This window comes from Blautia sp. DFI.6.71, from assembly GCF_020593585.1.
Lineage (GTDB): Bacteria > Bacillota > Clostridia > Lachnospirales > Lachnospiraceae > Blautia_A > Blautia_A wexlerae.
In genome coordinates this window covers 115,343-219,685 of sequence record NZ_JAJDMJ010000002.1, presented here as the reverse complement: position 1 = coordinate 219,685, position 104,343 = coordinate 115,343, and the positions used below count along the sequence as shown (strand labels likewise).

At 41.7% G+C, this 104,343-nt stretch carries 90 protein-coding genes, 7 pseudogenes and 1 riboswitch (1 of these 98 running past the window's edge); of the genes and pseudogenes, 84 read left to right on the top strand and 13 right to left on the bottom strand.

Going from position 1 to position 104,343, the window contains the following annotated elements; all coding sequences use genetic code 11:
* Positions 1–316 precede the first annotated feature (316 nt).
* Entirely contained in the window at positions 317–1,159 is an 843-nt protein-coding gene (locus tag LJE12_RS02715; protein ID WP_020993164.1) for a tyrosine-type recombinase/integrase, read from the top strand.
* 2 nt (positions 1,160–1,161) lie between these two features.
* Positions 1,162–2,337, top strand: a complete 1,176-nt coding sequence (locus LJE12_RS02710) for an IS91 family transposase (RefSeq protein WP_020993160.1) — start codon at positions 1,162–1,164, stop codon at positions 2,335–2,337.
* 390 nt (positions 2,338–2,727) lie between these two features.
* On the opposite strand, the pseudogene LJE12_RS20485 reads toward LJE12_RS02710, so the two are convergent.
* Positions 2,728–2,886 (bottom strand): annotated as a pseudogene (locus tag LJE12_RS20485) (DUF6783 domain-containing protein).
* On the opposite strand from LJE12_RS20485, the pseudogene LJE12_RS20480 reads away from it, so the two are divergent.
* The 3 genes and pseudogenes from LJE12_RS20480 to LJE12_RS02700 form a co-directional block, all read left to right on the top strand.
* A pseudogene (locus LJE12_RS20480) lies at positions 2,824–3,009 on the top strand (DUF6783 domain-containing protein); the annotation flags it as partial. The pseudogenes LJE12_RS20485 and LJE12_RS20480 overlap by 63 nt on opposite strands.
* Positions 2,957–3,901, top strand: a pseudogene (locus LJE12_RS02705) (ABC-three component system middle component 6); the annotation flags it as partial. The pseudogenes LJE12_RS20480 and LJE12_RS02705, both read left to right, overlap by 53 nt.
* 430 nt (positions 3,902–4,331) lie before the next feature.
* A complete protein-coding gene (locus tag LJE12_RS02700; protein ID WP_227226437.1) occupies positions 4,332–4,883 on the top strand; it encodes a prolyl-tRNA synthetase associated domain-containing protein in 552 nt (183 codons plus the stop codon).
* Between the two features lie 389 nt (positions 4,884–5,272).
* Here the strand turns inward: LJE12_RS02700 and LJE12_RS20475 are convergent.
* A pseudogene (locus tag LJE12_RS20475) lies at positions 5,273–5,458 on the bottom strand (small, acid-soluble spore protein, alpha/beta type); the annotation flags it as partial.
* Between the two features lie 289 nt (positions 5,459–5,747).
* Here LJE12_RS20475 and LJE12_RS02690 point away from each other — a divergent pair.
* From LJE12_RS02690 to LJE12_RS02675, 4 genes are all read left to right on the top strand, one after another.
* Positions 5,748–6,143, top strand: coding sequence for a methylglyoxal synthase (locus tag LJE12_RS02690; RefSeq protein WP_008702973.1), 396 nt, complete (start codon positions 5,748–5,750; stop codon positions 6,141–6,143).
* Positions 6,140–6,691: a 16S rRNA (guanine(966)-N(2))-methyltransferase RsmD gene (gene rsmD / locus LJE12_RS02685; protein ID WP_020993877.1), complete on the top strand. Its 552-nt coding sequence runs from the start codon at positions 6,140–6,142 to the stop codon at positions 6,689–6,691. The genes LJE12_RS02690 and rsmD overlap by 4 nt, the downstream gene beginning before the upstream one ends.
* Positions 6,692–6,817: 126 nt before the next feature.
* Positions 6,818–7,312 (top strand): pantetheine-phosphate adenylyltransferase, encoded by a 495-nt coding sequence (gene coaD / locus LJE12_RS02680; RefSeq protein ID WP_008702978.1) that lies wholly within the window; start codon positions 6,818–6,820, stop codon positions 7,310–7,312.
* A 58-nt stretch (positions 7,313–7,370) separates the two neighbouring features.
* Positions 7,371–8,000 (top strand): ATPase, encoded by a 630-nt coding sequence (locus tag LJE12_RS02675; RefSeq protein WP_227226439.1) that lies wholly within the window; start codon positions 7,371–7,373, stop codon positions 7,998–8,000.
* A 107-nt stretch (positions 8,001–8,107) separates the two neighbouring features.
* Here LJE12_RS02675 and LJE12_RS02670 read toward each other — a convergent pair whose 3' ends face one another.
* Entirely contained in the window at positions 8,108–9,034 is a 927-nt protein-coding gene (locus LJE12_RS02670; RefSeq protein ID WP_161233905.1) for a hypothetical protein, read from the bottom strand.
* 169 nt (positions 9,035–9,203) lie between these two features.
* On the opposite strand from LJE12_RS02670, the gene LJE12_RS02665 reads away from it, so the two are divergent.
* From LJE12_RS02665 to LJE12_RS02635, 7 genes are all read left to right on the top strand, one after another.
* Entirely contained in the window at positions 9,204–10,655 is a 1,452-nt protein-coding gene (locus LJE12_RS02665; RefSeq protein ID WP_173705101.1) for an aminoacyl-histidine dipeptidase, read from the top strand.
* A gap of 197 nt (positions 10,656–10,852) precedes the next feature.
* Positions 10,853–11,665, top strand: coding sequence for a GTP pyrophosphokinase (locus LJE12_RS02660; protein ID WP_025576989.1), 813 nt, complete (start codon positions 10,853–10,855; stop codon positions 11,663–11,665).
* A 102-nt stretch (positions 11,666–11,767) separates the two neighbouring features.
* Positions 11,768–13,723, top strand: coding sequence for a YgiQ family radical SAM protein (locus tag LJE12_RS02655; protein ID WP_118330723.1), 1,956 nt, complete (start codon positions 11,768–11,770; stop codon positions 13,721–13,723).
* Entirely contained in the window at positions 13,720–14,373 is a 654-nt protein-coding gene (locus LJE12_RS02650; RefSeq protein ID WP_118568897.1) for a hypothetical protein, read from the top strand. Before LJE12_RS02655 ends, LJE12_RS02650 begins: the two co-directional genes overlap by 4 nt.
* Before the next feature lie 81 nt (positions 14,374–14,454).
* Entirely contained in the window at positions 14,455–15,480 is a 1,026-nt protein-coding gene (locus LJE12_RS02645; protein WP_055149671.1) for an RluA family pseudouridine synthase, read from the top strand.
* Positions 15,404–15,964 carry a signal peptidase I gene (gene lepB, locus LJE12_RS02640; protein ID WP_008702987.1) on the top strand — a complete coding sequence of 187 codons (561 nt, stop codon included), beginning with the start codon at positions 15,404–15,406 and terminating at the stop codon, positions 15,962–15,964. Before LJE12_RS02645 ends, lepB begins: the two co-directional genes overlap by 77 nt.
* 25 nt (positions 15,965–15,989) lie before the next feature.
* Positions 15,990–16,523, top strand: a complete 534-nt coding sequence (locus LJE12_RS02635; protein WP_120062353.1) for a Holliday junction resolvase RecU — start codon at positions 15,990–15,992, stop codon at positions 16,521–16,523.
* 168 nt (positions 16,524–16,691) lie between these two features.
* Here LJE12_RS02635 and LJE12_RS20470 read toward each other — a convergent pair.
* A pseudogene (locus LJE12_RS20470) lies at positions 16,692–16,814 on the bottom strand (DUF6783 domain-containing protein).
* Between LJE12_RS20470 and LJE12_RS20465 the strand changes: the two are divergent.
* The 15 genes and pseudogenes from LJE12_RS20465 to glmS form a co-directional block, all read left to right on the top strand.
* Positions 16,773–16,898 (top strand): annotated as a pseudogene (locus tag LJE12_RS20465) (DUF6783 domain-containing protein); the annotation flags it as partial. The pseudogenes LJE12_RS20470 and LJE12_RS20465 overlap by 42 nt on opposite strands.
* Positions 16,899–17,517: 619 nt before the next feature.
* On the top strand, positions 17,518–18,636 hold the full coding sequence (hisZ, locus tag LJE12_RS02630) for an ATP phosphoribosyltransferase regulatory subunit (RefSeq protein WP_118613716.1): 1,119 nt from the start codon (positions 17,518–17,520) through the stop codon (positions 18,634–18,636).
* A gap of 3 nt (positions 18,637–18,639) precedes the next feature.
* The gene (gene hisG, locus LJE12_RS02625; protein WP_008702990.1) at positions 18,640–19,287 is read left to right on the top strand and encodes an ATP phosphoribosyltransferase; all 648 of its coding nucleotides are present in this window, start codon (positions 18,640–18,642) and stop codon (positions 19,285–19,287) included.
* A 2-nt stretch (positions 19,288–19,289) separates the two neighbouring features.
* The gene (gene hisD, locus LJE12_RS02620) at positions 19,290–20,594 is read left to right on the top strand and encodes a histidinol dehydrogenase (RefSeq protein ID WP_118613714.1); all 1,305 of its coding nucleotides are present in this window, start codon (positions 19,290–19,292) and stop codon (positions 20,592–20,594) included.
* A 107-nt stretch (positions 20,595–20,701) separates the two neighbouring features.
* Positions 20,702–21,289 carry an imidazoleglycerol-phosphate dehydratase HisB gene (gene hisB, locus LJE12_RS02615; RefSeq protein ID WP_118409377.1) on the top strand — a complete coding sequence of 196 codons (588 nt, stop codon included), beginning with the start codon at positions 20,702–20,704 and terminating at the stop codon, positions 21,287–21,289.
* A gap of 78 nt (positions 21,290–21,367) precedes the next feature.
* Positions 21,368–21,694, top strand: a pseudogene (hisI, locus tag LJE12_RS02610) (phosphoribosyl-AMP cyclohydrolase); the annotation flags it as partial.
* 355 nt (positions 21,695–22,049) lie between these two features.
* Positions 22,050–22,226, top strand: a riboswitch (cobalamin riboswitch).
* Between the two features lie 201 nt (positions 22,227–22,427).
* Positions 22,428–23,825, top strand: a complete 1,398-nt coding sequence (locus LJE12_RS02605; RefSeq protein ID WP_008702995.1) for a sirohydrochlorin cobaltochelatase — start codon at positions 22,428–22,430, stop codon at positions 23,823–23,825.
* 323 nt (positions 23,826–24,148) lie between these two features.
* Positions 24,149–25,168 (top strand): hypothetical protein, encoded by a 1,020-nt coding sequence (locus LJE12_RS02600; RefSeq protein WP_173703118.1) that lies wholly within the window; start codon positions 24,149–24,151, stop codon positions 25,166–25,168.
* 24 nt (positions 25,169–25,192) lie between these two features.
* Positions 25,193–26,386 carry an ABC transporter substrate-binding protein gene (locus LJE12_RS02595; protein ID WP_118613710.1) on the top strand — a complete coding sequence of 398 codons (1,194 nt, stop codon included), beginning with the start codon at positions 25,193–25,195 and terminating at the stop codon, positions 26,384–26,386.
* 139 nt (positions 26,387–26,525) lie between these two features.
* Positions 26,526–27,545, top strand: a complete 1,020-nt coding sequence (locus LJE12_RS02590; RefSeq protein WP_118613736.1) for a FecCD family ABC transporter permease — start codon at positions 26,526–26,528, stop codon at positions 27,543–27,545.
* A gap of 78 nt (positions 27,546–27,623) precedes the next feature.
* Entirely contained in the window at positions 27,624–28,781 is a 1,158-nt protein-coding gene (locus LJE12_RS02585) for an ABC transporter ATP-binding protein (protein ID WP_008702999.1), read from the top strand.
* Between the two features lie 235 nt (positions 28,782–29,016).
* Positions 29,017–29,736, top strand: coding sequence for a glycosyltransferase family 2 protein (locus tag LJE12_RS02580; RefSeq protein ID WP_008703000.1), 720 nt, complete (start codon positions 29,017–29,019; stop codon positions 29,734–29,736).
* A gap of 299 nt (positions 29,737–30,035) precedes the next feature.
* A complete protein-coding gene (locus LJE12_RS02575; RefSeq protein ID WP_008703001.1) occupies positions 30,036–30,299 on the top strand; it encodes a hypothetical protein in 264 nt (87 codons plus the stop codon).
* A 79-nt stretch (positions 30,300–30,378) separates the two neighbouring features.
* Positions 30,379–32,001 (top strand): hypothetical protein, encoded by a 1,623-nt coding sequence (locus tag LJE12_RS02570; RefSeq protein ID WP_118613708.1) that lies wholly within the window; start codon positions 30,379–30,381, stop codon positions 31,999–32,001.
* 263 nt (positions 32,002–32,264) lie between these two features.
* Entirely contained in the window at positions 32,265–34,106 is a 1,842-nt protein-coding gene (glmS, locus tag LJE12_RS02565; protein ID WP_022381098.1) for a glutamine--fructose-6-phosphate transaminase (isomerizing), read from the top strand.
* Between the two features lie 74 nt (positions 34,107–34,180).
* Here the strand turns inward: glmS and LJE12_RS02560 are convergent, their stop codons facing one another.
* A complete protein-coding gene (locus LJE12_RS02560; protein WP_118613706.1) occupies positions 34,181–35,257 on the bottom strand; it encodes a tetratricopeptide repeat-containing glycosyltransferase family 2 protein in 1,077 nt (358 codons plus the stop codon).
* Between the two features lie 60 nt (positions 35,258–35,317).
* Positions 35,318–35,818 (bottom strand): collagen-like protein, encoded by a 501-nt coding sequence (locus LJE12_RS20150; RefSeq protein ID WP_118613704.1) that lies wholly within the window; start codon positions 35,816–35,818, stop codon positions 35,318–35,320.
* An 833-nt stretch (positions 35,819–36,651) separates the two neighbouring features.
* Here LJE12_RS20150 and LJE12_RS02550 point away from each other — a divergent pair.
* The 20 genes from LJE12_RS02550 to spoIVA all read left to right on the top strand — a co-directional run bounded on the left by LJE12_RS02550 (position 36,652) and on the right by spoIVA (position 59,950).
* Complete coding sequence (locus tag LJE12_RS02550; RefSeq protein WP_055058030.1) at positions 36,652–38,247, top strand: AAA family ATPase; 1,596 nt, start codon at positions 36,652–36,654, stop codon at positions 38,245–38,247.
* Between the two features lie 206 nt (positions 38,248–38,453).
* Entirely contained in the window at positions 38,454–39,254 is an 801-nt protein-coding gene (locus LJE12_RS02545; protein ID WP_008703013.1) for a DUF4866 domain-containing protein, read from the top strand.
* A gap of 68 nt (positions 39,255–39,322) precedes the next feature.
* Entirely contained in the window at positions 39,323–40,654 is a 1,332-nt protein-coding gene (locus LJE12_RS02540; protein WP_055058017.1) for a threonine/serine ThrE exporter family protein, read from the top strand.
* A 264-nt stretch (positions 40,655–40,918) separates the two neighbouring features.
* Positions 40,919–41,869, top strand: coding sequence for an L-lactate dehydrogenase (locus LJE12_RS02535; RefSeq protein WP_008703016.1), 951 nt, complete (start codon positions 40,919–40,921; stop codon positions 41,867–41,869).
* 596 nt (positions 41,870–42,465) lie between these two features.
* Positions 42,466–43,260, top strand: a complete 795-nt coding sequence (locus tag LJE12_RS02530; RefSeq protein ID WP_227226441.1) for a CoB--CoM heterodisulfide reductase iron-sulfur subunit B family protein — start codon at positions 42,466–42,468, stop codon at positions 43,258–43,260.
* On the top strand, positions 43,257–43,646 hold the full coding sequence (locus tag LJE12_RS02525; protein WP_019161507.1) for a 4Fe-4S dicluster domain-containing protein: 390 nt from the start codon (positions 43,257–43,259) through the stop codon (positions 43,644–43,646). The genes LJE12_RS02530 and LJE12_RS02525 overlap by 4 nt, the downstream gene beginning before the upstream one ends.
* Positions 43,647–43,652: 6 nt before the next feature.
* Positions 43,653–45,641: a 4Fe-4S binding protein gene (locus tag LJE12_RS02520; RefSeq protein ID WP_227226443.1), complete on the top strand. Its 1,989-nt coding sequence runs from the start codon at positions 43,653–43,655 to the stop codon at positions 45,639–45,641.
* The gene (locus tag LJE12_RS02515; RefSeq protein WP_008703025.1) at positions 45,632–46,075 is read left to right on the top strand and encodes a hydrogenase iron-sulfur subunit; all 444 of its coding nucleotides are present in this window, start codon (positions 45,632–45,634) and stop codon (positions 46,073–46,075) included. The genes LJE12_RS02520 and LJE12_RS02515 overlap by 10 nt, the downstream gene beginning before the upstream one ends.
* Positions 46,063–47,037, top strand: a complete 975-nt coding sequence (locus tag LJE12_RS02510; protein WP_022380682.1) for a 4Fe-4S dicluster domain-containing protein — start codon at positions 46,063–46,065, stop codon at positions 47,035–47,037. The genes LJE12_RS02515 and LJE12_RS02510 overlap by 13 nt, the downstream gene beginning before the upstream one ends.
* 3 nt (positions 47,038–47,040) lie before the next feature.
* Positions 47,041–48,072: a 4Fe-4S dicluster domain-containing protein gene (locus LJE12_RS02505; RefSeq protein ID WP_008703028.1), complete on the top strand. Its 1,032-nt coding sequence runs from the start codon at positions 47,041–47,043 to the stop codon at positions 48,070–48,072.
* Positions 48,072–48,926, top strand: coding sequence for an FAD/NAD(P)-binding protein (locus LJE12_RS02500; RefSeq protein ID WP_022380684.1), 855 nt, complete (start codon positions 48,072–48,074; stop codon positions 48,924–48,926). The genes LJE12_RS02505 and LJE12_RS02500 overlap by 1 nt, the downstream gene beginning before the upstream one ends.
* Positions 48,927–49,104: 178 nt before the next feature.
* The gene (locus LJE12_RS02495) at positions 49,105–49,782 is read left to right on the top strand and encodes a 2Fe-2S iron-sulfur cluster-binding protein (protein ID WP_008703029.1); all 678 of its coding nucleotides are present in this window, start codon (positions 49,105–49,107) and stop codon (positions 49,780–49,782) included.
* A gap of 14 nt (positions 49,783–49,796) precedes the next feature.
* A complete protein-coding gene (locus LJE12_RS02490; protein WP_161233911.1) occupies positions 49,797–51,410 on the top strand; it encodes an FAD-dependent oxidoreductase in 1,614 nt (537 codons plus the stop codon).
* A gap of 136 nt (positions 51,411–51,546) precedes the next feature.
* Positions 51,547–52,389 (top strand): fumarate hydratase, encoded by an 843-nt coding sequence (locus tag LJE12_RS02485; RefSeq protein WP_025576997.1) that lies wholly within the window; start codon positions 51,547–51,549, stop codon positions 52,387–52,389.
* 1 nt (position 52,390) lies between these two features.
* The gene (locus LJE12_RS02480; RefSeq protein ID WP_022380686.1) at positions 52,391–52,957 is read left to right on the top strand and encodes a Fe-S-containing hydro-lyase; all 567 of its coding nucleotides are present in this window, start codon (positions 52,391–52,393) and stop codon (positions 52,955–52,957) included.
* Positions 52,958–53,279: 322 nt separating this feature from the next.
* Entirely contained in the window at positions 53,280–53,981 is a 702-nt protein-coding gene (locus LJE12_RS02475) for a YoaK family protein (protein WP_008703033.1), read from the top strand.
* 322 nt (positions 53,982–54,303) lie between these two features.
* Positions 54,304–54,783, top strand: a complete 480-nt coding sequence (locus LJE12_RS02470) for a complex I 24 kDa subunit family protein (RefSeq protein ID WP_008703034.1) — start codon at positions 54,304–54,306, stop codon at positions 54,781–54,783.
* Entirely contained in the window at positions 54,780–56,651 is a 1,872-nt protein-coding gene (locus LJE12_RS02465; RefSeq protein ID WP_022380689.1) for an NADH-quinone oxidoreductase subunit NuoF, read from the top strand. Before LJE12_RS02470 ends, LJE12_RS02465 begins: the two co-directional genes overlap by 4 nt.
* 15 nt (positions 56,652–56,666) lie before the next feature.
* On the top strand, positions 56,667–58,355 hold the full coding sequence (locus LJE12_RS02460; RefSeq protein ID WP_008703039.1) for a [FeFe] hydrogenase, group A: 1,689 nt from the start codon (positions 56,667–56,669) through the stop codon (positions 58,353–58,355).
* A 125-nt stretch (positions 58,356–58,480) separates the two neighbouring features.
* Positions 58,481–59,950, top strand: coding sequence for a stage IV sporulation protein A (spoIVA, locus tag LJE12_RS02455; RefSeq protein ID WP_008703041.1), 1,470 nt, complete (start codon positions 58,481–58,483; stop codon positions 59,948–59,950).
* A gap of 80 nt (positions 59,951–60,030) precedes the next feature.
* On the opposite strand, the gene LJE12_RS02450 is transcribed toward spoIVA, so the two are convergent.
* The gene (locus tag LJE12_RS02450) at positions 60,031–60,402 is read right to left on the bottom strand and encodes a NusG domain II-containing protein (protein WP_008703043.1); all 372 of its coding nucleotides are present in this window, start codon (positions 60,400–60,402) and stop codon (positions 60,031–60,033) included.
* A gap of 370 nt (positions 60,403–60,772) precedes the next feature.
* Here LJE12_RS02450 and glpK point away from each other — a divergent pair, with 370 nt between their 5' ends.
* From glpK to LJE12_RS02375, 15 genes are all read left to right on the top strand, one after another.
* Entirely contained in the window at positions 60,773–62,269 is a 1,497-nt protein-coding gene (gene glpK, locus LJE12_RS02445) for a glycerol kinase GlpK (RefSeq protein WP_025577002.1), read from the top strand.
* 331 nt (positions 62,270–62,600) lie between these two features.
* Positions 62,601–63,470 carry a phosphoribosylaminoimidazolesuccinocarboxamide synthase gene (locus LJE12_RS02440; protein ID WP_020993888.1) on the top strand — a complete coding sequence of 290 codons (870 nt, stop codon included), beginning with the start codon at positions 62,601–62,603 and terminating at the stop codon, positions 63,468–63,470.
* A gap of 216 nt (positions 63,471–63,686) precedes the next feature.
* Positions 63,687–64,667: a transglutaminase domain-containing protein gene (locus LJE12_RS02435; protein WP_025577003.1), complete on the top strand. Its 981-nt coding sequence runs from the start codon at positions 63,687–63,689 to the stop codon at positions 64,665–64,667.
* A 39-nt stretch (positions 64,668–64,706) separates the two neighbouring features.
* Positions 64,707–64,952, top strand: coding sequence for a TM1266 family iron-only hydrogenase system putative regulator (locus LJE12_RS02430; protein WP_020993889.1), 246 nt, complete (start codon positions 64,707–64,709; stop codon positions 64,950–64,952).
* A 15-nt stretch (positions 64,953–64,967) separates the two neighbouring features.
* The gene (gene hydE / locus LJE12_RS02425; protein ID WP_227226445.1) at positions 64,968–66,017 is read left to right on the top strand and encodes a [FeFe] hydrogenase H-cluster radical SAM maturase HydE; all 1,050 of its coding nucleotides are present in this window, start codon (positions 64,968–64,970) and stop codon (positions 66,015–66,017) included.
* Positions 66,018–66,143: 126 nt separating this feature from the next.
* Positions 66,144–67,565: a [FeFe] hydrogenase H-cluster radical SAM maturase HydG gene (gene hydG, locus LJE12_RS02420; RefSeq protein WP_055149622.1), complete on the top strand. Its 1,422-nt coding sequence runs from the start codon at positions 66,144–66,146 to the stop codon at positions 67,563–67,565.
* Positions 67,566–67,616: 51 nt separating this feature from the next.
* Positions 67,617–68,825, top strand: coding sequence for a [FeFe] hydrogenase H-cluster maturation GTPase HydF (gene hydF, locus LJE12_RS02415; protein WP_055149620.1), 1,209 nt, complete (start codon positions 67,617–67,619; stop codon positions 68,823–68,825).
* 337 nt (positions 68,826–69,162) lie between these two features.
* Entirely contained in the window at positions 69,163–69,438 is a 276-nt protein-coding gene (locus tag LJE12_RS02410) for a DUF2325 domain-containing protein (RefSeq protein ID WP_008703057.1), read from the top strand.
* A 194-nt stretch (positions 69,439–69,632) separates the two neighbouring features.
* Positions 69,633–69,842 carry a FeoA family protein gene (locus LJE12_RS02405; RefSeq protein ID WP_008703058.1) on the top strand — a complete coding sequence of 70 codons (210 nt, stop codon included), beginning with the start codon at positions 69,633–69,635 and terminating at the stop codon, positions 69,840–69,842.
* 97 nt (positions 69,843–69,939) lie between these two features.
* Positions 69,940–70,161, top strand: a complete 222-nt coding sequence (locus tag LJE12_RS02400) for a FeoA family protein (protein WP_022380698.1) — start codon at positions 69,940–69,942, stop codon at positions 70,159–70,161.
* 167 nt (positions 70,162–70,328) lie between these two features.
* Positions 70,329–72,488, top strand: a complete 2,160-nt coding sequence (gene feoB / locus LJE12_RS02395) for a ferrous iron transport protein B (RefSeq protein ID WP_227226446.1) — start codon at positions 70,329–70,331, stop codon at positions 72,486–72,488.
* A gap of 213 nt (positions 72,489–72,701) precedes the next feature.
* Positions 72,702–72,833, top strand: coding sequence for a FeoB-associated Cys-rich membrane protein (locus tag LJE12_RS02390; RefSeq protein WP_025577009.1), 132 nt, complete (start codon positions 72,702–72,704; stop codon positions 72,831–72,833).
* Between the two features lie 149 nt (positions 72,834–72,982).
* A complete protein-coding gene (locus LJE12_RS02385; RefSeq protein ID WP_008703065.1) occupies positions 72,983–73,393 on the top strand; it encodes a transcriptional repressor in 411 nt (136 codons plus the stop codon).
* Between the two features lie 346 nt (positions 73,394–73,739).
* On the top strand, positions 73,740–74,075 hold the full coding sequence (locus tag LJE12_RS02380) for a DUF6110 family protein (RefSeq protein ID WP_008703066.1): 336 nt from the start codon (positions 73,740–73,742) through the stop codon (positions 74,073–74,075).
* Positions 74,075–76,171, top strand: a complete 2,097-nt coding sequence (locus tag LJE12_RS02375) for a heavy metal translocating P-type ATPase (RefSeq protein ID WP_055149618.1) — start codon at positions 74,075–74,077, stop codon at positions 76,169–76,171. The genes LJE12_RS02380 and LJE12_RS02375 overlap by 1 nt, the downstream gene beginning before the upstream one ends.
* A gap of 236 nt (positions 76,172–76,407) precedes the next feature.
* Here LJE12_RS02375 and LJE12_RS02370 read toward each other — a convergent pair whose 3' ends face one another.
* Positions 76,408–76,800, bottom strand: coding sequence for a metal-dependent transcriptional regulator (locus tag LJE12_RS02370; RefSeq protein WP_025577011.1), 393 nt, complete (start codon positions 76,798–76,800; stop codon positions 76,408–76,410).
* 325 nt (positions 76,801–77,125) lie between these two features.
* Here LJE12_RS02370 and LJE12_RS02365 point away from each other — a divergent pair, with 325 nt between their 5' ends.
* The 3 genes from LJE12_RS02365 to LJE12_RS02355 all read left to right on the top strand — a co-directional run bounded on the left by LJE12_RS02365 (position 77,126) and on the right by LJE12_RS02355 (position 79,745).
* Positions 77,126–77,344, top strand: a complete 219-nt coding sequence (locus LJE12_RS02365; protein ID WP_055059772.1) for a cation transporter — start codon at positions 77,126–77,128, stop codon at positions 77,342–77,344.
* 113 nt (positions 77,345–77,457) lie between these two features.
* The gene (locus LJE12_RS02360) at positions 77,458–79,323 is read left to right on the top strand and encodes a heavy metal translocating P-type ATPase (RefSeq protein ID WP_227226447.1); all 1,866 of its coding nucleotides are present in this window, start codon (positions 77,458–77,460) and stop codon (positions 79,321–79,323) included.
* Between the two features lie 59 nt (positions 79,324–79,382).
* Positions 79,383–79,745 (top strand): ArsR/SmtB family transcription factor, encoded by a 363-nt coding sequence (locus LJE12_RS02355; RefSeq protein WP_008703071.1) that lies wholly within the window; start codon positions 79,383–79,385, stop codon positions 79,743–79,745.
* 55 nt (positions 79,746–79,800) lie between these two features.
* Here LJE12_RS02355 and LJE12_RS02350 read toward each other — a convergent pair whose 3' ends face one another.
* A complete protein-coding gene (locus tag LJE12_RS02350; RefSeq protein ID WP_008703072.1) occupies positions 79,801–80,283 on the bottom strand; it encodes a Gx transporter family protein in 483 nt (160 codons plus the stop codon).
* A 381-nt stretch (positions 80,284–80,664) separates the two neighbouring features.
* Here LJE12_RS02350 and LJE12_RS02345 point away from each other — a divergent pair, with 381 nt between their 5' ends.
* From LJE12_RS02345 to eno, 10 genes are all read left to right on the top strand, one after another.
* Positions 80,665–82,641, top strand: coding sequence for an Ig-like domain-containing protein (locus tag LJE12_RS02345; protein ID WP_173703633.1), 1,977 nt, complete (start codon positions 80,665–80,667; stop codon positions 82,639–82,641).
* 212 nt (positions 82,642–82,853) lie between these two features.
* A complete protein-coding gene (locus LJE12_RS02340) occupies positions 82,854–83,450 on the top strand; it encodes an FMN-binding protein (protein ID WP_227226448.1) in 597 nt (198 codons plus the stop codon).
* On the top strand, positions 83,447–84,223 hold the full coding sequence (locus LJE12_RS02335; protein WP_227226449.1) for a 4Fe-4S binding protein: 777 nt from the start codon (positions 83,447–83,449) through the stop codon (positions 84,221–84,223). The genes LJE12_RS02340 and LJE12_RS02335 overlap by 4 nt, the downstream gene beginning before the upstream one ends.
* 131 nt (positions 84,224–84,354) lie before the next feature.
* Positions 84,355–85,389 (top strand): FAD:protein FMN transferase, encoded by a 1,035-nt coding sequence (locus LJE12_RS02330; RefSeq protein WP_227226450.1) that lies wholly within the window; start codon positions 84,355–84,357, stop codon positions 85,387–85,389.
* A gap of 250 nt (positions 85,390–85,639) precedes the next feature.
* Entirely contained in the window at positions 85,640–87,529 is a 1,890-nt protein-coding gene (locus tag LJE12_RS02325) for a penicillin-binding Tp47 domain C-containing protein (protein WP_227226451.1), read from the top strand.
* Between the two features lie 131 nt (positions 87,530–87,660).
* Positions 87,661–89,163, top strand: coding sequence for an FMN-binding protein (locus LJE12_RS02320; protein WP_227226452.1), 1,503 nt, complete (start codon positions 87,661–87,663; stop codon positions 89,161–89,163).
* 72 nt (positions 89,164–89,235) lie between these two features.
* Positions 89,236–89,496 (top strand): heavy-metal-associated domain-containing protein, encoded by a 261-nt coding sequence (locus LJE12_RS02315; RefSeq protein WP_227226453.1) that lies wholly within the window; start codon positions 89,236–89,238, stop codon positions 89,494–89,496.
* A 294-nt stretch (positions 89,497–89,790) separates the two neighbouring features.
* Entirely contained in the window at positions 89,791–90,177 is a 387-nt protein-coding gene (locus LJE12_RS02310) for a hypothetical protein (protein ID WP_026648658.1), read from the top strand.
* Positions 90,178–90,190: 13 nt separating this feature from the next.
* The gene (locus LJE12_RS02305) at positions 90,191–91,492 is read left to right on the top strand and encodes a M56 family metallopeptidase (protein WP_227292025.1); all 1,302 of its coding nucleotides are present in this window, start codon (positions 90,191–90,193) and stop codon (positions 91,490–91,492) included.
* Between the two features lie 358 nt (positions 91,493–91,850).
* Positions 91,851–93,155 (top strand): phosphopyruvate hydratase, encoded by a 1,305-nt coding sequence (gene eno / locus LJE12_RS02300; protein ID WP_420314557.1) that lies wholly within the window; start codon positions 91,851–91,853, stop codon positions 93,153–93,155.
* 128 nt (positions 93,156–93,283) lie between these two features.
* Here eno and LJE12_RS02295 read toward each other — a convergent pair whose 3' ends face one another.
* Both LJE12_RS02295 and LJE12_RS02290 read right to left on the bottom strand, forming a co-directional pair.
* The gene (locus LJE12_RS02295) at positions 93,284–95,140 is read right to left on the bottom strand and encodes a serine hydrolase domain-containing protein (protein ID WP_227226455.1); all 1,857 of its coding nucleotides are present in this window, start codon (positions 95,138–95,140) and stop codon (positions 93,284–93,286) included.
* A 342-nt stretch (positions 95,141–95,482) separates the two neighbouring features.
* On the bottom strand, positions 95,483–96,868 hold the full coding sequence (locus tag LJE12_RS02290) for a citrate/2-methylcitrate synthase (protein ID WP_022381230.1): 1,386 nt from the start codon (positions 96,866–96,868) through the stop codon (positions 95,483–95,485).
* 367 nt (positions 96,869–97,235) lie between these two features.
* Here LJE12_RS02290 and LJE12_RS02285 point away from each other — a divergent pair, with 367 nt between their 5' ends.
* A complete protein-coding gene (locus LJE12_RS02285; RefSeq protein ID WP_008703099.1) occupies positions 97,236–97,715 on the top strand; it encodes an acyl-CoA thioesterase in 480 nt (159 codons plus the stop codon).
* A 33-nt stretch (positions 97,716–97,748) separates the two neighbouring features.
* Here the strand turns inward: LJE12_RS02285 and LJE12_RS02280 are convergent, their stop codons facing one another.
* Both LJE12_RS02280 and LJE12_RS02275 read right to left on the bottom strand, forming a co-directional pair.
* Positions 97,749–98,876 carry a ComEC/Rec2 family competence protein gene (locus LJE12_RS02280; RefSeq protein WP_227226456.1) on the bottom strand — a complete coding sequence of 376 codons (1,128 nt, stop codon included), beginning with the start codon at positions 98,874–98,876 and terminating at the stop codon, positions 97,749–97,751.
* 150 nt (positions 98,877–99,026) lie between these two features.
* Positions 99,027–99,533: a hypothetical protein gene (locus tag LJE12_RS02275; protein ID WP_227226457.1), complete on the bottom strand. Its 507-nt coding sequence runs from the start codon at positions 99,531–99,533 to the stop codon at positions 99,027–99,029.
* A gap of 361 nt (positions 99,534–99,894) precedes the next feature.
* Between LJE12_RS02275 and LJE12_RS02270 the strand changes: the two genes are divergently transcribed.
* The 4 genes from LJE12_RS02270 to LJE12_RS02255 all read left to right on the top strand — a co-directional run.
* On the top strand, positions 99,895–101,643 hold the full coding sequence (locus LJE12_RS02270; RefSeq protein WP_227226458.1) for an alpha-amylase family glycosyl hydrolase: 1,749 nt from the start codon (positions 99,895–99,897) through the stop codon (positions 101,641–101,643).
* 161 nt (positions 101,644–101,804) lie between these two features.
* A complete protein-coding gene (locus LJE12_RS02265) occupies positions 101,805–102,179 on the top strand; it encodes a RidA family protein (protein WP_008703111.1) in 375 nt (124 codons plus the stop codon).
* A gap of 175 nt (positions 102,180–102,354) precedes the next feature.
* Positions 102,355–103,782, top strand: a complete 1,428-nt coding sequence (locus tag LJE12_RS02260) for a DNA/RNA helicase domain-containing protein (RefSeq protein WP_227226459.1) — start codon at positions 102,355–102,357, stop codon at positions 103,780–103,782.
* Positions 103,783–103,903: 121 nt separating this feature from the next.
* Positions 103,904–104,343, top strand: the beginning of a protein-coding gene (locus LJE12_RS02255; RefSeq protein ID WP_227226460.1) for a TIGR03960 family B12-binding radical SAM protein. It continues 1,432 nt past the right edge of the window; the window shows 440 of its 1,872 coding nt (coding positions 1–440); the start codon lies at positions 103,904–103,906; the stop codon falls past the right edge of the window.

The window sequence follows — 104,343 nt, the reverse complement described above, 5'->3', positions numbered from 1 at the left end:
TGAGGAAATCCGTGGGACAGAGAATACCGGAAAAAGAAATCGCTAACTTCCAGTTGAACAAAATCGCTGCGCGATGGCTTGCCAAGGCTGTGGCGCAGCTTTCTTTTTCTCAATAATAAAATAGGCAATGGCAATTCTTACCAGTATTTGATATTGTAAAGTTACCACACAAAACAATTCAATACAGAAAGACACCACTGCCTATGAAAAGAATACCATTTGACCGCTTTTCTGACAAGCGGTTTTATTATGCTAATGCACCTCCATGTAAGCAGGGTTTTTCATTAACTACTGATTTTACATGGAGGATTTTATTATGTACGAAGAAATTTTTAATCAGATTCGATCTGCTGCAAATAAACGGAATCTCAAGGATTCCACGATTCATGCATACTGTACCAGTGTTGCTCATTTTTTGAACCGCACAGCCAAGGATATAGATGCATTAACAACTGACGATGTTGATATATTCCTAACTGAAAAGAAACTTTCCGGGATTTCACCAGAAACATACAATCACTACCATTCAGGAATCCGCTTCTTTTACAAAAAAATATTGAAGAAGAATTGGGATGATGATGACATACCTCGTATGAAAAGGGACAGAAAGTTACCAACGGTGCTTACAAAAGCAGAAATATCAGCTATTCTTGATGCTACGCCAAATTTGAAGCACAAAGCTATGATTGCTACTATGTATTCAGGCGGACTTCGTGTTTCAGAAGTCACACATCTTCATTATGATGATATTTCACGCACGAACAAAACCATACACATCCGTGATGGGAAAAGTCGCTCTGATCGTTATACTTTGCTTGCAGACCGGACGCTCGAAATATTGACAGAATACTGGTTTCAATGTGGCAGACCAAGGGGGATTCTGTTCCCAAGTTCATGGACAGGGGATTATCTTACAAAAGATAGTGTCATTCAGTTTTTTCGTGAAAGCGCCGAAAGAGCAGGCATTCAGAAACATGTCTCCACACATTGTTTGCGTCATAGTTTTGCAAGTCATCTGTTTGAGTCAGGCTGCGATATAAAATACATTCAGGCTCTTTTGGGACATCGTGATCCAAAATCAACAGAAATTTATCTGCATGTAAGCAATAAAACTCTGCTTGGTATTAAAAGCCCATTTGATGAGATGGGTGGTGAATGATTATGGATAAATCATGTACGATACAGGATGTATTTGAACGGTTCTATCCTTCTTATGAAAAGAGGAGTAACCCTCCTGCTCATCACAGAAAAACGGCTTATCACATCAGAAACTGTAAAACAGGAGTTTTTGGTGTAAACATCAGTGTTTGTGAGGACTGCGGATGTATCAGTGTTCACAACAACTCCTGCAGAAGCAGATGCTGTCCCATGTGCCAGGAGTTTCCGAAAGAGAAATGGATTGATGCACAAAAAGAGAACGTATTGGATGCACCCTATTATCATGTAGTATTCACAGTTCCTGAGGAATTGAATTCCATTATTTACAGCAACCAGAAGCTGTTATATGATGCACTGTATCATGCTGCTTCAGCCACATTGAATGAATTGTCAAAAGATGCAAAGTACCTGGGAGCTGATATAGGGTATATCTGCATTCTTCATACCTGGGGTTCTGCAATGAATTATCATCCTCATATTCATACCATTGTTCTTGGAGGTGGGCTTGATGATGAAAATAAATGGAAAGAAACAGGTGGAAATTTTTTTCTCCCATATGGTGTCATCTCAAAGGTGTTCCGTGGAAAATATCTGGATGAGTTAAAAAGCCTGTGGAATGATTCTAAGCTTAAATTTCATGGTACAGCGGAGAAATATCAGAACAGCTATCGTTTTAAAGAACTTCTTGATAAGTGTTATGAAAAGAACTGGGTCACTTACTGTAAAGAAACTTTCAATGGTGCACAGTCGGTTATCAATTATCTTGGAAAATATACCCACAGGATAGCAATCAGTAATCAGCGAATTAAATCCATGAAAGACACGACAGTTACATATGCAGTAAAAGACTATAAAAACGAAGGCTGTTGGAAAGAGAAAACAATTTCAGGAGAAGAATTCATCCGTCGATTCCTGATGCATGTTCCTCCCAAACAATTTGTCAGAATCCGTCACTATGGTCTGCTATCATGTAGAAACAAGAGAAAAAAGATAACTCACTGCAGAAATCTGCTTGGATGCAAGAAATACATTTCTACATTAAAAAATCTAAATGCAATAGAAATGATAAAGGTTTTGTATCACATCGATGTATGCAAATGTTCTTCTTGCGGAGGGAATATGGTATCACCCCGCAAAGATAAATACAGTTCTTCTTTTTGTGCACATATGAGATGTTAAAATCTACAATTGCATAGAATAAATGACTTCCGCATAGGAGGTTTGTTTGTCATGCCTGAAATTGATTTCTTGAATAAAAAAACTTTTACCAAAACATCCGGTATGATAAACTTAAGGAAAAGAGCAACGATTGAATCCCCATAGCTATCGGCTAAAGGGACGCGACTTTGTTCACCAAGGTAAAATCGAAATTGATGTAAACGAAAGGGCAGTTTTTATCAGAACTCAAGGCTGCTTTTTCGTTTACACCAACTCCGATTGTTTCCTTAACAGTTTGCCGAACTGGCGAAATACAGAAAACAGCATAAGAATAATCAACAGGCAGGTAGTCTTATAACGAGACTGCCTGCCTTCTTTTATGCCTGCAAGTGCCATTTCTCAAGGGGGTGTTCAAATGAACCCCCTTTGAACACCCCTAGAGCGTGTCTGAAAAATCATTCCCGCAATCTGCACGCCCCACTTTGCGGGATATTTCACCCGAATTCAGTTGCCGTAGCCCGCTACGGCGCCCTCATCCGGGCAAAATATACCACAAATTGTGACGCACATCTTGCAGAAAGCCTTTTTCAGACACGCTCTAGGGGAAACAAGGTTAAATTGTATCAAGTTCAGTGTTCCAACGAAAGCAGATCTGTGCGAGTATTATGTGAATCTGGAAGCGAATACTTTTGATACTTTTAAGGTTGAACCGTCCTTGATGACCGTCTTTGAACAGAGTCATACATGGGATGAACTGATACAGCATTTTGTGGATTCCTATGTTATGGAAACAGATAAGAAGGCGGTATCCGCTTTTTATGACCGTGATTATATTGCAGAAAGGCTGAAGGGGCTGGAAACTGAATTGTCTTTAGAGTGTCGAATTACTCTGAATGGAGAAGAACGATGGGTTCGCAATGTGATCATACGTGGAGAGATAGAGGATTCAGAATATGCCATGATTTTCCTGCGTGATATCACAGAGGCAAAGGTAGAGAGCGCACGGCATCTGCAGATGGCAGCAGATAATGCTTCCATGGAGCAGCTGATTCAGAGTATCGTACGTCTGGTTGACCGCTTTGTTGTCTGTGATCTGGAAAATGACAGATATGAGTCCTACAACCTGAATGGACAGATGATATATAAACCTCTGGGCTTTTATCATGATTTTCAGATGCAGGTTCTTGAAAAATATAAGACATTGGAACCACTGGAAGCTATAGATATCCTGATAGCCCCGGATAATATTCGGAAAAAACTGAAAAGTGAAAATGATATTTATAAGTTTGAATATTGCAGCCTGGATGAAAAGACTTATAAAATCGCTTCTTATATTCCCTTGGAATGGAAGAATGGAAAGCTGGAAAAGGTATTGCTGGCATCCATGGATGTGACACAGGAGAAGAAAGCAGAGATTGAATCTCGTCAGGCACTGAAAGAGGCTTACCGGTCCGCAGAAAATGTAAATCGTGCGAAAACAGAATTCCTTTCCAATATGTCCCATGTTTTGTTATGTTTAGATTGGTTGTATCTTATAGATGCGGCAGAGGTCGATAAGAAAGGGCGCATAAACTTATGTATATAAACTACTACGGCTATTGAATAGCCGATTTTGTTAAACTCTTTGATATCCGGCAGTTCCATTGCTGTGAGTACCGTTTTATCCCCATGGAGGCTTTCTATGTAAGTATCTACAGCATTGTGGATAGGATGGGGGAATAATCCATGTCAGGATGCAGGGATGCTGGCAGTAGATGCAGTTGGATGAGATGTTGTTTCAGCGGATATATAGCGGGTACTGATGGGTACTATGGAGCATCACATGGTATTCCTGCTGCGGATAGACCGGTTGGTATCATAAGGTGGGGAGAGCTGGAGTGCTGGTGATCTATTCCGCGGAGGTGGTAGAATGTACAGGATACCAGAAAAATATTCTGGATATCTGCCCTTTTGTTGACAATCCGCATACAAAAGGATTACACTTTCATCAATAAAAAATAAAGGAGCACCACGAAATGGAATTACAAAAGGGAAGACCTGAGAATACAGATAATCGTCTGGACAAAGAAATCCGCGTCTATGATTTTTTAGACAAGCTAGGTATTCAATATCAGCGTATTGACCATGAGGCTGCTATGACTATGGAAGCCTGCGAAGAAATTGACCACGCCCTTGGCGACAACACCACGATCTGCAAAAATCTGTTCCTGTGCAATCGTCAGGAGACGGATTTTTATCTTCTTCTGATGCCTGGTGATAAACCGTTTAAGACAAAAGATCTCTCTGCGCAGATCCATTCCGCCAGATTATCTTTTGCAAAACCGGAATATATGGAGAAATATCTTGATACCACCCCTGGATCCGTCAGTGTATTGGGACTGATGAATGATTCTGAGAAGAAAGTACAGCTTCTTATTGATGAAGATGTCATGAAGGAGCCATACTTCGGCTGTCATCCCTGTATTAATACCTCGAGTCTCAAATTCACAACTGAAGATCTGATGCAGAAAATTATTCCAGCACTGGAGCATGAGCCTGTCACAGTGACTCTGCCGGTTCCGGAATAAGGAAAACACATAACCAAAGACACAGGAAAGCCCTCAGCTATAGATTTTGTCTATATCTGAGGGCTTTCTGAATATGGACTATTTTAAAATGCCGTAATCCTGCATGAATTCCTGCTATCCTTGATACTCCAATCGCATTAGACTCACGCACTGCGTCCAGACGATTACATATGATCACTCTGGGACAGCGAACACCAAGTTCCGGTTCCGGAAATGTCGGAGAATCTTATCATAAGACCGGCCGAGAATAAAGGCTATAATACAATTATTTCGGGGGTTATATGTCTCGGGATAGTGGTGCGTAAACAGTAACAAATACCTGGGAATGTTGTTCTGTAGTTGACAATGACTCTGGGAATGATATAAAATATAGAATTGAAATTCAGCGGTTGTTCTGATACTATTTTCTTGACCATATAACCTCCGACAGAACCATTCTGTTTAGAAGTCAGGTTACCGTTGTACCCGTCTGTAAGCGGTACGCCTAATTCATTTGCAACCTCGAATTTGAAACGGTCTAACGCACCTTTTGCTTCCGGTACAGCTGTCTGGTTAGAAGATTTTGTGTTTGACATATCAATTTCCTCCTTGGTTGTTGTTTTCTTTTGAAAGTGTTTTTGTGTTGCAATGCTAGTATATGAAGATGCAGAAATAATACACTGGAAGTTTTCGCATGGACAGGAAGAGCATGGAAACGGGAAAACTTGCATGATGACTGTAAGAAAAATATTAATAAATTATGAATTATGTATATTTTTTAAGTTTTAATTGCGTTTTATTTAGTGCTTTGTTATAATTACAGTTAGGATTGTGGATAAAAGATAAAATCCGCAAAATAAATAGGAGAAACGGAGAGGAGAAACTATGAACTTAGGTATAATCGCACATAACAGTAAAAAAGTACTGATAGAAGATTTCTGCATCGCTTATAAGAATATACTTGCCAAACATGAGGTCTATGCCACAGGTACAACCGGACGGAGAATAGAAGAAGCGACAAGCCTTCATGTGCATAAATTCCTTGCCGGCAGTATTGGTGGAGACAAGCAGTTTATGGAGATGGTAGAGCGTCAGGATCTTGATATGGTCATTCTGTTCTACAATCCGGTCATGATCGATCCTAAAGAACCGGATATCACAAGCATCGTGAGAAGATGCGACCAGTACAATATTCCTGTAGCGACAAATATTGCCACAGCAGAACTTCTTATTTTAGGGCTTGCAAGAGGAGACCTGGATTGGAGACTGAATCTGAAATGAGAGTGATCGCAGGTAAAGCCAGAAGGCTTAATTTGAAAACAATTCCGGGGATAGACACAAGACCTACTACTGACAGAATCAAAGAAACATTATTTAATATACTTCAGCCGGAGCTTTTGGAATGCCGTTTCCTGGATCTTTTTTCCGGAAGTGGCGGGATCGGAATCGAAGCTCTGAGCAGAGGGGCTTCTTATGCAGTGTTTGTGGAGAAGAATCCAAAAGCTGCTGCATGCATCAGAGAAAATCTTGCATTTACAAAACTGGCAGAAGATGGTAAACTGCTGAACATGGACGTGTTGCAGGCATTGCGTTCCCTTGAGGGAAAAGGTGTTTTTGACATTATTTTTATGGATCCCCCATATAATAATGAACTGGAAAGACAGGTGCTGGAATATCTGAAAGACAGCACAGTTGCAGATAAGAATACACTTATTATTGTGGAAGCGGATCTTCAGACGGATTTCAGTTATGTGGAATCTCTCGGTTACAGGCAGCTGCGTTCGAAAGAGTATAAAACAAATAAGCATGTATTTTTAGAACGTGCATAATTAACTATAATAATTTCAGAATGAATACATTGCTTCCTGAAATTATCATAAGATTGCTGCCTGCAGGCAGCATTCGTGTTGTTATGCATATGTGTATATGCCAGAGGAAAGAGAGAGTAAAAATAAATGAAAATAGCAGTATATCCCGGCAGCTTTGATCCGGCTACCTATGGACATCTTGATGTGATCCGGAGAGCAGCAGTTTCTTTTGACAAAGTGATAGTGGGCGTTTTACATAATTCTTCAAAAAGTCCGTTGTTTTCTGTGCAGGAACGTGTTAATATATTAGAAAAGGCGACTCGGGACGTTCCTAATGTCGAGGTAAAACCATTTGAGGGATTGTCTGTGAATTTTGCCAGAGAGAATCACGCTCAGGTGATCATACGTGGACTTCGTGCAGTTACAGATTTTGAGTATGAGCTCCAGATGGCTCAGACCAATCGTGTACTTGCACCGGATGTAGATACTGTATTTCTGACTACAAGTCTGGAATATGCATACCTGAGTTCTACAATATTGAAGGAAGTTGCACATTTTGGAGGCGACCTGAGTAAGTTTGCACCGGCCGAGATAACGGATGCAGTTATTGAGAAGATTCGTCTTACAGCAGACAACAAATAAGTTATTGTTTACATAGAGCGTACAGTAACAGAAATAGAAAATAAGGAGTGTATATACTATGAGCAGCAGAATTGAACAGATTATCGGTGAGATTGAGGAATATGTGGACAGCTGTAAATTCCAGCCACTGTCAACTACTAAGATTGTAGTAAATAAAGAAGAAATTGAGGAACTTCTGAGAGAACTCCGCCTGAAAACTCCGGATGAGATTAAACGTTATCAGAAGATCATTAACAATAAGGACGCTATCCTTGAGGATGCTCAGACTAAGGCAGATGCACTGATCGCAGATGCACAGGCAAGAGCACAGGAACTGGTAACACAGCATGAGATTATGCAGAAAGCATATGCACAGGCAAATGATACGATCAATGCAGCTAACAAACAGGCACAGGAGATTCTGGATTCTGCAACACAGGATGCAAACAGCATTCGTCTCAGTGCGATCACCTATACAGATGATATGATGGCCAATATTGGCAGTGTGCTTAATACAACATTAGAGGATGCAGGTGTGAAATACAAAACATTTATTGATTCCCTGCAGAGCTGTCTTGATGTTGTAAACCACAATCGTCAGGAACTTGCACCTCAGACAGCACAGGCTGCAGCAATTACAGGCTCTTATCATGATAATGACGGAGCGAAAGATGATGACGATCTGTTAGATGATCTGGGAGAGAACTAAAAATAAATCAGTTATAAATATAGAAGATGAGAAAACAAGGGGCAGGAAAATTTCCTGCCCTGATTTTGTATAATGAAATGATGACAGTTCCCGGAAAGAATTTATTTTCACAGATAGGAAATCAGACAGTAAAGAATACCTGCTGTAAGGAATGTACAGATACACTTGGAAATAAAATAAGGCAGAATGCTGAGGTCATGGTGGAGAACACCTTTTGTCTGAGCAAGGATGCACAGACCGCCGGATGCGGTGGCTGCAGCGGACAAAAGTATACGAGTCATGTATGGCAGTCCGGAAACTGAAATAAGAGAAAGTCCGGAAGTGATCTCTGTAAATCCGAGCAGCAGGTATTGATAGAGAAGTGGAAAAGGCGCATAATATCTGATACATCCTGCCAGAATGGAGAACAATAGAATATATCCTCCGAGACGTGTAATGGTTTCAAAACCGTTCATTATAGAAAAATCAAGTATATTTTTTCGAGAAGAAATCTCGGGTGAAAATCCTGGGGAATCTGAGATGGTGACATTTTGGTACACAAAAAAACGAAAGAACAGCATACATATCAGATTTGCTGAAAAAATACTCGCAAAGACCATGCCGGCAGGTACTGTATCCTTAAGACAGGACTTACAGAGATAGGTAATGATAAAGGCAGGGCTTGGATTGTTACAGAAGGTAGTGAGATAAAGAGCTTCTTTTTTGCTGATTTTATGTAATCCATACAGATCAGAGGCAAGTTTGGCTCCCAGAGGATAACCACACAGCATTCCGAGAACGAAAACATAACCACCCCAGATGCTGACACCCGGAAAAATATGAAAGAATGATTCAAATGGCAGGAGAAGTTTCCGGATATGACCGGTATGTGTAAGCATTCCTGTGAGAATAATAAATGGGAGAAGCGTTGGGATTAATGTATTCAGCCACAGAGTCATTCCGGCTCTGGCACAGGACAGACTTTCAGCAGGATGCAGCAGAAGAAAGACAAGAAGAAAACAAATACCACCGGTGAGTATGGTGTTTTTGGACATACAACAACCTCTTTGCAATTGTTTGCCATTCTTTATAAAATTTATATGGCGCAGAATGAAAATAAATGCTATAGTATTTGGGTAAAATATATCTGGAAAATTTGTCGTATATCGGGAAAACAATGGTATATTATAAGACAAATGTGTGATTTTTGGAGGTAATATAATTATGGCAGTTTTAGAGAATTGTGAACCCAAAAGAGTGTTCCATTATTTTGAGGAGATATGCAAAATTCCTCATGGCTCAGGAAATACAAAGCAGATCAGCGACTATCTGGTTCAGTTTGCAAAGGATCATGATCTGAAATATGTTCAGGATGAGATGAATAATGTGGTTATTTATAAACCGGGTACAGCGGGATACGAGAATGCTCCTGTAGTGATCATTCAGGGACATATGGATATGGTATGTGAGAAACGTCCGGATGTAGAGCATGATTTTACAAAAGACGGATTAAATCTTTCTGTAGAAGGTGACTATGTATCTGCAAACGGAACAACCCTTGGTGGTGATGACGGAATTGCTGTTGCTTATGGTCTTGCACTTCTGGAAAGTGATACAATTGCTCATCCGCCGCTTGAAGTGTTTATTACTGTAGATGAGGAAATCGGTCTTCTGGGTGCAGTTGGATTTGACTGCAGTGTATTAAAAGGAAGAAGATTTATCAATCTGGATTCTGAAGCAGAAGGAAGCCTCTGGATCAGCTGTGCAGGCGGACTTTCCGGAGTCAGCCATATTCCAGTGACAAGACTGGATGCAGAGGGAGAGAAGCTGACAGTTAAGATCAGCGGACTGATGGGCGGTCATTCCGGAGCTGAGATTGACAAGAATCGTGCAAACGCAAATTCTCTTCTCGGAAAATTTCTCCATGGTCTGGATGAGAAAACAGATTTTGAACTGATCAGTGTGCAGGGCGGACAGAAAGATAATGCCATTACAAGGGAGGCTACAGCAGAAATCCTTGTTCTTGAAGAAAATACAGATGCTGTCAGAGAATATGCGGCTTCTGTGCAGGGAGCATGGAGAGAAGAGTATGCAGGAACTGATGAGGGTATCACAGTAACTGTTGAAGATGAGGGAAAACAGGAAGTAAGGGTTCTTCATCCCACAAGTAAAGAAAAAGTAATTTTCTTCCTTGTAAATGTACCTTATGGTGTTCAGAAAATGAGCGGAACGATCAAAGGACTGGTAGAGACTTCTACGAATATCGGTATTCTGAAGACTTCTGAGAATGAGGTAATGGGAAGCTCCAGTATCAGAAGTTCTGTGGAGACAGCCAGAGATTCCCTTTCTGACAAGATTGCCTATCTGACAGAGTTCCTTGGCGGAGAGTATGAGAGACAGGGCGTTTATCCTGCGTGGGAGTATCGCAAGGATTCACCGCTTCGTGATAAGATGGTGGAAGTATATGAGGAAATGTATGGACAGAAACCGAATGTGGTGGCAATCCATGCAGGACTTGAGTGTGGACTTTTCTATAAGAAGATGGAAGGACTTGACTGTGTGTCTCTGGGACCTGATATGAAGGATATTCATACGTCTGAAGAGGTGCTTAGTATTTCTTCTACAGAGAGAGTCTGGAAGTATCTGGTGAAAGTTCTGGAGGCTCTTAAAGAGTGATGTTGGAAGCATCCCTGTTGCGCTTTGGCGGCAGGGGTGCTTTTTTGAATGTTCTATATGTCCGGTGCTTTGCATATACTGTATCAGAATGCGGAACAGCATTTCTAAAAAAAACAGAAACTATTCATATTAGCGAGATATTTTTCAAAATCTATGCTATAATAACAAAATGTATGAAATGCAAGGAGCGAGTGAAAATGGAAATACAGTTATGGAGAAGCATTTTGTGCCCGTATGAACTGGCTGTGAGAGAGCTGGAAGTGAAATTCAATCACATTATTGATGAATGTAAAGAGAATGATGTTTACTGCCCGATTGAGCAGGTGGAGGGCAGGGTTAAGAGCGTGAGCAGTATTCTTGAGAAAATGCAGCGCAAGCATATTCCTATGGAGAGAATGGAAGAAGAACTGGAGGATATTGCCGGTGTTCGTATTATCTGCCAGTTTGAGGAGGATATAGAGACGGTTGCTTCCCTGATCCAGAAGAGAAGCGATATGGTTATAAAGAGTGAGAAGAATTATCTGAAGCATATTAAACAGAGTGGTTACAGAAGTTATCATCTGATTATTTATTATACAGTGGATACGATCAAAGGGCCAAAGAAGCTGCAGGCGGAGATACAGATCCGTACAATGGCTATGAACTTCTGGGCGACGATTGAGCATTCCCTGCAATATAAATATAAAGGGGATATGCCGGAGCATGTGGCAGAACGTCTGAGCAAGGCAGCAGATGCCATTAATGCTCTTGACCATGAGATGTCTTCTGTGCGGAATGAGATTATGGATGCACAGAATTCGTCACAGATGCAGTCTAATCTGGTGAAGGATATTCTGATCAACATTGAAAATCTGTACAAGATTGCAAATAAGCGGGAGATTATGAAGATTCAGGATGAGTTCCTGAGAGTATTTAAAACAAAAGATCTTCAGCAGCTGAAGCGGTTCCACAGACAGCTTGATATTATATCCGAAGGATACCGGGCACAGGCAGTGTATCATCATGTCTGATTATTATCCGGAAATGATAATTTGAAAGGTTTGCTGCAGATGTAGAACTGTGTGGCGGATGATCGTATCCGCATGACTATAATACATACGAGGAAAATATAAATGCAGGATTTTTTACCGGTAACAAAGAAAGAAATGAAACAGAGAGGGTGGGAGCAGGTAGATTTTGCCTATATTACAGGTGATGCCTACGTGGACCATCCTTCCTTTGGTACTGCGATCATCAGCAGACTGTTGGAGAGTCGTGGGTATAAAGTGGGGATCATTCCTCAGCCTGACTGGAGAAAGAAGGAGAGTATTCAGGTATTTGGAGAGCCTCGACTGGGATTTCTGGTGTCTGCGGGAAATATGGACTCTATGGTAAATCACTATACAGTCTCTAAAAAGCACAGGCAGAAAGATTCCTATTCACCGGGAGGCCAGATGGGACTTCGTCCTGACCGTGCGGTGATCGTGTACAGCAATCTGATCCGTCAGACTTATAAAAAGACACCCATTATCCTGGGTGGGATTGAAGCCAGCCTGAGACGACTGGCACATTATGATTATTGGGAGAATAAAGTAAAACACAGTGTACTCCTTGATTCCGGGGCAGATATGATTTCCTATGGAATGGGTGAGCATTCGATCATAGAGATTGCAGATGCGCTGGCAAGTGGACTGCCGGTAGAGGAACTTACCTATATTGCAGGAACTGTATTTAAGTGCAGGGATCTGTCGAGAGTTTATGATCCGATTATTCTTCCTTCTTATGAGGAAGTAAAAGTAAATAAGAAGGTTTATGCAGACAGCTTTGCCATTCAGTATCAGAATACAGATCCATTCAGCGCCAGACCAATGGCAGAATCTTATGGGACAAAGGGATATATTATACAGAATCCTCCTGCTCTGCCCCTGACGCAGGAGGAAATGGATGATGTATATGCCCTGCCTTATACGGAGAAAGTTCATCCCATGTATGAGAAGCTGGGCGGAATTCCGGCACTGGAAGAAATCAAGTTCAGCCTGACAAGCAACAGAGGGTGCTTTGGTGGCTGTAATTTCTGTGCCCTGACTTTTCATCAGGGAAGAATTCTTCAGACCAGAAGTCATGAGTCTCTGATCGAAGAAGCTACCAGAATGACAAATGATCCTGAGTTCAAGGGTTATATTCACGATGTGGGTGGTCCCACAGCAGATTTCAGACAACCATCTTGTCAGAAACAGCTCACGAAAGGGGTCTGCAAGAATAAGCAGTGCCTGTTTCCCACGCCATGCAAAAACCTGACTGTAGATCATTCGGATTACGTTTCTCTGCTTCGGAAGCTGCGGAAGATCCCGGGAGTGAAGAAGGTATTCATCCGCTCCGGTGTACGCTTTGATTATGTGGTGGCAGACAGGGACAAGACTTTTTTGCGTGAACTGGTGGAACATCACGTAAGCGGGCAGCTGCGTGTGGCACCGGAACATGTGTCTGATCAGGTTCTGAAGTATATGGGAAAACCAAGTCACAGCGTTTATCAGCAGTTTCTTAAGGAATATGATGTGGCAAACAGGCAAACAGGAAAGCAGCAGTATGCTGTCCCGTATTTCATGTCCTCCCATCCGGGATGTACCATGAAAGAGGCAGTAAAACTTGCGGAATATGTCCGGGATCTTGGCTTTACCCCGGAACAGGTACAGGATTTCTATCCAACCCCGTCTACTCTTTCTACCTGTATGTACTATACGGGAATCCATCCTCTTACAGGTGAGAAGGTATATGTGCCGAAGAACCCCCATGAAAAAGCAATACAGAGAGCTTTGATGCAGTACAAGAATCCTGCAAACAGAGAACTGGTGCTGGAAGGCCTCAAAATGACCGGAAGAATGGACCTGGTAGGTTACGGCCCTAAATGTTTGCTCCGGCCGCTTCGAGAGAATCATGGAGGCCAACAGCATACTCAGGGCAGCAGTCGGAATGCGAAAAACAGCAGAAACAGCAAAAATAACAAAAACAACAAAAACAGTTCAGCATCTGCAAAGAAGAACACTATCAGAAATATACATAAGAAAAATTCCGGAGGAGGACGTAAGTGACAGAAAAGAAAAACAGAAATAAAAAACAAAGTAAAGCGAAAACATCTTCAAGAGTATCCAAAGGGAATTTCGGATATTTCAGAAGTGAAAAGAGACGCCGCCTGATCATCACTGCAATTCTTTTTGCAGTACCCTTATTCATCTTTTTTACATCCTGGTTCTATTTTAAGACAAGAATGACTGTCTGGACAGTTGTAACTGTAGTTGGCTGTCTTCCGGCATGTAAATCCATGGTGAATCTGATCATGATTCTGAAATGCAGACCAATGGATGCCGGATTATATCAGAAAATCCATGAGCATCAGGGCAGTCTGGATATGGCATATGAACTTTACATGACTTTTTATGAAAAAAGTGCCTATATTGATGCAGCAGCAGTATGTGGAAATACAGTAGTGGCTTACAGCAGTGATCCGAAAATCGATGCATCTTTCATGGAAACCAATTCCCAGAAGATCATCCGTAAAAACGGTTATAAAGTGACGGTGAAAATTTTTACAGATCTCCGTCCGTTCCTGGAACGTCTTGATTCCATGAACGATCACAGAGAAAGTCTGGAAGAAGGAATCAAATTTACCCCGGACGAAAAATATCCGGATCTTTCCAGAAACGAACTGATCCGACAGACCATTCTGGCATTGTGTCTGTAGCCGCCGGAATTCAGTTACAAAATATATCTATAGCAATGTGTTATTTCGGAGTTTGGTATAATTATACAGGAACAATTAAATATGAAAGAATTTATTATAGAAGAAAATGAAGCGGGCCAGCGCTTTGATAAATATCTGGCCAAGCTTCTCAGAGAAGCACCTAAAAGTTTTTTTTACAAAATGCTCCGCAAAAAGAACATCACTCTAAATGGAAAGAAAGCCACAGGAAACGAAAAACTTCTCAAAGGCGACACCATCAAACTGTTTCTGAGTGATGAAACTTTCGATAAATTTGCAGGAAGCAGTCAGGCAGCAAGAGCATACTGCGAACTGGATATTGTTTACGAGGATCCTGATATCATTATCATCAATAAACCGGCAGGGATGCTTTCACAGCCGGCAGATGACGGGGAACCGTCCCTTGTAGAATATCTGACCGGCTACCTTTTAAAGAAAGGTGACCTTACAGAAGAACAGCTCAAAACCTTCAGACCTTCTGTATGTAACCGACTTGACCGTAATACCAGCGGAATGGTCTGTGCAGGTAAAAGCCTTGCCGGTCTGCAGTTTCTGTCCAGGATATTCCACGACAGAACACTTCACAAATACTACATCTGCCTCACAAAAGGCAAAATAGAAAAACCGGATCATATCAGGGGTTATCTGCACAAAGATAAAAAAACAAACAAAGTAATCGTAAGCAGACAGGAATTCAAAGATTCCCTGCCGATTGAAACGAAATATCGTCCTCTTGGCAGCAACGGAAAAATAACTCTTCTGGAAGTTGAGCTGATCACAGGCCGTACTCACCAGATTCGTGCTCACCTTGCAGGAACAGGACATCCATTGCTTGGAGACACCAAATACGGAGATTCTGAATTTAATAAGCAATACATCCGCCATGGAGTCAGGCATCAGCTTCTCCATGCATACAGGTTAGTAATTCCGGAGACAGACCAGACCTTTGTGGCGCCGGCACCGGAGCTTTTCTGTAAAATCATCAAAGAGGAAAATCTTGAGGAGGCTTATCATGAGAATCTGGAAAGAAATATGGGATTACGCAAAAATGATCATCATAGTAGTAGTGATCGTAACGCTTGTGAATAGCGTAGTACTGATCAATGCCAAAATTCCTTCCGAATCAATGGAAAAAACCATTATGACAGGAGACCGTATTTTCGGATTCCGCCTTGCATATGGACTCAATCTGGATTTCTTCGGACATGAAATATCAAAAAAAATAAAAGATCCGGAACGCTTTGACATTGTTATTTTCAAATACCCGGATGACGAAAGCAAGCTTTTCATCAAACGAGTCATCGGACTTCCGGGAGAAAAAGTACAGATTAAGGACGGCAAAGTCTATATCAATGATTCAGAGATTCCTCTGGATGACAGTTTCGTTCCGGAAAAACCAAGGGGCAGCTTTGGCCCGTATGAAGTTCCCGAAAACAGCTATTTCGTCCTGGGTGATAACCGCAATCATTCCAAAGACTCCCGTTGCTGGAAAAGCACCAGTTTTGTGACCTTTGATGAGATTGTCGGAAAGGCAGTTATCAGGTATTATCCGTCGGTAAAATTATTGAAGTAGAAAATAAAATTTACGGAGAAATAAAGTGGCAACATGGAACAGCAGAGGTTTGCGGGGATCCACTCTGGAGGATCTTGTAAATCGTACAAATGAACAATACAGAGAAAAGGGACTGGCACTTATCCAGAAAATTCCCACTCCGATCACACCTGTCCGTATGGATAAGGAAAACCGTCATATTACGCTGGCATATTTCGAGCAACGAAGCACTGTAGACTATATCGGAGCAGTACAGGGCATCCCTGTCTGCTTTGATGCCAAAGAATGTGCGGCGGATACTTTTCCGCTTGCGAATATTCATCCTCATCAGGTGGAATTTATGCAGGCATTTGAAAAGCAGGGAGGGGTGGCTTTTTTTCTTATATTCTACAGCCATGAAAACCAGTTCTATTACCTTACACTGCGCAGTCTCCTTACTTTCTGGAACCGGATGCAGGAAGGCGGCCGCAAGAGCTTCCGGCGCGAAGAACTGGAATCTCAGTATTATTTGAATAAAAAAAGCGGGTTTCTTGTGCCCTTTCTGGATGGGATTCAGATTGATCTTGATGAGAGGGAATAGAAGAGGGACGCGCAGAAATTTATTTTATTTCTGGTGCGGTTTCGGCATCTAAGAGTTTCTAAGGCAAAAAAAATCTGCTAAAAGCATGAGCCGTCTTCTCAAACTCGCTCCGTCGCCGACTTCGCTCAGACAGTGAAACAGCCGGCTCATAACGCAGATTTTTTTTGCCTAAGAAACTCTAGAGTGTGTCTGAAAAATCATTCCCGCAATCTGCACGCCCCACTTTGCGGGATATTTCACCCGAATTCAGTTGCCGTAGCCCGCTACGGCGCCCTCATCCGGGCAAAATATCCCACAAATTGTGACGCACATCTTGCAGAAAGCCTTTTTCAGACACGCTCTAAGATACCTGCAAATGCACCGGAAATAAAATAAATTTCTGCGCTGTGTATTGGCAGTAATCATGAAGAAATCAACTGGCTGGCATACTATAGCAAGCCTCTTATAATGTATATTGATTCAGTTCATCAGAGCGTGAAATCCTGCGTCAGATATCCTTGATGTGCGTCAGCACGCCTGTAGGTATCTTCCTTGTCTTTCGCACTCGGCTGAACTGTCTTAAATGCATTAGTTAATAGACTTGCTATAGCCATCATAATCTTCCACATTGCGAAAACCAGCTCGGAAACATATTGTATTTGAGGTGCATTTGCAGGTGTCTTAGAGATTCTTAGTTTTCAGGAAATCTGCGTTATGAGAAGAAAAGCCCCTTGTCTGAGCGACAGCGAGTAATTCCGGGCTTTTCTTCTCATGGTTTTAGCAGATTTTCTGAAGACTTAGAAGCTCTTAGGCACCGAAACCGCATCTCAAATACAATATGTTTCTGAGCGTCCCTTTAAACATATAATAATAACATTAACTGTACTTGACATTTTTCTAAAAAACAATTATAATTCTATCTAGTCTCGCATTGCTTTAGTAGCACGTTACTACACTAAAGCGAAATTGGCAAAGTAATAACAACCACAATACATAACCAAGAGGAGGACCACCCATGCAGCGTATTTTCCACACCCCTGAAGGTGTAAGAGACATCTACAACGGCGAATGCAGCCAGAAAAGAAAGGTACAGGAGAAAATCCATCGCGTCTTCCACCAGTATGGCTATGAAGACATAGAAACCCCCACATTCGAATACTTCGAAGTATTCAGCCGTGAAGTAGGAACCATCCCCTCCAAAGAACTCTACAAATTCTTTGACAGAGAAGGCAACACCCTGGTACTCAGGCCTGACTTCACCCCGTCTGTATCCAGAGCCTGTGCAACCTACTTTTCCCCGGACAAAGAACCTGTAAGCCTCTGCTACACAGGAAACACATTTATTAATAACACCAGCTACAGAGGACATCTCAAAGAAACCACACAGATGGGAGTAGAACGGATCGGTGATGAATCCGCAGATGCAGATGCAGAACTTCTTGCCATGACAGTGGAATGCCTTCTGGCAGCAGGTCTTACAGAATTTCAGGTCAGTGTCGGACAGGTAGATTACTTCAAATCCTTATTAAAAGAAGCCGAACTCGGTCCGGAAGCAGAAGAACGTCTTCGTGTTTTGATCTCGCAGAAAAATTCTTTCGGAGTAGAAGAGTTTGTAGAAGAACAGAAACTCAAAGACAGTATGCAGAAAGCCTTTACTGAAATCCCACAGATGTTTGGTTCAGAAGAAGTCTTAAAGAAAGCCAGAAGTCTGACAAACAACGCCTGCGCACTGGAGGCAGTTTCCAGACTGGAAGAAATCTATGAGATTATGAAAAACTACGGATATGAAAAGTATATCTCTTTCGATTTTGGAATGCTTAGTAAATATCAGTACTATACAGGTATCATTTTCCAGGCATATACTTACGGAACCGGTGAACCTATGATCAAGGGAGGCCGTTACAATGGCCTGATGAAACACTTTGGCAAACCTGCGGCATCTATCGGATTTGCCCTTGAAGTAGATAACCTTCTTCTTGCACTTTCCAGCCAGAAACTGATCTCTGAGAAAGAGGAGAAGCCGGAAGTAATCGAATACGAGCCACAGAACCGTACAGAAGTCATTAAAGAGGCACAGAAACTTCGTGCAGAGGGCAGATGTGTGGCATTACGTTTGAAAAAGGAGGCCAGATAAGCCATGAGATACCTGACAGTTGCCCTGACAAAAGGCAGACTTGCCAACAAAACAATGGAGATGTTTGAGAAAGCAGGAATCACCTGCGAAGAGATGAAAGATAAAGATTCCCGTAAACTGATCTTTACCAATGAAGAACTGAAGATGAAATTCTTCCTTGCAAAAGGGCCGGATGTTCCTACCTATGTAGAGTATGGTGCGGCAGATATCGGAATTGTGGGAAAGGATACGATCCTGGAGGAAGGCCGTAAGCTTTATGAAGTGATGGATCTTGGATTTGGAAAATGTAAGATGTGTGTCTGCGGACCGGAGAGTGCCAGAGAAGTTCTGGAGAACAACCAGCTGATCCGTGTGGCGACTAAATATCCAAATATTGCCAAGGATTACTTCTTTAACAGAAAACACCAGACAGTAGATTTGATCAAATTAAACGGTTCCATTGAACTGGCACCCATCGTTGGTCTGTCTGAAGTGATCGTAGATATTGTGGAGACCGGAAGTACACTGAAGGAAAACGGACTGAAGGTGCTGGAAGAGGTCTGCCCGCTGTCTGCCAGAATGGTAGTCAATCAGGTGAGCATGAAGATGGAAAATGAGAGAATCCGTAAACTTATTGAAGACTTAAGAAGAGTTCTTCAGGAGGAGATGTAAAGATGCGTACAGTAAAATTAACAAAAGAATCAACAAAGGATATTCTTGAGAATCTGCTGAAAAGAAGCCCGAATAACTATGGGAAATTTGAATCCACAGTAGCTCAGATCCTTAATAAAGTAAAAAATGAAGGGGACGCAGCTCTTTTTGCCTATACAAAAGAATTTGACAAAGCTGATGTGACAAAAGAGACTATCCGCGTCACAGATGCAGAAATTGAAGAGGCTTATGCGCAGATTGATCCTGCACTTCTTGGAGTGATCCGCAAAGCTCTGGTCAATATCCGTCAGTATCATGAAAAACAGATCCAGAACAGCTGGTTTACAAGCACAACAGATGGAACTATGCTTGGACAGAAAGTAACACCGTTAAATCGTGTGGGTGTCTATGTACCCGGTGGAAAAGCAGTTTATCCGTCTTCTGTACTGATGAATATTGTACCTGCGAAAGTGGCAGGAGTCCCGCATATTGTTATGACAACACCGCCCGGAAAGGATGGCAAAGTATGCGCTTCCACACTGGTAGCAGCCAAAGAAGCAGGAGCAGATGAGATTTATAAGGTGGGTGGTGCACAGGCGATCGGTGCCCTTGCTTTCGGAACAGAGAGTATTCCGAAGGTAGACAAGATCGTAGGTCCCGGAAACATTTTCGTAGCTCTTGCAAAGAAAGCAGTATATGGCTATGTAAGCATTGACTCCATTGCAGGACCGAGTGAGATCCTTGTTCTTGCAGATGAGACAGCTAATCCGCATTTTGTGGCAGCTGACCTTCTTTCCCAGGCAGAGCATGATGAACTGGCATGTGCTATCCTGATCACTACAAGTGAAGAATTTGCGAAGAAAGTAGATGAAGAAGTAAAAGGTTTCGTGGAGGTTCTTTCCAGAAAAGAAATCATTCAGAAGTCTCTTGATAACTTTGGATACATTCTGATTGCAGAGGATATGGACGAGGCGATTGAGGCAGCCAATGAAATCGCTCCGGAACATATGGAGATCGTGACAGCCAATCCCTTTGAAGATATGATGAAAGTGAAGAATGCAGGTGCGATCTTTATCGGAGAGTACAGTTCCGAGCCACTGGGAGATTATTTTGCAGGTCCGAACCATGTACTTCCTACAAACGGAACAGCCAAATTTTTCTCAGCTCTTTCCGTAGATGATTTCATCAAGAAATCAAGTATTGTATATTACTCAAAATCCGCACTGCGTAATATACACAAAGATATCATTCAGTTTGCAACTTCTGAGCAGCTTACTGCACATGCAAATTCTATTGCAGTTCGTTTTGAGGATGAAGATGAAGAATAATGGTAAGGCTTTGAATCTGAAATCTGCTATAATGTAAACTGTAGTTTGCGCATTAAAACAATGGATTCAGAGTGTTTGAAAATAAGTAAGACAGAGAGGACTTAACCATGGCAAGAGAAGCCTCAGTAGAAAGAAATACAAAAGAAACAGAAATCAAATTAAAAATAAATCTGGATGGAACCGGATATTCTGATATTGAGACAGGTGTGGGATTTTTTAACCATATGCTGGATGGATTTACCCGTCATGGGCTCTTTGATCTCAGTGTCAGAGTCCATGGTGATCTTCAGGTGGATGACCATCACACCATCGAGGATACAGGAATTGTTCTGGGAACTGCATTAAAAGAAGCAATTGGTGACAAAAAGGGGATTAAGCGCTATGGAAGCTGCATCCTTCCCATGGATGAATCCCTGGTGCTCTGTGCGATTGATCTGTCCGGAAGACCTTACTTTGTATGGGATGCAGAGTTTACCACAGACAGGATTGGTGACATGTCCACGGAAATGGTAAAAGAGTTCTTCTATGCCATTTCCTATGCCTGTGGCATGAATCTTCATATCAGGGTTCTGGCAGGTGGGAATAATCACCATGTAGCAGAAGCAATGTTCAAAAGTTTTGCCAAAGCACTGGACGCAGCCACATCCTATGATCCAAGGATCACAGATGTTCTGTCTACCAAGGGCAGTTTGTAAAATTTGAAAATTTACGAAATGATTTATGGCAATCAATAAATTAGATGGAGACAGAAAATGGAAAATACAGTGAATTTAAAAAGCAGCATCGCATGGTCTGATTTTAAATTAAACAGTGATGGAATGGTACCTGTTATAGCCCAGGATTATCAGACAAACGAAGTGCTGATGCTGGCGTATATGAATGAAGAAGCATTTAATACCACTCTTGAAACAGGTAAAATGACTTACTGGAGCAGAAGCCGCAATGAACTCTGGACGAAGGGACTCACATCCGGACATCTTCAGTTTGTAAAATCCCTTACACTGGATTGCGACAATGATACGATCCTTGCTAAAGTAGAGCAGATCGGTGCAGCCTGCCATACCGGAAACAGAACCTGTTTTTTCAAAACCCTGACAGAAGTGTAATGAATAACGCGATAATATAACGGGATAGTGGTAAGAGAATCGATAGTTTTTTAATAATGCCGTTACTGTTCACTGGTAATATCCCGCGAGGTGTTTTTTGTGAGCGAAGGCCACAGAAAACCCGAGACATACCGCGCGAATTTATGCGATTAGCATAAATTAAGTTTGCGAAGCAAACGATACTCCTTGGGCATTGCACAAGGAGGTTCATATTTCCTGCATCGCGAAGCGTGTTGCTGAGAACGGAGTGAACAGTAACTAATGCCAAACATTAAAGGAAAATATACATGAATTGTATTGACATTTTTGGTAAAATGTGATAAAAAAAGAATATCCGAATTAAATATGTGCAATGTTATAACGCAAAGGTTGCATCGCGCTTGATGCGCAAAAGAGAATCCGGTGAGAATCCGGAGCGATACCGTCACTGTGTATGGGAGCTGCTTTTCAGAAACCACTGGGAAACCGGGAAGGGAGAAACAGCGATGATCGAAGTCAGGAGAACTGCCTTGGCGTAGAATTTAAGGTCTGCGGTATACAGAACCTGTATTCTCATAACGATACATAGCTCTTTTATTAAATGAATCAGACAGAATCGGAAATTACAGATATATCTGGTACATATAAACCATGTATTTATGGGAAAGCGGTAGCTGCAGAATATGCAGTTGCCTTTTTTGTGCATACAATTGTCCGGAAATACGAGAAATAAAAGAGGAAAAACGAAATGAAAAGAAAATCCATGTTAGCCTTATTACTGGCAGTATCCATGACTTGTTCCATGACAGCAGCAACAGGTACAGTTGCTTTTGCATCTGATGATGCAGCAACAGAAGAGGCTGCAGATGACACAGAAGCAGCTGCAGACGATGCAGATGCAGCAGATACAGAGGAAGCATCTGATGATACAACAGAAGCTTCTGATGATGATCAGAAAGCCGCAGACGAAGTTGGTGCCCTGATCGATAAGATTTATGTTCAGGAAAGAACAGACACAACTGACGAAGACTGCAAAGCAGCAAAAGAAGCATGGGACAAACTTACAGATGCTCAGAAAGAACTGGTAACAGGCGAAGAAGCAAGCCCTGAATACTTTGGACGTGACACAGGTGATGCTTCCAAAGATGATCCTCGTAACCAGGATGAGATTGGTGAGAATGAACTTCTTGTAGTAAGTTTTGGTACATCCTTCAACGACAGCCGTGCAGAGGATATCAAAGGAATCGAGGATGCCCTTGCAAAAGCATATCCGGACTGGTCAGTAAGACGTGCATTTACAGCACAGATCATCATCAACCATGTACAGGCAAGAGATGATGAAGTAATCGATAATATGCAGCAGGCTCTTGACCGTGCAGTAGCTAACGGTGTTAAGAATCTTGTTGTACAGCCGACACATCTGATGCATGGTGCAGAATATGATGAAATGACAGAGGCAATTGATGGATACAAAGACAAATTTGAATCTGTTGCAATTGCAGAGCCAATGCTCGGTGAAGTTGGTGATGACGCTACAGTGATCAATGATGACAAGAAAGCAGTTGCTCAGGCAATCACAGATGAAGCTTGCAAGGAAGCTGGATTTGATGATATGAAAGCAGCAGCAGATGCAGGCACAGCATTTGTATTCATGGGACATGGTACATCCCATACAGCTAACGTAACCTATGACCAGATGCAGACACAGATGGATGATCTTGGATTCACAAACGCTTTCATCGGAACTGTAGAGGGAGAACCGGAAGACACAGCATGTGACAAGGTTATCGAGAAAGTAAAAGAAGCAGGATTCAAGAATGTGATCCTTCGTCCTCTGATGGTTGTTGCCGGAGACCACGCTAACAATGATATGGCTGGTGATGATGCAGATTCCTGGAAATCTCAGTTTGAGGCATCCGGTGATTTCGACAGTGTTGACTGTCAGATCGCAGGTCTTGGAAGAATCGCAGCAGTAGAAGATCTGTATGTGGCTCATACAAAAGCAGCAATTGATTCTCTTGGAGCATCTGACGATGCAGCAGCAGAAGATACTGATGCCAAAGCAACAGATGACAGTGCAGACGATGCACAGGCAGATGACGCAGCTGAGACAACAGCTGATACTGCAGAGGCTGACGCTGAATAAAAAATATTGTTCAAACAAGATAAACTGCCCGGAGAACTTGCAAAAGTTTCCGGGCAGATATATTATATGATAAGAAAAAAAAAGTCATAGCAATTCCATAAAATACTGCAAACAGTTCGCACGTTTCTGTTCATTCCGTTCACAGTAACGTGCGCACATCTGAGAAAGATCCAGAGGAACTGTCTTAATTGCATTATTTTCTGGAATTACTATAATATATTTGCCATCACCTGTTCAAAAGCCTGTTGCTCTGCAGCAGATGGGTTGAACAGCACGATAGAAAAAACTATAAAAAATATGAAGATAAGGGAGAAGAAATAATCATGAAGAAACGTTCATTTACATTATTAATGTCAGCACTTACTATTTCAGCTACTCTGATCGGTACAAGCCCGGTTGCTGCAAAGACAGATACTGATACGGCAACAGAAGAAACCACTGATAAAGAAGAAACAACTGCAAAAGATGCTGATTCAGAAAACACAGATAATAAAGAAACAGATGCATCCAAGAGTGATACATTAGAGGATGGCACCTACACAGCAGAATTTGATACAGACAGCGGAATGTTCCATGTAAATGAAGCAAACGATGGAAAAGGAACCCTTACAGTAAAGGAGGGCAAGATGACTATCCATGTAAGCCTTGCTTCTAAGAAAATTGTAAACCTTTTCGTCGGAAAGGCAGAAGATGCACAGAAAGACGGGGCAGAGGTTCTTGAGCCAACCACAGATACTGTTACATACAGCGATGGAATGAGTGAGGAAGTATATGGATTTGATATCCCGGTACCCGCAATTGATGAAGAATTCGATGTAGCTTTGATCGGAACAAAAGGAAAATGGTATGACCATAAGGTAAGTGTCAAAAATCCTGTAAAATCTGATGATAGAGATGCAAAAAAAGATGATAAAGAAAATAAAGATGCAGATTCCAAAGCAGATGACACAGACAAAGATGCGAAAGACAGTAAGACAAGTGAAGGTAAGACTCTGGCAGATCTGAATCTTGAAGACGGCGACTATACGATGGATGTAACTCTTACAGGCGGTTCAGGAAGAGCAACCATTGATTCTCCTGCAGCCATTAATGTAGAAGGCGATAAAGCTACAGCAACTATCGTATGGAGCAGTCCGAACTATGATTATATGCTTGTGGATGGTGAGAAATATGAGCCGGTTAATAAAGACGGAAACTCCACTTTTGAAATCCCTGTCAGCGTATTTGATGCAGAGATGGAGGTAACAGCAGATACAGTAGCAATGAGTGAGCCTCACGAGATTGACTACACCTTAAATTTTGATTCCACAACTGCCAAAGAAGCAGAAAAAACAGCAAAATAATCACATACAAACAAAGAAACAATTATGAAGATGAAAAACATAATAAAGAAACAGCAAAAAACAATATTTATCGGTTTTATGTCAGTTGCATTATTTATTATCTGTATATGCACTGTCTGTACAGCATACGCAGCAGATAAAGACAATGCAAAAACTCCTGTGGATATCCCGGGACTTACCTATGACCACAGTATGGAACTTTCCTACGCAGAAGAATTCAGCGTAGACTATTACAATGATGGCTATGCTCTGATTACTATCGATCAGGAAGGACAGTTTCTTGTAGTTCCAGAGGGAAAAAAGGCTCCAAAGGGGCTTGAAAAAGATATCACAGTTATTCAACAACCGCTGAACAACATCTATCTGGTAGCAACCTCTGCCATGGATCTTTTCCGCGCAATTGACGGTATTGACAGCATTCGTCTTTCAGGAACTCAGGAGAATGGATGGTATATCCAGGAAGCAAAAGATGCCATGGAATCCGGAAAAATGATTTATGCAGGCAAGTACAATGCACCGGATTATGAACTGATCCTGGATGAAGGCTGTGGTCTTGCCATTGAATCAACTATGATCCATCATAATCCGGAGGTGGAAGAGAAACTGGAACAGTTTGGTATCCCGGTAATGGTAGAACGTTCCAGTTATGAGAGCCATCCTCTGGGAAGAACTGAATGGATGAAACTCTATGCTGTGCTTCTCGGAAAAGAAGATGTAGCTGAGAAGGCATTTAAGGAGCAGACAGACAAGCTTGACAAAGTTCTGACCTCTGATGATAAAGATACAGGTAAAACAGTAGCATTCTTTTATATTAATTCCACAGGTGCTGTCAATGTGCGAAAGAATGGTGATTATGTTTCAAACATGATCGAGCTTGCAGGCGGCAAATATGTTCCCGAAGATACAGGAGAAAGTGATAACGCTTTGTCTACCATGAATATGCAGATGGAAGAATTTTATGCCAAAGCAAAAGATGCGGACTATATCATCTATAACAGTACTATCGACGGTGAACTTTCTAGTATTGATGAACTGCTGGCAAAAAGTAATCTTCTGGCAGATTTTAAGGCAGTGAAGGATGGAAATGTGTGGTGTACGGGTAAAAATCTTTTCCAGGAAACCACCGAGCTTGGAACCATGATCGAAGATATTCATACAATCCTTACCACAGATGATGATTCACTGGATGAACTTGTATATATGCATAAGTTAAAATGATATTTGTAAATCCTCGGCACACTTGAATTCGCATTCTATGCGATTGGTATAGTTATTTACGAATGGCATTGAAATATGTTTGCGGGATTCTGCAGAACTGCCAAAAGCAGGAAATATAAAAACAAAAGGAACAAAAAATATGGATGACAAAAAACGTACAGCCAGATACTGGATAGCATTTTTTATACTGGCGGTGTTTCTGGTGATTTTATTTGTCTGGAATGTAAATGCCGGAAGCATTAATCTTTCAGTGGGTGAGATTCTGAATATTATTTTCAGACATCAGGGAGATGCGACTGCTTACAATATAATATGGGAAATCCGTCTTCCCAGGATTCTGTCAGTGATCATTCTTGGAGGAGCACTTTCTGTATCCGGATTTCTTCTTCAGACATTTTTTAATAACCCTATTGCAGGTCCCTTTGTACTTGGAATTTCTTCAGGAGCCAAGCTGGTAGTTGCACTTCTGATGATTTATTTTCTGAGCAGATCTATTTCCATGGGTTCTGCAGCCATGATCATTGCAGCGTTTATCGGTTCTATGATTTCCATGGGATTTGTCCTGCTGGTTGCCAAAAAAGTCCACAACATGTCCATGCTGGTTATCAGCGGTGTCATGATCGGTTACATCTGTTCTGCAGTTACAGATTTCGTAGTTACATTTGCGGATGACTCCAATATCGTCAATCTTCACAACTGGTCACTGGGAAGTTTTTCAGGAATGTCCTGGGGTAATGTGAAAGTAATGGCAATAGTAGTTCTGCTCACAATGGTGATCGTGTTCTTTATGTCTAAGCCTATCGGTGCCTATCAGCTGGGTGAAGTTTATGCCCAGAATATGGGAGTGAATATCAAGCTGTTCCGCATAGGACTGATTCTCTTATCCAGTATTCTGTCTGCCTGTGTGACAGCTTTTGCAGGACCAATTTCTTTTGTTGGCATTGCAGTGCCTCACATTGTAAAAAGCCTGCTGAAAACAGCCAGACCGCTCCTTGTGATCCCGGCTTGCTTTCTGGGAGGGGCAGTATTTTGTCTTTTCTGTGATTTGATCGCCAGAACCGTATTTGCACCTACAGAACTCAGTATCAGTTCCGTAACAGCAGTGTTTGGCGCACCGGTTGTAATCTATATCATGATCCGCAGACAGAAGAGAAATTGATATAAAAAGCAGGAGCAGAATACGCTATCCGGGCAGATTACTATAAGATGCAGCATAAAAAGGAAAACAGGAAAAAATATGTCAGAGAAAATAGCAGATGTAATAAAGGAAACAGAAAATAACAAAGCAGACCGGCAGGAACAGTATTTTTTCCGTACGGATCAGCTGACTGTGGGATATGACGGAAAACCTCTTATCAGAGAAATCAATATTCAGCTGAAAAAGGGAGAAATCCTCACTCTCATCGGTCCTAACGGTGCCGGAAAATCCACTATTCTTAAAAGCATCACCAGACAGCTTGCCACGATCAGCGGTACTGTTTATCTGGATAAAGAGAAAATGGCAAAGATGACCAATAAAGAGGTCTCTCAGAAACTGGCAGTCGTGCTCACAGAGCGTATGCGTCCGGAACTGATGACCTGCGAAGACATTGTAGCCACAGGGCGTTATCCTTATACAGGAACTTTGGGAATACTCTCCGCAGAGGATAAGACAAAGGTAAAGAAATCAATGGAAACCGTCCATGCATGGGATTTAAAAGACAGGGATTTTACAGCCATCAGTGATGGTCAGAGACAACGAATCCTTCTTGCCCGGGCTATCTGTCAGGAGCCGGAGATCATTGTACTGGATGAGCCGACTTCTTTTCTGGATATCCGTCATAAGCTGGAACTTCTTACCATTTTGAAACAGATGGTGCTGGATCATCAGCTTACAGTGATCATGTCGCTGCATGAGTTGGATCTTGCACAGAAAATATCTGATAAAGTTATCTGTGTACATGGAGAATATATAGAAAAATATGGTGCTCCGGAAGAAATCTTTACTTCTGAGTATATTCGGAAGTTGTATGGAATTACCAGAGGAAGCTATAATGCTGCTTTTGGATGTGTGGAGATGGATCCGCCCAGAGGTGAACCTCAGGTGTTTGTAATTGGCGGTAATGGAAGCGGAATTCCGTATTATCGAAAACTGCAGAGACAGGGAATTCCATTTGCGGCAGGAGTGCTTCACACGAATGATGTAGACTGTCAGGTAGCCGGTGCACTTGCAGACCAGGTGATTACAGAGAAACCTTTCGAAAGTATTTCACAGGAATCTTATGATAAGGCTGTGGAATTGATGAAAAAATGTCAGAAAGTGATCTGTCCTCTGAAAGACTTCGGAACAGTGAATGCCGCAAACAGGGAACTGCTTCGCCTTGCGCGGGAGCTGGGAATACTGGCAGAGCTATAGGTTACTGTTCACTCCGTTCCCAGCAACACGCTTCGCGATGCACAGAATTTATGCTAATCGCATAAATTCGCGCAGTATGTCTCGGGTTTTCTGTGACCTTCGCTCACAAAAAACACCTCGCGGGATATTAGCAGTGAACAGTAACAGCTATAGTACATCGTTTTCGAAATAATATTATTATTTCATGTATATGTATGCTATAATGGATACCATCAATCATCCAAAGGAGAGAAATATGGATAAGTTATACATTGTTATCCCGGCATACAATGAGCAGGATAACATTGAACAGGTCATTAATGACTGGTATCCTGTTATAGAGAAGCATAACGGAAACGGTCAGTCACGTCTGATTGTCATTGATGACGGGAGCAAAGATTCTACATATGAAAAACTGAAACAGTGTACAAAGACACGCCCTCTGCTGATTCCGATAACAAAACCAAACGGCGGTCATGGTGCAACTGTGCTTTATGGCTATAAGTATGCACTCAAAAATGGTGCAGATTACATTTTCCAGACAGATTCAGACGGCCAGACACTGCCGGAAGAATTTGAACCGTTCTGGAAACGAAGACAGAAATATGATATGGTCATCGGCTGGAGAAAAGACAGACAGGATGGAATATCACGTGTTTTTGTAACAAAAACTCTGAAACTGGTTATCCGTATCTGTTTTGGAGTAAATCTGACAGATGCCAACACTCCGTACCGTTTGATGAAAGCAGAGACGATGGCCAGGTACATACATCTGATCCCGAAGGATTTTAATCTTTCCAATGTACTTCTGGCTGTTATTTATAAGAAGAAGGGATGTAGCATCAAATTTCTTCCTGTCACATTCAGACCTCGTCAGGGCGGGGTGAATTCCATTAACATGAAGAAAATCTGTAAGATCGGAAAACAGGCGGTAATAGATTTTGTGAAATTGAACAGGATTATCCGCCGAACATAAAAAATGATGAAAAAAAACTGTTGTTCCTACAGTGATCGTGAGGAACAGCAGTTTTTTTGTTGTTGTATTTTCAGATAAATGTCGAATCATATCATAAGATGTCGGACGAAATAAATTGACATTTTCTTTAAACAAAATTACAATTATAGTTGTAATAAGACAGAAAACGGTATGTACCGATCTGCACACATCGGGTACATAACACACATAACACAACAAATCAACATATAACAAAACAACACACACAGGTAACAAGGTTACCACAAATGTAAAAATAATAATAGGGAGAAAAGAATAAGATGAACAAAATGAATGAATTGTGCGAAATGGAATTGACAGGTCGTTACGAGGAGAAACTTTCTGCTCTGAAAGCGGAAATCAGTGCAGCAGATGAGTATATCAGGCAGGATAACAGTGACCTGACGGAATTTGAGAACCGATATGAGCGTTTAGATATCCCGTATCGTGTAAAAAGATTTCTGGATGACTATATTGCGTGTATGCAGACAAAATATGAACGTCTTGCAGACCTGTGCTATCTGGCGGGAGAACAAGGATTATAAAAAAAATCTTGTTTTATCTGTCGAAATAAAGTATTGTAGTAATATACTATATTTACGACAGATAAGGAGAAAATGCGTTATGTACAGAAAGAAAAATTTTATAAGTCTGGGAATGAGCCTGGTTCTGGTAGCAGGAATTACGGTAACACCTGTAACAGCAGCAGATTTCACAGATGGTACAGTTTCTGAATTTAATTCAGATGATGCAACAGAATTTGATGTACAACAGGAAACTGCGGATAATGCGGAGTTTGCATCAGATACAGAGGATAGCATTTCGGACAAAGCAGGTTCAAATGAAGCAGATTCAGACGAAGAAGTCTTTGCAGAGGCTGTAATTCCGGACGAAAACGGTGCTGTGGATAACAGACAGCTTCTGGAGAAATATCTGAATGATATTCTGTACGGACAGGATCCGGACACACAGCCAGCAGCTTCTCTGGGTGAGGATGTACTGAATGGACAGCAGCAGACCTTATATGAGGAACTTAAGAGTAAAATCAGCGCAGTGGCATCGAAAGGTGGTTCTACCAGGTTTAAAGTCAGTTCAGATCTGGGACTGACCTGGCAGACAACAGCAAGCGGTAATGCGCTCAAAAGAGAAGTAGCCGCACACCTTAATGAACTGGATATTTCAAAGATTATCGATTGCCTGGCTGTAGATTGTCCATATGAATTGTACTGGTACGAAAAGACTGCAGCTACTACTTGGCAGTATGGTTACAGCACAAAGGCAACAGGAAACAAAACAACTGTAAAAATTGAAAATCTTTCCATATCTATGCCGGTGATCAGCAGTTATGCTTCCGGTAAATATAAAGTAAATGCAGGGATTGTACAGCTTGCAAAAAGTGCAGCAGAAAATGCCAGAATGATCGTAAAAGAATTTCAGGGTTATACAGAGACAGAAAAGCTGTACGGATATAAAGAAATGATCTGCTACCTGACTTCCTACAATGATGATGTGACGGAGGATGATGAATACGGAGATCCATGGCAGTTAATCTATGTTTTTGACGGAGATGACAGTACTAATGTGGTCTGTGAAGGTTATTCCAAGGCATTTCAGTATCTGTGCGATCTCAGTGACATTACCTGCTATACAGTGACCGGTATGATGAATGGCGGTACAGGTGAAGGTCCTCATATGTGGAATATTGTGGCAAATAACGGTAAATATTATATGGCAGATATCACAAACAGCGATGAAGGAACAGTTGGAGAAGACGGAGGTCTGTTTCTGGATACTCCGATTTCAGGAAGTATTTCCCGGGGCTATACATATGCGACAGACAGTGCGAATATATATTTTGCATATGACAAAGAAGCAAAGAGCTTATATGGAATCGGAAAAAATTCCATTCTTTATATGACGCAGGAAACGTATTCTGCTGATGATCTGACTGCAAAACCGGCAAAAACTTCAATTACAGGTATATCAAACAGGACTGCCGGAAAACTTGTGATTACATGGAAAAAGGCAAAGAGTGCAGATGGATATGAGATCTATCGCCGGGCAGGAACCACTAATCCATACATAAGAGCAGCGGTAATTAAATCCGGTTCAACTACAAAATACACAAATGCAAAACTGAAAAAAGGACATATATATTATTACAGAATCCGTTCATACAGATATGATGAGAATGGAAGAAAGATATACAGCGGCTGGTCAACAGTAAAGAAGCAGAAAGTAAAATGAAATCGGTAATCAGAAAAAGGCACAAAGGATAACGTGGATAAAACAATGATGAAAGTACTTTCGTAAAAACAGAGTACACAGTTTCAGGGGATTTTCTTGCCATATGTGGAACATCATGATACAATGAGACACGATATGACAGAGAGAACCCCTGAAATTTTATTATATTATAAGAAATTACTCCATAATGCTCTTATAATATAATAAAGCAGTATTTTTATAATGCTGTAAATATCTGGAAAATATGGGAGGAATAAATATAAATGTGTGGAATTGTTGGATTTACAGGTAATCATCAGGCAGCACCTATATTATTATATGGTCTGTCCAGACTTGAATACAGAGGTTATGATTCAGCGGGACTTGCAGTTCGCGACGGCGAAGGTGATACAGAGGTTATTAAAGCGAAAGGCAGACTGAAAGTTCTTGCAGATAAAACTAATAATGGAGAATCTGTACCTGGAACATGTGGTATCGGACATACCCGTTGGGCGACACATGGAGAACCATCTGAGACAAATGCGCATCCCCATATGAGTGATGACGGTAACGTAGTAGCAGTTCATAATGGAATCATTGAGAATTATCAGGAACTGAAAGACAAACTGATCCGCAATGGCTATGAGTTTTATTCGTCTACAGACACTGAAGTAGCAGTTAAACTTGTAGATTATTATTATAAGAAATATCTCGGAACACCGGTAGATGCCATTAACCATGCAATGGTCCGTATCCGCGGTTCCTATGCTCTTGCGATCATGTTTAAAGACTACCCGGGAGAGATTTATGTGGCAAGAAAAGACAGCCCGATGATCCTTGGGGTGGAGAACGGTGAATCTTACATTGCATCCGATGTTCCTGCAATTTTAAAATACACCAGAAATGTATATTATATTGGAAATCTGGAGATGGCTCGTATCAGAAAAGGGGAGATCACGTTCTACAATCTGGATGGTGATGAGATCCAGAAAGAGCCGAAAACAATTGAATGGGATGCAGAAGCGGCGGAGAAAGCGGGATTTGAACATTTCATGATAAAAGAAATTCATGAACAGCCGAAAGCAGTTCGGGATACTTTGAATTCTGTACTCAAAGATGATCGTATTGATCTCTCAGAAGTAGGTCTTACAGATGAGGAGATCAAAAAGATCAGCCAGATTTATATTGTAGCATGTGGCTCTGCTTACCATGTGGGAATGGCAGCCCAGTATGTGATTGAAGATCTGACAAGGATTCCGGTACGTGTGGAACTGGCATCGGAATTCCGATACAGAAATCCGATTTTAGATCCGGAAGGTCTTGTGGTCATTGTCAGCCAGTCAGGGGAAACAGCAGACAGCCTTGCGGCACTTCGTGAGGCGAAACAGAGAGGTATCCGTACACTGGGAATTGTCAATGTGGTAGGTTCTTCCATTGCCAGAGAAGCGGATAATGTTTTTTACACTCTGGCGGGACCGGAAATTTCTGTAGCAACTACCAAGGCATACAGTACTCAGCTGATTGCCTCCTATGCACTGGCAGTGCAGTTTGGAAAAGTCAGAGAACAGATTACAGAAGAAAAATATCAGGAGCTGATCGCAGAGCTGAAAACACTTCCGGATAAGATTGCCAAGATTATTGAAGATGACAAAGAGCGTATCCAGTGGTTTGCGGCTAAGCAGGCAAATGCCAGGGATGCTTTCTTTATCGGGCGTGGTATTGACTATGCCATCAGTATGGAAGGCAGCCTGAAGATGAAAGAAGTCAGTTATGTACACACAGAAGCTTATGCGGCCGGAGAACTGAAACATGGCACAATCTCTCTGATTGAGGACGGAACTCTTGTGATCGGTATTCTCACGCAGAATCATCTCTATGAGAAAACAGTCTCCAATATGGTAGAATGTAAGAGCCGCGGTGCATACCTGATGGGACTCACCACATATGGACATTATAATATAGAAGATACTGCAGATTTCACAGTTTATATTCCGAAAACAGATCCACACTTTGCAACTTCACTGGCAGTTATTCCTTTGCAGCTGCTTGGCTATTATGTCAGCGTAGCCAAAGGCCTAGATGTAGATAAGCCGAGAAATCTGGCTAAGAGTGTAACTGTAGAATAGTGCCGGGAAAACAATACAATATGTAGCGTAATGCCACAGACTGTAAAGGATTAATACGGTCTGCGGCATTTTTTTCAAAATCCCAGAATCTCATGAAAATAGATCTGATTTTGAATAACAGAAGGATGTTCCGGTTTCAGTGTTCTGGCTTTCCGATGAAATTCAAAAGCTTCTTTGTGCATTCCGGATTTGTCCAGACATACACATAATTGCAGAAATGGTATGAAATTATGGCAGTCCGGAATATAGAATCCTCCGTTTTGGCTGTTGTCCGGTGCAAGAAGTGCCTGATGATACCAGTGAGCTGCCATGGAAAAGTTCTGTTTCATAAAAAATATTTTCCCAATCTCACAGCATATTTCGGCTCTTGGAATATCTGACATGAAACTGTGAAACAGTATCTCAAGAGCATACTGGTCATTGCCTGATGCCTGATAACAATAGGAGAGAACCAGACAACTGTCCAGTCTGTTTTCAATCCAGCCGTCCGGCTCTTTCAGAAATTTTTTCAGAACACAGATGGCATACTCGTATTGCTTATGATAAAAAAGTTCCCGGCCATAATAAAATAAGTCTCTGGGTTCCAGAGGCTCTCCTTCTTCGATCATCTGTTGATAGATGTGCAGATTTCGAAAGGAAGAGCAGGGTTTTATTTTGCGATGTTCAATCTGTATGGGAGAATAAAGGATGTTCCCGGTGGGAATGATGGATTCATGAACTCTTCCCCGCCATCTGAAATTTCGGGAAGTTTTTAAGATGCGTTCTCTGTAACAGGAGAATGCAGCATGATTCCATTCATCGAAATCTGTGACATAATCCATCATAACCATATCTGTGTTCGGACTCAGTGTTTCTTTTAATTGTTTTAGTCTGTACAGATTTTCCTGAGTGATCATGTCGTCTGCATCCAGCCACATCCAGTAATCAGTACTGACTTTTTCCGAAATAAAATTCCGGGCAGCAGAAAAATCATTTTTCCATGGAAAATCATAAACTTCTGCTGTAAATTCTCTGATAATTTCTTTGGTCCTGTCTGTAGAACCGGTATCACAGATAAGAATTTTGTCTACAATTTCTTTCATGGGTTTCAGGATACGCGGCAATACTTTTTCTTCATTTTTTACAATTATACAAAGGCTGAGAGAAATCATGGAAGATAATTTAAAGCACCTTTTGAGAAAATCAGGAGGAGCATTTGCCCCTCCTGGGGTTTAAGTTGCAAGAAGTCCGGCTGCGCGGAGATTTGCGAGAAGCTGATTAAACTGGGTTACAATATCTGTCTGACCTGTGGCATCTGCTACGGCCGCTGCCGGAGCTACAGTACCGGCAGGTCCGGTAGCACCAGTGGCTCCAGTAGGTCCGGCAGGCCCGGCAGCACCAGTAGGTCCGATAGGCCCGGCAGGGCCAGTAGGTCCGATAGCTCCGGAAGGTCCGGCAGCGCCAGTGGCTCCGGTAGCTCCGACAGGTCCGGTAGCGCCAGTGGCTCCAACAGGTCCGACAGGACCTGGGTAGCCTTGAAGTCCGGGTTCACCCTGGGGGCCCTGAGGTCCCATTGGACCAACGGGACCGGGACAGCCTCTGGGTCCGGTAGGACCAGGACAACCGCGCGGCCCCTGAGGTCCCTGACAGTCACAGCTGCAGCGATTGTTATTGTTACAACAGGATGTACCGGATAATTCCGGATCATCTGAGGTATGACGACTAAACAGCATAGAAAAGTATCACCTCTGGAAAATCTTATATCGTCAGACTAGACAGTCTGCCCGGCAGACTGTAATTTTACAGGACATTCCGGCAGTTGTCGTGGAATCTGACAATAATAGATTGCAGTTCTCGATATTAGTATATGTTTCATATGTGAGTTTGTGACTTACTATTGTATAACTGTCAACTACCCATTACCTAAAGGCAATGGGCTTGTAACTGCCCAGTCGTAGTAACGGTTTACGCCTTCGACCTTTTATCCCCAATAGGTATTGCTACCTAAAGTGGCGCTACATCATAGGGTGGTTGACAGCATCCTTTACAGACAAGATATACTCATCTGTAACTGTATCAGGTACTAAACTTCCCATGCTATACAGCAAACATTCTTTTACGGGTAAGATTTTACGCAATACGCGAGTGTTTTACTTTATAGGAAAGAAATATAAAAACTGCTGTGAAAGATAAGTTTATTTTCCTGACAGGATAATTATCAAAAATGAAAAGAGTCTGATGCATAAAACATATAGGTTTATGCGTTGGATTCTTTTTTGTCTCTTGCCCAATAAGTTCCGGTATGCTATGATAAACAAAAGCATATTTTCTAATTATCTAAATCTATGTAATTGCCCGGTATTTTCGACAGTTACAGCCAAATCTCAATTCATATACAGATCATGAATCTGTTCTTTCAGAAAAGTCATGCTTTAATTTTCACTATTTATTTCTAGCAGGAGTTTTCTAAAAGACAGGAACTCCTGAACATATTTATTAAGGAGGTTATAAGATGCTGTATAAGAAGACAGAAAAGCTATCAATAATAAAGAGGGAGGGTGAGATAATGGGTATGTTTGTAAATCCGAATGCTGCAGCATTTCAGTGTGCAGTCAATTCAGAAGTATATATAGACAAAACGGGATTATTGGAATACACAAATAAAGTATTGGGCACAAATGCCAGGTTTATATGTAACAGTCGTCCGCGCAGATTCGGGAAATCTGTTACTGTAGATATGCTGACTGCATATTACAGTAAAGGATGCGACACTGAAAAAATGTTTTCAGGACTGGAAATCAGCAAATGTCCGGATTTTTACGAACATTTAAATAAATATGATGTCATTCATTTTGATGTACAATGGTGCTGTATATCAGCAGGTTCCAGTGAGAATTTAATTTCATATATCACGAATATCGTTGTTTCCGAATTAAGAGAGACTTATCCTGAAGTCAATCTGGTGGAAAACAGCACTATATATGGAGCAATGGCACGCATTAATACTGTATTAGGAAAACAGTTTATTGTAATCATTGATGAATGGGATGTTCTGATTCGTGATGAAGCCCATAATCAGGCAGCACAGGAAATGTATATTGACTTTCTCAGAAACATGTTTAAAGGAATTGAGGCATCAAAATATATCGCACTTGCATATCTGACCGGAATTTTACCGATAAAGAAATTAAAAACCCAGTCTGCCTTAAATAATTTCACCCAGTTTACAATGCTTAATGCCGGCCCATTGACACCATATATCGGTTTTAATGAAGACGAAGTAATCGATTTGTGTGAAAAATATGAGATAGATTTTGCAGAAGTGAGGCGGTGGTACGATGGTTACCGTCTTGGAGATTACCATGTATATAATCCCAATGCGTTAGTAAATCTGACAATCATGCGAACATTTCAAAGCTACTGGTCACAGACAGGAACCTATCTGTCAATCCTGCCACTGATCAACATGGATTTTGATGGTCTGCGGACATCCATTATAGAGATGCTGTCCGGTTCCTCTGTAGAAGTAAATGTCAATGAATTTCAGAATGATATGGTCAGCTTCGCAGACAAAGATGATGTATTGACTCTGCTGATCCACCTGGGTTACCTTGCCTACGACCAGAGAACCCAGAGAGCTTACATTCCCAATGAAGAAATCCGTCAGGAATTTCGTGCTGCCACCAAACGAAATAAATGGAACGAACTGATTGAATTCCAGCAGGAATCTGAGAAACTACTGGAAGCCACCTGGGAAATGGATGCAGAAACAGTTGCTGAACAGATAGAGAAAATCCATGCAGAATACACATCAGTGATTCAGTACAATAACGAGAATTCCCTGAGCAGCGTACTCAGCATTGCCTACTTAAGTGCAATAAAATACTATTTTAAGCCAATCCGGGAACTCCCGACAGGAAGAGGCTTCGCAGATTTCGTCTTCATCCCCAAACCACTGTACAGAGACTATTATCCTGCATTACTCGTCGAACTGAAATGGAACAAAGACGCAGAAACTGCTCTGAATCAGATAAAAGAACGAAAATATCCAGAGTCATTACAGCAGTATACAGGAGATATTTTGCTGGTGGGGATCAACTACGATAAAAAAGAAAAAGTACATCAGTGTGTAATCGAAAAATGGTTTCCACTGTGTATATAGAACGTAACTTCAAAAGAATCATATAAGTTATGAGAAAAGACATTCTACCCCAGTGGATGGAATGTCTTTTTTATATAATTTTTAGCTTGCATCTATGTAAAATTGATATCAGAAAATTCCCTCTTTTTATGTTGACATTACTAAAAGCAAGACTATAATGAAAACCGAAAAAAGAATCTGAAACGATTGGAAAGGGGAAGTTAATTATGAGTACAGTTTTGCCAAGAGAAGAAGCAGTAGAAACAATTTTTTCTAAAATTTTGGCTTCGCCGGAAGCATCCGGACGATTAAGCGGAGTTTTTTATGACCATATAGATGACGACCATCGTCTGACAGATAATGACAGAGATCATTTCCTGCAGGTATTGTTTCATGCGTACCAGAACGGTGATATCAGTGCACTGCTGTTGGAATTATGCGGCAGAAGTATGTTTGACCTGTTAAGGGAGGCTTATCTGATCCCGAAGAAATTCCACGGAAAAGCAGGAGAGAACCCGGTGCTCCTTACAGATGCAGCCGGAGAACTTCTTCCCGGGGAAAAGGTTTCAGCCAGAGAATATGCAAAATTCAAGGAAACATATGAACATCATGAATGTGCCCCCAGATCTGCACTGTATCTTGCAGATGGTTATGATCTTGTCCGTACCTATACAGAAGGTCTGAACATTACAGAAGAAAAAGATAACCGTAAACGTGGTGTCCTGGCTCTTTATGCACTTCCCGACACCTGTAAACTGGGTCTGACAGAAGCACAGGCATATGCCGTTGTATGGGATGCTTTCCAGAAGATTCAGGAAGAAGCCCCAAGAGCCATGGTATACTACGGACAGGAAACAGGTCTGAAGAAAGAGAATCCGGATAAACCCTATGATGAAATTGGAATTCTTCTTCCTATCCATGAATTTGAGAAAAAAATGCTGCAGCATTTAGACGAGATTGACGGAATCGTACTGGCATGCAGAGAGAAAATGATGGAGAAAGCAGGAAATGACAGTCTGCAGCTTTAACAAATCAAGCAAGTAGCAAAGCGGATGATTTTATCCGATTGACAATATAGAATGAGGAAGTGAGAAAAATGCCGCAGGAAGTGATTAAAAAGAACCATATGGATGTTGCCTGGCATGAGTATACAGATGAAAATGGGGAAAATGTACCAGTTGTAGATTCCAGCATCGCAGAGAAAGCATCCGTTATCGGACGTGTGGGGATTATGTTTCTCTCATGCGGTACCGGAGCATGGAGAGTGAGAAGTTCCATGAATACACTGGCAGAAGCACTTGGCATTACGTGTACGGCGGATATTGGTCTGATGTCCATTGAATATACATGTTATGACGGAGAAAATGGTTTTACCCAGTCGTTGTGCCTGACTAATACAGGCGTAAATACTTTGAAGTTAAATCGTCTGGAACACTTTATCCGAAACTTTGAAAAAGAAGGAAAACATATGTCAGGAGAACAGCTGCATACATTTCTTGACAATATTGAAAAAACACATGGTCTATATTCCCCGCCTGCACTGGGACTTGCTGCAGCGATCGCATGCTGCGGATTTACATTCCTTCTTGGGGGCGGTCCGATCGAGATGTTCTGTGCATTTGTCGGGGCAGGAATTGGAAATTATCTCCGCTGCAAACTGACCAAACACCATTTTACATTGTTCTTATGTATTGTGTCTTCTGTATCTCTGGCATGTTTTGCATATGCAGGTCTGCTCAAACTTGGAGAAATATTATTTGGTATTTCTGTTCAGCACGAAGCGGGATATATCTGTGCAATGCTCTTTATCATACCGGGATTTCCGTTTATTACCAGTGGTATTGACCTTGCAAAACTGGATATGCGTTCAGGAATAGAACGTCTGACTTATGCTTTGATCGTTATTCTGGTAGCTACTATGTCAGCATGGATCATGGCACTGATCCTGCATTTGAAACCTGTAGATTTTATAAAACTTTCACTGTCAACAGAGCAGTGGATCTTATTCAGGCTTCTTGCAAGTTTCTGCGGAGTGTTTGGATTCTCTATCATGTTTAACAGCCCGGTTCGTCTGGCAGTCGCAGCAGCCGGGATAGGAGCAGTTGCCAATACTCTGAGACTGGAACTGGTAGACCTTGCAAATATTCCTCCTGCTGCAGCCGCATTTATTGGTGCACTTACTGCGGGACTTCTGGCGTCTCTGCTGAAGAATAAAGTCGGATATCCAAGGATATCTGTAACAGTTCCCTCAATCGTTATCATGGTTCCGGGATTATATTTATACAGAGGATTTTATAATCTTGGTATTATGTCATTATCAGTAGCTGCATCCTGGTTTGCGTCTGCGATCCTTATCATTGCAGCGTTGCCATTAGGGCTAATCTTTGCACGTATTCTGACAGATAAAGCTTTCAGATACTGTACTTAACCGAATCAAAAATCAGGGAAATCCCCAACCACTGCTTAAATTGCAAAAAGCAATAAGCAGTGGTTGGGGATTTGTTCGTGCAAGTATCTACTCCAATAGGAAAATGTGAAAATTATATCAAACTAACAAACAATTTTATGCTTCCAAACAAATATTTAAACGAAAAAATTGTTCAGGTTTCTGTACAAAAGCTCTTGTCAATTTTTTGACAATGTGTTATCATTAAGGCGTCAATTTTGTTAGGAGAAAAGGAGTATTAAGATTATGAGCAGTAAAATTACTATCATTGGAGCCGGCAGTGTCGGATCTACCATCGCGTACACTTTATCAAGCCAGGATATCGCATCTGAAATTGTTCTGATCGATATCAACAAAAAGAAAGCAGAAGGTGAAGTTCTGGATATTATCCAGGGAACCTGCTTCAGAGATCCTATCTCTATCATTGCCGGAGACTACGAAGATGCTAGGGATTCTGACATCGTTATCATCACATCCGGTATTGCCCGTAAACCAGGACAGACAAGACTTGAACTTACACAGACAAATGTAAATATCCTCAAATCTATCACACCGGAGATCGTAAAGGCAGCTCCAAATGCCCTTTATCTGATCGTAAGCAATCCGGTTGATATCATGACTTATGTATTTACAAAGATTTCCGGACTTCCAGAAAACCAGATCCTTGGTTCCGGTACAATTCTTGACTCTGCACGTCTGCGCTGCGGATTATCCGAACATTTCCAGATTGCACAGAGTAATATCCATGCCTATGTATTCGGTGAGCATGGAGATACATCCTTTATTCCGTGGTCTGGTGCCTATATTTCAGGTGTAAGTGTGGATGAATATTACGACCTTGAGAAGAAACTCGGTAAGGATATTGAACCGATTGATAAAGAAGCAATGCTTCAGTATGTACAGAAATCTGGCGGTGAGATCATTTCCAAGAAAGGTGCAACTTTCTATGCAGTATCCTCTTCTGTATGCAAACTTTGCAGCCTTCTTGTATCTTCTTCAGAGTCTATCTCTACAGTATCTACTATGATGCATGGAGAGTACGGAATCGATGATGTATGCCTGAGTACATTAACTCTGGTAGGACCAAATGGTGTACAGGGCAAAGTTCCAATGAGAATGACAAAAGCTGAGATCGAACAGCTTAAGAAGAGTGCAGATGCACTGAAAGAAATTATTGCTCAGATTGACCTTAATTAATAATATATCAGACAAAACATTCAGAAGTACAGGTACAGCCTGTTCTTCTGAATCCATATTACTGTTTACTCCTTTTTAATTATTAGCCAAAATTCTGTACTGTAAGCGGAAACAGACGAATTTTGGCTTACATATATCAAAAGCAAAAAAATATATAAATAATATTTTTATTAATTTTTTGAAAGATACTATGATTGTGAGTAAATAGAAAAGCGGAAGATTTTATCTGCCTGAAAAAGATTAATTTAGATCAGAAGAATTGAGCAATGATGCGTGATAAAAAAATTATCAAAAACCTCTTGTTAAAATGTTGTCAATATGATATAATATTTTTCGGAAATCGAGCTGATACACTCCTTTAATTGCGGAGGAAGGGTGTGCGAACTCTTTTATTTTCTATGTCTCAACAAAGATATAAAAAGTAATTGTATTAGACTTGATTTATATTTTTGTCCATATATTGTTAAAAAAAAGACAAGGACTAGCGACTGTTATTTACGGGCGCTATATATCGGGGCAAATTGCTTTTGGACCCTGATATCATTATTTGAGCAACATGAATTTATCTGAACAACTAAGAAAGGATAATGTTAAGTATGAAGTACAGTTATTATCCGGGTTGTACCCTGAGAAACAAGGCGAAAGATCTGGACGAATATGCCAGAGCCAGCGCCAGAGCACTTGGGTTTGAACTGGAAGAGATCGAAGACTGGCAGTGCTGCGGAGGTGTTTATCCTCTGGGAACTGACGAAATTGCTACGAAGCTTTCTTCTGTACGTGCTCTTAATCAGGCCAAAGAAAAGGGCCAGGATCTGGTAACAATCTGCTCTGCCTGTCATCACGTGATCAAACGTGTCAATGATGATATGAAAAATGTGGAGGATATCCGCACCAGAGCAAATAATTACATGCAGCTTGATGAGCCTTATGAAGGCGAGACAACAGTGCTCCATTATCTGGAAGTACTTCGCGACAAAGTCGGTTTCGACAAGCTGAAAGAGAAGGTAGTAAACCCGCTTACAGGAAAGAAAATCGGAGCCTATTACGGATGTCTCTTATTACGTCCGGGCAAGATCATGGCTTTTGATGATCCGGAGAATCCGACAATCATGGAAGATTTCATCCGTGCACTTGGGGCAGAACCGGTAATCTATCCATACAGAAATGAATGCTGCGGCGGTTACATTTCTCTGAAAGAAAAAGATATGTCTCAGAACATGTGTCAGAAAATCGAAGACAGTGCGAGAGGCTTTGGCGCAGATATGCTGATCACAGCCTGTCCATTGTGTAAATATAATTTAAATAAAAACGCTTCCAGCGAACTGCCTGTATATTATTTCACAGAGCTCCTTGCAGAAGCCCTCGGAGTAAAAGAGGAGGTAGAGAAATGAGAAATGAACATTCAGCAGCAGAGAAGATCAAAGAAATCTCAGGAACAAATCCGCTGAAATGTATGAAATGTGGAAAATGTTCTGCTACCTGCCCATCTTTCAATGAAATGGATATCAAGCCACATCAGTTTGTATCCTATGTTGTAAACGAAGATATTGAAGCACTTGTCAATTCAAAATCTCTCTGGAAATGCCTTTCCTGCTTTGCCTGCGTGGAGCGTTGCCCAAGAGATGTAAAACCTGGAAAGCTCATTGATGCAGCAAGACAGTTAGTTGTCCGTGAAAAAGGCGGAGATTATCTGAAAGCAGATGAGATCCCGGAACTTCTTGATCCGGAACTGCCACAGCAGCTTCTGGTAAGTGCATTCAGAAGATACAGGAGGTAAGTCAGAGTGCAGAGAATTGGTGTATTTGTCTGTCATTGTGGAAGCAATATTGCCGCTACGGTAGATGTAAAAAAAGTTGTTGAATTAGCTGCCAAAGAGCCGGGTGTCGTTCATGCAGAAGACTACCAGTACATGTGCTCAGAAGCAGGCCAGGCTAAGATCCAGGAAGCCATCAGAGAGAAGAATCTGACAGGTGTTGTTGTCTGTTCCTGTTCTCCGCGTATGCATGAGGCAACTTTCAGAAAAGCAGCTGAAAGAGCCGGACTGAACCCATACATGGTGGAGATCGCAAATATCCGTGAGCACTGCTCCTGGATCCACAAGGATATGGAAGAGGCTACAAAGAAAGCCGTAATCCTTGCCAGAGCAGCAATCGCAAAAGTGAATTTAAATGATCCTCTTCAGCCAGGAGAGAGCCGTGTTACAAAGAGAGCCCTGATCATCGGCGGCGGTATTGCCGGAATCCAGACAGCCCTGGATATCGCAGATGCAGGATATGAAGTAGATATTGTAGAGAAAACTCCAAGTATCGGTGGAAGAATGTCACAGCTTGACAAAACATTCCCTACACTTGACTGTTCTGCATGTATCCTCACACCGAAGATGGTTGAGGCAGCAGCCCATGAGAAAATCAATATCTATACATACAGTGAAGTAGAACATGTCAGCGGTTTCGTAGGTGATTTCACCGTTGATATCAGAAAGAAAGCAAGAAGTGTAAATATGGACAAATGTACAGGCTGCGGTGTCTGTCAGGAAAAATGTCCGTCCAAGAAGATCCCGAACGAATTTAACAGAGGATTAAACAACAGAACTGCTATTTACACTCCGTTTGCACAGGCCATCCCAAATGTTCCGGTTATTGACCGTGAGAACTGTATCAAGTTTAAAACCGGAAAATGTGGTGTCTGCTCCAAAGTATGTCAGGCAGGAGCCATTGATTACGATCAGCAGGATGAACTCGTAACACAGAAATACGGTGCAATCGTAGTTGCTACAGGTTTTGATACCATCAAGCTTGACAAATATGATGAATATGCGTACAGCCAGAGTAAAGATGTTATCACATCCCTGGAACTGGAACGTATCATGAACGCAGCAGGTCCTACAAAAGGACACTTAGAGCGTCTTTCCGATGGAAAAGCTCCGAAGGAACTGGTATTCATCCAGTGTGTTGGAAGCAGATGTTCTGATGACAGAGGAAAGCCATACTGTTCCAAGATCTGCTGTATGTACACAGCAAAACATGCAATGCTGATCCGTGATAAATATCCGGATACAAATGTAACCGTATTCTATATTGATGTGCGTACACCTGGTAAGAACTTCGATGAGTTCTACAGAAGAGCCGTAGAACAGTACGGCGTAAACTACATCAAAGGCCAGGTAGGAAAAGTTATTCCACAGCCGGACGGAAGCCTTCTTGTACAGGGATCTGACCTGATCGACAACAAACAAATCCTTAAGAAAGCAGATATGGTCGTTCTTGCAACAGCCATTGAACCGAACCCGGATGTTCGTAAGATCGCTACTATGCTTACAGCAAGTATTGATACAAACAACTTCCTCACAGAAGCCCATGCAAAACTCCGTCCTGTAGAATCTCCTACAGCAGGTATCTTCCTTTCCGGTGTATGCCAGGGACCGAAAGATATTCCGGAGACAGTTGCACAGGCTGGCGCAGCAGCAGTTAAGGCAATCGGCCTTCTTGCCAAAGATAAACTGACAACCAACCCATGTACAGCAAAATCCGATGAACTGTTATGTAACGGATGTTCTACATGTGCAAATGTCTGCCCATATGGAGCAATTTCCTATGAGGATAAACAGGTAAATGACCACGGTATCCGTGAAACAAGAAGAGTAGCCGTTGTAAATACAGCACTTTGCCAGGGATGCGGCGCTTGTACAGTAGCCTGCCCGTCTGGTGCTATGGATCTGCAGGGCTTTTCCAACAGACAGATTATCGCGGAGGTAGATGCAATATGTCGATAGAAACAAACGAAGAATTCAGACCTAAGATTGTAGCATTCTGCTGTAACTGGTGTAGTTACGCAGGTGCAGACCTTGCAGGAAGCAGCCGTCTTTCTTACCCGGCTGACGTAAAGATCATCCGTGTTCCATGTTCCTGCCGTGTCAATCCAATGTTCATCCTCCGTGCTTTTGAGAAAGGTGCTGACGGTGTGATCATGTGTGGATGTCATCCTGGAGACTGTCATTACAGCACAGGTAACTACTATGCAAGAAGACGTATGACGCTTCTTTTCTCCATGCTTGACTACATCGGTGTGGAAAACGGAAGAACACGAGTAGAATGGGTTTCCGCTGCTGAAGGTGTGAAATTCTCCCAGACTATGAATGAGTTTGTAGAGAAGATCCATTCACTCGGTAAGAACGTAAGATTGGAGGATTTAAGATGCAGGAGCTGATAAATCGTGCAAAAGAACTGCTTGCTGACGGTACAGTTGCAAGAGTTCTGGGATGGAAAGCCGGAGATCTGCCTTACAATCCGGAACCGGCTTACTTTGAAACAGAAGAATCTCTGAAAGATTTTGTATATAACGGATTCTGCGGTGCAAACTTAAGCAAATATATGATCGAAGCTTCCAAACTGGAAGGCAAGACACTGGTTTGTTTAAAACCATGTGATACATACAGCTTTAATCAGCTGATCAAAGAGCATCGTGTAGACCGTGAGAAAGCTTATATCATTGGTGTTGGATGTAAAGGAAAACTGGATATCGAGAGAATCCGCAAACAGGGAATCAAAGGTATCGAAAGCATTTCCGGTGCAGAGATCACAGATGAGGCAGAAACACTGACTATTCAGACAATCTATGGTGAGAAGACCTGTGCATACAAAGATGCAATGCTTGAAAGATGTCACGTATGTAAAGGAAAAGAACATAAGATTTATGATGAACTTATCGGTGAGTCCAAAGACACAAAAGATGCAGATCGTTTTGCAGAAGTAGAGAAGATCGAAGCAATGAGCCCGGAAGAAAAATTTGCATTCTTCCAGAGCCAGTTAAGCAAATGTATCCGCTGCAATGCCTGCCGTAATGTCTGTCCTGCATGCAGCTGCCGTAAATGTGTATTCGACAGCAATAAGTTTGACAGTGCGCAGAAAGCAAACGTGGACTCTTTCGAAGAGAAGATGTTCCATATCATCCGTGCATTCCATGTGGCAGGAAGATGTACAGACTGCGGCGAATGCAGCAGAGTATGTCCTCAGGGAATTCCGCTTCACCTGTTCAATCGTAAATTTATCAAAGATATTGATACATTCTATGGTGAATATCAGGCAGGAGAGGATTCAACATCCAAGGGACCTCTTACAAACTTTACATTTGAAGATGTTGAGCCGAGTATCGTGGCAGAAAGGGGATAATGTATGTATAAGATAGCAGCAGAGAATCTGCAGGCATTATTCCAGAAGATTGCCGCAGATCAGGATTTATATTTACCGGTCAAAGTCAGTGATCAGGTAAACTTCAAAGCATGGAGCGAAGATGCAGAAGTTTGTCTTGATACTTTAAAAACTGTAAAATCACCAAAAGATGCTTTTTTTCCACAGAGTGAAAACCTCTACACCTGTAAGAAAGAGGAGAAGAATATCTCCATTGAGCCACAGGCATTACAGGAAAAGAACTTTGTTGTGTTCGGAATGAAAGCCTGCGATATCCAGGGTGTAAAAGTACTGGATAACGTATTCTTAAGTGATCCGATCGATACTTTCTATGCAGCCAGAAGAGATCATGGTACGATTGTAGCACTTGCATGCCATGAGCCGGAAGAAAGCTGTTTCTGTAAAGTATTCGGTATTGACTGCGCAGACCCTGTTGCAGATGTTGCAACATGGATGATCGAGGGAGAGCTTTACTGGAAACCTCTTACAGAGAAAGGGGAAGCCCTTACAAAAGCAGTTGCAGAACTTCTCAACGATGCTGACGAAGCAAAAGTAGAAGAAGAGAAAGCTGCGATCCGCGCAATCGTAGAGAAGCTTCCGTACTCTAATCTTTCTCTGGAAGGATGGGGACAGGAAGATTACATGGATCGTTTCAATTCTCCTGTATGGGAAGAACTTTATAAACCATGTCTGGCATGTGGTACCTGTACATTTGTATGCCCTACCTGCCAGTGCTATGACATCAAAGATTATGACACAGGACACGGCGTACAGCGTTACCGCTGCTGGGATTCCTGTATGTACTCTGACTTTACAATGATGGCACACGGAAATAACCGTAACAGCCAGATGCAGCGTTTTCGTCAGAGATTCATGCATAAACTTGTTTACTATCCGGTAAACAACAATGGAATGTTCTCATGTGTAGGATGCGGCCGCTGCGTTGAGAAATGCCCATCATCCTTAAATATCGTAAAAGTCATCAAAGCTTTTGAAAATCAGGGAGGTGAAAAATAATGAGCGAATGTACCTGCCATAAAAACTACACATTAGACACACTGATCCCGAAGGTTGGTGTGATCACAGATATCCGTCAGGAGACACCGGATGTTAAAACATTCCGTGTAAACGCTCCTGAAGGAGGAAAACTTTTTGAACATATGCCTGGCCAGTGTGCAATGGTCTGCGCACCAGGTGTAAGTGAAGGTATGTTTTCCATTACTTCTTCACCTACAAATAAAGAATATCAGGAATTCAGTATCAAGAAGTGCGGTGCACTGACCGATTATCTCCACAGCCTTCAGGTTGGAGATGAGATCACAGTCCGTGGACCATACGGAAATCATTTCCCTGTAGAAGATAAATTAAAAGGTAAAAACCTTCTGTTTATCGCAGGTGGTATCGGACTTGCACCTCTTCGTTCTGTTATCAACTATGTACTGGATAACCGTGCAGATTACGGAACAGTAGATATCCTCTATGGTTCCCGTTCCGCAGATGACCTGGTACAGTTAAAGGAAATCCAGGAAGTCTGGATGAAAGCAGAGGGAGTCAATGTTTATCTGACAATCGACCGCGAACAGGAAGGCTGGGACGGACACGTTGGATTCGTTCCTTCCTATTTAAAAGAGATCGGATTCGATACAAACAAAACAGCACTTGTATGCGGACCGCCTATCATGATCAAGTTCGTTCTTGCAGGACTGGAAGAACTGGGCTTCTCCAGAGAACAGGTTTACACAACTCTGGAGCTTCGTATGAAATGCGGTATCGGTAAATGCGGCCGTTGCAATATCGGTTCCAAATACGTCTGCAAAGACGGTCCGGTATTCAGATGCGACGAGATTGATGAATTACCTGCAGAATATTGATAAGCAATGAGCAGTGCAGAAAGTGATGTGAAGGAATGCGTCATGCTTGCATATAAGCATTCTTTCACAGAACATTCTGTAGGGCGAACGCCCTCAAGCGAGAAGTAGCGTAGCGGATTCGAGCTTGTATGTGCTGCTGACGACAGATGATATATATAGAAAGGACTGGTAATCTCAAATGGAAAAGAATATGGTAAACGTATATTTTTTCGGTAAGAAATACAGCGTACCTGCAGAACTTACAATTATGACTGCCATGGAATATGCCGGTTATACATTAAAGAGAGGATGCGGCTGCAGACACGGATTCTGCGGAGCCTGCGCAACAATCTACAGAATCAAAGGTGAAAACGAGCTGAAAACATGTCTTGCCTGTCAGACACAGGTACAGGAAGGAATGTATGTAGCAAGCATCCCGTTCTTCCCTACAGATAAGAGACTCTACAACATCGAAGACCTGAAACCGAATCAGCAGGTAATGATGGAACTCTATCCGGAAATCTACAGCTGTATCGGATGTAATGCCTGTACAAAAGCATGTACTCAGGACTTAAATGTAATGCAGTACATCGCATATGCACAGAGAGGCGAACTTGAAAAATGTGCAGAGGAATCCTTCGACTGCGTAAGCTGCGGATGCTGTTCTGTAAGATGTCCGGCCGGTATTTCCCATCCGATGGTAGGTCTTCTGGCAAGACGTCTCACAGGTAAATATATCGCGCCTAAGAGCGAACATCTGGAGAAACGTGTAGAAGAAATCCACGAAGGTAAATATGATGATCTGATTGAGCAGATCATGCAGAAACCAATCACAGACATGCAGGAACTTTACAACAACAGAGAAATTGAGAAATAGGGAGGGCGTAAAACATGTATGCACCATATCCAGAAAATATGATGGAATCCATCAAAAAGGTAGAGGCTACAAGAGCACAGCGTATGGCAACAGAGCCAAGACGTCTGACAGCTGAAGAGAAAGACGCTCTTCTTGAGAAATTCCATCCGGATTATAATCCAGACGCGTTTGCAGAAATCAAAGTAGGACCGAACAAAGGACAGAAAGCTCCTCTGGAACTGGCAGAGATGCTCCATTCAACAAGTCGTCTGATCAACGAAAAAATTGACCTTACAAAAATTGATTATGACGTAGATGTACTTGTGATCGGCGGTGGCGGTGCAGGTTCTTCCTGTGCCATTGAAGCACACAATGCAGGTGCAGACGTTATGATCGTTACAAAGCTTCGTATCGGTGATGCCAACACAATGATGGCAGAGGGCGGTATCCAGGCTGCAGACAAAGAGAATGATTCTCCTGTACAGCATTATCTGGACTGCTTCGGCGGCGGACATTTTGCAGCAAAACCGGAACTGGTAAAGAGACTGGTAATGGAAGCTCCGGATGCCATCAAATGGCTCAATGACCTTGGTGTTGAATTTGATAAAGCAGAAGACGGAACCATGGTTACCACACACGGCGGCGGTACTTCCAGAAAGAGAATGCATGCTGCAAAGGATTATTCCGGATCTGAGATCATGCGTACCATCAGAGACGAAGTGATCAACCTTGGTATTCCGGTAGTTGAATTTACTTCAGCTGTTGAACTTCTCAAGGATGAAAAAGGACAGGTTGCAGGTGCAGTTCTTCTTAACATGGAAACAGGAGATTATTCTGTTGCAAGAGCCAAAACTGTTGTAATCGCAACAGGTGGTGCAGGAAGAATGCATTATCAGGGATTCCCGACATCTAACCATTATGGCGCAACTGCAGACGGACTTGTACTTGGATATAGAGCTGGTGCTTCCCTTCTTTATCAGGATTCTATCCAGTACCATCCAACAGGAGCAATCTATCCATCACAGATCATGGGTGCTCTGGTAACTGAGAAAGTTCGTTCCGTTGGTGCACAGCTTGTAAATGCAAACGGAGAAGCTTATATTCATCCGCTTGAAACTCGTGACGTAAATGCTTCCGGTGTTATCCGTGAATGCGAAGAAGGCCGCGGCGTAGAAGTTCCAGGCGGACTGAAAGGTGTATGGCTTGACACACCGATGATCGAGATCCTCGGTGGCGAAGGAACCATCGAAAAGAGAATCCCGGCTATGTTCCGTATGTACATGAACTACGGCATTGATATGAGAAAAGTTCCTATCGTTATTTATCCGACACTTCACTACCAGAACGGTGGTCTTGAGATTAACGGAGACGGATTCACAAAAGAACTTCCGAACCTGTTAGTTGCAGGAGAAGCCGCAGGTGGAATCCACGGAAGAAACAGACTGATGGGTAACTCTCTTCTGGATGTTATCGTATTCGGAAGAAATGCAGGTAAAAAAGCAGCTGCAAAATGCAAGAATGTAGAGCTTGGTGAAATGAACCTGGATCATATCTACAAATATGCAGAAGAACTGGATAAAGCAGGCGTACATACTGATAAGGTATCTCCATTACTGCTTCCAAAATACGCTCGTCACGAACAGCGTTAATAAGATACTCAGAATGTAAAAAAGAGCTCCCGGTATCGATAAGGGATTACCGGTACCGGGAGCCTTTGATATAATGCAAAAGGGATATGTCACCTCCCGGTGAATATCCCCAAATGAAAGAAGGGAGCTTACCAGAATGCGTGAAGTAGAAGTAAGCAGACTTACAGATGTCATCGAAAAACTCTGTATCGAAGCAAATGAACATCTTCCGGAAGACGTAAAATGTGCGATCAAAACATGCCGCGCATGCGAAGACGGAGAGATTGCCAAGGGTGTCCTTGACAACATTATTGAGAATTTTGATATTGCAGATAATGAGAATGTGCCGATCTGCCAGGATACAGGAATGGCATGTGTATTCCTTGAAATCGGACAGGATGTACATTTTGTCGGGGGAAATCTGAACGATGCCATCAATGAAGGTGTACGTCGTGGATATGATAAGGGATATTTAAGAAAATCTGTAGTAAAGGATCCGGTTCGCCGCGGAAACACAGGCGACAATACACCGGCTATGATCTACACAGAAATCGTTCCCGGAGATCAGGTAAAGATCACAGTAGGCCCCAAAGGCTTCGGAAGTGAGAACATGAGCCAGATCCGTATGTTCAAACCATCTGCAGGATTACAGGGAATCAAGGATTTTATCCTTGAAGTAGTAGAGACCGCAGGTCCCAACCCATGTCCGCCAATGGTAGTCGGAGTTGGTATCGGAGGAACCTTTGACAAATGTGCACTTCTTGCAAAGAAAGCACTGATGAGACCTCTGGATACTCAGAACCCGGATCCGTTCTATGCTGATCTTGAGAAAGAAATGCTGGAAAAAGTAAACAAGCTTGGAATCGGACCTCAGGGATTTGGCGGAAAGACAACAGCCATCGGCCTGAATATCGAAACAATGCCGACTCATATTGCAGGTATGCCATGTGCAGTTAATATCAACTGCCATGTAACCCGCCATAAATCGGAGGTGATCTGAGATGGAAAGAAAGAAAATTACACTTCCACTTACTAGAGAGCTGGCAAGAACTCTCCATGCAGGTGATCAGGTATTATTAACAGGTACTATTTATACATCACGTGATGCAGGACACAAGAGAATGTGTGAGGCCCTTGCAAAAGGTGAGAAAATTCCATTTGATCCTACAGATGCAACCATCTACTATGTAGGACCAACTCCTGCAAAACCAGGCGCAGTCATCGGCTCCGCAGGCCCTACAACCAGCGGACGTATGGATGCCTATGCACCCACAATGATGTCTGTGGGAGCAAGAGGAATGATCGGTAAAGGTGCCCGCCTTCCGGAAGTAGTAGACGCCATGAAGAAATATGATGGTGTATACTTCGGAGCTATCGGCGGTGCAGGTGCGCTTCTTGCAAAATGCATCAAAAAGGCCGAACTGATCGCCTATGAAGATCTGGGAGCAGAAGCACTTCGTAAATTGTATGTAGAGGATATGCCTCTTGTAGTCATCATTGACTCAGAAGGTAATAATCTGTACGAGATGGGAAAAGCAGAATATCTCAAAGAACACGGAGATAAGTAATTCTGCAGATACATAAAAAAATAACTTCCATATGCTGTAGACATACAGTATATGGAAGTTGCTTTATATAGCCAAAATTATATATATATTGTATCCAATATATAAAAATCATATATACAATAATATGAATTATATCTTTTACATTTGACCTATAAACGTATAACATGATAATCAGGGTCAAAAAGGGACCCGCCAAACATGAGAAAGCAGCGATTTACGCAGTAAAGCAGCGGATTTCGAATGTTTGAAAATAAACGGTAAAAGAATAAAGGCAGTTATCCGTACAGGAGATAACTGCAAATAAACTTGAACGGGGAAAATCATGAAAGATCATAATCAACACGAAATACAAATGTCGGAAGCCTTTTTAAACAGTGCATTCCTGGCACTGTCAGGAGGTTTTCAGGATGCTTACACCTATAATGCAAGAAACGAAGTATTCTGTAATGCACAGACAGGAAACGTCGTTCTTATGAGCCAGCACTTTATGGCAGGAGAACTGACAGCAGGACTGGGATACTTCTTTCCTATTATTTTCTTTGCACTGGGCGTATGGGTTGCGGAGAAAATACAGGCAAATTATAAATATGCGCAGAAGCTCCACTGGAGACAGGGTGTTCTGCTGGCAGAAATCCTGATCTTATTTACAGTAGGTTTCCTGCCAACCGAATACAATATGCTGGCAAATGCCATGGCATCTTTCGCCTGTGCAATGCAGGTACAGTCCTTCCGCAAGGTAAACGGATATTCCTATGCAAGTACTATGTGTATCGGTAATTTGCGCAGTGGTACAGCTGCGTTGTCAGTTTATTTTCGTGAAAAAAAATCAAAACAGCTAAAACAGGCGATGTATTATTTTGGAATCATCCTTATGTTTGCCTTGGGTGCCGGCATTGGTGGAAATCTGTCCATACGCTATGGAATCAGAATGATCTGGGTTTCCTGTGGATTCCTTATGATCAGCTTTCTGTTGATGTTTATAGAAAAATATAAGCATTTCCATGAGGAACATGAAACTAAATAATGCAGCCATTTCCAGAAAGGTCATTGAGAAGAAGATAATATTCTTTTCAATGATCTTTTTTGTTTTGATATTGCTATTAAATTAACAACCCTGTTAAAGAAATTGCTTTTCATTTATATACATTTATGAATACTATACATCTATAACAAATTGTTATAAATTAATTTCAGAAAATTTCAAAAATGATATTGTGCAAAACAACTATATAATGTATAATATCAACAGCACATATGTTGAAAATAACTAAAGCTGCGTGGGAATCGATATATCGGTACTATATTAAAACCGATGTATCAAAATTACTATTTAAGGAGGGAACCGAATGTTAGACCAGTCTTATTACAGAAAAGCGGATGAGATCATCGAGCACTACGGACGTACAGCAGCATCGCTGATTCCGATCATGCAGGATATTCAGGCGGAATATCGTTACCTGCCGGGAGAATTGCTGACTTATGTAGCGAAAGAAATCGGAGTAAAAGAAGCCAAGGCCTACAGTGTAGCCACATTCTATGAGAATTTTTCTTTTGAGCCGAAAGGGAAATATGTCATTAAAGTGTGTGACGGAACAGCCTGTCATGTGAGAAAATCCATGCCTGTAAAAGAGGCTTTGATGAAGGAACTTGGACTGAGCAACAAGAAACACACTACAGATGACATGCTTTTTACCGTAGAAACAGTATCCTGTCTGGGTGCATGTGGACTTGCCCCCACACTGACTGTCAATGATGAAGTACATCCGAAGATGACTCCTGAGAAAGCTGTAGAACTTTTGAATAAACTGAGAGGAGAGTGCGTATGAGTATTAAGAGTAAAGAAGACCTGTTAAATAAGCAGGCTGAAGTAAATGAGCAGATTAAATCTTATACCTGCCGCGTTCTTGTCTGTTCAGGTACCGGATGTATCGCATCCGGAGCGCAGAAGATTTATGAAGAGATGTCAGTACTCTGTGAGAGAATTGATGGAGTAACAGTTGAAATGCAGAAGGATGTGCCTCATGTAGGCGTGATCAAGACAGGGTGCCAGGGATTATGTGAACTTGGACCTCTGATGAGAATTGAGCCATATGATTATCAGTATGTTCACGTACAGCCGGAAGACTGTAAGGAAATTGTGGAGAGAACTATATTGGAAGGGAAACCTGTAGAGAGACTGTTTTATCGCGATAATAATACAGTCTGTCCACATCCTGATGATATTCCTTTCTTAAATCAACAGACACGTATCGTTCTTGAAAACTGTGGAAAAATCGATGCGGAATCTATCGAAGAGTATATTGCTGTGGGAGGCTATCAGGCACTTGCAAAAGTGATGGGAAGCATGTCCCCGCAGGAAGTTATTGATGAAGTAACTAAATCCGGGCTTCGCGGTCGTGGCGGTGCAGGATTCCCAGCAGGCAAGAAATGGTCTCAGGTTGCACGCCAGGCAGAGAAAACCCGCTATGTTGTATGTAATGGTGATGAGGGTGATCCCGGTGCATTTATGGATGGTTCCGTCATGGAAGGTGATCCATATAAGATGATCGAAGGTATGACTATTGCAGCCTACGCAGTCGGTGCGGAGAATGGATATATTTATGTTCGTGCAGAGTATCCTCTTTCTGTAAAGAGACTTAGGATGGCGATTGAACAGGCAGAAAAATATGGCCTGTTAGGTGATAATATTTTAAATTCCGGTGTAAACTTCCATTTACATATCAACAGAGGTGCCGGAGCTTTCGTATGTGGAGAAGGTTCGGCACTTACCGCATCTATCGAGGGTAACAGAGGTATGCCTCGTGTAAAACCGCCCCGTACAGTAGAGAAAGGTCTGTGGGGTAAGCCTACAGTTCTTAATAATGTAGAAACCTATGCTAATGTACCGAAGATTATTCTTCAGGGAGCAGACTGGTTCCGCACCATCGGTACAGAGGGAAGCCCCGGAACTAAAACCTTCTCACTGACCGGTTCTATCGAGAATACCGGTCTGATAGAGGTTCCTATGGGAACCACACTCCGCCACATTATCTATGATATCGGTGGTGGCTTAAAGAGTGGCGCCGCATTTAAAGGTGTCCAGATCGGCGGTCCGTCCGGCGGATGTCTGATCCTTGACCAGCTGGATGCACCTCTTGATTTTGATTCTGTCAAAAAATTAGATGCGATTATGGGATCCGGTGGTCTGGTAGTTATGGACGAGAATACCTGTATGGTTGAGGTTGCCAGATTCTTTATGAACTTCACCCAGCGTGAGAGCTGCGGTAAATGTGTACCGTGCCGTGAGGGTACCAAACGTATGCTGGAGATCCTGGAGAGGATCGTAGATGGCAAGGGTGAGATGTCCGATCTGGACGAGCTGGAAGAGCTTGCAAATATGGTTCAGAACATGGCTCTGTGCGGACTTGGCAAGAGTGCACCTCTTCCTGTTATCAGTACTCTCAAACGCTTCCGCGATGAATATGAGGAACATATCCGCGATAAGAAATGCCGTGCAAAAGTATGTACTGCTCTTCGTCAGTTCCACATCAACCCTGAGTTCTGTATTGGCTGCGGTAAATGCGCAAAGAACTGTCCGGCAGGTGCGATCTCAGGTAAGATTAAACATCCATATCACATTGATAACGACATCTGTATCAAATGCGGTGCATGTAAGGACAACTGTAACTTTGATGCAGTATATGTGGAAGCATAGAAGGGAGGATACACTATGGGCCATATGATAATTGACGGTAGAAAGGTAGAATTTACCGATGAAAAAAATGTCCTGTCTGTCATCCGCAAGGCAGGGATCAATATTCCGACACTGTGCTACCACTCAGAGGTATCCACTTTTGGTGCCTGTCGTTTATGTACAGTTGAAGACGAGAGGGGAAAAACATTTGCCTCATGTTCTGAACAGCCAAGAGATGGAATGGTGATTTATACCAATTCCGGAAGAGTCAAGAAATACAGAAAACTAATTGTAGAATTATTGCTTGCAGCACATTGTCGTGACTGTACAACCTGTGTTAAGAGTGGTGAGTGTGTCCTTCAGGAACTGGCACACAGGCTGGGCGTACAGACAATCCGTTTCAAAAATACCAGGGAATATCATGAGTTGGATACAAGTTCTCCTTCTCTGGTTCGTGATCCAAACAAATGTATTCTGTGTGGTAACTGCGTACGTGCCTGCGAAGAACTTCAGGGAATCGGAGCTTTAGGATTTGCATTCCGGGGAACTGAGGCCATGGTAATGCCTGCATTTAACAAAAAAATCGCAGAGACAGAATGTGTAAACTGCGGTCAGTGTCGTGTATATTGCCCAACAGGTGCTATTGCGATCAAGACACATATGGACGAGGCATGGGAAGCACTTGCTGATCCGAATATACGTGTAGTTGCTCAGATTGCTCCTGCAGTACGTGTCGCAGTAGGTGATCATTATGGACTGACCAAAGGCAAGAGTGTTATGGGTAAGATTGTCAATGCTCTCCACAGAATGGGATTCGATGAAGTTTATGATACTTCATTCAGTGCTGACCTTACTATTATGGAAGAGAGTGCCGAGTTCCTTGACAGAATTAAGAAGGGTGAGAAACTTCCGCTTCTTACTTCCTGCTGTCCTGCATGGGTGAAGTTTATCACAGACCAGTACAAGGAGTATATTCCTAATCTTTCTACCTGCCGTTCTCCACAGGGAATGCTCTCAGCAGTAATCAAAGAGTACTTCCGCGATCCGGAACATGCCGGCGGCAAGAAAACAGTTATGATTTCTATTATGCCATGTACAGCCAAGAAGGCAGAAGCAGTTCGTCCGAACAGCTTCACAGACGGTGAACAGGATACAGATATCGTTATTACAACTACAGAGCTGCTCCGCATGATCGATAACTTTGGGCTTGACTTTGCAACTCTTGATCCGGAAGCCTGTGATATGCCGTTTGGCTTCGGCTCCGGTGGTGGTGTTATCTTCGGTGTTACAGGAGGTGTTACAGAAGCAGTTCTCCGCCGCCTGACTCCGGATCACAGCAAAGAAACCATGCATGAGATCGCAGAATGCGGTGTTCGTGGAGATGAGGGAATCAAGGAATTTACAGTTCCTTATGAAGGAATGAACCTTAATATCTGTGTTGCCAGCGGCCTTGCAAATGCAAGAACCGTTATGGAACAGGTTAAGAATGGTGAGAAAGAATATCATCTGATCGAGATCATGGCATGCCGCCGCGGATGTATCATGGGTGGCGGACAGCCGACAAGATCCGGCGACAGAACCAAAGCTCTGAGAGCTAAGGGCCTGTATAATGCAGATAATACAACTATCATTAAGAAATCCGATGAAAACCCGTTAGTTCTGGAACTTTACAACGGACTTCTGAAAGGCAAAGAGCATCATCTGCTTCACAATGATTCCTATTAAGGAACATCTGTGATACCTGACAGTAACAATATGTCCAAATGATAAATAGAATATTTTAAAGCTTCCTTGCATATTTTATAACAATACATGAAGGTTATGTGTAAATATGCAAGGGGGCTATTTTTATGGAAAATTTTCAGGTGTATCGTGATATCCAGGCCCGTACAGGGGGAGATATATACATAGGGGTCGTAGGACCTGTCCGCACAGGAAAATCTACATTTATCCGCAGATTCATGGAACTTGTTGCATTGCCGCAGATGTCAGATACAAAGCAGGCAGAGATCAGAGATCAGCTTCCTTTAAGCGGATCAGGCAAAATCATTACCACAGCAGAAACAAAATTTATTCCCAAAGAAGCAGTTCCCATCACTCTCGGAGAAGATCAGCAGGTAAAGATCCGCCTGATCGACAGTGTGGGTTTTCTGGTAAAGGGTGCATCCGGGCAGACGGAGGACGGGAAAGAACGAATGGTAAAAACTCCCTGGTTTGAGCAGGCAATCCCATTTCGCGAGGCCGCACGCATCGGAACACAGAAAGTAATTCAGGAGCATTCCACAATAGGTATTGTGGTCACAACTGACGGAAGTTTCGGTGAACTTCCCAGAGACAATTTTCCGGAGGCAGAAGAGAAGACTATTCAGGAACTGAAAAAACAGCAGAAACCATTTATCGTGCTGGTAAATTCGCAGATGCCATATAAAGATGCGGCTCTGAAAACAGCGGAAGAAATCCAACAGAAATATAAGGTAACTGCTCTGACAGTAAACTGTGACCAATTGAGAAAAGAAGATATTGCCAGGATTCTGGAGAAGGTTTTATATGAATTTCCTGTCAGTCAGATTCAGTTTTTTATTCCGCGCTGGGTAGAAATGCTTCCCCTGGAGCATGAATTAAAACAGCAGATCCTTTCACAGATCAGGGATAAAATGAAAAGTATGCAGCATATACGTGATATCACAAAGGAATCTGTAAAATTATCCGGACCTTATGTACAGGATTCCCTTCTGGAAGATGTAGGCTTATCCGATGGAACAGTAAAGGTAAGAATACGCATAAAGGAAGAATATTATTACAGGATGCTCAGTCAGATGAGTGGAATCGAAATGGAGAGTGAATATGAACTGATCCATACAATGCAGGAACTGGTACATATGAAAGAGGAATATGTAAAAGTGCAGGCTGCACTGGAAGCAGTGCGTGGAACCGGTTATGGTGTGGTTGTCCCGAATCTGGATGAGATTGAGATTGCACAGCCTGAAGTGATCCGACAGGGAAATAAATATGGAGTAAAGATAAAATCAAAAAGTCCGTCTATCCATATGATAAAGGCAAATATAGAAACTGAAATTGCTCCCATAGTAGGAACAGAACAGCAGGCAAAGGATCTGATCCAGTATATTGACGAAGGCAGCCAGAGGGGGGAGAGTATCTGGGAGACTAATATTTTCGGTAAATCCATTGAGCAGCTGGTACAGGATGGCATCCGAAGCAAGATTGCAGCTATCAGCGAAGAAAGCCAGGTAAAGCTTCAGGATACCATGCAGAAAATTGTCAATGACAGTAAGGGCGGGCTGGTGTGTATCATCATATAGCTGCCGTATAATATGATGCCTTTAAATTTTGCTTTTAGCCGAACTGTGAAACAGTTATTCAGTTACACGCAACGGAGAGTTCAGGTTACTGCATCAATTACCGGTTCGTCAGTTTTTTTACTGTCAGTACTTTTTTCCCCTTCAATAACGACTTTATTAGGGAGGCATACGATGGTGCCTCCTTTTTCGTCGATTGCCTTCTGTTTCATACACAGATGATCGGGGCATTGTGCAGAGATCATACGTGCCTGACCGTCTTTGATCTCACAGACATTTGTATCGTTGATTTTAATCGTCTGATCCTTTTCCAGAGAATAAGTTCCATATTCTTTTCCGTCTACAGTAATACGGATGGAACCATGACTGCCCTTATTTATAAGAGACATTCCTCCCCACATCGCAAGTGCAAGAATAAGGATACCACCTATAAAAATAAATTCTTTTTTCTTCAAAATATTGTACTCCATCTTTCTATAATAGCAGTAAGGTTTGTGTTACTGTTCACTGATAATATCCTGCAAAGCGTATTACTGAGAACGGAGTGAACAATAACAGGTTTGTTTTGTCTGCATCATAACATGAATAAAAAAGAATAGCAACCTTCAGATGTTTGTGGTATGGTTATAATAATAAAATGTACTCTCGGAGTCTTTATTGCACTTGCTTTTGCGGCTGATTTTTTGTTAGCTGCACCCGAATTTTATCAACGTACGCACCGCGTACGCCTCAAAAATTTGGGCACATCTAACAAAAAATCTTCTCACAAAATCAAGTACAAAAAGATTCCGAGAGTACATTGAAAGAGAACGGAGGAAATCTTTTATGGGAAAATATATTATGGCACTGGATGCCGGGACGACCAGCAACCGCTGTATCCTGTTTAATGAAAAGGGAGAACGTTTAAGTGTTGCACAGAGAGAATTTACCCAGTATTTCCCGAAACCGGGCTGGGTAGAACATGATGCAGATGAGATATGGGCCAGTATGCTGGGTGTGGCAGTAGAGGCAATGACCAAGATCGGAGCAGATGCTTCAAAGATCGCTGCGATCGGAATCACAAACCAGAGAGAAACTGCAATCGTATGGGATAAAAATACCGGCGTACCTGTCTATCATGCGATCGTATGGCAGTGTCGCAGAACATCGGAATACTGCGACTCGCTGAAAGCCAGAGGACTGACTGAGAAATTCAGGGAGAAAACAGGGCTTGTGATCGATGCTTATTTCTCTGCAACAAAAATAAAGTGGATTCTGGACAATGTAGAAGGAGCCAGAGAGAAAGCGCAGAAAGGGCAGCTTTTGTTTGGAACTGTGGAAACCTGGCTGATCTGGAAACTGACAAAGGGCAGAGTCCATGTTACAGATTATTCCAATGCATCCAGAACCATGCTTTTTAATATCAATACTTTACAGTGGGATCAGGAAATCCTGAATGAACTTGACATTCCAAAGTCCATGCTTCCCAAACCAATGCCATCCAGCTGTATTTATGGAAAAGCAGATCCGGCAGTCCTTGGCGGTGCTATCCCTATTGCAGGTGCAGCAGGTGATCAGCAGGCTGCTTTGTTTGGCCAGACCTGCTTTAATGCCGGAGAAGCAAAAAATACTTATGGCACGGGATGTTTTCTTCTGATGAATACAGGAGAGAAACCTGTCTTTTCAAAGAACGGACTGGTTACTACGATTGCGTGGGGATTGGACGGAAAGGTAACCTATGCACTGGAAGGATCAATTTTTGTTGCAGGTGCAGCTATCCAGTGGCTGCGAGATGAATTAAAGGTAATTGATTCCTCTGAAGATTCCGAGTATATGGCAAATAAAGTATCAGATACACATGGATGTTATGTTGTGCCGGCCTTTACAGGACTGGGAGCTCCCCACTGGGATCAGTATGCGAGAGGTACGATTGTAGGAATTACCCGCGGTGTGAACAAATATCATATTATCCGCGCAACGCTGGAATCTATTGCCTATCAGGTAAATGACGTACTAAATGCCATGAAAGCAGATTCAGGCATTAATCTGGCGGCATTAAAAGTTGATGGCGGAGCCAGTGCCAACAATTTCCTGATGCAGACACAGGCAGATATTATCAATGCACCGGTCAACCGTCCATGCTGTGTTGAGACAACTGCAATGGGGGCTGCTTATCTGGCAGGTCTGGCAGTAGGCTACTGGAGCAGTAAAGAAGAAGTACGCCACAATTGGTCCATTGACCAGAAATTCTACCCGTCTATCACTGAAGAAACAAGAGAGCAAAAGATCAAAGGATGGAATAAGGCTGTGAAATATTCTTACGGATGGGCGAAGGACGAATAAAGCCGTTTCGGGATATGAAGTGAGAATTAACAGTTGCTTACATGTTACTGTTCACACACCATTATCCCGCGAGGTGTTTTGGCATGAATATGCCAAAATCCCGAGACATACAAGCCAAAATTCCATTGCCGCAGGCAATCTGGAATGAATTTTGGCTACGTTACTGTGAACGGAGTGAACAGTAACGCTTACATTTTATCAGCAAAGCTAAATAAAATTCAGTGTATTGACAATCTTACAGAGATAGTGGTACGGTAATACAGTAATTTCGGCAAAGGCCGATGATTTTGGAGTTTTACAAATTACATAACGAATATTGAGGTGCGAAAAAATGCAGGAAATGAAACCAATCAAAGAAGGTAAAGTACGTGAGATTTATGACAACGGTGACAGCCTGATCATGGTTGCGACAGACCGCATCAGCTGCTTTGATGTTATCCTGAACAATCAGGTAACCAAGAAGGGAACTGTACTGACTCAGATGTCCAAGTTCTGGTTTGACATGACAGAAGACATTCTGCCGAACCACATGATTTCTGTAGATGTAAAAGATATGCCTGAATTTTTCCAGCAGGAGAAATTTGATGGAAACAGCATGATGTGCCGTAAGCTTGAAATGCTGCCTATCGAGTGTATTGTGCGTGGATATATTACAGGAAGCGGCTGGGAAAGCTACAAGAAGACAGGTAAAGTCTGCGGCATTGAATTACCGGAAGGACTGAAGGAATCTGACAAGCTTCCTGAGCCGATCTATACTCCGTCCACAAAGGCTGAGATTGGCGATCATGACGAAAATATCTCCTATGAGCAGAGTATCGCTCACCTTGAGAAATATTTCCCGGGAAGAGGAGAGGAATTAGCTGCAAAACTTCGTGATAATACAATTGCACTTTATAAGAAATGTGCAGAATACGCATTAAGCAAGGGAATCATTATCGCAGATACCAAATTTGAATTTGGCCTGGATAAAGACGGAAACATGGTGATCGGTGATGAGATGCTCACACCGGACAGCTCCCGTTTCTGGCCTGCTGAAGGATATGAACCGGGACATGGTCAGCCATCCTTTGACAAACAGTTTGCACGTGACTGGCTGAAAGCAAATCCGGACAATGACTGGACACTTCCGCAGGATATTGTAGATAAGACAATCGGAAAATATCTTCAGGGTTATGAAATGCTTACAGGTAAGAAATTATAATAATTCAGAGATATAGCAGATACTGCTGTTCGAAACATTGATAAAAGTTCGGACAGCAGTATTTTTTGCTAAAATGCCACAAAAGTGTGGAAATCAGATAAATTTTTTGTTACACTAAAGTGAAGAAGGGAATGGAAGAGACAGGATCGTAATCATGGTATATGGTTATATTTTTTGTTTCTGGATTCACGAGAATATGTAAGGAGAAAAAGGGTTATGAAAACACTGAAAAAATTACTTTATATCATAATGGCAGTTGCTGTTTTGGCAGTGCCGGTATTTGGTGTACAGGCTGCGGAAAATGATATTCCTGTTACAGAGCAGTCCGGGGTATCCCCGACGTCATCTCCGGTTCCCATAAGAGAACTGGTTACAAAGGGAAACAAGATTTACTATTATTATAAGGGAAAAATGGTTAAGAACAAATGGAAGAGATATAATGGCTATAAGTATTATTTTGGCGCAAATGGAAATGCTGTGCGAGGAGGACAGCGTATCAACAATGTAGTTTATGTTTTTGATGAGAAAGGACGTTTATTTGAGAATAAACAGAATAAAATTGTAAAATCCGGATCCAATATTTATCATATAAGGACAGAACACGGCCGTGCCAGCATTGGATATTTTATCTATAAGAATAATCTGTATTATGCGGATCCAAAAGGAAGGCTGTATCAGAAGAAATCCAGACAGAACGGCCAGCTTTATTTTACCAATTCCGGTGCTGCAAGAAAAGATTATAATGCTCTGCTGAAAATGCGTGTGATGCAGATTGTATCGTCAATCACAAATTCAGGTATGAGTCAGAGCCAGAAGCTTTATGCATGTTGGAAATATGTTGTTTACGGAGGATTTTACTATGGTGGTCCGGATCCTAACATTTACCAGAGTGGCTGGGCGCGCAGTGAGGCATTGAGGATGTTTCGTACAGGATATGGCAACTGTTATGGATTTTCCTGTATTTTTGCTGCTCTTGCAAGAGAAATAGGATATACACCGTATATGATCTGTGGCCGGGTACCGGGAAGCAGAGATGGAGCGGCAGATGGATTTACCCGTCATTGCTGGGTAAAGATCAATGGTCTTTATTATGATCCGGAAGCACAGTATGCCGGCTGGATGAAAGGGGTTTATGGTTATGATTCCTATCCGATCAGTCACCAGATTCAGAGAGTTGTTAACTTTTGTAAATTCTGATGTGCAGATAAGTTGATTAATTATATGAGAGGTGTTTCTATGGAAAGCAGAATTGCAGTGATCAGTATTATAGTAGAGAATTCAGATTCTGTAGAATGTCTGAACAGGATTCTTCATGAATATGGCATTTATATCATCGGCAGAATGGGGATTCCTTACAGGCAGAGAGGGATAAGCATTATCAGTGTGGCAATAGATGCACCTCTGGATATAATCAATGCACTGACTGGAAAAATTGGCCGGCTGGCAGGGGTTTCAGCAAAAACAGTCTATTCGAAAGCTTAGAGGAAATGAAAATATATGGCATCAGCAGAGTTGCAGATACCTGAACACATTCAGGAGACACAGAATATTACCAGAGAAGAACTGGAAATGATTTTACATACACAGAATCCACCGGTAACGGAAGAACTACGAAGAAGAGCACAACAGACCGCAAAAGCAATTTATGAAAATAAAATTTATGTCCGCGGTCTGATCGAATTTACAAATTACTGCAAGAACAATTGTTATTATTGTGGTATACGCTGTTCAAATACGGATGCAGACAGATACCGGCTTTCTTTGGAACAGATTCTGTCCTGCTGTGAAACAGGATGGAATCTTGGTTTTCGGACTTTTGTTCTGCAGGGCGGAGAAGATCCGCATTTCACAGATGAACATATTTGTCAGATTGTCCGCACGATTAAAGAAATATACCCTGACTGTGCAGTGACTCTTTCTATCGGAGAAAAGAGTGAAGAAAGCTATCAGGCGTATTTTGATGCAGGTGCTGACAGATATCTCTTGCGTCATGAGACAGCAGATGAAGATCATTACAGAAAACTTCACCCGGAACAGATGTCCCTGGTTTTCAGAAAAAACTGTCTGAAAACCCTGAAGAAAATAGGATATCAAACCGGATGTGGATTCATGGTAGGATCTCCGGGACAAACTGCAGATACACTTTACAGCGATCTTTTATTTATTAAGGAATTAAAGCCTGAAATGATAGGAATCGGACCGTTTATTCCTCACAAAGACACCCCGTTTGCTAAAGAATCACCCGGAACGCTGGAGCAGACTCTGCGATTATTGTCAATTATCCGCCTGATCCACCCACATGCGCTTCTTCCGGCAACAACAGCCCTTGGAACCATAGATCCCAAGGGCAGAGAGAAGGGAATTTTGGCAGGGGCCAATGTAGTAATGCCCAACTTATCACCGGTCAATGTCCGGGATAAGTATACCCTTTATGATAATAAGATCTGTACAGGTGATGAAGCTGCTGAATGCAAAGCCTGTATGGCAGCACGTATGAAGAGCATTGGTTATGAAGTAGTGACAGACAGAGGCGATTATAAAGCATGACTGCAGTTCACTCCTGAATAACTTAAGCACCCGCGATAAGCGGAACATAAAACTGAATATAGAAAAAAACTAATCGGAAAGCGGCAGATAAGGAAGCCCCTGACCGAAAAGAAAGGAAACAAATCTATGTATAATCCAAAATCATTAAAAGCAGAGGAATTTATTTCCGACGAAGAGATCAGAGAAACCCTTGCATATGCAGATGCAAACAAAGAAAATATGGAGCTGATCGACCAGATCCTTGCGAAGGCAAAAGAATGTAAAGGACTTACCCACAGAGAAGCTTCTGTCCTTCTTGCCTGTCCCATTCCTGAGAAGCTTCAGGAGATGTATGATCTGGCAGCGGAGATCAAGAAAGAATTTTACGGAAACAGAATCGTTCTGTTTGCCCCTCTGTATCTTTCCAACTATTGCGTAAACGGCTGTGTGTACTGTCCGTATCATAAGAAAAATCAGCATATTGCCCGCAAAAAACTTACTCAGGAAGAAATTGTAAAAGAAGTAACTGCTCTTCAGGATATGGGACATAAACGTCTTGCTATTGAAGCCGGAGAGGATCCGATTAATAATCCCATTGAGTACATTCTGGAATGCATCCAGACAATCTACAGCATTAAACATAAGAACGGTGCCATCCGACGTGTCAATGTAAATATTGCGGCCACAACTGTGGAAAATTACAGGAAATTAAAAGATGCAGGAATCGGTACCTACATTCTTTTTCAGGAGACTTATCATAAAGAAAGTTACGAAACACTTCATCCAACAGGTCCGAAACATAATTATGCCTATCATACAGAAGCAATGGACCGCGCAATGGAAGGCGGCATTGATGATGTAGGACTGGGTGTATTATTTGGTCTTGAACTTTACAGGTATGAGTTTGCCGGGCTTCTGATGCATGCGGAACATCTTGAGGCAGTTCATGGAGTAGGTCCTCATACTATCAGTGTGCCTCGTATCAAACATGCGGATGATATTGATCCTTCTGCTTTTGATAACAGTATCAGTGATGAAATTTTTGCCAAAATCTGTGCACTGATCCGGATTTCTGTGCCATATACGGGAATGATCATTTCCACAAGAGAAAGTAAAGCAGTTCGTGAAAAAGTACTTCCTCTGGGAGTTTCTCAGATCAGCGGTGCCTCCAGAACAAGTGTTGGCGGGTATGACGTTCCTGAAACAGAAGATGAAGTGACATCTGCACAATTTGACGTCAGTGACCAGAGATCTCTGGATGAAATCGTAAACTGGCTGATGGGTATGGGAGATATCCCGAGCTTCTGTACTGCCTGTTACAGAGCAGGGAGAACAGGTGACCGTTTTATGTCTTTGTGCAAAAGTAAACAGATTTCCAACTGCTGCCATCCCAATGCGCTGATGACATTGATGGAATATCTCCAGGATTATGCAAGCCCTGAGACGAAAAAAGTCGGACTGGAGCTGATTCAAAAAGAACTGGAAAATATCCCGGGCGAAAAGATAAGGAAACTCACAGAGGAACATCTTGCAGATATTGTAAACGGACAGAGAGATTTCCGATTCTGACATTCTCTGCACTTTTAACGATCAATACAACACCTGAAAGAAGGGATTAATATGGCAGTGACATTGAACGAAACACCTTCCGGAAACCGTCTGCATATAGGAATCTTTGGCAAAACCAACAGTGGAAAATCCTCATTTATCAATACTTTTTCCGGACAGAAAGTATCGATTGTTGCGGATGTTGCCGGAACTACCACAGATCCTGTATATAAACCAATGGAAATCTATCCTCTTGGTCCCTGTATCCTCATCGATACGGCAGGATTTGATGATGAAGGAGAACTGGGTGCATTACGAATAGAAAAAACCAGTCTGGCTGCACAGAAAACTGAACTGGCGATCATCCTTTTCTGCGAGGATGAAATGGTACAGGAATTAAAATGGTATAACTATTTTAAGAAACGGCAGACACCGGTAATTCCGGTGCTTGGTAAAGCTGATCTATATACACAGGAACAAAAAGAATATCTGATTCAGATGATTCAGAAAAATACAGGAGAAACGGTCTGTCCTGTCAGTTCTGAAACGGGAGAGGGAATCCGGAAATTAAAAGAGCTTCTGGCAGAAAAAATCCCGGAAGGCTACGGTAACAGAATGATCACCGGGAATCTGGTTTCCAAAGATGATCTGGTACTCCTTGTAATGCCACAGGATATCCAGTCACCAAAGGGACGGCTGATCCTGCCCCAGGTACAGACTCTACGAGAACTGCTGGATAAAAGATGTCTCATAATGAGTGTAACTACTGACCGGTATCCGGCTGCATTGCAGACTCTTTCCAGACCACCGAAGCTGATCATCACAGATTCTCAGGTGTTCCCATACATCTATGAGAACAAACCAAAAGAGAGCATGCTTACTTCCTTTTCTGTACTGTTTGCGGCATACAAGGGAGATCTTTCTTACTACATAGAGGGAGCAAAAGCAATTGACAGTCTGAAAGAAACTTCTCATGTACTGATTGCCGAATGCTGCACACATGCACCTCTGAAAGAAGATATTGGCAGAGTGAAAATTCCCCGGATGCTGAAAAAACGATTTGGAGAAAACCTGCAGGTAGAGCTGGTAAGCGGAACCGATTTTCCGGATGACCTTACCGGATATGATCTGATCATCCAGTGCGGAGCATGTATGTTTAACCGGAAATATGTGATGTACCGCATCGACAGGGCAAAGAAGCAACAGGTACCTGTGACCAATTATGGGATAACCATTGCACATCTTACCGGAATACTGGATCATGTGGCATTGCCGGAATGATGATTCCAATCCCGAAAAATAACAGATATTAACAAATACATAAAGACTGCTGTACAGTTAGATTACCGTATGGCAGTTTTATTATATTACAGGAAATTAATCCTGCTAATCCTGCAAGCAGGATTCTTTTTTATAAATAATTGCTTCACAATTTGGATGAATTTCGCAAAATTTTCATGAAGATATTGACAAGCAGCCTATGTTAGTTTATACTAACTTACAGTTAGAGAAAGTTAACCATACCCAAAGTATTATCAATGCCCGATTATCAGGCAAGGGATAAATACTTTCCAATCCCCACATTAATATATCTAAAAGAACAAAAGGAGGATAATACATGAGTATTGTAATCGTAGGCGGACATGACAGAATGGTAGGGCAGTACAAAAAAATCTGTAAATCTTATAAATGTAAATGCAAAGTCTTCACACAGATGGAAGCCGACTTCGGAAAAAAGATAGGATGTCCGGATCTTCTGGTACTTTTTACAAATACCGTATCCCACAAGATGGTAAAATGCGCACTGGACGAGGTTGGCGCTTCTACAGATATTGTGCGCTGCCATACCAGCAGTGGAAATGCACTCAACGGTATTCTCGAAGCACGTTGCTGATAAATACTTTTCTTGTATATATTGCATAATATAGTGATAAATTAATGAAAAAAAATATTAATGTTTTAAACTGAAAAACTTTATCATTAAAAATTTCAATAAAGTTATTGACATCTAACCAAAATTAGAATACACTAACCACATGATAAAGATAATGTTTATCATTAATTAAATGCAAAGGAAGGGATGAAGAAATGCCGTTATCAATGGTAAATGCAGGTGAACCTTTTACAATCAAAAGGATCGGAGGCAAAGAAGAAGTGAAGAGACATCTTGAGGAGCTCGGCTTCGTAGTAGGAGGAGTTGTCACAGTTGTTTCTGAGATTAACGGAAGCCTGATCGTAAATGTTAAAGAATCCAGGGTTGCCATTGGAAAAGATATGGCAAGCAAAATTATGGTCTGAACCATAATTTCTTCCTGAAAGAAAAATAAAATTCCAGAGCGTATAGATTGTGGAAATGATTTTTCAGACACGCTCCGGGGAAAGAAGGGAAAGAAACTTGAAGACATTAAAAGAAGTTCATGTTGGAGAGACCGTTAAAGTCCAGAAGCTTACCGGTGAAGGTCCGGTCAAGAGAAGAATCATGGATATGGGAATCACTAAAGGCGTGGAAATTTATGTAAGAAAAGTTGCACCTCTGGGAGATCCTGTAGAAGTAACTGTAAGAGGATATGAATTATCCTTACGTAAAGCAGATGCCGAAATGATTGTCGTGGAATAATTTTTTTTGACATCATGTTAGGTCTTTCTAACAATTAGTGCCATCTAATAGTTAATAAAAACTAAGTATTAGTGATGACTAATAACTGTTGAGTGTGATATCAACAGCAGAAAGACTGGATAAAGCGATCAAAATAAAAGAGATCAAGAAATCAGAGGAGAGAGATTATGTCAGTAAAAATTGCACTCGCAGGTAATCCGAACTGCGGTAAAACGACATTGTTCAATGCACTGACCGGATCAAATCAGTTTGTAGGTAACTGGCCAGGTGTAACTGTCGAGAAAAAAGAGGGTAAGCTGAAAGGACACAAAGATGTTATTCTCACTGACTTACCTGGTATTTATTCTTTATCACCATATACACTTGAAGAGGTAGTTGCAAGAAATTACATTCTTCAGGAAAAACCGGATGCGATCATCAATATCGTTGATGGTACCAATATTGAACGTAACCTGTATCTTACAACACAGATTCTGGAACTTGGGATTCCGGTCATCATGGCAGTCAACATGATGGATATCGTTGAGAAAAACGGCGATACAATACATATTGATAAACTGAAAAAGAAACTTGGCTGTGAAGTTGTTACTATTTCCGCGCTGAAAGGAACTGGAATCACAGAAGCTGCAAACAAGGCAGTTTCCATTGCTCAGAGCCATAAGAAAGTAACACCTGTTCATGAATTCTGCGATAAAGCAGAAGAAATCATCGGAGCAGTTGAGAATAAACTGACCGGTGCGGTACCGGAAGAACAGAAGAGATTCTTCGCGATCAAGCTTCTTGAAAGAGATGACAAGATCATTGAGCAGATGAATACATCCGTAAATGTATCTGCCGAGATCAAAGAAATGGAAGATGAGTTTGACGACGATACCGAAAGTATTATCACAAACGAGAGATATGTTTATATTTCTTCTATCATTGGTCAGTGTGTGACTAAGGCAAGAAAAGATAAGCTTTCCACATCTGATAAGATCGACCGTATTGTTACCAACAGATGGTTGGCACTGCCAATCTTTGCAGTTGTAATGTTTATCGTATATTATGTATCTGTAACTACTGTTGGTGCTTTCGTAACTGACTGGACAAACGATGTTCTGTTTGGTGAGATCATTCCTCCGGCAATTGAATCCGGACTGAATGCGATTGGCTGTGCAGCATGGTTACAGGGACTGATCCTTGACGGTATCGTAGCCGGTGTGGGAGCTGTTCTCGGTTTCGTACCTCAGATGCTTGTACTGTTTGCATTCCTTGCATTCCTTGAGTCCTGTGGTTACATGGCTCGTGTAGCATTCATCATGGACAGAATTTTCCGTAAATTCGGTCTTTCAGGTAAATCCTTCATTCCAATGCTTATCGGCAGTGGATGCGGTGTTCCAGGTGTTATGGCTTCCCGTACGATCGAGAATGACCGTGACAGAAAGATGACAATCATGACAACTACATTCGTTCCCTGCGGAGCTAAACTTCCGATCATTGCCATGATCGCAGGTGCATTCTTCGGAAACAGCGGATGGGTTGCAACAAGTTGTTACTTTGTCGGTATCGTAGCAATTATCTGCTCCGGTATCATCTTAAAGAAAACAAAAATGTTTGCCGGTGATCCGGCTCCGTTCGTTATGGAGCTTCCTGCATACCACTGGCCAACAGTCAGCAATATCTTAAGAAGTATGTGGGAAAGAGGCTGGTCCTTCATTAAGAAAGCCGGAACAATCATCCTTCTTTCAACAATCATTCTGTGGTTCTTAATGAGCTTCGGATGGGAAGGCGGAAGCTTCGGTATGGTTGAAGAACTTAACGAGAGTATCCTTTCTAAGATCGGTACAGCAATCGCATGGATCTTTGCACCTCTCGGTTGGACAAAAGCCGGCGAAGGATGGAAGATGGCAGTTGCAGCTGTTACAGGTCTGATTGCAAAAGAGAATGTAGTAGCTACATTTGGTATGCTTTATGGATTCGCAGAAGTTGCAGAAGACGGTGCTGAGATCTGGGGTAACCTGGCAGCAGCTATGACACCGATCGCAGCTTACGGCTTCCTGGTATTCAACCTTCTTTGTGCTCCTTGCTTCGCAGCTATGGGTGCGATCAAGAGAGAGATGAACAATACAAAATGGTTTTTATTTGCAATCGGATATCAGTGTGGACTTGCATATCTTGTGTCTCTGTGTATCTATCAGATCGGTACACTGGTTACAGGCGGCGGTTTCGGTATCTGGACAGTGGTTGCATTCGCAATTATCATCGGATTTTTATATCTGCTGTTCAGACCTTATAAGGAAAGCGGCAGCCTTAATGTAAAGGTAAAGGGTATGGCAAAAGCCAGATAAAACAGTAATAAGATCAGAGCCTGCGTCCCATCTGGTGGTGCGGGTTCTGATAAACAGAATTGCAACTGTTTCATACCTTTTTCATCGCGGAGCGTGTTACTGAGAACGAAGTGAACAGTAACGTATCTTCACAGTTAGTGGACTGCTGATTATCAGATTGCAGTATAGTGATTATATGTGTATGATAATGATATAAAGCAGGAGGTGTCATTTATGGGAACATTGATTGTAGGAGCAATTTTGATTTTAATTGTCGGACTGATCATAAGAGGAATCGTCAGAGACAAAAAAAGCGGCAAGTCATCATGTGGCGGAGACTGCAGCCACTGCAAAGGGTGCCATTGAGAATCAGGCATATTACTGAAACCTGATGCCAAACAGCAGCCATATGTCAGGAAACAGAAATTAACAAGCGGAAGGATGATGTGATTTTGGGAGCAGCAGCATTACAGAGACAGGAAAATTGTAAAGAGCCCAATTACCAGAGAACCCGAATGCAGAAAGATGTTGTAATCCAGGAATTAAAGAAGCGAGGATGCAGGATTACCAAACAGAGAAGAATGCTGTTGGAAGTCATTCTTGAAAATGAGTGTTCCTGCTGTAAAGAAATCTATTACAATGCATCCCGCCTGGATCCGGGCATCGGATCAGCTACGGTGTACCGTATGGTAAACCTTTTGGAAGAAATTGGTGCGATCAGCAGAAGAAATATGTATAAAATCGTGAGAAATCCGGATTGTAAAGATGAAAGTGTATGCACCATCGAGCTGGATGATAATACAGTCCAGAAATTATCAAAAGACAGTTTTAATAATGTAGTCCTGACAGGACTGAAGGCCTGTGGATACATTGACAAACAGGAAATCGAGCGGATGTTCGTAAATTCCTGTGATTTTAAACATTGAAAACAAGTAAAAATTTAAATAGAGAACGAACTGATGACCGCCGGGAAATACTGAAGAGTATAATTTCCGGTGGTTTTCTTATATTTCTTCAGTTTTTTACTCTCTTTTGGCAATACGGTTTCCGGTAACCTTCTTAACATGTCTGAAATGAGAATATTTCTCAACAAGAAGAAAAAAGTAGAAATCCAGAAATTTTGGTTGTATAATACATGAAATATAAATAAGCTGATGTCGCAATAATGCGTTTGCCCATCATATTTATCTGAAAACAGTTCATAACTGTTCAGTACCGAAAGGGTGCTGAGTGGTTACAATAAATTAAAAATCACAACAGGAGGATACATCAATGATTAAATTTGACGGTAAAAAAACAGGAATCTTTGCAGCAGGAGTAGCTTTTGGTACAGCAGGTATCAAGATTCTTACAAGTAAAGATGCAAAGAAATTATACACAAACTGCACAGCAGCCGTTTTACGTGCAAAGGCATGTGTAATGAAAACAGCTTCCGCAATTCAGGAGAATGCTGAGGATATTTATGCAGAAGCACAGCAGATCAACGAAGACAGAGCAGCAGCTGAGGAAGTGGTAGAAGATACAGCTGACGAAGCAGCAGAAGAAACAGAAGAGACAACAGATTTCAAAGAAGAGACAGAAGAAACAGAAGAAGGCAGCGAGGAATAATGAAATTTGCTATTAAGCATGAAATAAAAGGACGAATCCGTATTCACCTTGCCCAGAAACACATGACCTACAGACAGGCGGATATTCTGCAGTGTTATCTGGAGAAAGAGGCAAATATCAGCAAGGCATCGGTTTATGTAAGAACTCAGGATGTCGCTGTTGTCTATACCGGCAGCAGAGATGGGCTGATTCGTTTACTGAGCAGATTTTCCTATGAAACTGCTCAGGTATCTGAAGCAGCACTTGAGAATTCCGGACGTGAATTAAACGAAACCTATAAAGAAAAACTGATCAACTCTGTAGTAATGCGTACATTAAATAAAATGTTTCTGCCATACCCGGTACGTGTAGCGATCACTACAGTGAAATCAGTAAAATACATTTATCATGGTGTACGTACTCTGATGAAGGGCAAACTGGAAGTACCTGTTCTGGATGCAACAGCAATCGGTGTATCTATGCTCCGCGGTGACTTCAATACTGCAGGTTCCACCATGTTCCTGCTTGGAATCGGTGAGATCCTTGAGGAATGGACACATAAGAAATCCGTCAATGACCTTGCAAGAAGCATGTCTATCAATGCAGAGAAAGTATGGTTTGTAAACGAAGACGGACAGGAGGTTCTTATATCTGCTTCTTCTGTTAAAGCAGGTGATCTGATACGCGTACATATGGGTAATGTGATTCCGTTTGACGGAGATGTTGCAGCAGGAGAAGCAATGGTCAACCAGACTTCTCTGACAGGTGAATCTGCGCCTGTACGTAAAGCAGAAGGCAGCTTTGCCTATGCAGGAACTGTTCTGGAAGAGGGCGAACTCACTGTTAAGGTTAAAGAAGCAGCAGGTTCCAGCCGCTATGAGAAGATCGTCAACATGATCGAGGATTCTGAGAAGCTGAAATCCTCTGTGGAAAGTAATGCAGAGCATCTTGCAGACAGACTTGTGCCATACACTCTTGCAGGTACAGGGATAACTTATCTGCTTACCAGAAACATGACGAAAACCCTTGCGGTACTTATGGTAGATTTCTCCTGCGCACTGAAGCTTGCCATGCCTGTTTCCGTATTATCCGCTATACGTGAGGCAAGTACTCACAGTATTACTGTAAAGGGCGGTAAATATATGGAAGCAATGGCTGATGCCACGACTATTGTATTTGACAAGACGGGTACACTTACAAAAGCAAAGCCTGTAGTTTCAGATGTGGTATCTTTCAGTGAAGAGCTGAGTTCAGATGAGCTTCTGCGTATTGCAGCATGTATGGAGGAACATTTCCCTCATTCCATGGCAAGAGCAGTTGTCAATGCAGCCAAAGAGAAATGTCTTGTTCATGAGGAAATGCATTCAAAAGTAGAATATATCGTAGCTCATGGTATTTCTACAACTATTGAAGGCAAAAAGGCAGTGATCGGAAGCTGGCATTTCGTAATGGAAGATGAAAAGTGTGTAATTCCGGAAGGAATGGAAGACAGATTTGAACACCTGCCATTAGAATGTTCTCACCTGTATCTTGCAATCGAAGGAAAACTTGCAGCAGTTATCTGTGTAGAGGATCCGCTTCGTGAAGAGGCTGCAGATGCAGTACGTGAATTAAAAGAAGCCGGCATTACAAAAGTCGTAATGATGACCGGTGACAGTGAACGTACAGCAGCAGCTATTGCGAAACGTGTAGGAGTAGATGAATATTACTCCGAAGTCCTGCCCGAAGATAAGGCATCTTTTGTAGAGAAAGAAAAAGAACTGGGGCATAAAGTTATTATGATCGGTGATGGAATCAATGATTCACTGGCACTTTCTTCTGCAAGTGTGGGAATTGCTATCAGTGATGGCGCAGCTATTGCACGTGAGATCGCAGATGTTACAATTTCTGCAGATAATCTCCATGAGATTGTTACGTTAAAGAGACTGAGCACAGCGCTGATGAAGCGTATCCATAATAATTACAGAACTATTATCGGTATAAACGGCGGTCTGATCGCACTTGGAGTTACAGGTATCATTATGCCTACAACATCCGCACTGCTTCATAACATGTCAACACTGACTATCAGTTTAAGAAGTATGAGAAATCTTCTTCCAAAAGAAGAGGAAGCATAAAGATAACCATAAAAAACCATATCCGGGATTTCATGATAAAGCAACAGATGCTTAGTCTCTGAAAATCCGGGATATGGTTTTTATTATGTTTTTATTTATAGCAATCCTCTAAAATAATGCATCTTAATCCAGCCCATCAGAGTGTGAAATCCTGCGTCAGATATCTTTGCCGTGCGTCAGCACGCCTGCAGATATCTTCCTTGTCTTTCGCACGCTGCTGAACTGTCTTAAATGCATTATTTACGAGGATTGCTATAATTTTCATGCGTGCCTGCAATAGACTTCTTAATGGCAGAAAAACTCTCTGCGCTGATCGCATGCTCCATCTTACAGGCATCCTCGGCTGCAACCTTCGGGTCAACTCCGATAGAAGTCAGCCATCCGGTCAGAAAGGTATGTCTTTCATAAATCTTATCTGCAATTTCCTGCCCGGTTTCCGTCAGATTGATAAATCCATTTTCATCAATCGTAATGTAATTACTGGCTTTCAAATTCTTCATTGCAACACTGACACTCGGTTTTGAAAAAGACAGTTCATGCGCAATGTCGATAGAGCGGACATTACCGTTTCTTTTTTTGATCATAAGGATCGCTTCGAGATAATCTTCTCCTGATTCATGTATCGCCATATTGATACTCCCTCCTTTTTTTCTTTCCGATATTGCTGCTGTGAACTGCTGTACGCAAACAGTACAGACAGTTATGTTCTGTCAAAGAGTATCATATTTCTTTTTATGATTTTGATACCTGCCGGATAATAATATCCTGTTTTTTAAAACATTAAAGCAACACGTTAAACTATAATAACATGGATTATAACATAACTTTTTATTTCCGTAAAGAAATCTCCTCAAAACTATTGACAGAAGAGAAAATAATGCTATAATAAAATCAAACAAATGAACAAGTGCTCATATGTTAATATAAAAGAGATGAGCGGAAAGGGAAAATATTATGAAGAAAACTTATAAAATCGATGTAGACTGTGCAAACTGTGCTAATAAAATGGAGGAAGCTGCCAAGAATACAGCTGGCGTTAAAGATGCAACAGTTAATTTCATGATGCTGAAGATGATCGTTGAATTCGAAGACGGACAGGATCCAAAAGCAGTTATGAAAGACGTATTAAAGAACTGCAAGAAGGTAGAAGACGACTGTGAGATCTATCTTTAATTCTGAGTTATCCGGAGAATGGACTGTTGCATAAAACGTATCCTGGCACTGAGCTTTTCGCCGGAAAGTTTTTTGCAGCAGTCCTGCTTTTATAAGAAGAGAGAGGTATTGATATGAACAAGAAGCAGAAGAAAATGCTGATCAGAATTATCATAGCAGCAGTGCTGATCGTGGTCTTTTCCTTACTGCCGGCAGAGGGATACCTGAGATTTGTTCTTTTTATGATCCCATATCTGGTCATCGGCTATGATATCTTGAAGAAAGCATTTAAGGGTATTTTAAATAAACAGGTGTTTGACGAGAACTTTCTGATGGCTGTAGCCACAGTAGGTGCAATTCTCCTTGGCGATTATTCCGAGGGTGTTGCAGTTATGCTTTTCTACCAGATTGGAGAACTTTTCCAGAGCTATGCAGTGGGAAAGAGCAGACGAAACATCAGTGAACTGATGGATATCCGTCCTGATTATGCGAACATAGAGAAAGACGGAACACTGGAACAGGTTGATCCTGATGAAGTTGAGATCGGAACCATTATTGTTGTTCAGCCGGGTGAAAAAGTACCGATTGATGGAGTGATCACCGAGGGAACTTCTACATTAAATACAAGTGCACTGACAGGTGAGAGTCTTCCGCGTGATGCAAAAGCAGGCGATGAAGTGATCAGTGGCTGTATCAATATGACAGGTCTGCTGAAGATCCGTACAACTAAGGAATTCGGTGAATCTACAGTATCCAAGATCCTTGAACTGGTAGAGAATTCCAGCTCCAGAAAGTCAAAATCTGAAAACTTTATTTCCAAATTTGCGAAATACTATACACCTGCAGTATGTTACGGAGCCCTTGCTCTTGCGCTTATCCCGCCAATCGTACTTCTTATTATGGGAAAACCTGCCATGTGGGGAGACTGGATCTACAGAGCCCTTACCTTCCTTGTAATCAGCTGTCCATGTGCGTTGGTCATCAGCATTCCGTTAAGTTTCTTCGCAGGAATCGGCGGAGCCAGCAATCAGGGCATTCTGGTCAAAGGTTCCAACTATCTGGAAACACTGGCGCAGACAAAATATGTTGTATTTGACAAAACAGGTACTATGACTCAGGGTGTTTTCGAAGTAAGTGGTATTCATCACAACGAAATGCCAAATGAGAAATTGTTAGAATATGCAGCGCTTGCCGAGTGTTCTTCCTCCCATCCGATCAGCAAGAGCCTGCAAAAAGCATACGGAAAACCAATCGACAGAAATCGTGTTACTGATATTGAAGAAATCAGTGGTAATGGTGTGATTGCCAAAGTTGACGGCATATCTGTAGCTGCCGGTAATACCAAATTAATGAACAGACTTGGCATTGCTTATCAGGATTGCCATCATGTAGGAACTGTTGTGCATATAGCCATTGACGGCAAATATGCAGGACATATCCTGATATCCGATATCATCAAACCTCATGCAAAAGAGGCAATCGCTGAACTGAAGAAAGCCGGAATCAGCAAGACTGTTATGCTGACAGGCGACTCAAAACGTGTTGCGGATCAGGTTGCCGAAGAACTGGGAATCCAGGAAGTTTACAGCGAGCTTTTACCTGCTGATAAAGTTTCCAGGGTAGAGGAACTTCTTAATCAGAAGTCTGAAAAGGATAAACTTGCGTTCGTAGGTGACGGTATCAATGATGCTCCTGTATTATCCAGGGCTGATATTGGTATTGCCATGGGAGCACTTGGCTCAGATGCAGCTATCGAAGCAGCAGATATCGTTCTGATGGATGATGATCCGCTGAAGATTTCCAAAGCGATTAAAATTGCACGTAAATGTATCCGCATTGTATATGAAAATATCTACTTTGCTATCGGTATCAAGGTTCTCTGCCTGATCCTTGGAGCTTTAGGTATTGCAAACATGTGGATGGCCATTTTTGCGGATGTAGGTGTTATGATCATCGCAGTATTAAACGCGATCCGTACATTATTTGTAAAGAATTTATAAGAAACAGGCAAATCAGCAGAAACCTTTTGTGATAAGCCGGAAAGGTAACAGGTAAGAAAATGGAAGTATGCAAAGAAGAATTATGTGAGAGTAATGAAATACATGAAGATCTGCTTAAAATTGTAGATGAAACCCTGCCGGAAGAAACAGAGCTTTATGATTTGGCCGAATTATTCAAGGTTTTCGGAGACTCTACCAGAATACGCATTTTGTTTGTTTTGTTTGAGGCAGAGGTATGTGTCTGCGATCTCGCTAAAGCATTGAATATGACTCAGTCTGCGATTTCTCATCAGCTTCGTATTCTGAAACAGAATAAACTGGTAAAGAGCCGCAGAGAGGGAAAATCTATTTTCTATTCTCTGGCAGATGATCATGTCCGCACGATCATCAACCAGGGACGGGAACATATAGAAGAAGATTGAAAAAAGCATCAGTTATCTGAAAGATTATAAATTCAGATAACTGATGCTTTTAAAGTTATAGATGAACTCTTTTCAAAATCTCGTTAGTAAGTCCGCCGATTACTACCCCGGCAGCAACACCTGCCACCAGAAGTGCCGGTGCGTATACAAACACACTTGCATTTTGTACGATCAGCATGGCAATGATCAACTGACCGATATTATGGGAAACACCTCCTGCAACGCTGACACCGATCAGACTGAAGGAGGTTTTTTTCAGCATAAGTGTCATAACTGTCATACTAAGCGCGGCCCCTGCCAGGCTGTACAGGATACTGAACAGATTTCCGAACATAAATCCGATCACCAGAATGCGGACAACAGAAACCAGGGCAGCCTCCCTAAATGAATATTTCTTCAAAATAAAAAGTACTCCCAGATTGGCAAGTCCAAGTTTAATCCCCGGAATCCCCGCAAAAACCGGCACCAGTGATTCCACATATCCCAGAATGATCGCCACAGCTGAAAAAAGCCCAAGGCAGGCTGTTTTTTGCTTCATAAATCTATTTTCTCCTCTCAAAAAATCCAAAATGGAATTATCAGAATTCTTCAGACATTTTAACATAGAAAAAATATTCCCGCAACCACAAGTTAGATGTAACTAATACTGATTTTTACTGAAAGCATTTATTGAGAAAAAATGACGAATATCCCCGGTAAAAAAGTGTGGATTTTTTCAGACAGACATGTTACTATTTCATAAGTTAGTAGTGACTAATTCACATGATTACTGCCGACAGCTTACCTATAGCAATCCTATATGAATATCTTTGGCAGAAGTCACTCCCTTTTGGTAAAAGTAAAATCCCTTTGGTTAATAAGTTGATTAACCCTCTGGTAAGAGTGATTCCGCAAAAAAATTTTAGAAGAGGAGAAAAACATGACAAACAAAAAACTTATGAAAAAAATAGCACCTGTTGTAATGAGTGCCGCAGTTGCTATGACCAGCATGCCATATGCAGTTCTGGCATCTGATTTCACAGACAGTGAGGTACTTACAGACAGCACAGATTTCTCTGTTTCCGAAGAGTTTGCCGCCGAGGATGCGCAGGAAGAATTTACCACCGAAGATGTCCAGGATGCTTTTGCTGCAGAAGCACAGCAGGGCGAAGCTTATGTGCTTATGAATATTCCATACGATGATTTCTACAAGGCAGAACTGAAAAATAATGATGTAAAAGTTGATGCTTTCACATCTGCAACTCTTAATAAATCAAGAACAGCAGGTATGATGAACGGAAATTCCGCTTATCACGTAGACCCCAATGGAACCGATGTAACAGGTGTTACTTTCCCTGTAAAGGTCAGTGATCTTTCCCTTTTGAAAGACCAGAAGCAGGTCACAGATTCCGACTCTGTAACGATCACAGTGACAAACAGAGGACAGACAAGCAGCAACACCTATACAGGAAAAGATTCCCTGATTGAAAATGCCTCTTATTCTTATTACATTTTAAGCGAAACACCGTCTTATTACAAAGAACTTACTGTAAATGCAGATGGCAGCTATTCTTTCTCAGCAATGAAAGGTGCCCAGACAAAAAACGTTACTATTGATGCTACATTAAAAACAGAAACAAAATACGGTGATTATGAGCTTGATCTTAACAATGAGGCTTTTGCAGCAGTAATTGATACAAACACAGATAAAATCTATGGTGTAACTGTAAATACTACAGACGGAACCAACTATGGCCTGCGTCATCTGGAGAATATCTGGCGTGGAAGTATGCTTGCCTGGGGTACAGGATATACAACAGAAGTTCACGGATGCCCTGTTTCTTCTGCGCATTATAAATCAATCATGGGAAAAACAATTGACAGCGTTACTTATTACACAGATAAAGGCATGATCACTTTTGATGTTCCGGATGTAAAGGTGCAGACAACTACAGGAATCAAGGCAACAGTGGCAGATATTATGAATACAGACTCATCTGCAGCAGTTACCTTTGACCAGGCTCTGCCGGCAGACTTCAAGGCACAGTATACTGTAGACGGAACAGCGGTTTCCTGCACAGACGGAAAACTTGCAGTTGGAGCTCTTGCATTGGGAACACATAAGGTTGAAATTGCAGATGCCAGCGGAAAATATGCAGCCATTGTAACTGAATTTACAGTAAATACAGACAAAATGCCGGCTTCTTATGACAGTAACGAGACAAAACTGGTTGCAGCAAAAGGCATTACAGCAGAAGAGTTCTCTGCATACATTAAGAGCATCAGCAAAGTAAAAGTTGATGATACAGAATATGCCGCAACAGGAAGAGGAAGCAAAATCATTGTAAAAGAAGATGGAACTCTTGATCTCACAGATCTTCAGGTGACAGACACAACTGTTTTCGAAATAACTGCTGTGGGATATAAGAATAATCTTACTTTTACTTACAAAGAAGCAGAAAACACATTTGAATTAAATACTTCTTCCAAGACTCTTTATACAAAAGGCAGCACAAAAACTACTCTCAAAGTTACAACAAACCTTACAGATAAAATCACATGGAAGTCCAGCAACACAAAAGTGGCTGCTGTAAACAGCAAAGGTGTTGTAACTGCCAAGGCAAAAGGAACAGCAGTGATCACAGCATCCTGCGGAGAATACAAAGCAACCTGCAAGATAACAGTTAAGAATCCATCTCTGAAACTTACAAAGACTTCAGCAACTGTAAAAGCAGGAAAAACAACAAAGATTTCCGCAAAGGCAACTCCAGCCGGAAAGATTACTTACAAATCCAGCAACACCAAGATTGCAACAGTAAGCTCCAAAGGCGTTGTAAAAGGAAAGAAAAAAGGTACTGCCAAAATTACAGTAACCTGCAACGGAGTTAAAAAAGTATTTACAGTAAAAGTAAAATAAATGATAGCAGATAAATAGTTCACACAATAAATGACCTCGGGTTTTGCTCCGGGGTCATCTTAATGAGAAAAAAACAACATTAGCAGAATCTGTTGTATATAGATTTTTGTATACGAAAATGATACACTTTTAAAGTTAGTTATGATTAAGTTTTGCTTCATTTAAAACCGATATCATATCCGGCAAAAATAAAATGAAGGAGAGGAAACAACGTGAATAATCAAAACTTTTATCTGCGTCTGATCACACTTTTGCTGATCATCATGGCGGTATTTTTCTATAACGGAACAGTAAAAGATAAGGAACAGTCCCAGGATATTGCAGACCTGACTGTAAAAACAGAGAATCTGGAGAAACAGCAGGACCAGATCCTTACAGCATTAAAGGAAACTTATGAGGAACAGAAAACAGCAGCAGAAAGTAATGCTTCTTCTGATGCCTCTTCAGAAGCTGATAATAAATCCAAAAAAGATTCCACAGAGGATAAAGAAAATACAGATCAGGCAGATTCTGAAGAAACTGATGATTCTGACAACGTATATAAGAACGGTAATTTTGAAGGTTCAGGAACCGGATACGGTGGAACCATCACAGTCCAGGTAACTCTGGAAGACGATACTATTACAGCAGTCAGTGTAGTCAGTGCGCCGGGTGAGGACAGTGCTTATCTGTCACAGGGCGAGAATGTCATAAACAGCATCATCAGCGAGCAGAGCACAGATGTTGACACCATTTCCGGAGCAACTTTCAGTTCTACAGGTATCTTAGAAGCAGTAAATGACGCATTATCAAAGGCGGAAAACGCATGAAAAAGAAACAACGAAAGGTACGGCTGATCCGTGCCGCCATACAGCTTATATTTTTTATAGCAGCGCCCTCCCTTTTTTCTACGGCATTTGCAGGAGTCAAATCCATCTTTCTTGCAATCGGAGGACAGCAGAGCGTAACCTGGAACTCTTTTCTGGATATTACGGCGTTACTGTTAATTATTACCATTCTGTTCGGGCGTCATTTCTGCGGTTATGCCTGTGCGTTTGGCTCACTGGGAGATGCTCTGTATGAGCTTACCGCGTTTATCCGTGCGAAATGCTTTGGAAAAAAGAAAAAACATGGATATCCGGAGGAATGGGTACACAGATTGCAGAAAGTAAAATATGTACTCCTTGCGTTCCTGCTTCTTTCCTGCATGACAGGATTCTATTCTAAATTACAGGGAATGAGTCCATGGGATGTATTCTCCATGCTTACAACAGGCAGACTGCCGAAATCTACCTACATTGTGGGAACAGTTCTGCTGATCCTGATCATTGTCGGAATGTGTACACAGGAGCGTTTCTTCTGCCAGTTTCTCTGTCCCATGGGAGCAGTATTTGCAATCATGCCGATTATTCCGGGAGCACTTTTCAAACGAAATCGTCCAAACTGTGCGCAAAAGTGCACTCTCTGTAAGAAGAGATGCCCCGCACACCTGGATATTGACGGTGATACTGCACATTCAGGGGAATGCATCTGCTGTCACGCCTGCACTGCAGTCTGCCCAAGGAAAAATATTCATACAGGCACTGTTATTGATAAAAAATAGCAACTGCTAACTTATTGAGAAAATTTGATTAGTAAGAACTAACTATATTGGTAGACATACCATCCATACAGTGATATAGTCTATAGAGTTAGTTGGAAACAACAATAAGAGGATAAGGAATCAGAAAATATATGACAAACAGACACTCTTTTGTACTGGGACTTTTTATTACAGCCTCCCTTTTATGTGCATCCCGGACTGTATGGGGAAACTCTGAAATAAACACATACACCAAAACAGACTTTGCTATGGACACCGTAGTATCAGAGACTCTTTACACAACAGGTGAGGATATCACAGCAGACGTAATCTCTGCATTAAAAGATGTAGAAGAGAACTGGATCTCCTGGACAAAAGAAAGTTCTCAGATATACCAGATCAATCAAAATGCCGGGAATACAACAACGGTATCTGATGAAACTGCCACCTGTTTAAAACAGGTACTGGATTTGTCGAAAGCTTCTGGCGGAGCCATGGATCCTACTATGGGAAGAGTGATCCGCCTGTGGGACATTGACGGAGAGGATCCACACATTCCTTCAGATGATGAATTAAATTCCATGCTTGAAAATGTAGGATATGGCAAGGTGACTCTGGATGGAAATAAAGTTACCATGCCAAAGGGAGTAACTCTTGATCTGGGGGCTGCAGGTAAGGGAATTGGTTGTGATGCAGCAAAGAAGATTCTTGATGCAGATAAAAATGTATCAGGCATGATCCTGAATCTGGGCGGCAGCAGTGTTATGAGCTATGGAAGCAAACCCGACGGCTCAGCCTGGCAGGTAGCTGTCACTGATCCGCGGGACACAGAAGGTGATTACCTTGGAGTAGTTACTCTGAACGGTACTGAATTTTTATCTACTTCCGGAGATTACGAAAAATACTTTATAGAAGATGGTGTTCGATATCATCATATACTGGATCCTGCTACAGGATATCCTGCAAGAAGCGGTCTCACATCTGTGACGGTTGTGTGTGATGACGGCCTGAATGCAGACGGACTTTCCACTGCATGCTTTGTACTGGGAAAAGAAAAGGCAGAAGAACTTTTGAAGAAATACAATGCAGACGGTCTGTTCGTAGATGATTCTGATCATGTCTGGATGACGGAAGGCATGAAAGAAAGATTTCAATTACTGAAAGATACTTATTCCATCGGTGAATAGGTTTATCTTATATAAAGATCTCTGAACTGTCAAAAATTTCAGTTTTCCGGACAGTTTGGAAATATATTTATTGTTACTGTTCACTCCGTTCACAGTAACATAGCCAAAATTCATTCCAGATTGCCTGCGGCAATGGAATTTTGGCTTGTATGTCTCGGGATTTTGGCATATTCATGCCAAAACACCTCGCGGGATAGTGGTGTGTGAACAGTAACTATTTATTAACTCATATTCAGGAGGATTTAAAGGTATGCGCAAGGGAAATTTAATCAAAATGGCAGCTCCTGCAATTTTAAGTGCAGCAATGATGGTTTCAGGATTACCGGTTATGGCTGCGGATTTTACATCTGATACTGCTGTGGAGACTGAGGCACAGGCAGATGAGTTTAATGCAGCAGATGACACTGCTGATGCTTTCGCAGGCGATGAGGAAACACCTTTTGTTGACGATCAGACAGCAGCAGAAGATGAGTTCGCTGCAACAGCAGAAACAGGCTACAAATATGTCTATGCAGGTCTGACATGGGCACAGTACTGGGCATCTGAGGGAGTCTACAATGCTGCAAACACAGCTTCCAATGCAACAAAAGACAGCCATGATGAACTTGACAAGGGCGGTTTCGACACAGTAACCAGAGCTACTGTAAACCATGGCCTGCACAGAGGAAGCTACCAGTGTGAAGCAATCATGTATGACAAAAACGGCGGTTCTTATGAGATTTCCTACTGGACCTCAGCTAATGATGCAGTTCTTACAGACGGAACAACTGTAAAGCTGAATCAGCCTGAAAGAGGACAGATTACAAAAGCTGATGGAAGTGTTGTAGAATTCGACCATTATAACGTAGTAGGCCTGAAATATGTACCTGTCGCAGTAAAAGCAGAAGATTATGAAGCCTTCAAATCCCAGTTCAAGGTTGTGGAAGACGGAAGCACAGTTGCCGGAGGATTTGGAGAAAATAATTTACAGTCCTATAGTGCAGTTGCTGATGTTACCGCTGAAACAAACGGCTTAAAAGAAGCTGTAAAAGGTTCTGATGGAACATTCACATTCAAAGCAAGAACAAACGGTACAGGTTCCGGACTTAAAGATCAGGCACTCCAGACAGCATCCAATGTTACCGCAACAGTAAAAGAAGCAAGCGGAAGCTACGGTGAATTCTTAAGAGTAGACATTACCGGTGACGGATATGGTGCTCTTGGTGCTAAAATGTATGCTGTAAAATGGGATTACTACGGAAATGGTAATAAAGTTCTGGCATCTTACGGAACAAAATTTGCAGCAGATAACTGGATGCACAAGGCAATGGGAATCCAGCTTGGTCTGACAGATTCCTACCGCTGCCAGCTTCCAAAAGGAACAGATGGAACCGGCAAATGGAAAATCACCGTATATGCAATGGGATATGCAGATACTGTATTTGAAGTTAATGCAACAGATGCAAACATCGTAAAACCGGAAGCAGGAGAAGCAGATACAACAGCATTAAAAGCAGCAGTAGAAAAAGCAGAAGCCTTAAAAGAAGCAGATTACACAGCAGATTCCTGGAAGGCAATGCAGTTAGAGCTTCAGGAAGCAAAGGATCTTCTTGCAAAAGAAAAGCCAACTCAGGCAGAGGTTGATGAAGCTACAACTCATCTGAACGCAGCAGTAGAGGCTCTTGTTAAAGCAGATACGAAGGTAACAGTAACTCTCAACAAGAAAACAGCCATTGTTTACAAAGGAAAAACAACTACACTGAAGGCAACTGTAACAGGAGCAGATGCACCAAAAGTTACATTTACTTCCAGCAACCCAAAAGTTGCAGCCGTAAACAAAACAACCGGTAAAGTTACTGCAAAAGCAAAAGGTAGTGCAGTCATCACAGCTAAATGCGGAGATGTAAAGGTAACCTGCAAAGTAACAGTTAAAAATCCAACTCTTACACTGAACAAAACATCTGCATCTGTAAAAGTCGGCAAAACAACTAAGATCACAGCAAAAGCAACTCCGTCAGGAAAAGTTACATACAAATCCGGCAACAAGAAAATTGCTACAGTATCATCCAATGGTACAATTAAGGGTATTAAAAAGGGTACTGCCAAAATCACAGTAACATGCAATGGTGTAACCAAAACAGTTAAAGTAACTGTAAAATAATCTGAGCTGAGAAAAGAAATCCTGTATCCCACAGAAAGGGCAGGATTTCTTTTCAACTGTAAAACTTTATACAGTTATTACAGTAATCACCTGAATATAATTTCCTGAAACTACTGAAGAAGGAGAAATTTATGGACAAAAATAATGAGCAGAAAAATAATAAGACTCCGGAAATGAAACCCAAACAGGACAGTTTCCGTCCATGGTTAAAGCTTATTCCTGCGGCAGCAGTTTTTGCAGCAGTCTGTGTAACCTGTTATCAGGCAGATAAAAGTCCTGTGGAGACTACATCAGTTTCCGATAATAATGTTATGTCTACTGATGAGATTAAAGAATTGATTTCACAAGGAACTGCAGGTAAGGATTTTGATTCAGAAGACTCTTCTGAAACCAATGGAACCTCAATTTCAAAAACATCAAAAAAGACAAAAAAAACAAGTAAGATTAAAACAGGAACAAAGAAAAATTCATCTACAGGTTCCTCTGCAAATGGAGGTACAGCAGGGGGTGGTGCAGGAAGCACAGTCACACCAACTACAGAAGTTCCTGCCGGTGGATATGCAGACGGTACCTATACAGGCTCCGGAACCGGTTTCGGAGGAACGATCACTGTTCAGGTAACTGTCACTGACCATAAAATTGCAGCTATCAATATTGTAGATGCATCAAGTGAAACAGCCTCCTATTTTGCAAATGCACAGGGTGTGATCAGCAAAATTCTTGCAAGCCAGTCTCCGAACGTAGATGCAGTCAGTGGTGCCACTTATTCTTCAAACGGAATTATTACTGCGGTTCAGAATGCATTGTCACAGGCAATTCCGTCAGGAAACCAGGCAGTTGTTACGCCAACTCCCACTCCATCACCGAAACCTACAAAGAAACCTTCTCCAACACCGAAGCCGGGAGACGAACAGATTTACAAAGACGGAACCTATACAGGAACCGGTAAAGGATACAGTGGGACAATTACGTTGACAGCTAAGATTAAAAAAGGTATGATCAAGTCTCTGGAAGCAGAGCATACAGATACCCCTGTGTTCTTTAAGAAAGCATGGGATATCCTGGAAAATGAGATCATTCAGAATCAGTCTGTCGATGGCATTGATACTGTCAGTGGTGCAACCTACTCTTCAAAGGGTATCATAAACGCAATGAAAGATATTCAGAAGCAGGCAGAAAAAGGCACCACAAAAGTGACACCAACTCCAACACCAGAAGTAACAGTTACGCCAATTCCTGAGGCAACCCCAACCCCGACACCGGAAGAAACTCCGACTCCAGAAGTTACTCCAACACCAGAGGAAACACCGGCTCCCACACCAACACCGGAAGAGACTCCGGAGCCTACGCCGGAACCTACAGGACCATATATTGACGGAACTTATACAGGCTCAAGCTACGGATACAGTGGAAGAGTAAATGTAACCGTAACGATTCAGGGCGGTCAGATTGCATCTATTGAACAGAGTAACAGTGATTCACCTGAGTACTTTGATTATGCATGGGAAACTATTTATCCTCAGATTATGGGAAATCAGTCGGCAGACGGAATTGATGCTGCAAGCGGTGCCACTTATTCCTCAGAAGGAATCCTTGGAGCAATTCAGAAAGCACTTGCCCAGGCATTGGCATAAAATTATTGTAAGAGAAAAAATCATATGCTCTGGCTATTTCTAACTTATAATGTAAAAATGGAGGACAACAATATGATTAAAACAACTGTAAAAGTAGACGGTATGATGTGCGGAATGTGCGAATCTCACGTAAACGATGCAGTGAGAAAAGCTTTCCATGTGGATAAAGTTACTTCTTCCCACAGCAAAGGGGAAACTGTGATCATCTCAGAGAAACCTGTAGACGAAGCAAAGCTAAAAACAGCCATCAGCGCAACAGGATATGAAGTAAAAGGTATCAGTTCAGAACCTTATGAAAAAAAGAAAGGTCTGTTTTCATTTCTGCATAAATAATGAGCATGTTCAGTAAATATCATTAAATCATAAACCTATTAAAAAAACAGGCAGAAACTTTGCAGATTATACTGCAGTTTTTGCCTGGCTTTCTCTGTGCCAACAAATTGATTTCTCGACAAATCTCGAATAATGGCGTTAAAAAGTCTGAAAAATTCCCAAAAATCAGTTGCTTAATTTGTACAAAACATGGTAGACTATTTGTAGTTAAGAAGTGACAGAAATTTACAATTACTTAACCGAATCAGGTGAGACAAATGACTCTATCTGCCTGATTAATCAGGAGATGAAAGAATGAAAAGAAAAATAGAACTTGTCTGCTGGATTTTATTTACCTTATGTTCCGGTATTTGCTTCTTTATCAATTTTATGAGCAAACCTCCTGTAGACGATACACATAAATTTACCTTATATATGATCGGTGCTGCAACAGTATCTTTACTTTATCCGGGAACTATGTTTATCCTTGGACTGAGAAACAGTTATCTGTATGATAAATTAAACAAATTTGCTAAAGAAAAGGGCGAGACGGAAACTGTCAAATCTACACAGATTTCCAAACCATCCGTATCAGGATATACAGTCTCTGATATGAAAACCCTTGTCAGCGCTCTAATCTCTGATAAGAAACTTACAGAGGAAGAGAAAGAATTCTTATTAGAATACATTAAGAAGAAATGATGTGATGTTTTAAATGGAACTGTTAGTCTGTATGTCCATTTCAGGAAGTATTCCTGTTGTGATTTGTTTGCTTTTATATGTGATTCAGCGTGAAAATTATAATTACATTCTCGGAAGAAGATTACTGCTGACAGGTGTTTTCTTTTATCTGGTGCCGATACAGTTGATAAAATATCTGATACCTGAAGAAGTCTATCCAGAGGCTCTTTTTAACGAAGAAGCTCAACTGTACTTATCCAACTCCTTATCTTTCTGGACTGAGCGAAAGGGAGAATACATATGGATGCCGCAATGGTTTGATATTATGGCTAAGCTCTGGCTTAGTGGAATTGTTATCTTTGCGGTTTATGAAATCATCAAATACTGGAGAAGTGCACATTCTATCAATAATTTCATTTTTGAAAAAGAAGAAGATCCGGAAAATAATCTTACCTATTATCTGATTCCGGATGATACTTATGGACCATGTACCATCGGCTTTTTTCATCAGAAGATTGTAATTCCGGAAAGTTTCCCTTTGCATCCTGATTTTGTCATGGTATATAAACATGAAGATGCCCATCTAAAGAATCACGACAATTTAGTAAAACTGTTATGTCTCCTTGTCCTGTGTGTACACTGGATGAACCCTGTGGCATATCTTTTACTTCTCCTTTACATCGATACAGCAGAAATAGTCAGTGACAGCGCGGCAGTAGAAGGCTGTACAAAAGAAAAACGCAAAGACTACGCCAAACTGCTGGTGTTAGAAGCCTCAACTTCGGACATACGTCCGGTTGTATGGAAAAATAATCTTTCCGGACATAAAAAAGATAAAGAAGGAAAAGATTTTAAAACAATAAAAAGGAGGATTAACTACATGATGAAAGAAAAGAGAAAAGGGTTGTTGCAGAGAGGGATTATGGTAGCAGTGTCAGCACTGACAATTGTGGCTGGAGCCGGGACGGTGTTGGCGTATGAAGCAATGCCGTCATCTGATATAAGCTTTGAGGATACCATGTCTGATGATTCTTTCGATGTATTTGCATATAATGATTTAGAATTTGATGAAATTGATTTTCTTGATTTTTCAGAAAGTAATAGTATCTTTGTCGGTGATGACGGTATTCTAATAGCATGTGACGAATCAGTAGAAACTTATGCTTTATGTACCCACAGCATGGTGAATGGAAAATTTTATGCACATGCCCCTAATAGTTCTGGTGGATGCACTGTAAAAGTATATACATGCCAGCGTTGTAAAAAATGTGGTTATTTAGCAAATAAAAAATATTCACATACGATAACTTCAACTAAGTGCACACATAATTATTAAAATTATTTATATCAAAAATACAATTCCAGTTAGCTACTTATTAAGTTAACTGGAATTTTTTATTAATTTTATAGAAATACATTTCTGAAATACTTTCTCAATATCATCCCTATGTAACTCTTGCATTTCGACGAAAGTTAGTATATACTAACCAGTAGAGTTAGGCATTACAAACTCTAGCGTGAATCAATCATTTGAACTCCATCCGAAGACCTGCTGAAACCTTCGGAACAATGGATTGCATCTGTGCTTGTTGAACTCACGGCTATGCTGAAGGCCGTACTGCAGATATAATCCACCCGGTACATCCCAGTTGCGATGTACCAGGAGTCCAAATGCAAAACCAGAAAGGGGATTTATCATGTACTTAGAAATTGAGAAAGTAATTGGAAGAGAAATTCTGGATTCCAGAGGAAATCCGACAGTAGAAGCAGAAGTATATCTGATGGACGGCACTGTAGCAAGAGGAACAGCTCCAAGCGGTGCATCTACAGGTGAATTCGAAGCTCTGGAATTAAGAGATGGAGATAAAGCTCGTTACCTTGGAAAAGGCGTACAGAAAGCAGTAGAGAATATCAACACAACAATCAACGAAGCAATCGAAGGTCTTGATGCAAGTGACATTTATGCAGTAGACGCAGCTATGATTGCAGCAGACGGAACAAAAGATAAATCCAAACTTGGAGCAAATGCAATCCTTGCAGTATCTATCGCATGCTGCAGAGCAGCAGCAACTTCTCTTGAGATTCCGCTGTATCGTTTCCTTGGCGGAGTATCCGGAAACCGTCTTCCAGTTCCAATGATGAACATCGTAAACGGTGGATGCCACGCATTATCATCCGGTCTGGATGTACAGGAATTTATGATCATGCCAGTTGGAGCACCTTCCTTCAAAGAATGCTTAAGATGGTGTGCAGAAGTCTTCCACGCACTTGCTTCTATCCTGAAAGAACGCGGACTTGCTACATCAGTAGGTGATGAGGGTGGTTTCGCACCTGCACTGAAATCCGATGAAGAAGCAATCGAGACAATCCTTGAAGCAGTTAAGAAAGCCGGATATGAACCAGGCAAAGACTTCAGGATTTCCATGGATGCTGCTTCCTCTGAATGGAAGAGTGAAAAAGGCAAAGGATATTATAAACTTCCAAAAGCCGGCACAGAGTATACATCCGAAGAGCTCATTGAGCACTGGGCTAAATTATGCGAAAAATATCCGATCATCTCTATCGAAGACGGCCTGGATGAAGAAGACTGGGAAGGATGGCAGAAACTTACAGCCAGACTTGGCGACAAAGTACAGCTTGTCGGTGATGACCTGTTTGTTACAAATACAGAAAGACTTGCAAAAGGTATCAGTCTTGGCGCAGGTAATGCGATCCTGATCAAATTAAACCAGATCGGTTCCGTATCTGAAACACTGGAAGCAATCAAGATGGCTCACAAAGCAGGCTACACCGCAATTTCTTCTCATCGTTCCGGCGAGACAGCAGATACAACAATCGCAGACCTTGCAGTAGCACTGAACACCTGCCAGATTAAGACTGGAGCTCCCAGCAGATCCGAACGTGTTGCAAAATACAACCAGCTTCTCCGTATCGAAGAAGAACTCGGCGCAAGCGCAGTATATCCGGGAATGAAAGCTTTCAATGTGAAACAGGACTAAACAGAACTATGGCAATCCGCGTAAATAATACATACCATAAATAAAATAAACCTGTAAAATGCAAAATGCATTTCTCATCTGAATCGTTTAGTGAGAAATGCATTTTTGTATATGAGACTTTATTATATTCACTCATCCGTATCAATACTGCCTGTTTCTTCCGGTCTCTTCAGATATCCCCTTACAGCAGGCTCAATCGTTTGTTCCATAAGCCGGTGCAGCAGTTCTGTCGTAATATTATGATCTCCCAGAAGCGAATTATACAGGAAGTTTCCTGACAGTTCTTCAGTAATAGAACTCAGTCCTGCCAGAATCATTTTTTTGCCGGGTGTTTCGTTCCATCTGATTTCAATTCCATTATCTTCATGAAAGAAAATGTGCGCCCTTCGTTTCACACATTCTTCGATAAAAGTAACCTCCAGTTTTAACACAGGGATATCGTTTTCATCTCTTGCAAATTCTCCCAGTGTAGCTACAAGGTAATGTTCTCCATGAAGATCAACACATCCATCCGCAGCCTTTCCAAATCCAACAGGAAGTTTATGGATCACCTCACCTTCGGTAAAAGAAACGCAAAAGTTTCCCGCATCATAAGTAAAAGAAATTTCAGAAATACCATCTGTCATATTATTGTGGAATACCTGCACAAACAACGGCGCAATTCCAATATTCTGCTGTTCCATAACATAAGTTCTGCCGCTTACAGCCCGCATAAAACTGTGATGATCAGATGGGCGATCAACGGCTGCTGAAATACGGTAGCTGTATTTTTTATCTGAATGCTTCCTTCTGGAAACTACATTTCTTTTCCATCCCCCGCGCAGAGAAGTACTTCTGTTATTATTTTCTCCATTTTCCAGTTCTCCGCACAACCGTTTCAGAAGACTATGGGAGAGTGGATTCTCAGGTAGAACATCGGCGGGATGATAATTAACAGGGAAATATTTCCGAATGATATTCAGCATGATACAGTCCTGAAACATTTCTTTATTTCCGGCATTTGTGACAAGAACCATATCCATATCCGGATAAATAATAACATTCTGTCCCAGCATTCCATTATATTCAAAGCTTCCCGGGCGCTGTTCCATCCATAGCTGATATCCATATCCATAGGTGTCATTCTGAGTTTTCAGATGTCGTGCCGTAGATATTTCTATCCAATATTCAGACACCAGCTGCTGACCATTCCATTTTCCCCTCTGAAGATACAGCTGGCCAAGTTTTGCCATGTCTTCTGCACAGAGAAACAGTCCCCAGCCACCTTTTGTAATTCCTTTCGGACAGGTTTCCCAGTAATATTTCGTGATACCAAGAGGACCAAACAGTCTCGGAGTCAGATATTCGGTCAGGGTTTCTCCTGTACGTTTCGTCACGATTGCAGAAAGAACATAAGTATTCAGACTGTTATATTGAAACTCCGTTCCGGGTTTTCCATTGACAGATGCATTCAGAAAGCTTCCAAGCCAGTCATTTCCGGACACGATACCTGATTCATTAAAAGTTATGCCGCTTGTCATGGTCAGCAGATTCTCTACTGTGATCACAGGGCGGAAAATCTTTGAAAAGGCATTTATATGATCCGGAAAAATGTCATAAATATTTTCATCGAGCTTTAATTTTTCCTCTTCGATCAACATGCCGATTGCCATACCTGTGATGCTCTTGCACATGGAATGTGTAATATGCCACATTCCTTTAGGGTATGGTGCAAAATTACATTCACAGATTACCTTGCCATGACGCAGTGCCATAAAATGATGCATTTCCGTATCTTTGGAAGCATCCAGTTCCCGAAGAAGGGCAGCAAACAGATCAGAGGAGATTCCCTGACTCTCCGGTGTGGCACGCACAAATGCCTGCTCATAAACTGCATCAAACGGAAAATCCGGTTTCTGTGGGAAATAATCTACCCGTGTACCGCCTGTCTTCCCAAGGATCATATTTAAAACCAGTTCTGCAACCGCAATCTGTTCTTTTGCCATAGAGAATACCTCCTTTTTCGGATTTATTTTGATTATACAGACCTCATACAACAAATGCAAATTATATTTTTACGAGAAAGGATATTACGTTACTGTTCACACACCACTATCCCGCGAGGTGTTTTGGCATGAATATGCCAAAATCCCGAGACATACAAGCCAAAATTCCATTGCCGCAGGCAATCTGGAATGAATTTTGGCTACGTTACTGTGAACGGAGTGAACAGTAACGATATTACCAGTGGACAGTAGCGCAGGATTCTCTTCCTGCGGGAAGCTCACTTTAGTGACATAATAAAACGGCTGCGGAATGAACCGCAGCCAGTAATAAGTTTCATCTGTTTACCTTTCGTCAAAAGCAACAAAATCTGTATGATGTCCTACATATTTGTAAGCAGGACGAATGATCTTATTTGCATTAATCAGTTCTTCCAGACGGTGAGCACTCCAGCCCGGCATACGTGCAATAGCAAAGATCGGAGTAAATAATTCTTCCGGAATACCAAGCATGCTGTATACAAATCCACTGTAGAAGTCCACATTTGCGCAGACATTCTTAAACAGTTTTCTATGTTCCATAATCAGTTTGCCGGCAATATTTTCTACTCTGTTATAAAGCTCGAATTCCTCTGTCATTCCCTTTTCCTCAGCAAGTGCCTGGGCAAAGCGTTTCAGGATCACTTCTCGAGGATCGGAAAGTGTATAGACTGCATGCCCCATACCATAGATCAGCCCTGCATGGTCAAATGCTTCTTTATTCAGAACCTTCTTGAGGTAAGTTATGATTTCATCTTCGTTATCCCAGTGATCTTGATCTACATGAGACTTCAGATCAGCAAACATATTCTGAACTTTCAGGTTTGCTCCACCATGACGAGGTCCCTTCAGAGATCCGATGGATGCAGCAGTAGAAGAGTAGGTATCTGTCCCTGAAGAAGTTACCACATGAGTGGTGAAAGTGGAGTTATTACCGCCACCATGCTCAGCATGCAGGATCAGTGCAATATCCAGAACTTTTGCTTCCAGTTCTGTGTATTTTCCATCCGGGCGAAGCATAAGAAGAATGTTCTCGGCAAGAGAAAGCCCCTTCTGCGGATTACGGATAAATAAGGTATCATCCTTTCTGAAATGGCGATATGCATGGTAAGAATATACGGCAATTTCAGGAAGCTTTGCAATCAGTTCCAGAGACTGACGAAGTACATTTTCAGGAGAAATATCTTCCGGATTGTCATCATATGTATAGAGAGCCAGAACACAACGCTGCATGGCATTCATAATATTGGCATTGGTTCCCTTCATAACAACATCGCGGACAAAACGACCGCCAAGCTCCTCCATATCAGACATCATATCCAGAAATCTGGAAAGTTCTTCCTTATCAGGGAGCTTACCGAAGATCAGAAGATAAATTGTTTCTTCAAATCCAAAACGTCTTCCGTTCAGACCACTGATGATATCCTGTACATTGATTCCCTGATAGTATAAACGTCCATCAGCCGGAATCTGTCTGCCGTTGATCAGATTATAACCATTAACATCAGAAATCTCTGTAAGACCTGTCAGGACACCTTTACCTGCGGAGTCACGAAGACCTCTTTTTACATTATATTCTACATACAGATTTGGATCGATATGATGATTCTTGAGCAGTTCCTGTTCAAAGAATCTCATTTTGTCACGAAGCTGTCCGGAATCTTCCAGACTCATCATTTCATGTTTTTCCATAATATCATTCCTCATTTCCCCGTTATTTATCTACAGCAATATTCGCAAGTTCACTTATAGCAATACTCGTAAATAATGCATATTATAGTGAATTTTATTAAAAAACACTGATACAGTGAATTGCAGATGCATCCTTGCGATCAGTGTTTTACTATGGCGAACATTTGTATTTGTACCTATTTAAACATTGTACAGTAAAGTGATGGGAAAGGCAAGACAAAGATTGTATTTTTTTTCATACAATCATATTAAAGTGATAACGCTTTAAAATTATACAGAAGGAAAATTATGAAAAATATAACACAAAATCATAGAACGTGCTATAATAGCCAACAGAAAGCATGATAAAGGGGAAGTGAGAAAAGAAATGTCAGAAAGAAAAATGAAACGAGTTGAGGACTCCTTAACAGAGCAGTCTCATTTATTAATGCCAAAGTGTCTGAATGCCGCAGGTTATCTGTTTGGCGGACAGCTGCTTGCATGGATTGATGAAACAGCAGGTATTGTTGCCAAGCGTCATGCGGAAATGAATGTGGTAACTGTTGCAGTAGACAATATGTATTTCAAAGCCGGAGCCAGAGTGAACGATACCATCGTTCTCATCGGACGGCTTACACATGTGGGACGTTCTTCCATGGAAGTACGTATTGATACTTACTGTGAAGCCCTTGATGGAACCAGAACCATGATCAACCGCGCATATTTTATTATGGTTGGAACAGATGAACATCAGCATCCTGTGGAAGTACCGGGACTTATCATTGAGGGAGTTACTCAGCAGATAGAGAATGAAGCTGCACAGAAACGTGCAAAACTCTGGAAAATCCGCAGACAGGAAGGATTTTAACAAAACAGCCGCAAATGCGGCTGTTTTTGTTTATCAGTAACATTTACTGCAAGGTCCGTATCCCATAGCTTCGGCTTCTGATCTGGATACCTGTCTGGCTGTATCCGGGTTCATTCTTCCACAGTTGGGAATGCTGTGATATTTTTCGCCGGTTGCAGGGATCCATACCATTGTTCCTACATCTGCATTGTTGGATTCTTCCTGTTCAGGTACCGGATCAGAAGTGGTAGTTTCTTCCTGCCAGGAGTTTCCACCAGTGCCACCTGCAGAAGCATTTACAGAGGAGTCTCCGGAAGAATAATCATTGCATGGCTCCTGTGACCAGGAAATATTTGTTCCATCGGAGACTGCAATGATCGTACCCTGTTTATCTGTTCGGAATACAGGGATTCCCATATCTGATAAACGTCCCATTGTATCTGCTGACGGATGATTATACTGATTATTGATTCCGCAGCTTATGACTGCGTAAGATGGAGAAGTTGCCTCAAGGAAATCCCAGGTAGTTGAACTTGCAGACCCATGATGACCAACAGAAAGAACATTACAGTCAAGGTTCATACCTGTACTGATCATATCCTGTTCACTGGTTTCCTCTGCATCTCCGGTAAAAATAAAGCTATTTGAACCATTTTCAAGTTTGATTACAAGAGAGTTATCATTACTGTTCTGGCTGATACCATTCGGTGCAAGAACAGTGAAACTTCCGGTGCCAAAATCAAATGTTTCACCTACAGAAGGATACTGTACGATAATTGCATTTGCAGTGGCAGTATTCATAAAATTATTGAATAAATTTGAAGTATGTACATAGTCTGGTCCGGATATATTACTTACAGAGAAATTGTCTATACATGGAACAAGACCGCCGATATGATCTTCATCATAGTGAGAAGCGATCATATAGTCAATGTTTTCCACATTCTGTTCCTGTAAGTAGGAGATGATCAGATCAGCATGGCTCTGATCCCCGCCATCGTACAAAAGATTTTGTCCTCCGGACTGTACTAAGATGGCATTTCCCTGTCCAACGTCAATAAAATGAACTGCCATCTCACTGTTGCCTTCAGCTTTTACCGTCAGTGCTGATTGCGGAACTAAGGTAAACAGCAGAAGGAACAGAGATAGAATTAGTGATAGTAACCTGTTTTGTTTCTTCATAAAAAGCCTCCTGAATGTTAATAACAGTTTGATTATACCATTTATTGAGAAACAAAAACATAATTATAATACAAACAATCCAGTCCATCCTGGATCGTGTTTGAAAATGCTTTAGCGTGAAGTCCTGCGTCCAATCGATTAATAATCTATCTACTGAACTTCTTCTCCGTTATCTTCCCATGTGTCAGAGCTATCCAGAGAACCATCTGTCTCGTTACCGGAATTGTCGTCACTGGGATAATCAATCTGATCGGAAGAATCATCCCCTGTATCGTCAGACGATGTCTGATCGCTGCTTCCATCATCAGAAGATCCATCTCCTGTATCTGCATTATCATTCTCCTGCCCTGTATCATCCAGAGAACCGTCCTGCGTCGTATCAGTATTATAAGAAGAGTCATCGTAAGAAGTATCATTATAACTGTTGTCATAATCAGAATCATAGTTACTTTCCTGAGTATAAATGGTAAATCCATCCTCTTCAGCCTGAGCTTCGGCCTGTGCCTGAGCCTCAGCAGCAGTTTCCGGAGCTTCCGTAAAGTTTGTAACAGCTTTTGACACTGTATTACCGGTAGGTGCCACAGCAGAAACCGCAAACATCGCGCCACAAAGCAGGATTGCAGTTCCGGCAATCTGAATTTCATCTATATGTCTCATAGTTTATATTCTCCTTGCTTATCTATGTTTGTTTCTTTCTATTTCTATGCATATCCAGATTATTTACAGCAATATTATATACCTTAAGTGGATTTTTTTGTAGAGTAAATTTTAAGTTACTGTTCATCCATCACTATCCTGCGAGGTGTTTTGTCATGAATATGCCAAAATCCCGAGATATACAAGCAAAAATTGAAAAAAAACTGGATTCTGTCTGAAAAATCTGTTATTATAAGAATTGTATGAATATAATTTCAACTTTAATACAGTTTATCTAATTATTTTCTTTCCTGTATGATATCAGGGTAAAAAAATCCCCCATAAAATTGAAATTATAAATTTAAAAACAGAGGTGTCATTTATGAGCTGGTATAATGAGGCAATTTTCTATCACATCTATCCACTGGGTTTAACCGGTGCGCCGAAGCACAATGACTACAGTGCTCCTGTTTCCCGTCTGAACACATTACTTCCATGGATCGACCACATCAGAGAAATCGGATGTACAGCATTATACATCGGACCTTTATTCGAGAGTGTAGGACATGGCTATGAAACCACAGATTACAAGAAGCTGGATTCCCGTCTCGGAACGAACGAAGACCTTAAAAACTTCGTGGCAGCCTGTCATGAAAAAGAAATCAAAGTTATTTTCGATGGTGTGTTCAATCACACAGGGCGTGATTTCTTTGCATTTAAAGATATTCAGCAAAATCGCGAACATTCCAGATATCTCAACTGGTACTGCAATGTGAACTTTGGAGGGAATACGGAATACAACGACGGCTTCTCCTACGAAAACTGGGGTGGATACAACCTTCTGGTAAAATTAAACCAGAGAAACCCGGAAGTACAGAATTACATCTGTGATGTGATCCGTTTCTGGGTATCAGAATTTGATGTAGATGGAATCCGCCTTGACGCAGCAGACGTTCTTGATTTCGATTTCATGCGTGCCTTGCGCCGTACAGCAGCAGAAGTAAAGGAAGATTTCTGGCTTATGGGCGAAGTGATCCATGGCGATTACAGCAGATGGGTAAATGGAGAAACGCTCCACAGTGTAACAAACTATGCCCTGCATAAAGCACTCTACAGCGGACATAACGATCATAACTATTTCGAAATCGCACATACTGTAAAATATCTCCAGAATATGGGAAATCTTGATCTCTACAACTTTGTGGACAACCATGATGTAGAACGTATTTATACCAAGCTTTCAAATAAAGCACATTTTGCACCTGTTCATGTCTTACTCTATACACTTCCGGGTGTACCAAGTATCTATTACGGTTCTGAGTTCGGTATTGAAGGAAAGAAAGAGAAATTCTCCGATGACAGCCTCAGACCGGCTCTGGATATCAAAGACTATGCAGATGCAGTACAGAAGAATCCATGTACAGCCCTGATCGCAGCGCTTGGAAAGGTAAGACAGCATACACCTGCATTAAGCTACGGAAGCTACGCAGAACTTCAGCTTACCAACCGTCAGTTTGCATTTGCCCGTGACCTTGACGGAATACGTGTGATCGTTACCGTAAATAACGATGATAATGCAGCAGATATGAGCCTTCCGGCAGGAAACTGTGCAGAATATATCGGAACCCTCACAGGCCGTAAAGTATCTGTTCAGGGTGGACATATCAATGTAACAGTAGCCGCAAACAGCGGTGAAATCTGGATTCCGGCGGGTGAAATGCCAGAATATATACCAGTAAAAACAGAAACTGCAGATATCGAAAAAGTACAGGAAGAAACAGAAGAAACAACTTCCACACAGACTGAGTCTCCTGCACAGAAAACAATAACCGCAGCAGAAGAAACCGCAGCAGCAAAAGCAGAAGATATTCAGCCTGAAAAAACTGCCGATACTTCAGCCATATCAGCAGAAAACAGTTTTCCGGAAAATACGGAAGCCGCTGCTGAAAAGGAAAAGACAGTAATTGTAGATATGAATAAATCCCCGGAAGACATGACTGTAGATGAATTACAGCAGGCAATCCTTGCCAAAATGGCAGGTAACGGCCCTGTTACAGACCAGATGAAGAAAACAGTATATGATAATATCTGGCATGATTCTCTGGTAAACTGGCTCAAGAGCTTCCACTGATCAGATTATCGTCAGTATTTTTCATCTTTTCTTTCATTAATAAAAGAGAAATTTTTCATGTGGCAATTTTTTTGCCGTTGACTAAATATTTTTTTGGTGGTAAGATATGGATACAGATACAGACAATCAATCACACTAAATCGTACGGGAGGAATTCACTCATGAAAACACTTGAAACAAAAAAAGCACCAGCAGCAATCGGACCATATTCTCAGGCAAAAATGACAGGAAACTTCTTATTTGCATCCGGTCAGATTCCGGTAGACCCGGCTACAGGTGAAGTTGCAGGTGATAAAATCGAAACACAGGCAGAGCAGTCCTGCAAGAACGTAGGAGCAATTCTTGAAGAAGCCGGACTTACATTTGACAATGTTATCAAGACTACATGCTTCCTTGCTGATATGGCAGATTTCGCTGCATTCAACGCTGTGTATGAGAAATACTTCACAAGCAAACCGGCCCGCTCCTGCGTTGCTGTAAAACAGCTTCCGAAGAACGTACTCTGCGAAGTGGAAGCTATCGCTGTAGCTGAGTAATTCAGCCAAACCACAATATAATAGATATTTCAAAACAATTTCTGAATCTGATTCAGATTGGGGAAACAGCCAGGGAAAAATCCACCTGGCTGTTTTTGGTTTTCAGGCTACCTGCAATTGCTGATATTTGCTATAATAGTATAAAAGAATTCCGGCAAAATGAAAGGTAAAAGTTATGAGATCAATATCCATATATGCACTTACGAGAAATCAGAATACAGATTCTCTGTCAAAACTGGAACGTCAGTTATCCGGTCGGGAATATTTCCTCAAAATACGGGAATGGGAACTTCAGAGTATGAAAGCACTGGTACGCCAGTTAGAATCGCATATGACTAAAGTCTGTTCCCTGCGCTTTTTCTATTCCTACCAGATTCCAAAACTCGGGAAAGAATTTGATCTTCTCCAGATCAAAGACGACCAGATCATAAATATTGAACTGAAAAGCGGAGCTGTATCTGAGGAGGCAATTCGTAAACAGCTTATGCAGAACCGTTATTATCTTTCCGTTCTCGGACGCTCCATACAGTCTTATACGTATATCAGCAGTCAGAATCGCCTTGTCAGGCTTACCAACCATGATCATATTGCAGAAGCCGACTGGACAGAGCTGTGCAGATCACTGCAAAAGGAGAGCAGTGATTATCAGGGGAATATTGACGATCTGTTTCAGGCTGAACTATATCTGATTTCCCCAATCACAGAACCGGCCCGTTTTCTGAAAAAAGAATACTTCCTGACTTCCCAGCAACGGGATATCCAGCGCCAGATCTTAAAGAAACTCCGTATCAGCCGGTTCGGATATTTCTGTTTTACCGGACTTCCAGGAACAGGAAAAACATTGCTTCTCTATGATATCGCCATGAAACTGTCCAGGCGTCAGCAGATATGCATGATTCACTGCGGTAATGCCGGAAAAGAATGGAAAATGCTGCATAAACGTTTACAGCGTATTGCTTTTCTTTCGGACAATCAGCTGACCGAAAATACAGAGCTGAAACATTACAGTGCCGTTCTGGTAGACGAAGCACATTTGCTTTCTTCGGAAAAACTGCAGATTCTGTTAACGCAATCGGAGGGGAAGTTTCCTGTAATATTTTCCAGCGATTCCGAAGATGCCATATGTCCCGAAGAATTAGGTGTAAATACATTAAATCTTATAGAAAACCTGCCGAAAATCCAGATGTTTCACTTAACCAACCGCATCCGTACCAACGCGGAACTTTCCTCATTTATCCAGAATATGATACACCTTACAGACAGAAAAACCTCAAAACCCTATCCACATGTATCTGTTGTATATGCAAATAATGAAGAGGAGACTGCTGCCTTACTGGAAGATTATATGCATCAGGGCTATGAATATGAGATTACTGCCATGAGAGACATAAAACGTCTTGTTATCACATTGGATGAACGATATTACTATGATCAGAACAGATATCTGCGTTCAAAATATCTCAATAAAGAAGGCAGGTCTGATGTCCGTAATTTATTTCACCAGCTGAATCAAGCCAAAGAGGAACTTTCTATAATTGTCAGAGAAAATACATATGTGTACGAAACATTACTCACGCTTTTACAGCCTGATACTGTCAGATAAAAACTGCAAACTATCCGACTCTCCCTTGAAATCCCCCACCATTCCGTATATAATGGGAATATTGTGGGGGGATTTTCCCTGCTTAACACAATGTGATACAATAACCTCTGAAAGGAATACTATGAGAACTCTAGCTTTAAGCGATGAAATTTTAATGAAAGTTGACAAGGCTGCCCGTTACATCGGTGGTGAAGTCAACTCTGTAATGAAAGATAAGAATGACGTAGATATCCGCTTTGCCATGTGCTTCCCGGATGTTTATGAAATCGGTATGTCCAATCTGGGCATGATGATCCTCTACAACATGTTCAATGAACGTGAGGATGTCTGGTGTGAGCGTGTCTTTTCTCCGTGGATGGATCTGGATAAGGTCATGCGTGAAGAGCACATTCCACTGTTTGCCCTGGAATCCCAGGAGCCTGTAAAGGAGTTTGATTTCCTTGGTATTACCCTTGGATATGAGATGTGCTATACCAATGTGCTTCAGGTACTTGACCTGAGCCATGTTTCACTTCTGGCAAATGATCGTAAGGAAGATGACCCTATCGTCATCGGCGGCGG

Excerpts from the sequence above, each read along its gene's own strand:
- lepB (WP_008702987.1), top strand. The coding sequence starts at position 15,404 with ATGAGAATCTGGAAAGAAATATGGGATTACGCAAAAATGATCATCATA.
- LJE12_RS02505 (WP_008703028.1), top strand. The coding sequence starts at position 47,041 with ATGTATAAGATAGCAGCAGAGAATCTGCAGGCATTATTCCAGAAGATT.
- glmS (WP_022381098.1), top strand. The coding sequence starts at position 32,265 with ATGTGTGGAATTGTTGGATTTACAGGTAATCATCAGGCAGCACCTATA.
- LJE12_RS02560 (WP_118613706.1), bottom strand. The coding sequence starts at position 35,257 with ATGATTTCTCTCAGCCTTTGTATAATTGTAAAAAATGAAGAAAAAGTA.
- LJE12_RS02530 (WP_227226441.1), top strand. The coding sequence starts at position 42,466 with ATGAAGTACAGTTATTATCCGGGTTGTACCCTGAGAAACAAGGCGAAA.
- LJE12_RS02715 (WP_020993164.1), top strand. The coding sequence starts at position 317 with ATGTACGAAGAAATTTTTAATCAGATTCGATCTGCTGCAAATAAACGG.
- LJE12_RS02655 (WP_118330723.1), top strand. The coding sequence starts at position 11,768 with ATGCAGGATTTTTTACCGGTAACAAAGAAAGAAATGAAACAGAGAGGG.
- LJE12_RS02525 (WP_019161507.1), top strand. The coding sequence starts at position 43,257 with ATGAGAAATGAACATTCAGCAGCAGAGAAGATCAAAGAAATCTCAGGA.
- LJE12_RS02460 (WP_008703039.1), top strand. The coding sequence starts at position 56,667 with ATGGGCCATATGATAATTGACGGTAGAAAGGTAGAATTTACCGATGAA.
- LJE12_RS02285 (WP_008703099.1), top strand. The coding sequence starts at position 97,236 with ATGTCAGAAAGAAAAATGAAACGAGTTGAGGACTCCTTAACAGAGCAG.
- LJE12_RS02670 (WP_161233905.1), bottom strand. The coding sequence starts at position 9,034 with ATGTCCAAAAACACCATACTCACCGGTGGTATTTGTTTTCTTCTTGTC.
- LJE12_RS02260 (WP_227226459.1), top strand. The coding sequence starts at position 102,355 with ATGAGATCAATATCCATATATGCACTTACGAGAAATCAGAATACAGAT.
- spoIVA (WP_008703041.1), top strand. The coding sequence starts at position 58,481 with ATGGAAAATTTTCAGGTGTATCGTGATATCCAGGCCCGTACAGGGGGA.
- LJE12_RS02290 (WP_022381230.1), bottom strand. The coding sequence starts at position 96,868 with ATGGAAAAACATGAAATGATGAGTCTGGAAGATTCCGGACAGCTTCGT.
- LJE12_RS02585 (WP_008702999.1), top strand. The coding sequence starts at position 27,624 with ATGTCAGAGAAAATAGCAGATGTAATAAAGGAAACAGAAAATAACAAA.
- LJE12_RS02430 (WP_020993889.1), top strand. The coding sequence starts at position 64,707 with ATGGAAAGCAGAATTGCAGTGATCAGTATTATAGTAGAGAATTCAGAT.
- feoB (WP_227226446.1), top strand. The coding sequence starts at position 70,329 with ATGTCAGTAAAAATTGCACTCGCAGGTAATCCGAACTGCGGTAAAACG.
- LJE12_RS02440 (WP_020993888.1), top strand. The coding sequence starts at position 62,601 with ATGCAGGAAATGAAACCAATCAAAGAAGGTAAAGTACGTGAGATTTAT.
- LJE12_RS02275 (WP_227226457.1), bottom strand. The coding sequence starts at position 99,533 with ATGAGACATATAGATGAAATTCAGATTGCCGGAACTGCAATCCTGCTT.
- LJE12_RS02550 (WP_055058030.1), top strand. The coding sequence starts at position 36,652 with ATGGGTATGTTTGTAAATCCGAATGCTGCAGCATTTCAGTGTGCAGTC.
- LJE12_RS02675 (WP_227226439.1), top strand. The coding sequence starts at position 7,371 with ATGAGCAGCAGAATTGAACAGATTATCGGTGAGATTGAGGAATATGTG.
- LJE12_RS02700 (WP_227226437.1), top strand. The coding sequence starts at position 4,332 with ATGGAATTACAAAAGGGAAGACCTGAGAATACAGATAATCGTCTGGAC.
- LJE12_RS02600 (WP_173703118.1), top strand. The coding sequence starts at position 24,149 with ATGAAGAAACGTTCATTTACATTATTAATGTCAGCACTTACTATTTCA.
- LJE12_RS02545 (WP_008703013.1), top strand. The coding sequence starts at position 38,454 with ATGAGTACAGTTTTGCCAAGAGAAGAAGCAGTAGAAACAATTTTTTCT.
- LJE12_RS02405 (WP_008703058.1), top strand. The coding sequence starts at position 69,633 with ATGCCGTTATCAATGGTAAATGCAGGTGAACCTTTTACAATCAAAAGG.
- hisZ (WP_118613716.1), top strand. The coding sequence starts at position 17,518 with ATGCAGCGTATTTTCCACACCCCTGAAGGTGTAAGAGACATCTACAAC.
- LJE12_RS02470 (WP_008703034.1), top strand. The coding sequence starts at position 54,304 with ATGTTAGACCAGTCTTATTACAGAAAAGCGGATGAGATCATCGAGCAC.
- LJE12_RS02590 (WP_118613736.1), top strand. The coding sequence starts at position 26,526 with ATGGATGACAAAAAACGTACAGCCAGATACTGGATAGCATTTTTTATA.
- LJE12_RS02270 (WP_227226458.1), top strand. The coding sequence starts at position 99,895 with ATGAGCTGGTATAATGAGGCAATTTTCTATCACATCTATCCACTGGGT.
- LJE12_RS02500 (WP_022380684.1), top strand. The coding sequence starts at position 48,072 with ATGAGCGAATGTACCTGCCATAAAAACTACACATTAGACACACTGATC.
- LJE12_RS02645 (WP_055149671.1), top strand. The coding sequence starts at position 14,455 with ATGAAAGAATTTATTATAGAAGAAAATGAAGCGGGCCAGCGCTTTGAT.
- LJE12_RS02295 (WP_227226455.1), bottom strand. The coding sequence starts at position 95,140 with ATGGCAAAAGAACAGATTGCGGTTGCAGAACTGGTTTTAAATATGATC.
- LJE12_RS02345 (WP_173703633.1), top strand. The coding sequence starts at position 80,665 with ATGACAAACAAAAAACTTATGAAAAAAATAGCACCTGTTGTAATGAGT.
- LJE12_RS02305 (WP_227292025.1), top strand. The coding sequence starts at position 90,191 with ATGGAACTGTTAGTCTGTATGTCCATTTCAGGAAGTATTCCTGTTGTG.
- LJE12_RS02595 (WP_118613710.1), top strand. The coding sequence starts at position 25,193 with ATGAAGATGAAAAACATAATAAAGAAACAGCAAAAAACAATATTTATC.
- LJE12_RS02320 (WP_227226452.1), top strand. The coding sequence starts at position 87,661 with ATGGACAAAAATAATGAGCAGAAAAATAATAAGACTCCGGAAATGAAA.
- LJE12_RS02465 (WP_022380689.1), top strand. The coding sequence starts at position 54,780 with ATGAGTATTAAGAGTAAAGAAGACCTGTTAAATAAGCAGGCTGAAGTA.
- hydG (WP_055149622.1), top strand. The coding sequence starts at position 66,144 with ATGTATAATCCAAAATCATTAAAAGCAGAGGAATTTATTTCCGACGAA.
- rsmD (WP_020993877.1), top strand. The coding sequence starts at position 6,140 with ATGAGAGTGATCGCAGGTAAAGCCAGAAGGCTTAATTTGAAAACAATT.
- LJE12_RS02385 (WP_008703065.1), top strand. The coding sequence starts at position 72,983 with ATGCAGAAAGATGTTGTAATCCAGGAATTAAAGAAGCGAGGATGCAGG.
- LJE12_RS02605 (WP_008702995.1), top strand. The coding sequence starts at position 22,428 with ATGAAAAGAAAATCCATGTTAGCCTTATTACTGGCAGTATCCATGACT.
- LJE12_RS02355 (WP_008703071.1), top strand. The coding sequence starts at position 79,383 with ATGGAAGTATGCAAAGAAGAATTATGTGAGAGTAATGAAATACATGAA.
- LJE12_RS02310 (WP_026648658.1), top strand. The coding sequence starts at position 89,791 with ATGAAAAGAAAAATAGAACTTGTCTGCTGGATTTTATTTACCTTATGT.
- LJE12_RS02485 (WP_025576997.1), top strand. The coding sequence starts at position 51,547 with ATGCGTGAAGTAGAAGTAAGCAGACTTACAGATGTCATCGAAAAACTC.
- LJE12_RS02660 (WP_025576989.1), top strand. The coding sequence starts at position 10,853 with ATGGAAATACAGTTATGGAGAAGCATTTTGTGCCCGTATGAACTGGCT.
- LJE12_RS02265 (WP_008703111.1), top strand. The coding sequence starts at position 101,805 with ATGAAAACACTTGAAACAAAAAAAGCACCAGCAGCAATCGGACCATAT.
- coaD (WP_008702978.1), top strand. The coding sequence starts at position 6,818 with ATGAAAATAGCAGTATATCCCGGCAGCTTTGATCCGGCTACCTATGGA.
- hydF (WP_055149620.1), top strand. The coding sequence starts at position 67,617 with ATGGCAGTGACATTGAACGAAACACCTTCCGGAAACCGTCTGCATATA.
- LJE12_RS02360 (WP_227226447.1), top strand. The coding sequence starts at position 77,458 with ATGAACAAGAAGCAGAAGAAAATGCTGATCAGAATTATCATAGCAGCA.
- LJE12_RS02535 (WP_008703016.1), top strand. The coding sequence starts at position 40,919 with ATGAGCAGTAAAATTACTATCATTGGAGCCGGCAGTGTCGGATCTACC.
- LJE12_RS02365 (WP_055059772.1), top strand. The coding sequence starts at position 77,126 with ATGAAGAAAACTTATAAAATCGATGTAGACTGTGCAAACTGTGCTAAT.
- LJE12_RS02570 (WP_118613708.1), top strand. The coding sequence starts at position 30,379 with ATGTACAGAAAGAAAAATTTTATAAGTCTGGGAATGAGCCTGGTTCTG.
- LJE12_RS02480 (WP_022380686.1), top strand. The coding sequence starts at position 52,391 with ATGGAAAGAAAGAAAATTACACTTCCACTTACTAGAGAGCTGGCAAGA.
- LJE12_RS02540 (WP_055058017.1), top strand. The coding sequence starts at position 39,323 with ATGCCGCAGGAAGTGATTAAAAAGAACCATATGGATGTTGCCTGGCAT.
- LJE12_RS20150 (WP_118613704.1), bottom strand. The coding sequence starts at position 35,818 with ATGCTGTTTAGTCGTCATACCTCAGATGATCCGGAATTATCCGGTACA.
- hydE (WP_227226445.1), top strand. The coding sequence starts at position 64,968 with ATGGCATCAGCAGAGTTGCAGATACCTGAACACATTCAGGAGACACAG.
- LJE12_RS02410 (WP_008703057.1), top strand. The coding sequence starts at position 69,163 with ATGAGTATTGTAATCGTAGGCGGACATGACAGAATGGTAGGGCAGTAC.
- LJE12_RS02375 (WP_055149618.1), top strand. The coding sequence starts at position 74,075 with ATGAAATTTGCTATTAAGCATGAAATAAAAGGACGAATCCGTATTCAC.
- LJE12_RS02665 (WP_173705101.1), top strand. The coding sequence starts at position 9,204 with ATGGCAGTTTTAGAGAATTGTGAACCCAAAAGAGTGTTCCATTATTTT.
- LJE12_RS02435 (WP_025577003.1), top strand. The coding sequence starts at position 63,687 with ATGAAAACACTGAAAAAATTACTTTATATCATAATGGCAGTTGCTGTT.
- hisB (WP_118409377.1), top strand. The coding sequence starts at position 20,702 with ATGGCAAGAGAAGCCTCAGTAGAAAGAAATACAAAAGAAACAGAAATC.
- hisG (WP_008702990.1), top strand. The coding sequence starts at position 18,640 with ATGAGATACCTGACAGTTGCCCTGACAAAAGGCAGACTTGCCAACAAA.
- LJE12_RS02515 (WP_008703025.1), top strand. The coding sequence starts at position 45,632 with ATGTCGATAGAAACAAACGAAGAATTCAGACCTAAGATTGTAGCATTC.
- LJE12_RS02475 (WP_008703033.1), top strand. The coding sequence starts at position 53,280 with ATGAAAGATCATAATCAACACGAAATACAAATGTCGGAAGCCTTTTTA.
- hisD (WP_118613714.1), top strand. The coding sequence starts at position 19,290 with ATGCGTACAGTAAAATTAACAAAAGAATCAACAAAGGATATTCTTGAG.
- LJE12_RS02390 (WP_025577009.1), top strand. The coding sequence starts at position 72,702 with ATGGGAACATTGATTGTAGGAGCAATTTTGATTTTAATTGTCGGACTG.
- LJE12_RS02580 (WP_008703000.1), top strand. The coding sequence starts at position 29,017 with ATGGATAAGTTATACATTGTTATCCCGGCATACAATGAGCAGGATAAC.
- LJE12_RS02495 (WP_008703029.1), top strand. The coding sequence starts at position 49,105 with ATGGAAAAGAATATGGTAAACGTATATTTTTTCGGTAAGAAATACAGC.
- LJE12_RS02280 (WP_227226456.1), bottom strand. The coding sequence starts at position 98,876 with ATGAAGAAACAAAACAGGTTACTATCACTAATTCTATCTCTGTTCCTT.
- LJE12_RS02510 (WP_022380682.1), top strand. The coding sequence starts at position 46,063 with ATGCAGGAGCTGATAAATCGTGCAAAAGAACTGCTTGCTGACGGTACA.
- LJE12_RS02380 (WP_008703066.1), top strand. The coding sequence starts at position 73,740 with ATGATTAAATTTGACGGTAAAAAAACAGGAATCTTTGCAGCAGGAGTA.
- LJE12_RS02690 (WP_008702973.1), top strand. The coding sequence starts at position 5,748 with ATGAACTTAGGTATAATCGCACATAACAGTAAAAAAGTACTGATAGAA.
- LJE12_RS02490 (WP_161233911.1), top strand. The coding sequence starts at position 49,797 with ATGTATGCACCATATCCAGAAAATATGATGGAATCCATCAAAAAGGTA.
- glpK (WP_025577002.1), top strand. The coding sequence starts at position 60,773 with ATGGGAAAATATATTATGGCACTGGATGCCGGGACGACCAGCAACCGC.
- LJE12_RS02370 (WP_025577011.1), bottom strand. The coding sequence starts at position 76,800 with ATGGCGATACATGAATCAGGAGAAGATTATCTCGAAGCGATCCTTATG.
- LJE12_RS02315 (WP_227226453.1), top strand. The coding sequence starts at position 89,236 with ATGATTAAAACAACTGTAAAAGTAGACGGTATGATGTGCGGAATGTGC.
- LJE12_RS02325 (WP_227226451.1), top strand. The coding sequence starts at position 85,640 with ATGCGCAAGGGAAATTTAATCAAAATGGCAGCTCCTGCAATTTTAAGT.
- LJE12_RS02575 (WP_008703001.1), top strand. The coding sequence starts at position 30,036 with ATGAACAAAATGAATGAATTGTGCGAAATGGAATTGACAGGTCGTTAC.
- LJE12_RS02335 (WP_227226449.1), top strand. The coding sequence starts at position 83,447 with ATGAAAAAGAAACAACGAAAGGTACGGCTGATCCGTGCCGCCATACAG.
- LJE12_RS02350 (WP_008703072.1), bottom strand. The coding sequence starts at position 80,283 with ATGAAGCAAAAAACAGCCTGCCTTGGGCTTTTTTCAGCTGTGGCGATC.
- LJE12_RS02330 (WP_227226450.1), top strand. The coding sequence starts at position 84,355 with ATGACAAACAGACACTCTTTTGTACTGGGACTTTTTATTACAGCCTCC.
- LJE12_RS02710 (WP_020993160.1), top strand. The coding sequence starts at position 1,162 with ATGGATAAATCATGTACGATACAGGATGTATTTGAACGGTTCTATCCT.